The sequence below is a fragment of the Amycolatopsis eburnea genome (assembly GCF_003937945.1).
Classification (GTDB): domain Bacteria; phylum Actinomycetota; class Actinomycetes; order Mycobacteriales; family Pseudonocardiaceae; genus Amycolatopsis; species Amycolatopsis eburnea.
In genome coordinates this window covers 623015-732769 of the sequence record NZ_RSEC01000058.1, presented here as the reverse complement: position 1 = coordinate 732769, position 109755 = coordinate 623015, and the positions used below count along the sequence as shown (strand labels likewise).

Sequence of the window (109755 nt, the reverse complement as noted above, 5' to 3'; positions counted from 1 at the left end):
GCTGCTGCACCTGCGCGACGCGGAACGGCGGATCGACGTGATCCTCACCGAGTCCCAGAAGGAAGTCCTGCTGGGCGACCTGGCGTGGCGGCTTTCCCTGGCGTCGAAGGTGGAACTGCCGAAGGAGCGGGTGCTCGCCCACCTCACCCGCCGGCTGCCTTCGCTGCCGCACGTCGACCATTCGCCGTCGGAAGTCCTGGACCACCTGCTGGAACGCAGTGGCGTGCTGCGCGAGCCGGTGCGGGACCGGGTCGACTTCGTGCACCGGACGTTCCAGGAGTGCTTGGCCGCCAACGAAGCCACCGAACAGGACCACCTGGAGACGTTGATCGCGAAGGCCCACCTGGACACGTGGTGGGAGACGTTCGTGATGGCGTGCGGCCACGCGAAGCACCACCAAGCCGGGACGCTGCTGACCGGGATCCTGGACCGGGCGGACGAGGAACCCCGCCACGCCCGGCACTTGCGCCTGCTGGCGGCGGCGTCCCTGGAGACGGTGAGCAACGCGTCCCCGGACGTCATCGCCCGGGTCGAGGCGGTGATCCGGGAGCAGCTGGTGCCGCCGCGGAGCCTGCGGGAGACGCAGTCACTGGCGTCGATCGGGCACCGCGTGCTGCGGTACCTGCCCCCGACGCTGGACGGCCTCTCGGACGCGGTCGCGGCGGCCACCGTCCGGGCCGCGGCGCTCACCGCGGGAACCGAGGCGCTGACGCTGCTGCACGGCTACGCCCAGGACCCGCGCCGGGCGGTGCAGGAACAGCTGACCGAGGCGTGGCAGTACTTCGACCCGGAACGCTTCGCCGTCGACGTCCTGGCCGATTCCCCGTTGGACGAGGGACAGGCCACCGTCCGGAGCGCGCGGCTCCTCCCGCACCTGCACCGGTTGCGGAACCTGACCCGGGCGAAGGTCAAGCTGTCCCCGGCGGACGAGCTGAGCGACCTCGGCGTGCTCGACGGCCTGCCGCACCTGGGCCACGTCCGGTTGTGCTTCGACGGCGAGACGATCGTCGACCTCGCCCCGCTGCGCGAGCACCCCGCGGTCACGTCCCTCTCGCTGAACTTCGCCCGCGGGTACACCAACGTCCAGCACCTGAAGCACCTCGACCGGCTGGTATTCCTGGCCCTGACCGGCAACACGCCGTGGCGGAACCTCGACGGCTTCGCCGGACTGGCGGACCTCGACTTCCTGGCCGTCGATCAGCTGCAGGAGGTCGAAACGCTGGATCCGTTGTGCGCGCTGGAAAACCTGAACACGCTCTTCCTCCGCGGCATCCAGCCTGCCGCACTGGCCGCCTCGGAACCCCTTGCGGCACCGAACCACGTCGTCGTGTTCGGCCAGCCGGGGATCACCGCGAACCGGGTGGCCGGCGCGCGGTTCGCCGCGTGCTTCCCCGGCGCCACCAGCTTCTTCTTCAGCGAAGTGGAGATCGACGACCTCCGCCCGCTCGCCACCCCGCGGTTGCGCAAGCTCACCCTCGACGGCATCACTTCGCCGGTCGACGTGAGCTCGCTGGCCGACCTCGACGTGACCGTCCAGGTCACCGGGACCGAACTCCTCGGCACGGAGAAGCTCGGCCCCGGCGTCAAGCTGAGCTAGGCCAGTTCCCGCAACGCCGGCAGCAGCGCCCGCAAAGCGCGTCCCCGGTGGGAAAGCGCGTCCTTCTCCGCCGGTTCCATCTCCGCCGACGTCCGCGATTCGCCGTCCGGCTGGAAGATCGGGTCGTACCCGAACCCGTTCGTCCCCCGCCGCGCGCGCACGAGCGATCCACGCCACTCGCCGCGGACCACGGTCTCCTCACCCGACGCCAGCACCAGCGCCGCCGCGCAGACGAACTGGGCGCCGCGGCGCTCGTCCGGGACATCCCCGAGCTGCCCCAGCACCAGATCCAGGTTCGCCTCGTCGTCGCCATGACGACCCGACCACCGAGCCGACAAGACCCCGGGCATCCCGTTCAACGCGTCGACGGCGAGCCCCGAGTCGTCCGCGATCGCGGGCAACCCGGTAGCCGCAACCGCATCCCGGGCCTTCGCGACCGCATTGCCCTCGAAGTCCGGAGCCGTCTCGGGCGCCTCGGGGAACTCGGGGACGTCGGCGAGACCGAGCACCTCGATACCGGAAATCCCCTCGGCGGAAAGGATCCGCCGAAGCTCGCCCAGCTTCTTCGCGTTCCTCGTGGCCAGAAGCAGCTTCGTCACTTCGACCCCTTCTTCTTGTCCGGCCGCGGCTCCGGCAGCTCACCGGGGTACGGCAGCGCCAGCGCCTCGTTCTGCAGCCGGGTCAGCTCCGCGCACCCCGCGAGCGCGATGTCCAGCATCTTGTCCAAAGTGGACCGGGCGAAGGTCGCGCCCTCGCCGGTGCCCTGGACCTCGATCAGCGTGCCCGCGTCCGTCGCGACGACGTTCATGTCGACCTCGGCGCGCGAGTCCTCCTCGTACGGCAGGTCCAGCCGGACCCGGCCGTCCACGACACCCACGCTCACCGCGGCCACCGAAGACGACAGCGGCTGCGGGTCGTTGAGGCGGTTGGCCGCGCCCAGCCACGTGATCGCGTCCGCCAGCGCCACGTAGCCACCGGTCACCGCCGCCGTGCGGGTGCCGCCGTCGGCCTGGATGACGTCGCAGTCGATGACGATCGTGTTCTCGCCCAGCGCCGCCAGGTCGATGCAGGCGCGCAGCGAACGGCCGATCAGCCGCGAAATCTCGTGCGTGCGGCCGCCGATCCGGCCCTTCACCGACTCGCGGTCACCGCGGGTGTTGGTCGCGGACGGCAGCATCGCGTACTCGGCCGTCACCCAGCCGAGGCCGGAGCCGGCCCGCCAGCGCGGGACGCCTTCGGTGACGCTCGCCGCGCACAGCACCCGCGTGTTGCCGAATTCGATCAGGACCGAACCCGCCGGCCACTGCTGGAACCCCCGGGTGATCTTGATGTCACGGAGCTGGTCGTCGTTCCTGCCATCTTTTCGAGCCACGGGAGCACTCTAGGACCGCGCCGCTCACACGTCGTAGACGGCACCCTGCTTGACGACCTCGGCTCCGGCGAACTCGGCCGAGGCCTCCGCGAGAACCGCGCCCGCGTCGGTCCACGGCGCGATGTGCGTCAGCAGCAGGCGGCCGACCCCGGCGTCGCGGGCCAGCTCGCCCGCCTGCTTGCCGGACAGGTGCACACCCGGTGGCCGCTCCGCCGAATCCGTCCAGGACGCCTCCGCGAGCAGCAGATCGACGCCGTCGGCCAGCTCGTTCAGCGCCGTGCACGGGCCGGTGTCGCCGGTGAACGCGAGGATCCGGCCGCCGTAGGAGATCCGCAGGCCGTATGCCGGGGTCGGGTGGTCGACCTCGACCGCGACGACGTCGAACGGCCCGATCCGGAACGGCTCCGGCCGCAGCGGGTGGAAGGCGTAGACGTCCGAAAGGTCGGTGACGGCGCGCTCGGTCTCGTTGGGCGCATACGCGTTCGCCAGCCGCGTGGGCGCGTCCGGCGGCGCGTACAGCGGCAGCAGGCGCGGCCGCGCGGGGTACGGCGGCGCCGGGTGGTAGCGCCGCAGGACGGTGAGCGCGCTGACGTCGGCGCAGTGGTCGGGGTGCAGGTGGGTGAGCACGAGCGCGTCGAGGTCGAACGGGTCGGCCACGGCCTGCAGCTGCGCCAGCGTGCCGTTGCCGAGTTCGAGGCCGAGCAGGAAGCCCTCGGCCTCGACCAGGTAACCGGACGCGGCCGCGTTCGGCCCGGGGATGCTGCCGGAGCACCCGAGGATGGTCAGTCGCACCTCGACACCCTAAGCGCCCGCCGCGCCGATCACGCGGTGGTGGGAGCGAGGACACCCGGAGCGAAGCCCATGAACCGCTGGGCGAGCCGGGCGAACGGCTCGGCCGAACCGGTGGCCACGAACTCGTGCCGCGGCGGGGTGTCCCGGGTGGTCAGCAGGTCGAGTTCGGTGAGCACGCGGACGAGGTCCTTCGCGGTCTCCTCGGCGCTCGAAACCAGCGTCACCTCCTGGCCCATCACGATCTGCAGCACGCCCTGCAGCAGCGGGTAGTGCGTGCAGCCGAGCACGAGCGTGTCGACCTGCGCGTCGAGCAGCGGCTGCAGGTAGCCCTGCGCGAGCCCGAGCACCTGGCGGCCGGAGGTGATGCCGCGTTCGACGAAGTCCACGAACCGCGGGCAGGCGACGCTGGTGAGGGTGATGTCGGGCGCCGCGGCGAACGCGTCCTCGTAGGCCCGCGACCGCACGGTGCCCTCGGTGCCGATGACGCCGACACGCCGGGTGTGCGTCGCGACGACGGCGCGGCGCGCGGCGGGCAGCACGACCTCGATCACCGGGACGTCGTAGCGCTCGCGAGCGTCGCGCAGGCAGGCCGCGGACGCGGTGTTGCAGGCGATCACCAAGGCCTTCACGCCGCTCTCGACGAGTTCGTCGAGCGCCGCGAGCGCGTAGCTGCGCGCGGTGGCGATCGGGAGCGGGCCGTACGGGTTGTGCGCCGTGTCGCCGACGTAGCGGAGCTGCTCGGCGGGGAGCTGCTCGAGGATCGCCCTCGCGACCGTCAGCCCGCCGACGCCGGAATCGAACACGCCGACCGGGGCATCAGCGGGCGGAGACGTCACACCTCGAGGTTACCCGTCGCGGCCGGCGCGGCCTTGCGCGACCGGCGGCTCGTCAGCCACGCCGCCAGGACACCGGCCAGCGCGCCGAACACGTGGCCCTGCCAGGAGACGCCGGGGTTGCCCGGCAGCAGCCCGGCCAGCATGCCGCTCCACACCCCGAGCAGGACGACGGCGACGAGGATCTGCCCGGCCGCGCGGTTGAAGATGCCGCGGACCAGCAGGTAGGCGAGCCAGCCGAAGGCCAGCCCGGACGCGCCGACGGTGACGGCGTTGGCCGGCCCGATCAGCCACACGCCGAGCCCGGACACCACCCAGATGATGGCCGTGACCAGCGCGAACCGGCCGATCCCGGCGGCCATCGCGAGGAAGGAGAACAGCAGCACGGGCACGGTGTTGGCGAACAGGTGCGACCAGCCGGCGTGCAGCACCGGCGCGAACAGCACGCCGTCCAGCCCGGAGAGCTCGCGGGAGTGGATGCCGCCCTGGTCCAGGTCGCCGGGCAGGATCACGTCCACCAGCTCGACCAGGTAGAGCAGCAGGGTGAACGACAGCGCGACGAGCGCGGCCGCCTTCGGTCGCGGCGGCAGCACGCGCTTGGCGGCGTCGGTTTCCTGGGCGGGGATCGGTGTGCTCACGTTGTCGAGGCTACGTCCGGGCCGGGCACCCGCACCTCGGGTGAAATCCCTGATCCCGCGGTTTTGTCGGGGGTCGCCGCTAGCGTGGCCGGCATGGACGTCACCGGTTACCTCGCGCGGCTCGGCCTCGAAGCCGAGCCGCCGAGCCTTGCCGCCCTGCGGCGGCTGCACGCGGCGCACGTCGAACGCGTGCCCTACGAAGCGCTGGAGGTCCAGCTCGGGCGGCCGACCCCGCTCGACCCGCAGGCTTCGCTGGCCCGGATCCTGCGGGGCCGCGGCGGGTACTGCTACCACCTCAACGGCGCATTCTCGGAGTTGCTGCACGCCCTCGGCTACCAGGTCACGCGGCACATCGGCGGGGTGCAGGGCAGCGCGGCGGACGCGCCGAACATCGACCGCAACCACCTGGCGCTGACCGTCACCGGGCTGCCGGACGCCCTGGAGACGGCCTGGCTGGCCGACGCGGGGCTCGGCGACGGCCCGCACGAGCCGCTCCCCCTCCGGGAAGGCACCTACGTGCAGGGCCCGCACACCTACCGGCTGCGGCCGTCGGAGGTGGCGCCGGGCGGCTGGCGGTTCGAGCACGACCCCTCGGGCAGCTTCACCGGCATGGACTTCGCGCCCGGTGTCGCGGAGATGGCCGACTTCGCCGAGAAGCACGCCTGGCTGTCGAGCGCCCCGGAGTCCGGGTTCGTGCGGGTCTGCGTGGTGCAACGGCGGGACGCGGCGGGCGTCGACACCCTGCGCGCGCTGACGCTCGACCGCCACGGCGCGAAGGAGCTGATCGAGTCACCCGGCGACTGGTGGGCGGCCGCCGGGGACGTGTTCGGCATCCGGCAGGCGCTGTTCACCGAAGAAGAACGCGAGCGGCTGTGGCGGCAGTGCGTCGCCCAGCACGAGGCTCACGTCGGCGGCACGGGCAGCGAGGTGGTGCCCAGCGCGTAGTCCACCGCCGCTTCGGCGTGCAGGCGGGTCGTGGGAAAGGTCGGCACCGGCGAGTCCTCGGGGCCGACCAGCAGCTCGATCTCCGTGCAGCCGTAGATGACGCCCTCGGCGCCGGCCTCGGCGAGCCGCGCGATCACCCCGCGGTAGGCCTCGCGGGAGGCGGGCTCGACGACCCCGAGCACCAGCTCGTCGTAGATCACGCGGTGCACGAGCTCGCGGTCTTCGGCGGGCGGCACGAGCACGTCGAGGCCGTGCGCGACGAGGCGCTCGCGGTAGAAGGGCTGTCCCATGGTGAAGCCGGTGCCGAGCAGGCCGATCCGGTGGATCCCCGCGGCCTTCACGGCCGCGGCGGTGGCGTCGCCGAGGTGCAGCAGCGGGATGCCCAGGCCGTCTTCGAGCCGGTCGGCGACCTTGTGCATGGTGTTGGTGCAGAGCACGACGAAGTCCGCGCCGGCCGCTTCGAGGGCCTTGGCGGCGCGGTTCAGCTCCGCGCCGGCGTCGTCCCAGCGGCCGTCGGCCTGCATGCGCTCGATCGCGGCGAAGTCGACGGAGTAGAGCACGGTGTGCGCGGAGTGGAACCCGCCGCGCACGGCTTTCACCCGTTCGTTGACGAGCCGGTAGTACTCGGCGGAAGATTCCCAGCTCATCCCGCCGAGCAGCCCGATGACCTTCATAGTGACAGCATGCCCGAACTGCGCACGGCGTTCGCCGGAGTATCGAACGTGCTGGTCAGCGACGGTGCGTCGGCCGTGCTGGTCGACGGCTTCTTCTCGCGGCCGTCGCCGCTGAAGCTGGCGACGCGGGTGGCCCCGGACCGCGGGCGGATCGGCGAGGCCCTGCGCCGGCTCGGCGTCACGGAACTGGAGGCCGTCCTGGTCGCGCATTCGCACGTCGACCACGCCCTGGACGCCCCGGTGGTCGCGAAGCTGACCGGCGCCACACTGGCTGGCTCGCCGTCGACGCGCAAGATCCAAGAGGGCTACGACCTGGCGGCCGAGCCGTTCGAAGAGCTGGTCCCCGGCAAACCCGTGGCGTTCGGCTCGTTCACCGTGACGCCCGTCGACGCGCGCCACAGCGACGGCGACCGGGTGCCCGGCGAGATCACCGAGCCGGTGCGGCTGCCGGCGAAGGCCAAGGCGTTCAAGACCGGGCGGTGCTACTCGTTCCACATCGCGCACGCGGCGGGCAGCGTCCTGGTCCACGCGTCGGCGAACTTCGTGCCGGGTGCGCTGGCCTGCCATGCCGCGGACGTCGTCTACCTCGGCATCGGCGCGGCGGGGAAGAAGACCGAGCGGTGGCGGGAGGAGTACTGGCGGGAGACCGTCGGCGCGGTCGGCGCGCGGGCCGTCCGGCCGGTGCACTGGGACGCCTTCTGGCGGCCGCTGAGCAAGCCGCTCAAGCTCCTGCCGAAGGTCTTCGACGACCTGGACACGACGATGGCCACCTTCGAGCGGCTGGCCGAGGCCGACGGCGTCGGCCTCGCCCTGCCCGAACTCTGGAAAGCGGAGTAGCTCAGGCCCAGAGCTGCCCGTCGAGCCGCTCCGCCGCTTCGTCGAGCGAACCGGCGTACGCGCCCGTCGACAGGTACTTCCACCCGGCGTCGGCGACGACGAAGGCGACGTCGGCCGCTTCGCCGCGCGCCGCGGCCTTCTCGGCGACGGCCAGCGCGGCGTGCAGCACCGCGCCCGTCGAGATGCCCGCGAAGATGCCTTCGTGCTCCAGCAGCTCACGCGTGCGGCGCAGCGCGTCGTACGCGCCCACCGAGTACCGCCCGTTCAGCACGCTGGGGTCGTACAGCTCCGGCACGAACCCCTCGTCGAGGTTGCGCAGGCCGTACACCAGCTCGCCGTAGCGCGGCTCGGCCGCGATGATCTGGACCTCCGGCTTGGCCTCGTGCAGGTACCGCCCGACGCCGACCAGCGTGCCGGTCGTGCCGAGGCCGCCGACGAAGTGCGTCAGCGTCGGCAGGTCCTTGAGCAGCTCGGGACCGGTGCCGCGGTAGTGCGCGTCGGCGTTGGCCGGGTTGCCGTACTGGTAGAGCATCACCCAGTCCGGGTTGGCCTCGGCCAGTTCCTTCGCCCGCCGGACGGCCTCGTTCGAGCCGCCCGCGGCGGGCGAGAAGACGATCCGCGCGCCGTAGGCCTGCAGCAGCTGCTTGCGCTCGGTCGAGGTGTTCTCCGGCATGACGCAGACCAGCCCGTAGCCCTTGAGCTTCGCGGCCATGGCCAGCGCGATGCCGGTGTTGCCCGACGTCGGCTCCAGGATCGTGGAGCCGCGCCGCAGCTTGCCCTCGCGCTCGGCGGCTTCGATCATGGCCAGCGCGGGGCGGTCCTTGATCGAGCCGGTCGGGTTGCGGTCCTCGAGCTTCGCCCACAGGCGCACGTCGTGCGTCGGGGAGAGCCGGGGCAGCCCGACCAGCGGGGTGCCGCCGAGTGCGTCGAGCAGGGACTCGAAGCGAGCCATCGATCAGCCACCGGCCACGGCGGGGAGGATGGTCAGGGTGTCGCCGTCCTTGACCTCGGCCTCGAGGCCACCGGAGAAGCGCACGTCCTCGTCGTTGACGTAGACGTTGATGAAGCGGTGCAGCTTCTCCTCCTTGACCAGGCGCGCCTTGATGCCGGCGTGCCGGGACTCGACGTCGTCGATGATCTCGAGCACGGTCGCGCCCTTCGCCTCGACGGACTTCTCGCCGCCGGTGTGGGTGCGCAGGATCGTCGGGATGGAGACGGTCACGGCCATGGGTTCTTACCTCCGGTGGTTTCCTAGACGCAGACGCACTCGGCGCGGCGCTTTATTCCGGTCGTCAGTCGATGATCTCGACCGGCTCCTCGGTGATCTCGGCGTCCACGATCCGGTACGACCGGAACTCGTGCACTTCGGGGTCGCGGGTGGAGACGAGCACGTAGTGCGCGTCCGGCTCGGCCGCGATGTTCGCGTCGGTCCGCGACGGGTACGCCTCGGTCGCGGTGTGCGAGTGGTAGATGACGACCGGCGCCTCGCCGTTCGCGTCCAGCTCGCGGTAGAGCTTCAGCAGGTCGGCGGAGTCGAATTCGTAGAACGTCGGCGAGCGGGCCGCGTTCAGCATGGGGATGAACCGCTCGGGCGAATCGGACCCCTCGGGCCCGGCGATCACCCCGCACGCCTCGTCGGGGTGGTCACGACGGGCGTGGGCGACGATCTCGTCGACGAGTTCACGGCGAATCCGGAGCACATCGACATCTTAGGTCGTGGACACAAGCGATCCATATCTTGAGATGCTGTGCTGGAGAGCACACTGGGGTCATGCCGATGCCGTCGATCGCCCGCGAACGCTGCCGGAAGTTCCTCCGGGACGGCGAGCGGATCCAGTACCTCATCCCCGGGATCTCGCTGTACGTCAACGGCGTCCGCACGCGCGCCGCCTTCTTCGTCGTGGTCACCGACCGCAGCATCACCATCCTCTACGGCGGCCGCTTCCGGCGCTACACGCCGAAGGCCGTCTACGACCGGCTCCCCCGGCGCACCGAAATCGGCCCGGTCGAGGTCCACCCGTCGCTCGGCCCGGTGCTGACCGTCGCCGAACTGCACCTCGAGATCGACGAGGAGTACGTCAGCGCCGTCCGCGCGGCCAACCTCGAAGGCGCCCACGACCTGCCGCCGGACCCGCTCCCCGACCTCTGACCCAGCCGATCACCGTGCCCGAGGCTCCGAGCCGAGCGGGTTTCAGCCGAACGCCTCCGGCCACACGTCCCGGTACGCCGGCACCCCGCCCGCGGCCGTCGCCGCCAGCAGGCCGCGCACCATCGCCCGCGCGAACACCCGCGCCGCCGCCGAGCAGAGCGCGTCCAACGCCAGCGGCCGCGCCGCCGCACCGAACGGGCCGCTCGCCTCCGGCAGCTCGCGCTCGCCCGTGGCCAGCGCGAACACCGTGTCGCCGTCGAACATCGTGTGCGCCGGGCGCACCGCGCGGGCCAGGCCGTCCTGTGCCGCGACCGCGATCCGCCGCGCCTCGGCCTTCGACAGCGCCGCGTCGACCGCGACCACCCCGATCGTCGTGTTCAGGTCGGTCCGCCGGGACGGCAGCGAAGCGGCCCGCGAAGGCCACGTCACGCCGAAGTCCCCGTGGTCGGCCGCGTACGCCCGCCCGGTCGAGAGGTCCACGGCCTCGCCTGCCGCGTTGACCGCCGCCAGCGCGCCCACGGTGAACCCGCTGACGACCTCGCTCGCCGAGCCGATGCCACCCTTCAACGAACCCACGGCGGCCCCCGCGCCGGCCCCGACGGTCCCCTCCGCGAACGAAGCGGCAGCCGCGTCGCAGGCCGCGTAGCCGAAGGACGCGTCCGGCCGGTTGCCCCACTCGCTGCGCGGCAGGTCGAACAGCACCGCCGCGGGCACGATCGGCACCACCTCGTGCGGCTGCGCGCCGACCGGGAACCCGAGGTTCCGCTCGGACAGCCACCGCATGACGCCGTCGGCCGCGGCCAGGCCGTACGCCGACCCGCCCGACAGGCAGACCGCGTTGACCCGCTGGACCAGGTTCTCCGGCTCCAGCAGGTTGGTCTCCCGCGTGCCGGGTGCGCCGCCGCGCTGGTCGACGGCCCCGACCGCGCCGCCGGGGACCAGCACCACCGTCGTCCCGGTGGCCCAGCCGTCGCCGACCCGCTCGTGGTGCCCGACCAGCACCCCGGGGACGTCGGTGATCATCCGGTCAGCGCCTGGATCAGCGTCTCCTGCACCCAGGTCAGCCAGTGGTAGACGCCCAGGTGCGGCGCCCGCGGGTCGTCCTCGGGCAGCTCGTCGGGCATGTCCTCGGTGACGTCGAGCGCGGTGCCCAGCGCCAGCCGGACGTCGTTGAGCGCGCCCAGCCAGGCGTCGGCCTGCTCCTCGGTGAGCCGGACGTGGCCGCCGTCGCGGGGCAGCGTGTCGAGCACGATCTTCGCCACGCCGACCTTGATGTCCAGCAGCTCCGGCTCGTGCAGCGAGCGCATCGCCGACGCCGAGTCGAGGTCTTCGCGGGTCGGGTTGTCCGGGTCGAGCTTGTGGAAGTCCGGGAGCAGCCGCGAGAGCACCGGGTCGTCCGGGGATTCGGTGGGCCCGGTCCGGATGCCGGTCAGCTCGGCGAGCTCGTCCTGGGGCGCCTCCTCGGCGCGCGCGGTGAGCATGTCCTCGAGCTGGCTGACCAGCCCGCGCAGGACGGCCGCCTCCTGCTGCTCGAACCCGGCGTGGATGACCGCGCCCTTGCGCCGCCAGCCGTTCACGAGGTCTGCTCCATGGTGGCCCAGAGGCCGGCCGCGTGGAGTTTCGCCACGTCCGTCTCCACCTTCTCCTTGCTGCCGGAAGACACGATCGCCTTGCCCTTGTGGTGCACGTCGAGCATCAGCTTGGTGGCGTGGTCGCGGCTGTAGCCGAACAACTTCTGGAAGACGTACGTCACGTACGACATCAGGTTCACCGGGTCGTTCCAGACCACGGTCCGCCAGGGGGTGTCCGACTCGGCTACTTCCGCACCGGCCGGTTCGACCTGCGTCTGTTCGGATGCGACAGGCGTGGACATGCACCCCATGGTGTCACGGGGGTCACGGGGTACGCCGCGCCAGGTCCGGCCATGTGGGTGAATAGGCTTACCCCATGGGTTCACCGGAGCCGGCGACGGCCAGCACTGCGCTGCTCACCGACCACTACGAGCTGACCATGCTGGGCAGCGCGCTCGCCGACGGAACGGCGGAGCGGCCCTGCGTGTTCGAGGTGTTCGCCCGGCGGCTACCGGACGGCCGGCGCTACGGCGTCGTCGCGGGCACCGCGCGCGTGCTCGACGCCATCGCGGACTTCCGCTTCACCGACGCCGAACTGGCGCAGCTGGAAGCGACCGCGGTCGTCGACGACGCGACGCTGTCCTGGCTCGCCGGCTACGAGTTCTCGGGTGACGTCGACGGGTACGCCGAGGGCGAGCTGTACTTCCCCGGCTCGCCGATCCTGACCGTCACCGGCTCGTTCGCCGAGTGCGTGCTGCTCGAGACGCTGGTGCTATCGATCCTCAACCACGACAGCGCGATCGCGTCGGCGGCGGCCCGGATGTCCGGCGCCGCGCACGGCCGCCCGATCATCGAGATGGGCGGCCGCCGGACGCACGAGTACGCGGCGGTCGCGGCCGCGCGCGCCGCCTACCTGGCCGGCTTCGCGACGACGTCCAACCTCGAAGCGGGCCGCCGCTACGGCATCCCGACGCGCGGCACCGTCGCGCACGCCTTCATGCTGCTGCACGACAGCGAAGAAGCGGCGTTCCGCGCGCAGGTCGAGAAGATGGGCGCGGACACGACGCTGCTGGTCGACACCTACGACATCACCGCAGGCATCGAGACGGCGGTCCGCGTCGCCGGGCCCGAGCTGGGCGCGATCCGGATCGACTCCGGCGACGTCGGCCCGCTCGCCCGTCGCGCCCGCGAGCAGCTGGACTCCCTCGGCGCGAAGGACACCCGGATCGTCGTCTCCGGCGACCTCGACGAGCACGCCATCGCGGCGCTGCGCGCGGAGCCGGTGGACGCGTACGGCGTCGGCACCTCGGTGGTCACCGGGTCCGGCGCGCCGACCGCCGGGATGGTCTACAAGCTGGTCGAGGTGGACGGCAAGCCGGTCGCCAAGCGCAGCGCGCACAAGGAGTCCCGCGGCGGCCGCAAGTCCGCGCTGCGGCGCCACCGCGGCACCGGCACGGCGGTCGAGGAGGTCGTCTGGACCACGGCGGGCAAGGCGCCCGAGCCGGAGGCGAACGACCGGCCGCTGCAGATCCCGCTGATCCGCGGTGGCCGCGCCGAGGCGGACCTGCCTACGCTCGACGACGCCAGGCAACGGCTGCGCCGCGGCCTGGTCAGCCTGCCGTGGGAGGGTCTCAAGCTCTCGCACGGCGAGCCCGCCATCCCGACGCTGTTTGTCTGAACGGAGTTCGACCATGGGGACCGCGCTGATCGTGGTGGACGTGCAGAACGACTTCTGCGAAGGGGGTTCGCTCGGTCTGCCGGGCGGGGCCGCCGCGGCCGCCGGCATCTCGAAGCAGGCCGCCGAAGGGGGCTACAGCCACGTGGTGGCCACCCGGGACAACCACATCGACCCCGGCGACCACTTCAGCGAGACGCCGGACTTCAAGGACAGCTGGCCGGTGCACTGCGTCGCCGGCACGCCGGGCGCGTCGTTCCACCCCGCGCTCGACGTCGTCCCGATCACCGAGGTGTTCTCGAAGGGCGAGTACAGCGCCGCGTACTCCGGCTTCGAGGGCGCGGCCCGCGACGGGAAGTCCCTGGAGGCGTGGCTGCGCGAGCACGACGTCACCGACGTCGACGTCGTCGGCATCGCGACGGACTTCTGCGTCCGCGCGACGGCGCTCGACGCGGCGAAGGCGGGCTTCGGCGTGCGGGTGCTGCTGGACCTGACGGTCGGCGGCTCGCAGCCGGCGGTCGACGCGACGCTGAAGGACTTCGACGAGGCGGGCGTGGCCTACACCGGCACCGCGGCCGTGCCGCCGGCCTCGTGAGGGACCTCCGGGCCGCGCTGGCCGAACACCGGCTCGTGGCGATCCTGCGTGCCTCGGACGCGTCGCGGTTCGCCGACGCGGCGATGGTGCTGCACGCGGCGGGCGTCCGCCTGCTCGAAGCGACGCTGACGACGCCGGGCGCGCCCGCGGCGATCACCGCGCTGCGCCTGGCGCTCGGCGAAGACGCGCTGATCGGCGCGGGCAGCGTCCGCGAACCGTCCGATGTGGACACCGCGGTCGACGCGGGCGCGGCGTACCTGATCACCCCGACGGTCAACCCCGCGGTGCTGGAGCGCGCCGCGGAGCTGGACACCCCGGTGGTCTGCGGCGCGCTCACGCCGACCGAGATCGACCAGGCGTGGCGCCTCGGCGCGGCCGCGGTGAAGGTGTTCCCGATCGCGGCCGCGGGCGGCGTCGCGTACCTGCGCGCGGTGCGGGCCCCGCTGCCGGACGTCCCGCTGGTCCCGACCGGCGGCGTCCACCTGGCCGACGTCGAGGCCTACCTGCGCTCGGGCGCGATCGCGGTCGCGGCGGCGACGCCCCTGCTGGGCGACGCGCTGTCGTCCGGCGGCAGCCTCCCGGACCTGGCCACCCGCGCGAGCGAGTTCGTCGCGGCCGCCGCCCGCTTCACGACGGTCTGAGGCGTCACTTTCGTAGGGAAAGATGCGTCCTGGCGCCCCGGACTCGCATCTTTCCTGGGGAAAGTGGCGCCGTCACTTCTTCCCGAAGGGGTCGCAGGCCGCCGTGCCCAGGTAGATGTCGCCGCTCGCCGGGCCGCCCTGCGGGAACAGCCGGATGTGCACCGCGTGCGTCACCAGGCTGCCGTCCGGCGGCTGCGGCGTCACGGTCTCGTTGAGGACGACCGTCGCCAGCGCCGTCCCCGCGGCCCCGCCGGGGATGACGATCCGGTGGTTCGGCGGGATCTCCGCGGGCACGGTGATCCCCTGGACGGCGCCGATCGACACCTCGCCACCGCTGCCGTTCTCGCTCGTCGCGCACTTCGCCGAGTACGTGCGCACGGTGATCACCGGACCGCCGTAGCGCTTGAGCACCGTGGCCTCGAACCGGTGCCCGGACGCCTGCGCGACCGCGACGTCCCCCGAGCGCCCGCAGCCGGATTCGCCCAGCCCGAACGCGGCCACATCGCCCGTCGCGCCGCCCTGCGTCTGCGCGCGGTACGGCCCGTCGGCAGTGCACTTCGCCAGCTCGCCGGTGACGACGTGCTCGTTGTCGACCGTCACGTCCAGCGATCCCGAAGACGCCCATCCGGTGGACGTCCCGGGTGCCGCGGCGGCCAGGAGCGGCACGCTCAGCGTCGTCACCGCCAGCAACCGGAATGTCCTCTTCCTGGCGTTTCGCATGCACTGGCCTCCCGGTCGTCGTGACAGTTCGTAGCTACCCACTTCGTCATCGGCAGCCCGGCCGCCGTCCCTGATCGGGTCCACCCGGTCGGGTGGCCGGTGAGGAACGCAACTTCGCGGGTTTTGCGGCGGTAACGAGCGTTAACCTCGATCGACTTGCTCACCCAGGGAGGTTTCGTGTCTTCGCTGTCCTTCGCCGGCAAGCGGCCCGTGCTGGCCGACCTCGTCCCCGGCTCGCTCGTCCGGGACATCGCGCTGGTCGCCGGCGGTGCCGTGCTCACCGGCGCCGCCGCGCAGCTGACCATCCCGGTGCCGGGTAGCCCGGTGCCGATGACCGGCCAGACGTTCGCCGCGCTGCTCGTCGGCGCGTCGCTGGGCATGTCGCGCGGTGCCGCGTCGATGCTGGTGTACCTGCTGGTCGGCGCCGTCGGCGTGCCGTGGTTCCAGCACGGCACCGCGGGCCTGTCCGGCGCGAGCGCTGGCTACATCGTCGGGTTCGTCTTCGCCGGCGCGCTGGTCGGCGCCCTGGCCGGCCGCGGCGGCGACCGGACGCCGGTGCGCACCGCGGGCACCATGGTGCTCGGCAACGTCGTGATCTACGCGTTCGGCGTGCCGTGGCTGATGGCGTCGACCGGGTTCGACCTGTCGACGGCGTTCGCCAAGGGCGTCACGCCGTTCCTCGTCGGCGACGCGATCAAGATCGTCGTGGCGGCCGGCCTGCTGCCGCTCACCTGGAAGCTCCTCTCGGGCCGCGAACAGGACTGATGCCCTCGGTGGTCCGGCGCGAACGGCCCGTTCGCGACGGATCACCGATCCTGTCGGTCCCGGCGGCTAATGTGTGTCGCTGTGCCCGCCCGAACTGATTTCCCCGGCGTCCTCGAACTCCTCACCCACGCGGTGGAGTCCGTCGGCGGTGCCGAACGCCCAGGGCAGGTCGAAATGGCCGACGCCGTCGGGCGCGCCATCCGCACCGGCGAGCACCTGGCCGTGCAGGCGGGCACCGGCACCGGCAAGTCGCTGGCCTACCTGGTGCCCGCGATCCGCCACGCCGTCCAGAAGGAAGCCACGGTCGTCGTCTCGACGGCGACCATCGCGCTGCAGCGCCAGCTGGTCGACCGCGACCTCCCGCGCCTGGCGAAGGCGCTGAAGAAGCCGCTGGGCCGCGAACCGACCTTCGCCATCCTCAAGGGCCGCCGCAACTACATGTGCCTGCACCGGCTGGATTCCGGCGCGCCGGACGAGCCGGAGGACGCCCAGCTCTTCGACCCGTTCGCGGTGTCGCGGCTGGGCAAGGAGGTCACGCGGCTGCGGGAGTGGGCGTCGGACACCGAAACCGGCGACCGCGACGAACTGGTCCCCGGCGTCACCGACCAGGCGTGGCGCCAGGTTTCCGTGACGGCGAAGGAATGTCTCGGCGCTTCACGCTGCCCGATCGGCACGGACTGCTTCGCCGAGAAAGCCCGTGCCGAGGCGGGCCGCGCCGATGTCATCGTGACCAACCACGCGCTGCTGGCGATCGACGCGCTGCAGGGCTACCAGGTGCTGCCGGACCACGACGTGGTGATCATCGACGAGGCCCACGACCTGGTCGACCGGGTCACCTCGGTCGCCACCGGCGAGCTGACCAGCGCGATGTGCGCGTCGGCCGCGCGCCGCTGCGGCAAGCTCATCGACGCCGACGTCGCCGACCGCCTGCTGGAGGCGGGTGACGGGCTGGCGCTGATCGTGGACGACCTGCCCCCGGGCCGGATGGACGAGCTGCCGCGGCCGCTCCAGGGCGCGATCCCGGCGATCCGCGACGCCGCGCACGCGTGCATCACCGCGCTCGGCTCCGACCGCAAGGAGGACGTCGAGGAGGCCACCGCGCGCAAGCTGGCGCGGTCACTGCTCGACGAGGTGCACGACACCGCGGTCCGGCTGCTGGAGGCGTTCGAGGACGACCAGGCGCACCAGCGCGACGTCGTCTGGCTGTCCGGCGACAAGTTCTCGTCGAACCCGCGCCCGCCGGCGCTGAAGGTCGCGCCGCTCGGCGTCGCCGGCCTGCTGCGCGAGCGCGTGTTCAACCAGCACACGACGATCCTGACCTCGGCGACGCTCACCCTCGGCGGCACGTTCGACACCATGGCGCGCCAATGGGGTCTCCCGCCGGGCGCGGCCCGCGTCGAGCAGGCGCCGGGCGCCGCGACGGAGAAGGAAGCGCCGTCGGACGTCGACGCCGGCCCCAAGTGGACCGGGCTGGACGTCGGCTCGCCGTTCGACCACAAGCGCAACGGCATCCTCTACCTGGCCAAGCACCTGCCGCCGCCGGGCCGCGACGGCCTCGCGTCGTCCACAATGGACGAGCTGGCCGAGCTGATCGAGGCCGCGGGCGGGCGCACGCTGGGGCTGTTCTCCTCGATGCGGGCGGCCAAGCAGGCCACCGAGGCGATGCGCGAGCGGCTCGACTTCCCGATCCTCTGCCAGGGCGAGGATTCGACGTCGCTGCTGGTCCAGAAGTTCTCCGAAGACGTCCGCACCTGCCTGTTCGGCACGCTGTCCCTGTGGCAGGGCGTGGACGTGCCGGGGCCGTCGCTGCAGCTCGTGGTCGTCGACCGGATCCCGTTCCCGCGCCCGGACGACCCGGTGTCCTCGGCCCGCCAGCGCGCGGTGGAAGCCCGCGGCGGCAACGGGTTTCTCACCGTGGCGGCCACGCACGCCGCGCTGCTGCTCGCGCAGGGCACCGGCCGGCTGCACCGTTCGGTCACCGACCGGGGGGTGGTCGCGGTGCTGGATTCGCGGCTGGCGAACGCCCGCTACGGCGGATTCCTCCGTGCTTCCCTGCCCCCGTTCTGGCCGACGATGGACCCGAAGGTGGTGCGCGAAGCACTCCGCCGGCTGGACGCTGCCGCGCCCGCGTGACGCGGTCCACAGCACCGACCGGTACGGTGAAGCAACCGAAGCAATAAAGGGAGCACCGGTTGACCCAGGATTCGTCCAGCGCACAGTCCCGGACCGTCAGTGTCGACGACACCGGCGTGCGGCGGCGCCTCGCGGACGGCAGCGAAGAGGCTGTCACGTGGGCCGGCCTGTCGTCGGTGATGGTCCGGGTGATCCCCGACGGCCCGTGGAACGAAGACGTGTTCTTCATGCTGGTCGGCACCGACGGCAAGGGCACCGCGGTCCCGAGCGGCGATCCGGCGGCCGACGCGCTCATCGAGCGCCTGCAGGCCCTGCCCGGCTTCGACAACGAGAAGTTCATCGAAGCCATGACGACCGACGCCGACCAGGCGTACGTCGTCTGGGAATCCGCCCAGAACTAGGCCCGCGGGAAGCTCTCCGTCACCGGGATGCCCTTCTTGAGCGTCCGGCTCACCGTGCACAGCCGCTCGATCGCGCGGTCCACGGCGCCGGCCAGCGCCTCCCGTTCCTCCGCGGCCAATGTCGACACGTCGACGTCGAACGCGACGTGCACGGCGTCCAGTTCCGAAGCCCCTTCACGCCGGTCGGCGCTGACAGTCACGCGGAACTTCGCGTCTTCGCCGACCCGCCGGGTGATCAGCTGCTCGGCGGTCACCGCGCTGCAGCCCGCGGCCGCGATCTGCAGTAGCTCGGCGGGCGAGAACGCCCCTTCGGCGCCCGCCCGGCCCAGCCGGACCTCCGCACCCCGGTCGTTGCGCCCCACGAACGCGTGCTGCCCGTCGCGCTGAACTTCGAGTCCCATGCCCGCTCCAACCGGCTCAGGAAGCGCCTTGTTCCGGCTCCCACTGGGCAAGAACCGTGATCGTGCCCGGGTCCACCTCGGTGAACCCGGCGTCGCGCACGGCGATGACGCGGTCGCGCCGCCACGCGCCCTCCGGGTCGTCCCCGGGGTGCAGCTCCTTCCACTGCACGGGGCTCGCGGTGCGCACCGCCGTCCGGTAGCCCCGCGCGGCCCAGCCGGCCAGCGCGGCGTCGTCCAGCAGCGCGGCGAGGATCATCGTCGCGTGGCCGACCTGGGCGGAGGCCTTGCCGACGGTCATCGGTACGTGCGGGTTGAGCAGCAGCAGCGGCACGCCGTCCGGGATCGGGCCCGGCTCGTCGGGCGGCAGCTCGCTGCCCGAGATCTGCAGCCGCGCGACGTCCTTGGGCGTCTCGGTGACCAGGCCCGGGACGAGCGCCCGCGCCTCGGCGCCGTCGACCTCGACGGTGATGCCCGGCAGCTCCTGGACGGCCGCCCAGTGCGCGCCGCGGGCCCGCCGCGCGACCTTCCGGATCCGGTTGTCGAGCCACGCGTGCATCGGCTCGGCCCACTCGCCGCCGGGCTTGGCGCGCTCGTCGAGGCACACGGCCAGCGCGGCCGCCGCCGCGGCCTCCAGCAACGGCGTGCGGCCCGGCGGCTCGGCCCGTTCGATGCGCAGGATGACCGGCATCGCCCGGACTTCCTCCGGGAGCTCGTCGGAGGTGTCCGACGTGTCTTCGGCCGGGAGCCCCAGCCAGAAGGCGTAGCGGGCGCCCAGGGGGTCGAGAACGCTGCTCACGGGCGCATCAGCTCGAGCCCGTCGGCGGCGTCGGCCGCTTCGACCTCGCCGCGGGTCAGCCCGAGGACGAACAGCACGGCGTCGAGGTAGGGGTGCGACAGCGCGGTGTCGGCCACCTCGCGCAGCGCGGGCTTGGCGTTGAACGCGACGCCCATGCCCGCCGCCGAAAGCATGTCGATGTCGTTGGCGCCGTCCCCGACCGCGACGCACTGCTCCAGCGGGATGTCGTACTCGCCCGCGACGCGGCGAAGCACCTTCGCCTTGCCGGCCCGGTCGACGACGTCGCCAACGACCTTCCCGGTGAGCTTGCCGTCCACGATCTCCAGCTCGTTCGCCGCCGCGAAGTCGAGGCCGAGCTCCGCCACCAGACCGCCGATGACCTGCGTGAACCCGCCGGACACCACCCCGGTCTTGAACCCCATCCGCTTGAGCGTGCGGATCGTCGTGCGGGCGCCCGGGGTCAGCTCGATGGACGCGGCGACCTCGTCGATCGCCGTGGCGGGGAGCCCTTCCAGCAGCGCGACCCGCCGTTCGAGGGACTCGCTGAAGTTGAGCTCGCCGCGCATGGCCGCCTCGGTGATCTCGCGGATCTCCGGCTCGACCCCGGCGTGCGCGCCCAGCATCTCGATGACCTCGCCCTGGATGAGGGTCGAGTCGACGTCGAAGACGACCAGCCGCTTCGCCCGGCGCGTGATCCCGGCCCGCTCGACGGCGATGTCGACCCCGGCCTCGACGGCGGCGTCGGCGAGCTCCGAGCGCAGCGCGGTGTCGGCTTCGGGGGTGTCCTGGTCGACCGAGACGTACAGCTCCAGGCCGGTCACGGGGTAGTCGGCGACGCTGCGGATCGCGTCGATGTTGGCCCCGAGCGACGCCAGCCGGCGCGCGACCTCGGAGAAGCCCCGAGCGGTGACCGGACGCCCGAGCACCACCAGCACGTGCGTGGAGTCGCGGCGGCCCAGCGCGAACGGGTCCTCCCCGATCGCCGACCCGATCTTGACGTCGACCTGCATGCCGACGGACGCCATCGCCTGCTCGACGTACTCCTGCAGGCCCTCCGGGTCGCGGTACACGCCGGCGAGCACGCCGAGCACGAGCTGCCCGCGGATCACGACCTGCTCGACGTCGAGGACGTCGACGTCGTGCCGCGTCAGCACGGCGAACAGCACGGACGAGACGCCCGGCTTGTCGGGGCCGGTCGTCGTGATCAGGACGGGGGTCTGGGTCACTGGTCATCCCTCGTTCGGCAACGCTGCACGGCCAGTCTGCCGCTCCGGGGCCGGACATAAGTAGAGCGCGTGCCCGGCTTCACAAAAGCCGGGCACGCGCTCACACGATCAGGTACCTACTTGTCGCCCTGCTCGCTCGCGTTGTCCTTGGAGTGGTCCCCCGGGATCACCGCTTCGGTCAGCAGCTGCGACGGCGCCGCGTGGCTGTTGACCCGCTGCTTCCCGAAGAAGCCGATCTCGCCCTCGGTGTGGATGCGCTCGATCATGTGCGGGTAGTGCAGCTCGAACGCGGGCCGCTCGGAGCGGATCCGGGGCAGCTCGGTGAAGTTGTGCCGCGGCGGCGGGCAGGACGTCGCCCACTCCAGCGAGTTGCCGTAGCCCCACGGGTCGTCCACCGTGACGATCTCGCCGTACCGGTAGCTCTTGAAGACGTTCCAGATGAACGGCAGCGTCGAGGCACCGAGGATGTACGCGCCGATCGTGGAGATCGTGTTCAGCGTCGTGAAGCCGTCGCTGGTCAGGTAGTCCGCGTACCGGCGCGGCATGCCCTCGGCACCCAGCCAGTGCTGGACGAGGAACGTGCCGTGGAAGCCGATGAACGTGGTCCAGAAGTGCCACTTCCCGAGCTTCTCGTCCATCATCCGGCCGGTGATCTTCGGGAACCAGAAGTAGATGCCGGCGAAGGTGGCGAACACGATCGTGCCGTAGAGCACGTAGTGGAAGTGCGCGACGACGAAGTAGCTGTCCGACACGTGGAAGTCGATCGCCGGCGCGGCCAGCAGGATGCCGGTCAGGCCGCCGAAGAGGAACGTGACGATGAAGCCCATCGAGAAGATCATCGGCGTCTCGAAGGACAGCTGGCCCTTCCACATCGTGCCGATCCAGTTGAAGAACTTCACCCCGGTCGGGACCGCGATCAGGAAGGTCATGAAGGAGAAGAACGGCAGCAGCACGGCGCCTGTGGCGTACATGTGGTGCGCCCACACCGCGACCGACAGCGCCGCGATGGCCAGCGTCGCCCAGACCAGGCTCTTGTAGCCGAACATGGGCTTGCGGCTGAACACCGGGAAGATCTCCGACACGATCCCGAAGAACGGGAGCGCGACGATGTAGACCTCGGGATGGCCGAAGAACCAGAACAGGTGCTGCCAGAGGATCACGCCGCCGTTTTCGGGGTCGAACACGTGCGCCCCGAGGTGCCGGTCCGCCAGCAGGCCCATCAGCGCCGCGGTCAGGATCGGGAAGGCGAGCAGGATCAGGATCGACGTCACCAGGATGTTCCAGGTGAAGATCGGCATCCGGTACATCGTCATGCCGGGCGCGCGGAGGCAGACCACGGTGGTGACCATGTTGACCGCGCCGAGGATGGTGCCGAGACCGGAGACCACCAGGCCGGAGATCCACAGGTCCGCGCCGACGCCCGGCGAGTGGATCGCGTCCGACAGCGGGGTGTAGGCGAACCAGCCGAAGTCGGCGGCGCCACCCGGGGTCAGGAAGCCCGACAGCACGATCAGGCCGCCGAAGAGGTACAGCCAGTACGAGAACGCGTTCAACCGCGGGAACGCGACGTCCGGCGAGCCGATCTGCAGCGGCAGGATGAAGTTCGCGAACCCGAAGAGGATCGGGGTCGCGTACAGCAGCAGCATCACCGTGCCGTGCATGGTGAACAGCTGGTTGTACTGCTCCTGCGAGAGGAACTGCTGCCCGGGCCGCGCCAGCTCGGTGCGGATCAGCATGGCCATCGCGCCGCCCGCCATGAAGAAGGCGAACGACGTGACCAGGTACATGATCCCGATCTGCTTGTGGTCCGTCGTGCGGAACAACCGCAGCAGGTACGAACCCTTGACCGACTCGCGCGCGGGGTACGGGCGCGTCGCGATCGGCTTGGGGGCTACGGCCGTCACTCCTGCCTCCAACACTGAAACCTTGTGGTGGTCATCGTCCGGCCGCCGGGGCCAGGGAACACCCGGTCCGGCGGCTTAGGGGGATCGTAGCCCTCGCTACCGACAGTCGCGCGCACCGGCTGGCAAGATCGGGCCGTGGCCGACGAACACACGCGGAACGCGGTCCGCGCGGCACTGGCCGTGACCGCCCGGCTCGGGCTGTCCGAGCACGTCCCGGAAGTGCTCCACGAGCGCTCGAACGTGCTGGTGAGACTGGGTCCGGTGGTGGCGAGGGTGCCGGCGACGACGGCCCTCGCGCGGCCGGAGCCGTCGGCCTGGCTGGCCCGGGACGTCGCGGTCTCGCGGTTCCTCACCGAGTGTGGTGTGCGCGTCGTCTCACCCACCACGGATCCCCCGGCCGGACCGCATTTCGCGGCCGGGCTGCCGGTCACGCTCTGGCACCACACCCCGCACGATCCGGGCCACCGGTACGCACCGGACACGGTCGCGGGTTCCCTCGCCGAGGTGCACTCGGCGTTGCGCGGGTTCCCCGGCGAGCTGCCCCGCCGCGGGCCCCTCGACGACCTGGAGCGCATCCTCGTCCGCCACGGCGACGCGATGGACGGCGCGGCGCCCCGGCTGGCGGCCGAAGCCACGCGAATCGCGGCCGAGCTGCCCGGTTCCGGCGGCCGCCCGCTGCACGGGGACGCGCACCCCGGCAACCTGATCGCGACGCCCGGCGGGCCGTGCTGGCTGGACTTCGAGGACACCTGGCACGGGCCGCTGGCTTGGGACCTCGCCATCCTGGCCCGGCAGGGCGGTCCCGAGTACCTGGCCGCGTACCCCGGCTCGGTTCCCGAATCGGAACTAGAGGTGTGCACGCGGTTGCGGGAGCTGTTCGCCGTCGCGTGGCGCTACGTCATCGCCAAGCGGTTCCCGCACCGGCTCCCCGAAGCCCGCACCGCGCTGGCCGCCTACTTCTCGTGAGTCGCGGGGTACCAGGACAGGATCGCCTCGACGACGCCCGCGGGGTCTTCCAGCGGCGTCAGGTGCCCGGCTTCCGGCAGCACGACGAGCGTCGCGCCGTCGACGGCTTCGGCCATCTCGCTCGCGGCTTCGACCGGGGTGATCGGGTCCTCTTCACCCACGATGACCAGCGTCGGCACCCGCGATTCCCGCAGCAGCGCGAGGGAATCGGGCCGCGTCCGCAGCGCCAGCGCCGTCCACGAGATGCCCGCGGGCGGCTGGGACTCGATGATCTCGCGGACGGTCTCGACCAGCTCGGGCCGCCGCGTCCGGGTCGATTCCGCCAGCAGGTTCGGCAGGTTGGCCTCGGCCAGCCAGGTGCCGGTGCCTTCCCGACCGACGCGCTCGGCGACGTCGAGCCGGCTCTGCGCGGCCTCGGGCGTGTCGGGCGCCGCCTTGGTGTCGACGAGCACGAGCCCGCCGACCCGCTCCGGCGCCAGCCGCAGCACGGCCATCGCGAGGTAGCCGCCCATCGAGCAGCCGCCGAGCACGACGCGGTCCAGCTCCAGCCGGTCGAGCAGGACGACGACGTCCCGCGCGGCGTCTTCGAGGCTCGGCTCGCGATCGGACTCCGGCAGCGGCGAGCGACCGAGCCCGCGCTGGTCCGGGGTGATCACCCGAAGGTGTGAAGCGAGGGGTTCGCGCACCGCGTTCCACATGCGGGCGTCCAGGGGAAAGGCGTGGAGGAGGACCAGCGGCAGTTCGGTCATGCGAGCCATTTTGTCGGACCCCCGCGCTAGCTTCGCCGTTGTGTTCACCGACATCGAAACCGACCGGCTGCTGCTGCGTCCGCTCCACGAGGCGGACCGGCAGGCGATGGTCGACATCCACACGGACCCGCGCACCAACCGCTTCAACCCGGACCCGCCCGACGTCCCGCGCGCGTCGGCGATGTTCTCGGACTGGCTGGCGCACTGGGCCGACCACGGCTTCGGCTACCCCGCGGTCCTCGAACGCGGCGGCACCGAGGTGCTCGGCATGTGCGGCGTCCGCATGCGGGAGTTCCACGGCGAGAAGGTGCTGAACCTCGGCTACCGCTTCCGGCCGTCGGCGTGGGGGAAGGGGTACGCGGTCGAGGCCGGGCAGGCGGTCCTCGAGTGGTGCGCCCGCGAGCTCACGTCCGTGCCGGTGCTGGCGAGCGTGAGCATCGCGAACAAGCCGTCGCTGCGGGTGGCCGAGCGCCTCGGCTTCACGGAGTACACGGAGGAGATGTACGACGGCGCGATGTCACGGCACTACCGGCGCTGAGCTGGGCTTGGTGTTTGACAACTCCAGAGTGAAAGGGTCACCGGCGCCGGGTCGGCCGCCGCCGGGCCCGCGCGTCCCAGCAGGCCCGGTGCCAGTGCCGCCGGTCGGCGACGGACCCGGTCTCGTCGGCGGGCCAGACCACGACGTGCGGCGTCCCGGGCCGGATCTCGTGGTCGCAGCCGGGACAGCGGTAGAACTTGGTGGCCTGCGCCCCGGGCACGCTCCGCACGAGCCACTCCCCGTCGGCCCCGGCCTCCGACCGAGCCCACCCGGTAGCGGCACCGAGCTCCCGTTCAGGCGACGGCCCACCGTCCGAGCGGCGGCCGGGACGGTTGCGTCGAGGCACGAACCCACGGTAACGGCCCGGGGTCCGGCCACCCGCCCCCGGCCCAGACGGCAGCCCGCCCACGCGATCCCGGTCCGCACGGCCGAGCCACTCCCACCCGCGCAAGCCCGCCCGGCAGCCCCGCCCGCGCAGCCGGCCGGCCACCCCGAACCGGCGCGATCCCCACGCCCGGCAGCGAACCGCCCGGCACGGCGCCCAACGTCCCCGATCCGCGAGCACACCCCGCGCCCCTTCAAGCGGCCCGCTCCACCACCCCGTCACCCACCCCCAGCCGCCGCACGATCCCCTCGTGCCCGAGCCCCTCCCACCCGAGCCGCCCCAACGTCCGCCCGGTCCGCCGGAAATCCTCCCCGCCCAGCACGGACATGATCGTGATCGCGGCATCCACCACCGGCGTCGCCACCCCGGCGCACCGCGCGAGCGCCTGCAGCGGCACCAGCGTCGACCGGATGTCCTCGGTCAGGAACCGGTGATCGAGACTCGTCGGCGCGGCGATCGTCCGGTACGGCTCCACCGTCCGCAACGCGTCCAGCAAGGTCGTGGCCGGGCAGCCGTAGTACCGGTCGAGCACCTCGGTCATCGGCATCAGCCGGGCGCCGTAAGCCCGCGCGACCAGCGCGAACTCGGCCTCGGTCCGCTCCAGCAACGCGATCGTGCGCGCCGAGACCCCGTCGACGTAGAAGAGCAGCTCCTCGGCACGGTCGATGGTCCCGAGGTTGGCGAGCGCGATCGGCACGTGCGCGACCGCGCCGAAGTCGTGCAGCCCGCGTTCCACCGGGTTGCGCGCGATCTCGAGCATCGGGAACCACTCGCGCAGCAGCCCCGCCTGCCGGGCGACGGCGTCCGGCGTGCTCCCGGAGATCAGGTTCCAGCCCTTGGCGCCCAGCACGGTCACCCCGTCGGTCCCGGCCGGCCGGGCGGCGAAGAGCGCGTCGGTCTCGACGACGTCGACCTCCGGCGCCCCGGCGGCGGCGAGCGCGTGCGCGAACTCGACGCTCCCGCAGAGCTTGCTGGAGAACAGCACCACGACCTGCCCGGCGCGCAGGTGCGGTGCGAGGCGGGCGGCGACCTCCGGGTAGGCGGTGGTCACGGTGGCGATCAGCACGACGGCGCGTCCGCCCAGCCCGGCGGGATCCGAGGTCACCTCCCGCAGCGGAAACCGGCCTTCGAGCGCGCCGCGCGCGACGATCTCTCGCCGGCGCGCAATCCCCGCCACGGCAGCGAGATCCCGCGTGTACAGGTGCACGGGCAGCCCCCGCGCGGCCAGGTGGGCGGCCACGGCCCGTCCCTCGCCGCCCGCCCCGACGACCCCGATCCCGTCCAGCACGCTCATTCCGCCCACTCCCGTCAGTCCGGTACGCAGTGGACAGGTCGGCACCGGAAGGGGGAAAGTTCCCGCCTGCGCACGTTCCCGGAAACCGGGCGCCGGTCAGCCCTGGGCGAGTGCGAGCGGAACCAGCTGCTCGGCGGTGGTCAGCGACCCGTGCTGCCCGATCAGCGACGTCTCGACGGCCTCCGCGAGCCCGCGCACCATCCCGAACCGGTCCCGGGCCGCGGCGACGACGTCGCCGATGCGGGGCAGCACCCGGTCGCTGACCGTGTGGCCGAACCAGCCCTCGGCGACGGCTTCCTCCCGCGAACGCACCCAGGCCCGCTCGCCGAGCACCGCCCGCCAGGCCGCGAGGACGTCCGCGGCCGCGCCCGGCTCGGTGTAGACGTGCCGGGCCCGCACCTCGCCGCCGAACGTCCGGACACCCGCCAGCAGCTCCGGGGTGTCTTCGAGGTCGAGCGGGTCGTCGACGGCCACCATCCCGTGGTCGGCCACCACGGCGAGCAGGGCACCGGCCGGCAAACCCTCCACAATGGACTCGACGAGCCGGTCGACCTGCCGCAGCTGCATCCGCCAGGCCGCCGAGCCGGGCCCGTAGACGTGGCCGAGCAGGTCGAGTTCGCTGTGGTAGGCGTAGCAGAACGCGCGCCCGCCGAGCACGTCCACCGTCCGCGCGGCGAGGTCGCCCAGCGCGTGCACCCCGGCGTAGCGCGCTCCGCTCTGGGTGGCGCGGGTCAGCGCCGTATCGGCGAACTTCCCGGCCGACACCACCGCGGCGTCGATCCCGGCCGCGGCGGCCCGCTCGAACGTCGTCGGCAGCGGCTGCACGTCGCGGGGCGGGAGGGCGCCGCGCAGGTCGCCGCCGTCCTCGTGGCTGCACCAGCGCAACGCGTTGAGCACACCGGTGCCCGGCATTTCGAAGGTGTAGCCGACCATGCCGTGTTCGCCCGACGCGAGCCCGGTGCCGATCGCGGCGACTCCGGCGGCCGTCGTCGAGGGGAAACCCACGCGCAGGGAGGCGCGGGCGAGCTCGGTCAGGACCGGGGCGTCCGCGGCGTGCTCGGCGAGCAGTTCCGAGCCGAGCCCGTCGACGAGCAGCACGGCGGCGCTGCGTGCCTCCGGCAGTGCCAGGGTGTTCCCGCAGCCGGGCACCCCCAGCGCGGCGAGCAGGGACGGGACGACCTGGCCGAGGTGCGGGACGTCGGCGAGCGAAGGCGGCTGCACGCGCCCAGCTTCCCACCGATCACCGCGGGCGGCGGTCCGGCTTCCCCCGGCCCGGCCCTCCGGCGATAATCGGGGCATGCCGACCTACGCCTACCGCTGCCGCGAGTGCACCGAGACGTTCGAGCTCCTGCGCCCGATGAGCGAATCCGGTGCGCCGGCGCCCTGCCCGGAGGGGCACTCCGACACCGTCAAGCTGCTCACCACGGTCGCCCTCACCGGGGCCGCGAGCGGTCCCGCGGCCCCGGCGGGCGGTGGCGGCTGCTGCGGTGGCGGCTGCTGCGGCTAGAGCGCCTTCAGCGCCTGCTCCAGGTCGGCCCACAGGTCCTCGACGTCCTCGAGGCCGACGGACATCCGGATCAGCTGGTCGGACACCCCGGCGCCGCGGCGGTCGTCCTCGTCGACGATCCGGTGGCTGATCGAGCCGGGGTGCTGGATCAGCGTGTCGACGCTGCCGAGGCTGACGGCAGGCGTGATCAGCCGGACCGCCGCGATCAGGGCGTGCGGGTCGCCGTCGACCTCGAACGCCACCAGCGGCCCGCCGATCCGCGGGTAGTGGACGGCGGTCACGGCCGGGTGCTCGGCGAGCCGTGAAGCCAGCGTCGCCGCGGTCGCGGAGGCGGCGTTGACGCGCAGCGGCAGCGTGGAAAGCCCGCGCAGCAACAGGTATCCGGCGAGCGGGTGCAGCACGCCGCCGGTGGCGAAGCGGATCTGCCGCAGGCGCGCGGCTTCTTCGGCGTCGCACGCGACGACCCCGCCCATCACGTCGCCGTGGCCGCCGAGGAACTTCGTCGCGCTGTGCAGCACCATCCGGGCGCCGTGGCGGCCGGGGCGCTGCAGCACGGGCGTGGCGAAGGTGTTGTCCACGGCCAGCGGCACGTCCCCGCAGGCCGCCGCCAGCCCGGCGAGGTCCACCTCGGCCAGCGTCGGGTTCGCCGGCGTCTCGACGAACACCAGCCCGGTGTCCGGCCGGATCGCGGCTGCGACGGCGTCGGGCGCGGCCCACGTGACCTCGGTGCCGAGCAGCCCGGACTCGAGCAGGTGGTCACTGCAGCCGTACAGCGGGCGCACGGCGACGACGTGCCGCTTCCCCTGCGCCACCGCGGAAAGCAGGCAGGCCGAGACGGCGGCCATCCCGCTGGCGAACGCGACGCCGTGGTCGAAGCCTTCGAGCTCGGCGAGGGCCCGCTCGAACCGTTCGACGGTCGGGTTGCCCACCCGGCCGTAGATCGGCGGGCCGTCGAGCTCGGCGCCCGCGGCGAAGTCGTCGATCCGGGAGGCTTCGGCGGCGCTGTCGCGGGACGGGTAGGTCGTGGACAGGTCGAGCGGAGCGGCGTGCACGCCCAGGTCCGTGAGATCGTCACGGCCGGCGTGGACGGCTCGGGTTCGCAGCGCGGAAGTCATGCGAGCATGCTCGATCTTTCCCCGGATCGAGGGCAACACCCTCGGATATGATTCGCCGATGTCCGTTTCCGTCGAACTGAGTCCGGTGGACCTCGAGATTCTGCGCCTGCTGCAGAACGATGCCCGGATCACGAACAAGGACCTGGCGGCCGCGGTCGGCATCGCCCCCTCGACGTGCCTCGACCGCGTGGCCCGGCTGCGCGACACGGGCGTGATCACCGGCCAGCACGCCTCGGTCGACGCGGCCAAGCTGGGCCGCCCGCTGGAAGCCTTCCTGTTCGTCCAGGTCCGCCCACACCGGCGGCCGCTGGTCGACCCGTTCATCGAGCACCTGCTGTCCCTGCCCGAGGTGCGCGCGGTCTACCACCTGACCGGCCCGGACGACTTCCTCGCGCACGTGGCCACCAGCTCGGCGGGCGAGCTGCAGCGCCTGGTGCTCGACGAGCTGACCGCCCGGGACGAGGTGGCCCGCGTCCACACGAACCTGGTGTTCCAGCACTGGAGCGGCGGCCCGCTCCTGCCGCCGAGGTCCTGACGTCAGAGGTTCTCGAGCCAGCGGCGCGTCTCGCGCGGGGACGTGTGCCGGACGACGACCGGCCCCGGCGACTCGGCGGCCCAGGCCCGGATCCGCGCCCGCTTCGCCGCGAACGACGTGAAGTGCCACCGGATGATCGAATCCGCCGAGAACATCTGCCGGAACGACTCGACGTTGCCGTTGCAGATCCGCTCGCGGGTCACCGAGCGCCACAGCGTCCGGCGCACCAGCCGGCTCAGCGAAAGCCAGCGCGGGTAGTCGAGCCCGACCACGAGCTGGGTGCGCGCCAGCACGACATCGCGCCACTTCCCGTAGGCGGCGTCGAGGACCCACCGCTCCCCCGCGCAGACCTCGGCGATGCGGCGGCGCTGTTCTTCGTCGGGCACCGGCACCCAGCCCGGCTGCCAGCTCAGGTCGTCCGCCGAAACGTAGGGCAGGCCGGTGCGCTCGGCGATGCGGGCGGCGAGTGTCGACTTGCCCGAGCCGGTCACGCCGTAGACGACGACGCGCTCAGGCACCGGGGTCACGGGCGGGCTCCTGCGGGCCGCGGTAGGGCAGGGTCTGGCTGTAGACGACGTTCGTGGTCGTGCTGCCGAACTGGGCGAGCTCGTCCATGGTGTGCTCGAGGTGGGCCATGGAGGCGGCGGCGACCTTGAGCGTGTAGCAGTCGTCGCCGGTGGTGCGCAGGCATTCGAGGATCTCGAGGCGCTCGGCGAGCAGCTTGTGCAGTGCTTCGTGCCGGCTGCCGGGGTACTTGAGCCGGACGACGGCGAGCACCGGGTAGCCGACCTTGCCGAGGTCGACCTGCGCGCGGTAGCCGGTGATCACCCCGGCGGCCTCGAGCCGGCGGAGCCGTTCGGTCGCCGCGGACGCGCTGAGGTTCACCCGGCGGCCCAGCTCGGTGAGCGGCAGCCGGGCGTCGCGCTGGAGCTCGACGAGGATGGCCCAGTCCGTCTGGTCGAGACTCTCGGTCATTCGCCGAATGTACCGCGAGATCCACGGCCCGAGCCGGTCAACGCCGTGATTGTTCCCTTCCGATCACGGCTGGAGCGCCGATAGCCTTTCCCGGTGAAGATCGGCGTGAACGTCCCCAACTTCGGCCCCGGCACGGATCCGGGCGTCCTGCGCGCGTGGGCGCGGACGGTGGAAGGCCTGGGCTACGACCTGCTGATGGTGTCCGACCACGTCGCGATCACACCGGACGTAGCCGTCCAGTACCCGGCGCCGTTCTACGAGCCGTTCACGACGCTGTCGTGGCTGGCCGGGGTCACCGAGCGGGTGCGGCTCGGCACCACCGTGCTGGTCGTGCCGTACCGGCATCCCCTGCTGGTGGCCCGGATGGCGGCGAACCTCGACGCGCTGAGCGGCGGCCGGCTGGTCCTCGGCGCCGGCATCGGCTGGGCGAAACAGGAGTTCGAAGCGCTGGGCGTGCCGTTCGAGCGGCGGGGAAAGCTCACGACCGAGTACCTCCGGACGATCCGCGCGGCGTGGGCCGACCACGACGACTACCGCGCAGGCCCGATCCCGCTCTGGCTGGGCGGCCACAGCGACGCCGGCCTGCGCCGGGCGATCGACCTCGGCGACGCGTGGCACCCGCTGCGGCTGACCATGGACAGCTTCCGGGAAGGCCTGTCCCGCTTGGAAAAACTGGCCGGCGACCGGCCGGTGCCCGCCTTCGCGCCGCGGATCCTGCTGCGGGTGACCGGATCGCCGGCGACCGGGCCGGACCGGCGGGCCGGCGAAGGGACCCTCGACCAGGTTCTCGGCGATCTAGCGCAGCTGCGGGCGCTGGGCGCGGAGACCGTCGTGCTCGACCCGTTCGACGCGGACCCGGCCGAAACCCTCCACCCCGAAGTGGCGTGGCGAGACCTCGCGGCGGTCGCCGCGTCCTGGAAGGAGAACCGGTGAAGGACACCGAAGAAGCCCTGCTGCGGCGGGCCATCGAGCTCGCCCGCGAAGCACGCGAGGAACACGGCAACCCGCCGTTCGGCTCGCTGCTGGCCGATGCCGACGGCAAGATCATCGCCGAAGACCGCAACACGTCGTTGACCGACAACGACATCACGGCCCACCCGGAGCTGAAGCTGGCCCGCTGGGCGGCCCAGAACCTCGACCCGGAAACCGCGGCGGCGACGACGATGTACACCAGCACCCAGCCCTGCGGCATGTGCACGGGCGCGATCGAGCGCTCCGGCCTGGGCCGCGTGGTGTACGCGCTCTCGACCGAGCAGTTCCTCACCCTGCGCCCGCCGGTGAAGTGGGGCTACGAACTCGACGGCCCCGCCCTGTTCGACGAGGCCCGCGTACCGGTCGAGGGGTACTACACGTGACGAGCTACGAGGTCCGCCCGGTGGCCCACGTGGAGTCGCCCCTGACCGACCGCGGCACGGCCCCGAAACAAGGCGACGAGGGCGCCCCACCGGCCCGCGTGGTCTTCGCGCCCGGCTTCCACGCGGCGGCGGCCGACCTGCGACCGGGCGACCGCCTGGTCCTGCTCACGTGGCTGCACGAAGCCGACCGCGAAGTTCAATCGGTCCACCCCCGCGGCGACCCGGCCCGCCCGAGCACCGGGGTGTTCTCGACCCGCTCCCCGGACCGCCCGAACCCGATCGGCCTCCACCCGGTCACCGTGACCGCGGCCGAGCCGGGTGTCCTGACGGTGACCGGCCTGGAAGCGATCGACGGCACGCCGATCCTGGACGTCAAGCCGGCCCTGGGCGAGGTGGCCGAGCGCTGACCGACGCGTTCGAACCGTCCCCGATTCGTGGCCGCAGCCGCAAACGCCGCCGGCGCGGCCACGGACGAACTTCTGGCACCTGCTTCTCGCGGGTGCCGCGGGGCGCGGCTTGGTCGGTGCCTTGTGGGTCGGCCTCGACTTGGCCCGCGCCGTCTACAACGCGGCGGGAACCGTGCTCTCCCAAGGCGCGCTGGGAACCGGGCACTCCGACGACGCGCGATACGGGCGCGTCGCACTCAGCCTGGGGCAATGATCAGTAGGTCTTGAAGCCCTTCCCGGTCTTCCGCCCCAGCCGCCCGGCCGTCACGAGGTGCTCCAGCAGTGGTGCCGGCGCGAAGCCCTCCTCGCGGAACTCGTTGTACAGCGTCCGCTGAATCGCCAGCGACACGTCCAGCCCGACGACGTCCAGCAGCTCGAACGGCCCCATCGGCAGGCCGCAGCCGACCTTCATGGCCGTGTCGATGTCGTCCGCTTCCGCGTAGTGGGCCTCCAGCATCTTGACCGCGTCGTTGAGGTACGGGAACAGCAGCGCGTTCACGATGAAGCCGGCTCGGTCGCCGCAGTGGACGGCGTGCTTGCCGACCGCCGCGCAGACCGCGCTCGCCGTCGAGACCACGTCCGGCGCGGTCGCGATCGTCGACACCACCTCGACGAGCTTCATCACCGGTGCCGGGTTGAAGAAGTGGAGACCGACCACATCGGACGGCCGGGACGTCGCCGCCGCGCACTCGATCACCGGCAGCGAAGACGTCGTCGTGGCGAGCACCGCGCCCGGGCGGACGACCTCGTCCAGTGCCGAGAACACCGCCTGCTTCACCGAAAGCTCCTCGGCGACCGCCTCCACGACCAGGTCGACGTCGGCCAGCGCCTCGAAGTCCGTCACCGGGGTAATCCTGGCCAGCGCCGCCGAAGCGTCCTCTTCGGACAGCTTGCCGCGGACCACGGCCTTGTCGAGCGACTTCTTCACCTTCGCCACGGACGCCTGGGCCTTCTCCAGGCTCCGGGCGCGCAGCACGACGTCGAGGCCGCGCTTCGCGAACACCTCCGCGATGCCCGTGGCCATCGTCCCGGTGCCGACCACGCCGACCCGCGACACCGGCCGCGGCGGCGTGGCGTCCACAGTGGACGCGACGTCGGAAGCGACCACGTTCGGCGAGTCCGGGGCGTCGTAGGTGTAGAAGCCGCGGCCGGTCTTGCGGCCGAGCAGGCCGGCCGTGATCATCTGCTTGAGCAGCGGCGCCGGGGCGTGCAGGCGGTTGCGGGACTGGTGGTACATCGTGTCGAGGATTTCGTTCGCCGTGTCCAGCCCGATCAGGTCGAGCAGCGCGAGCGGGCCCATCGGGTAGCCGCAGCCGAAGCGCATCGCGGCGTCGAGGTCTTCGCGCGTGGCGTAGCGCTGCTCGTACATCCGCACCGCGTGGTTGAGGTAGCCGAACAGCAGCGCGTTCGCGATGAACCCGGCCCGGTCGCCGATCACCACCGGCACCTTGCCGAGCCGCTCGGCGAACTCGACCACCTCGGTGACCACCTCGGGCTCGGTCACCACGGTCTTGACGATTTCGACGAGCTTCTGCACCGGCGCCGGGTTGAAGAAGTGCATGCCGACGACCTTGCCGGGACGCGTGGTGTGCACGCCGATCTCGGTGATCGACAGCGACGACGTGTTGGAGGCGAACACGACCTCGGGCCGGGTGATCTTGTCGAGCTCGGTGAAGACGTCGGCCTTCAGCTCGAGGCTCTCCGGGATCGCCTCGATCACCAGGTCCACATCGGACAGATCGGAAAGCGAGGTGCTGTACCGGATCCGGCCGAGGAGCGCGTCACGACCGGGCGCGTCCAGCTTGCCACCGGAGAGCGCCCGCTCGGTGGAGTGCCGCAGGTGCCCGCGGCCCCGCGCCACCCCCGCCTCGTCGAGCTCGACCGTGACGACGTCGAGCCCGCTGCGCGCGAGCACTTCGGCGATCCCGGCCCCCATCGTGCCCAGGCCGATCACTCCGACCGTCGAGATGTCCCGCGTCATCGAGGCCTCCAGAGATGTTACTCGCTGGTAATTGCCCCGATACTGCCACGCGGGACCGCGCGAAGCCCAGACGGAATCGAGTCAGTACCGCTCAAGTCACCCGGTCGGCGAACCCGCCTCATTCGCCGAAATTGCCGTCCACCAGCTCTTTCGCCTTCGTCAAGGCCGCCGAAGCCTGCGGGCCCGTCGCCCGCAGGAGGATCCGGTCGCCCTGCCGGGCGCCGAGCGACATCAGGGCCAGCACGCTGCGGCCGTCGGCCTCCTGGTCACCGAGCCGGACGGTGACTTCGGCGTCGAACTCGCTGAGCGTGCGCACCAGCACCGCGGCCGGCCGCGCGTGCAGCCCGACGTCGTTGCGCAGCTCCAGCTCGACCTCGGCGCCGCCCGCCGTGGGCTCGGCGGGTTCGAGGTCCTCGGGGATCCCGGCCGCCGCGGCGGCCTCGGCCACCGCCTGCCGCCCTTCGCCCGCCTGGGCCGCGACGGCCGCGGCGATGGCGCCCTCGACCAGCGGGCCGTCCGCGACGACGGCGGACGAGGGATCGGCCAGCGATTCGACGGCGAGCTCGGCGGTCATCTGCGCGCTGCCGAGGTCGTAGAGCAGCACGACGCCGTCGCCGCGGTCGGCGCGCTGGGTGGCCGCGACGACCTCGTCGTAGTCCGTGCCGATCGAGCCGTCGGCGAGGCCGCCGGCGGGCACGATGGTGACGTCCGGTGCCATCTGGGCGGCCAGTTCGGCCAGTCCTTCGGCGAGTTTGGCGCTGTGCGAAACGAGCACGATCCCCACGCTCACCGGGCGGCCTCCGCGAACGCGCGCAGCAGCAGCGCCGACGACCGGGCACCGGGGTCCATGTGCCCGACCGCGCGCTCGCCGAGGTAGGACGCCCGGCCCTTGCGCGGTACCAGCTCCACTGTGGACTCCGCACCGCGGTCGGCCGCGTCGGCCGCCGCGGTCAGCACGGCGGCGATGTCGCCGCCCTCCTCGGCCGCCTTCTCCGCGGCCGCGACCGCCGGGATCAGGGCATCGACCATGGTCGCGTCGCCGCCGACGGCCTTCCCGCGGGCCTGGACGCCTTCGAGACCGGCGCGCAGCGCGTCCAGCAGCGCCGGGACGTCGAGTTCGCCCGCGGCGCCCAGCTTGGCCGACGCGCGCAGGAAAGCCGTGCCGTACAACGGCCCCGCGGCGCCGCCGACCTTGGAGATCAACGTCGTCGCGACGAGCTTCAGCACCCCGCCCGGCGTGTCCGGCGCGCCCGCGTCGAGCGCCGCGACGACGGCCGCGAACCCGCGGTTCAGGTTCTCGCCGTGGTCGCCGTCGCCGATCGCGCGGTCGAGGTCGATCAGTTCCACCCGGTGCTCGGCGACCACCGCGGCGGCGGCGCGCACGGCCGCCTCGACCCCTTCGGCCTTGCAGGTCATCAGCGCCCCCACCGCAGCGCCGGGGTGTTCACCGGGGCGTCCCAGAGCTCGGTCAGCTCGTCGTCCAGTTTGAGCAACGTCAGACTCATCCCCTGCATCTCGAGGCTGGTGATGTACGGGCCGACCAGCCGGCGTTCGACCACGATCCCACGCTCGGCCAGCAGCCGCTCGGCGATGCCGTGGGCCAGGTACAGCTCGACGAGCGGGGTGCCGCCCATCGAGTTGGTGAACAGCAGGACGCGGTCGCCCGAGGCGAACGGCAGGTCCGTGACGACGGCCTCGACCATCCGCGCCACCAGGGCGTCGGCCGGTTCGAGCGGGATGCGCTCGCGGCCGGGCTCGCCGTGGATGCCGATGCCGAACTCGATCTCGCCGTCGCCGAGGTCGAAGCTCGGGGTGCCGGCGTGCGGCACGGTCGGCGCCGTCAGCGCGACGCCGATCGAGCGCACCTGGCCGATCACCTTCTGCGCCAGCGCGGTCACGGCGTCGAGCGAGTCCCCGCGCTCGGCGGCGGCGCCGGTGAGCTTCTCCAGCAGCACCGTCCCGCCGACCCCGCGGCGGCCGGCGGTGTAGGTCGAGTCCTTGACCGCGACGTCGTCGTCGATCACGACGCTGCGCACGTCGAGGCCCTCGGCCGCGGCCAGCTCGGCGGCGGTCTCGAAGTTCAGCACGTCACCGGTGTAGTTCTTCACGATGAGCAGCGCGCCCGCGTCACCGGTGGTCGCGGTGACGGCGGCCTGCACGGCGTCCGGCGTCGGGGAGGTGAACACCGCGCCCGGGACGGCGGCGGCGAGCATGCCGGGGCCGACGAACCCGCCGTGCAGCGGCTCGTGCCCGGACCCGCCCCCGGAGATGACGGCGACCTTGCCCGCGACCGGCGCGTCGGCCCGGACCACGACATCGGGGTCGTACTGGACGCGCAGGACGTCGGAGTGCGCGGCGGCGAGCCCCCGCAGTGACTCCGCGACCACGTTCGCCGGATCGTTGATGATCTTCTTCACGGCAACCTCCGGCACATCGGCGGGTGGGGTGCCCCCTTCCTACCTCCCCGCGCGGCCCACCGCCAGGTCAGGGTTTGGGGAGCTTCGTGACGACGTTTTTCGCGACGGTCACCGCTTTGCCGCACGGGTCGTCGCTGCTCGCTTCGGCGGCGTAGTTCTCGTACTCCACCTGGGCCAGTTCGACGTCGTCGCCCTCCCACGGCCGGTGCTGCCACTGCACCGCGCACCGCGACGCGCTCGCGCTCGTCTGCTTCTGGAACGCCGTGACCCCGCCGCCGATGTCCACCTTGGAGTAACCGTCGCCGACGATCGGGGGCAGCCCCGGCAGGAACTTGACGGTGACCTTCGGGTCCTTGCCCTTCCACTCACAGGAGTGCAGGCCCGCGGGCGTGGACTTCGCCGACGGCGCGACGGCGGACACGGCCGAGGTGTCGGCCATCGCGCACGGGTCGGCCGTCAGCACGGTGCCCGGCGGCGTCGAGTACTTCTCCGGCGAGTTGTGCACCTTCTGGACGGCCGCCTCCAGCAGCGCCCGCCCGGGCCGGCACGGGTCGTCGCCGGCATAGGTGGCCGACACGGTGATCCCCAGGTCCGGGTTCAGCGCCGTCATCGCCGCGAGCGTGCAGTCGGTGTCGCCGGACTTGTTCACGCGCAGCGGGAGCCCGCCGACCTGGCCGGTCGTCTTGTCGATGCCGGGCAGCAGGGCGTTCCCGAGTTCGACCTCGAGCCGGATCGTCTTGCCGCCGGGGTCCTTCAGCTCGTTCCGGCAGGTGTCGAAGGCGATCGACGACTGCCTCGGGTCGTCTTCGATCGTGCCGAGGCCGAGCGCGCCGAGGGCGTCCTTGGTCAGGAACTGGCACGGCTTGATCGTGCGCAGCACGTTCGCCGCCACGGCGGCGTCGGTGATCGGGCCGTCGGTCTGCTGCCCGGTGCCGCCGGCCGCCGCGGGGACCGTGGTGCGGCCGAAGTTGGACCGGCCGAGGTCCGGCCCGCACGCGGTCAGCGGCAGGGCGAGCGCGGTGACCAGCAGGAACAGCTTCGGGAGACGGCGGCGCCGAGCGTCAAGGAACACGCGATGCACGGTAGCCGCACCCTCGCGCCGTTGTCCGGACAACCCGGCTATTCGCCCGCGGCGGGCGCCGTGTCTTCCGTCTCGGTCGACGCCGGGACGACGAGCGGCCGCACCTTCGCCCAGACGACGAAGAGCACGGCGACGACCAGCATTCCGATGCCGGCCCACAGGTTGATGTTGACGCCCGCCGCCTTCTGGATCTCCGCGTCGGAGGTGAAGCCGATGCCCATCACCGTGAGGATCACGCCGTAGACGCCGATCAGCAGGGCGATGATCAGCCGGATGTCGAAGGCGCCCGCCTTGTGGGGCCGCGCGCCGGACTCGGTAGCCATTCCGACCTCCTAGAAGATGGCGTTGAGGGCGATGGTCAGGATGAGCACGATGCCCGCGAGCAGGCCCGGCTTGCGGTACCAGCCCGCGTTCTCGCCGGTGTCGTCGTGCTTGAGCGAGTCGCGCGGGGTGAGCGAGTAGACCAGCCCGACGAGCTCCTCGTCCGGCTTCGGCCTGGTGGCCAGCGACACCACGACGCTCGCGACGATGTCGACGACGAACGCGGTCCCGGCGGCGACGAAGCTGATGCCCTGCCCGGTGAGGCCGAGCACCCCGGCCTGCGAGAGGCTCCAGACGGTGATCGCCGACGCCGTCCCGAGCACGAGGCCCACCCAGCCGGCGTGCGGGGTCATCCGCTTCCAGAACATGCCGAGGATGAACGTCGCGAACAGCGGCGCGTTGAAGAACGAGAACAGGTCCTGCAGGTAGTTCAGGATGTTGCCGGAGTTCGACGCGATGAACGCGGTGCCGATGGCGAGGATCGTGCCGGCCGACGTCACGACGCGGCCCAGGTTCAGGTAGTAGTGGTCCGGCTTGTCCTTCTTCACGTACGTCTGCCAGATGTCGTACGTGAACACGGTGTTGAACGAGCTGAGGTTGGCCGCCATGCCGGCCATGAAGGACGCGAGCAGACCGGCGATGGCGATGCCGAGCATGCCGTTCGGGAGCAGGTCGCGCATCAGCAGGAGCAGGGCGTTGTTGAACGTGACGCCGCTTTCGGCCTTGCCACCGTCGAGCAGCACCTGCTTGTCCTTGACGTACTCGGACACGCTGACCGCGGCGATCATGCCGGGGATGATGACGATGAACGGCACCAGCATCTTCGGGAACGCGCCGATGATCGGCGTCCGGCGGGCGGCGGACATGCTCTTCGACGCCATCGCGCGCTGGACCTCGACGAAGTTCGTCGTCCAGTAGCCGAACGAGAGGACGAAGCCGAGCCCGAACACGATGCCCAGCACCGACAGGATGCTGTTGCCGAAGCCGGTCAGGTTGTCGCCGGGCCAGGAGTGCAGCTGCGCCGAGCCGCCGGGGCTGTTGGTGACCTTGTCGACCAGGCCCTCCCAGCCGCCGACCTTGACCAGGCCGACGATCGTCAGCGGCACCAGCGCGATGACGATCACGAAGAACTGCAGGACCTCGTTGTAGATGGCCGCGGAAAGGCCGCCGAGCGCGGTGTAGGAGAGCACGATCGCGGCGGCGACGATGATCGACACCCACAGCGGCCAGCCGAGCAGCAGGTTCACGACGCTGGCCAGCAGGAACAGGTTCGCGCCCGCGATCAGGATCTGAGCGGCGGCGAAGCTGATGCCGTTGACCAGGTGGGCCGGCTTGCCGAAGCGCCGCCGCATGAACTCGGGGACGCTGCGCACCTTCGAGCCGTAGTAGAACGGCATCATCACGATGCCGAGGAACAGCATCGCCGGGATGGCGCCGATCCAGAAGTAGTGCACGGTCGGCAGGCCGTACTGGGCGCCGTTGGCCGACATGCCCATCACTTCGACCGCGCCGAGGTTCGCGGAGATGAACGCCAGGCCGGTGACCCACGCGGGCAGGGAGCGGCCGGACAGGAAGAAGTCGAGGCTGCTGGACACCTGCCGCCGTGCCAGGTACCCGATGCCGAGCACCAGCACGAAGTAGAACGCCAGCTCGATGTAGTCGATCGCGCTGGCATCGAGTCGCAGGTTCGCATCGGCTAGGACGAGCACCCGACCCACCTCATTTCAAACTGGACAACAACCCACAGGAATCACCACTGTCCTGTCGGTTCCGGACAGTACTGCATGGATTCAGGGTCGGCACGTTGACCTGTCCACAGTGGCCAGAGGGCGCGTCCCCCTGGCTGCTACCAGGGGAAACGCGCCCTCGTTCACACGCCGCGGGAGCGGCGGCCGGTCACCGGTCGGTCGGGACGGCGATCTCGCCTTCCTCGTCGATCAGCCGCGCGAGCACGGCGTCGGGCAGGTAGGTCCGGTGCGGGTAGCCCGGGCCCCAGGAGTTGAGGATCGGCACGGCGCCCAGCTCGTCGGCCCGCGGGTTGCCGAGCACGGCGTGCACGTCGTCGACCGACTTGGCCCAGCGGAACGCCTTGATGCCCTGCTTGGCTTCCGGCGCGTACTGCTCGCGCTGCTGCCAGTCGTCGCCGGCGTAGGAGTCGTCCCACAGGACGTGCCCGGTTTCGGCGAGCACCTCGGCCGCGGCGCGGACGGACGTGCCGTTGTCGTCGCCGGGGTTGGTCTCGGGCCACTCGTCGCGCTTCTTGGCCGAGTCCCACAGCCAGCGGGCGGCGTACTCGCTGCCGTTGAAGATCGACATGCACCGCGACCACCCGAACCCGACACAGGCACCCTCGCGGCCCTGGTCGTAGAACGCGTACCAGGCGTCGGTGTCCGGCGTCCCGCCCGGCTCGAGGCACACGCAGTGCCCGCCGCGCACCCGGCCGAGCTTCTTGACGCCGGCCTTGGCGATGAAGAACTCCCCGGAGGTCTCGTCCTGCTCCGGCTCGTCGAACGCGGAGTACCAGTTGACCCCGATCACGACGGGCGCCCGCGTGGGCCGGTCGTCGTCGGCCAGCGCGGACAGCGGATACCTTTCGACGTGCCGCCAGTCGTCCGGAATGAACCGCCCCAGCCGCGGGTCGACCGGATCGGAACCGAGTGGGCGATAACGCATGACTTCCTCCTCCGTGCAGCCGAAAAACGCGCGCGCACCGGCCGGCTGGCACGCGCACACCGAGCTCGAAGGCGGACTGAAACGTTGGCACGACGAAGAAAGACGGCCGAGCGCACCACCCTCCGGCCACGCCGGACGCACCGGCGGAACCCCTCGAATCGAGTGTCCCACGAGCCCGGGGAATAAGATCCCGAACTCACCCGAACAGCGCAGGAATCAGGCGCAAAAAAGACCTGGTCACAGCGCCGCGGCCGATCACGTCAATGATTTCCTTGCGGAGTAATCGACCCGGAATCAGATACCGGAATTCGGCATCGATCCGGTATCGGCGCGGAGAACGATTACCGCACCTGCCGGCAAGGGCCCGTCCTGACCGCCGCCGCAGTCTTGCTGGCCGGCTGCTCAGCCGGATCGGCCACAAGGGGCACGACCACCACGACGACCGTCACCGTCACCCGGTCGATCGTCGAGCCTTCGACGGCCGAAGCGGCCGCACCGGCCTCGACAGGTCGGATCACCAAGCAGATCGGCGAGGAGATGGGCATCTACCCCGGCGCCCAGGGCTCGGCGAAGGGACCGGCGACGGCGACCGGCACGATCACCGAGATCAAGAAGTCGCGAAGCACGTTCACCGGAGGCTTCGGGCTCGCCGACCACGGGCTTCTCATCCTGGGAGGACTGACCGAACCCAGCACCTACGCCATCTCGTTCGACGTCCGGTGAAGCTCAGTCCACCCGGCGGAACCGCGGCACCGGCCCACCGTCCGTCTCCACCGTCTCGGTGAACATCACCTTCGGCCGCACCCACAGCCCGCGCTCGCCGTACAGAGCCCGGTACACCACGAGCTCCTCCTCGGTCTCGCTGTGCCGCGCCACGCCCAGCACCTCGTACTCCCCGCCCTTGTAGTGGACGTACCGCCCCGGGAGCACCTCAGAACAGCCTGAACTCGTCGGATTCGATGCCGCGCAGCTCGTCGTAGTCCAGGGTCAGGCAGCGGATCCCGCGGTCCTCCGCCAGCGTCCTGGCCTGCGGCTTGATGATCTGGGCCGCGAACACGCCCTGCACCGGGGCCAGCAGCGGGTCGCGGTTGAGCAGTTCCAGGTACCGCGTCAGCTGCTCGACGCCGTCGATTTCGCCGCGGCGCTTGATCTCCACCGCCACCGAACGGCCGTCGGCGTCGCGGGCCATGATGTCGACCGGGCCGATCGCCGTCGGGAACTCGCGGCGGACCAGGGTGTAGCCGTCGCCGAGGGTCTTGATGTGCTCGGCCAGCAGTTCCTGCAGGTGCGCCTCGACGCCGTCCTTCTGCAGGCCCGGTTCCGCGCCGAGGGCCTGGGTGTAGTCGTGGAAGACCTCGTCGATCGAGATCACCAGCTTTTCGCCCTGCTTGTTCTCGACGATCCAGAGCTTGCCGTCCTCGATCAGCCAGCAGGGCGGGCTCATCCAGTTCAACGGCTTGTACGCGCGGTCGTCGGAGTGGACCGACACCGAGCCGTCGGACTTCACGAGCAGCAGGCGGGTGGCCATCGGCAGGTGGGCGGTGAGCCGGCCGGCGTAGTCGACCTGGCACCGCGCGATCACGAGACGCACCCGAGGAGGGTAGGACAGGTCCGGGATACTGGGCGGGTGGACCCCATTCAGCGTGTCGCGTCCCGCGAGGTGTACCGGAACAACTGGATGACCGTGCGGGAGGACGAAATCCGCCGCCCGGACGGCTCGCCGGGCATCTTCGGCGTGATCGACAAACCCGCGTACGCGCTCGTCATCCCCCAGGACGGCGACCGGTTCCGGCTGGTCGAGCAGTTCCGCTACCCGGTCGGCGAGCGCCGCTGGGAGTTCCCGCAGGGCACCGCGCCCGGCCGCGCCGACGTGCCGCCCGCCGAGCTCGCCGCGCGCGAGCTGCGCGAGGAAACCGGGCTGCGGGCCGGGTCGATGGTCGCGCTCGGCAAGCTGGACGTCGCGCCCGGCATGAGCAGCCAGCGCGGCTGGGTGTTCCTCGCCACGGACATCACCGAGGGCGAACCCGAGCGCGAGCTCGAAGAGCAGGACATGCGCAGCGCGTGGTTCCCGCGCGCGGACGTCGAGAAGATGATCCTCGCCGGCGAGATCACCGACGCGCAGTCGGTCGCCGCGTGGGCCCAGCTCATGCTGTACGAGCGGCTCCGGCCCTGAGCATCCCGCGGATGACGAGGTGGTGGAACGGCTTGATCACCGCGAAGTAGGCCGGCCCGACGCGGTTGTGGAAGTGCACGATCGTGCCGAGCCGGTACCCGCGGGGCACCGCTTCGACCGTCAGGTACCCGGTCAGGTGACTGTCGTCCACGCCCGCGACCAGGTAGCGCTCCGGATCGCCGGCGCGGACGGTGAAGAACGCGACCCGGTCGCCGGGCGCGAACCCGACGTCCTCGGGGCGAAGCCGGCCGGTCCGCGGCACCGACGCGGTGTCCAGTCGCAGGGCCTTGGCGAGCAGGTAGCGGACGCCGAAGAGCCCCTTCACCCACCACGGCGACCAGCCGAACACGCCCGCGACGAACTCGCGCAGGCTGTTCTCGCTCGCGATCTCCTTGAACTCGACGTAGTCCGCGCCCTTGGCGAACGGTTCGGTCATGTCCGTCTCCCCAGTACGAGTTCCAACGCGCTTTTGAGCTGACGGCCGGACAGCGGCGGCACGACCTGCCCGGCGCCGACGACGACCAGGTACAGCGCCTGCGCGAGGCCGGCGTCGCCGCTGATCTCGGTCAGGTAGCCGACGCGGGTCCGGTCGACGCGCTCCTGGACCGCCCGCGCTTCGGCGTCCTGCAAGGCCCACGCCCGGACGGCGATCTCGAGGCCCAGACCCGGTCCCGGCGCCAGGACGAGCTTCAGCAGCGCGCCCAGCCGGTCGGCACCCGCGGCGTCGGCCTGCTCCATGAACCGGGTCGTGCGCTCGGTTTCGAAGTGCGCCAGCAGAGCGGTCCGGTAGCCGGTGATGCCCTTGAAGTGGTGGTAGAACGAGCCCTTCGACAGGCCGAGCCGCTCGGTCAGCCGCTCGATGGTCACCGACGGCGCCCCCTGCTCCGCCAGCAGCACCAGCCCCGCGTCCAGCCAGTCCCGTTTGCCCGCCATGGCCATACCATACCGTATGGTACGGCTCGCGGGCAGCGAGAAACGGAACTTTCCCTACGAAAGCTCCGCTCAGTCGGGCCAGGAAGGCTTGCGCTTTTCCAGGAACGCCGCCATGCCTTCGCGGGCGCCGGGCAGCTGCGACGCCGCGGCCATCACCTCGAGCGCGACGGCGTACGCGTCGGCCTCGGGCCGGTCGAGCTGGGCGTAGAGCGTCACCTTGCCCATCGCCTTGCTCGCGCGGCTGCCGCGGGTCGCCCGCGCCAGCAGTTCCGCGACGGCGTCGTCGAGCTGGTCGTCCGGCACGACGCGGTTGACCAGGCCCCACTCCAGCGCGGTGGGCGCGTCGATGACGTCGCCGGTCAGCGCCAGCTCCATCAGCCGCTTGCGGCCGATGGAGCGCGCCACCGGCACCGCCGGCGTGTGGCAGAACCAGCCGCCCTTGCCGCCCGGCAGCGCGAAGCCCGCGGACTCGGCGGCGATCGCGAGGTCGCACGACGCCACGAGCTGGCAGCCCGCCGCGGTGGCCAGGCCGTGCACCCGCGCGATGACCACCTGCGGCACGGACTCCATCGTCTTCATCAGGTCCGTGCACAGCGTCAGCAGCTCGCGCACACCCATCAGGTCACGCGCGGCGACGTCGCCGAAGTCGTGGCCGGCGGAGAACACCGGGCCCGCGCCGGCCAGGACGATGCCGGTCGCGTCGGACGTCCCCGCCTCGTGGAACGCGGCGAGCAGCTCGGCCAGGTGGTCCGCGGACAGCGAATTGCGCCGCGCCGCCCGGTTCATGGTGATCGTGACGGTGTCGCCGTCCCGCTTGACCAGGATGTGTTCGTACTCGGTCATGCCCCGACGGTAACTCCTCGGAACGTACGCCGATAGCTGTCCGGTCCGACGCCGACCTCGGCGCGCATCCGGCGCCGCAGGTTCGCCGCCGTCCCCAGGCCGGACCGCTCGGCGACGCGCTCGACCGGCAGCGACGTCGTCTCCAGCAACCGCTGAGCGAGCCGGACGCGCTGGACGCGCAGCCAGCGCCCCGGGGTGACGCCGGTGGCCGCGGCGAACTCGCGGTGGAACGTCCGCTCGCTCATCCGCGCGTGCTCGAAGAGGTCCTCCACGCCGATCCCGGAGCCGAGCCGGGCCAGCGCCCAGTCCATTGTGGACGTCAGGCCGGGGCGCGACGCCGCGGGCACCGGGGTGTCGACGTACTGCCGCTGCCCGCCTTCCCGCGCCGGCGGCATCACCAGGCGGCGCGCCAGCGCGGCGGCGACGTCGGCGCCGTGGTCGCGGCGGACCAGGTACAGGCAGAGGTCGAGGCCGCCGACGACACCCGCGGACGTCAGGACGCCACCGTCGTCGGTGTAGAGCACGTCCCGCTGGAGGTCGGCCCGCGGCGCGAAGCGCGCCAAGGCGTCGAGGTCGCGCCAGTGGGTGGTGGCCGGGCGGCCGTCGAGCAGGCCCGCGGCGGCCAGGGTGAACGCGCCGGAACACAGCCCCGCGACCGTGCGCCCGTCCCGGTGCGCCCGGCGCAGCGCCGTGACGGCGGCGGACGGCACCGGCGCGAGGGGGTCGTCACGGCCCGGCGCCAGCACGAGGTCGCAGCCGTCGAGCCCGGCCAGGCCGTGCGTCGCCGCGACGTCACCGAACGGCGAAAGAGCCGTGCGCACGCGGCCCGCGCTGCACAGCCGCACGGTGAACGGGCCGATCCCGCTGTCGGTCCGGTCCTGGCCCCAGACCTCGCCGATCACCGCGAGGTCGAACGCCCGGGTGCCGGGCAGCAGCAGAACGCCGATCGTGCGCATGGCAGGAAAGTACCGCATCGCGCGTCTTCTGCCACTCCCCTGCGTGGGTACCGCCCGCGAAACTCGACGGCATGACCGAAACGGCACTCATCCTGATCGACGTCCAGCGCGGGTTCGACGACGCGGCTTTCTGGGGCCCCCGCAACAATCCCGGCGCCGAAGCCAACATGAAGGCGCTGCTCGACGCGTGGCAGGAGCGGCGGCTGCCCGTCGTGCTCGTGCACCACGACTCGACGAAACCGGATTCGCCCCTGCGGCCCGGCCAGCCCGGCAACGACTTCAAGCCCGAACTCGACGGCGCGCGGCCGGACCTGGTGTTCGGCAAGAAGGTCAACTCGGCCTTCATCGGCGACGTCGACCTCGACGCGTGGCTGCGCAAGCGCGGCATCACGAGCTTCGTCCTGGCGGGGATCCAGACGAACTTCTGCTGCGAAACCACCGCGCGGATGGGCGGGAACCTGGGCTACGACGTGACTTTCGCCCTCGACGCGACGTTCACGTTCGACCTCCCCGAGGTGACCGCCGACGAGCTGTACCGCGTGACGGCGGCGAACCTGGCGAACCAGTTCGCCACCGTCAAGTCCACAAAGGACATCCTGGCGGCGCTCAGCTGAGCCCGTTGCGCTCCCGGACCAGCGAGACGATGCCGTCCATGATGTCGGTCAGCTCGTAGTCCTTGGGCGTGAACACCCGGGCGATGCCGCGTTCGGTGAGCAGCGCGGCGTCGTCCGGCGGGATGATCCCGCCGACGATCACCGGCACGTCGCCCGCGCCCGCGGCGCGCAGGCCGTCGACGACGTTCGGGACGACTTCCAGGTGCGAGCCGGACAGCACGGACAGCCCGACCACGTGCACGCCCTCCTGCACGGCGGCCGCGACGATCTGCTCCGGCGTCAGCCGGATGCCCTGGTAGACGACCTCGAAGCCGACGTCGCGCGCCCGGACCGCGACCTGCTCGGCGCCGTTGGAGTGCCCGTCGAGGCCCGGCTTGCCGACCAGGATCCGCAGTCGCTCACCCAGTTCCGCTTCGGTGGCGCGGACGCGTTCGCGCACCCGCTCGATCCCCGGGTCGCCGCTGCCGCCGGGCGCCGCGGAAACCCCGGTGGGCGCCCGGTATTCGCCGAACACCTCGCGCAGCGCGCCGGCCCACTCGCCGGTGGTCACGCCGGCCCGCGCACAGTCCACAGTGGCCTCGAAGAGGTTTTCCGTGGTGCGCGCGCGTTCCTTGAGCGCGGCCAGCGAGCGCTCGACGGCGTCGTTGTCACGCCCGGTGCGCCACTCCTCGATCGCGGTGACGGCGGCCTTTTCGACGGCGGGGTCGATGGTCTCGATCGCCTTGGCGCCTTCGGCCTGCAGCGGCGACGGCTCGGTCGTCTCGAACTTGTTGACCCCGACCAGGACCCGCTCGCCGTTCTCCACCCCGCGGCGGAATTCGGCCAGCGAGGTGACCAGCTGCGACTTCATGTAGCCGCTTTCGACCGCGGCGACCGCGCCGCCGAGGTCCTGCACGCGCGCGATCTCCTCGCGCGCGCCGGTCATGATCTCGTCGACCTTGGCCTGGATGACGTGCGAGCCGTCGAAGATGTCCTCGTACTCCAGCAGGTCGGTCTCGAACGCGAGCACCTGCTGCATCCGCAGCGCCCACTGCTGGTCCCACGGCCGGGGCAGCCCGAGGGCCTCGTTCCAGGCGGGCAGCTGGATCGCGCGGGCGCGGGCGCCGCGGGACAGCGACACCGCGAGCATCTCCAGCACGATCCGCTGGACGTTGTTCTCCGGCTGGGCTTCGGTGAGACCGAGCGAGTTGACCTGGACGCCGTAGCGCAGCCGGCGCGCCTTGGGATCCGTTACGCCGTACCGGTCCCGCGTGATCTCGTCCCAGAGCGCGGTGAACGCGCGCATCTTGGACATCTCCTCGACGAACCGCACGCCGGCGTTGACGAAGAACGAGATCCGCGCGACGACCTTGGCCATGTCGGCCTGGTCGACCTGCCCGGAGTCGCGGACGGCGTCGAGCACGGCGATCGCGGTGCACAGCGCGTAGGCGACCTCCTGCGTCGGCGTCGCGCCGGCTTCCTGCAGGTGGTAGCTGCAGATGTTGATCGGGTTCCACTTCGGCACGTGGTGCACGGTCCACGCGATCATGTCGGTGATCAGCCGCAGGCTCGGCCCCGGCGGGAAGATGTACGTCCCGCGGGACAGGTACTCCTTGATGATGTCGTTCTGCGTGGTACCGGTGAGCTTCGCGAGGACCTCGTCGACGTCGCGCCCCTCGGCTTCGGCCTGCTCGCGCGCCACGGAGACGTACAGCGCGAGCAGCCACATGGCCGGCGCGTTGATCGTCATCGACGTGTTCGCCTCGGCGAGCGGGATGCCGTCGAAGAGGCGCCGCATGTCGCCGATGTGCGACACCGGCACGCCGACCTTGCCGACCTCACCGCGCGAGAGCTGGTGGTCCGGGTCGTAGCCGGTCTGGGTGGGCAGGTCGAAGGCGACCGAGAGCCCGGTCTGCCCCTTGGCGAGGTTGCGCCGGTACAGCTCGTTCGACGCGGCGGCGGACGAATGCCCCGCGTACGTGCGCATCACCCACGGTCGGTCTCGCTCGCGGTCCGTTGGGTACGGCACTGGGCACCTCCGGCGGTGGACGTTTCGTCGAGTGTACCGACCGGTAACTTGCGGTGGCAGTGGAATCGAACACGTCCGGGTGACTTCGCACGCGCTGCCGTCAACCGGCCGGAGCACCCGGTTCCGGCGGCGCTTGGCGGGCCTTCGCCTCGTCGATGGCCTTGGTCAGCAGGTCGCGCACGCGCTTCGGCTCCCCGACGCCGATCAGCGTCACGGCGCCGGGCGTGCCGAACGTGAGCGTGCCGGTGCGCGACGGTCCGGGCTTGAGGACCGGCGCCGCCAGGCCGGCCAGTTCGCTGGCGCGCTCCTTCTGCCGGAACAGGCCCGAGCGCGCGATGATCCGGCTGTCGGTCACCGCGTACGTCGTCCGGCCGAGCGCGAGGTAGCGGACGAGGGAGCGGCCGACCGCGCCGTAGAGCCCGAGGGCCAGCACGACCACGGCCACGACCGCGGTGGCACCGGACGGCCGCTGGGTGAGCAGGAACCAGACCGCGGCGGCGGTGACGACGAGCCCGGCAGGGGCGACCACCCCGTCCGCGGCGACGTAGAGCGGGCGCTGGACCGGTTCTCCCGCCCAGAGCACGCGCTCACCGGGCAGAAGCTCGATTTCCCCTGCTGACATGGCCGAACACTACTCCGCCGGGACCCCTCCCGCCGAGCCTCGAGCGCGCCGCGCACCCTGCGTGGACGGTCGATCGCGCGGAGCACCGGCGCTGTGACGGAAATCCGCGAGACCAGGGCGTTCCCGTCGATTAGCGTGGCGCCCGTGACGTGGAGTGTGTACGGGTCTTACCTGGTCATCGTGGTCCTGATCGTGCTCGCGCCGGGGCCCGACACGATGGTGATGCTGAAGAACGCGCTGTCCGGCGGGTTCCGCGGCGGGCTGCTCGCTTCGCTCGGCATCTTCACCGGCAACGCCGTGCAGGGCAGCGCCGCGGCGCTCGGGCTCGGCGTCCTCATCGCGCGGTCGCAGCCGGTGTTCCTCGCGCTGAAGTGGGCCGGCGCGGCCTACCTCGTCTTCCTCGGCTTCCAGGCGCTGCGCGGGGCGTGGCGCGGCAACTACGACGTCGTGGAGCAGGCGCAGCGCCGCAAGGGCGGCGGCTTCCGGCGGTTCCGCGAAGGCTTCCTCTCCAACATCACCAACCCGAAGGTGCTGGTGCTGTACCTGTCCGTGCTGCCGCAGTTCCTCGACCCGGTGCGCACGACGACGTGGGACGCGCTGGCGCTGGCCTACACCGTCGCGGTGCTCGGCGTGGTCTGGCTCCTGGTGCTGCTGGCGTTCGTGCACCGCGTGCGGGCGTGGCTCGCGCGCCGCCGGGTCCGCCGTACGCTGGACGGCGTCACCGGCACCGCGCTGCTCGGCTTCGGAGCCGCACTCGCACTGGAGTCCTGATGTCCCTGAGCACGTACGCGGGGTTCGCCGCGATGATGGCGTTCCTGGCGATGATGCCGGGGCCGGACACGATGGTCGTGCTGAAGAACGCGTTGACCGGCGGCGCGCGCGGCGGCGCGTGGGCGTGCGGCGGCATCACGGCCGCGAACTTCCTCCAGGGCACCGCGGCGGCCCTCGGCCTGGGCGCGGTGCTCACCCGCTCCCAGCCGGTGTTCGAAACGGTGAAGTGGCTCGGCGCGGCCTACCTGGTCTTCCTGGGCGTCCAGGCCCTGCGCGGCGCCTGGCGCGGTGACTACGCGGCGCTGGACGACGTCCGCCGCGCCCGCGCCTCCCGCGGCCGCCGGTTCCGCGAGGGGTTCCTCTCCAACATCACCAACCCCAAGGTGATCGTGCTGTACCTGTCGGTGCTGCCGCAGTTCCTGACCCCGTCGTCGACCTTCGCCGATTCGCTGCTGCTGGCGTACACGGTCGCGGCGCTGGGACTGGTGTGGCAGGTGCTGCTGCTGTTCTTCGTCCACCGCGTCCGCGGCTGGCTGCAGCGGCGCCGGGTCCGCCGCGCCCTCGACGGCGTCACCGGCACCGCGCTCGTCGGCTTCGGGGCCGCGCTCGCGCTCGAAGGCTAGAGCGTCCGGTCCAGCCAGTCGTAGATCCGGCCGGTCGCCAGGCGCTGGGCGCCGACGTGGCAGTGCGCGTCCGCGCCCTCCTCGGCGGTGAACGTCAGCAGCGTCTTCGGCGCGTTCAGGTGCGCGTACAGCCGGCGCGGCTCGGTCTCCCGCTCGCCGCCGAAGAACAGGTCGTCCGCCGCTTCGCAGACCAGCACCGGGCAGGTGATCTTCTCCGCGACGCCGCCCTCCAGCGTGTACTCCAGGAACTTCGCGACGAACTCGCGGTCGGTCGCCGCGCCCAGGACGTAGCGGCCGTGGTCGCAGGCCCAGCGCAGGGTCGGGTTCGCCTCGCGGCCGGCGGCGAGCAAGGCGTCGAACTCCGGGTCTTCCGCGGCGTTCGCCCGGCGGACGATCTCCGCGCGGTCCCAGGGCAGGGCGCCGACCACGGCCGCACCCGCGTCGTACACGCCGTCCACCGCGACGACCGCCGCCAGGCGGTGTTCGAACGCCGCCGCGCGCGGGGCCAGTACGCCGCCGAGGCTGACGCCCAGCAGTGCGACGCGGTCCGGATCGACGCCGTCGAGGCCGAGGGCGAAGTCCAGCACCGGCGTGACGACGTGTTCCCAGTCCGGCCGGAACACCAGGCCGCCGTCCCGGATCGCGCTCGGCTGGCCCGGGCCGTCGAAGGTCAGCACGTGGTAGCCGCGCTCGGCGCCGCCCGCCGCGCCCATGAAGTGGCACTCCTCGGCGCTGCCGTCGAAACCGCTGTGCATCAGCAGCAGCGGCTTCGGGCCGTCGCCCGGCGCGCGGTAGAAATAACCGCGCAGAACCGTTCCCTCGTAGGGGATTTCGACCGGTTCGGCGACGGCGGCCCGCCGGAAGCACTCGACGCTGCGGTCGTAGGCCGCCGCGATGCGCGGGTCCGCCGGGTCGCCGTGCAGGAAGAACTCCGACGAGAAGTAGTACGTCGACGCGCGCAGCAGCAGGTCGCGCGCGGTCACCGGGCTCGCGTCGGCCGCTTCGGCGTACAGGCGGTCGGCCAGGCCGCGGTAGGCGTCGTGCCAGCTGTCGTAGTCACCGGGCTTGACCGTCGACGCCGCCGCCAGGACCTCGCCGAAGTCCGAGCCGCCGTAGGACGCGTGGCCGAACAGGCGCAGGGTCTCGAACCAGAACTGCGCGTCTTCTTCGAACATGAGCTGCTTCATCGGATCTCTTCCTCCACGAAGGTTTCGAACGACCGGGCGGGCCGCCCGGTGACCCGCTCGACGACGGGCGTTACGCGGTCTTCGGTGCCACGGCGGATGTCCTCGTCGAGCGCGGCGAGCACGCGCGCGAAGCCGGCGGGGATGCCGGACGCGGTCAGGTGCGCCGCGAACTCGGCCGTGCCGACCGCGCGGTGGCGCACCGGGCGGCCGGTGCGGGCGGCGATGATCGATGTGGCTTCGGAATAGCTCAAAGCACCAGGGCCGGTCAGCACGTGTTCGGTGTTGTGCGGTTCGGCGTCGGTCAGCGCGCGGACGGCGACCGCCGCGATGTCGGCGGCGTCGACGAACGCGACCCGGCCGTCCCCGGTGGCGGTGACGACCTCGCCGTTCCGCACGCCCTGTGCCACCAGGTGCTCGCCGGTGAAGTTCTGCATGAACCACGACGGCCGCAGCACGGCCCACTCCGGCGCCGTCCGCACCAGCCGCGGCAGCTCGCCGAGGCCGGGGGTGTCGTCGGTGACGGCGGACGAGCTGAGCAGCACGATCCGGCGGACCCCGGCCTCGAGCGCGTCCGCCACGAACGGCGCCACCAGCCCCGCCGGCGCGGCCTCGCCGATCGGCGCGACCAGGTAGACGGCGGACGCGCCGCGCAGCGCGCCGGCGTGGGTGGTGCGGTCGGCCCAGTCGAACCGGACCTGACCGGCCTCGCCGGGCTTGCGAGTGGCCGCGCGCGCCGCGACGCCGTTCGCGCGCAGCCCCGCGACGACCCGGCGGCCGGTGGTGCCGGTGCCGCCGACGACCAGGACGTCAGCCACGGTCGCCGCCGGTGAAGGCCGCGGTCAGCTCGTCCGCGCCGCCGAGCAGGTCCGCCGCGGCCTGCGGGCTCCAGTAGTCGCGGTAGCGGCGGATCTCGCCGTCCTCGACGGTGATCACGGCGATGTACGACAGCTCGTACGGCTTCTGTGTCGCGACGACGACGCCGGCGACGGTGAACTCGGCGACGACCACGGCCGGGTCGGTGGTCTCGTGCACGGTCTTCGCCGTGACCTCCCGGATGTCCAGGAGGTTCGGGTAGTCGCGCAGGTACTCGCGGATGGCGTCCCGGCCTTCGACGCGCGCCGGGTAGCCCGGAGCGGCGAACGGGAACTCGAGGACGCCGTCCTCGGCCCAGAGCCCGGCGAACCCGGCCATGTCGTGCTTGAGCAGCAGATCGAGCGCGTGCTCGACGAAGTCGCGCATCGCAGCCTCCTTGAACGTTTGGACGATACGGTACCGTCCCGACGTCAGGATAGACGGGACGGTACCGTTCCGTCCACCCGCTACACTGCCGCCATGGCACGCACCCCGACCGGCGCCGCGGTCCTCCAGCCCGAGGTCACGCAGGCCATCAGCGAAGCCGTCATGTGGGAACTCGCCGAGCAGGGCTACGGGCGGCTGTCGATGGAAGCCGTGGCGAAACGCGCCGGCGTCGGCAAGAGCGCGCTGTACCGGCGGTGGGCGTCGAAGGAGCACATGATCGCCTCCGTGGTGACGGAGTTCAGCGTGACCCGCGCGGCGGAGGCCGACACGGGCTCGCTGCGCGGCGACCTGCGCGAGACGATGCAGGCGCTGATCGACTGGCTCACGCACCCGCTGTTCTCGCGGATCCTGCCGGACCTGGTCGCGGAGGACGCCCGCAACCCGGGCCACGGCGCCGGCCTGCGCGGAGCCATCGGCGGCCCGCGCCGCGAGGTCGGCGAGACGATGCTGCGCCGCGCGATCACCCGCGGCGAGCTACCCGCGGACCTGGACATGGAAATGGCGCTCGACGCCCTTGCCGCGCCCATCTACTGGCGGCTGGTGGTCCGGCAGGCCGAGGCGGAGCCGGACTACGTGGACCGCCTGGTGGCGTACGCCCTGCGCGCACTCGGCGCGCAGGACGCTTGACTCAGAGCAGGTCGGCCAGATCCATCGCGAAGTCGAACGGATCCGACACCGCCAGCTTGCCCTTGTGCGCGCCGGTCGAGGTGTACACGCGGGTCGTCGGATCCAGCCGGTAGCAGAAGATCGTGAGCCCGCGGACGTCGTCGGTCTCGTTCTCGACGCGCCAGAAGTGCGGGATCCCGGCGGCCGCGTACTCCGCGGGCTTGTCCGTCTGGTCGGCGGTGATCGAGCCCGGGGACATCACTTCGATCACCAGCGAGCAGTGCTCGGGCCGCAGTACGGTGTCGGCGTCCAGCGACGCGTCGTAGACCACCAGATCGGGGCGGCGGTTGAGCAACGGCACGTCCCGCAAGCGGAGATCGACGGCGAACTCCACCGCCAGCTCGGCCCCGCACGCCTCTTCGAGTGCGTAGGACATCCGCCGGATGATCTTCTGGTGCGGGCGGCGCGGGGCCGGGTTCACGACAATCGCTCCATCGACGATCTCGATGACACGGCAGACTTCTTCGGGCAGCGCTTCGTATCCTTCGGCCGAAAGGCCCTCGGGCGGGAGCACCATCCAGTCGGGCAGCGCCGTCATCGCAACCCCCTGTCCGCGGTTTACAGAAGTTTACGATACGCGTTCCGGACTCAGTTCCGCTCGGGCTCGCCGCTGACCCGCTCGATGCGCGCGCCCAGCCGGTTCAGGTTCTCCACGAAGTGGGGGTAGCCGCGGTCGATGTGGAAGACGTCCCAGACCTCCGTGACGCCGTCCGCGCACAGGCCCGCCAGCACCAGGCCGGCGCCCGCGCGGATGTCGGAGGCCCACACCGGGGCGCTCGACAGCTGGGAGACGCCGCGGACCACCGCGTGGTGGCCGTCCGTGCGGGCGTCGCCGGACAGGCGGACCATCTCCTCGATGAAGCGGAAGCGCGCCTCGTAGACGTTCTCCGTGATCATCGACGTGCCCTCGGACACCGCCGACAGCGCCACCGCGAAGGGCTGCAGGTCGGTCGCGAAGCCGGGGTACGGCAGCGTCACCCAGTCGACCGCCTTCGGGCGCTCGGGCTGGATCACGCGGAAGCCCTTGTCGTCGAACGTCTCGACCTCGGCGCCGGCCAGTTCCAGCTTGTTCAGCACCAGGTCGAGGTGGTGCGGGTTGACGCCGCGGACGGTGATGTCGCCGCGGGTCATCGAGGCGGCGAACGCCCAGGTCGCGCCGACGATCCGGTCGCCGATCACGCTGTGGGTGGTCGGGTGCAGCTTCTCGACGCCGTGCACCGTGAGCGTCGACGTCCCGGCACCTTCGATCTTCGCGCCCATCTCGGTGAGCATCGTGCAGATGTCGGCGATCTCGGGCTCGCGCGCGCAGTTGTCGATGACCGTGGTGCCCTCGGCCAGCACGGCCGCCATCAGGATGTTCTCGGTCGCGCCGACGCTCGGGAAGTCCAGCCAGATCTGCGCGCCGACCAGCGTCTCGGCCTTCGCGACGACGCAGCCGTGCTCGATCGTGCTCGTCGCGCCCAGCTTGCGCAGGCCGTTCTGGTGCATGTCCAGCGGGCGCGAGCCGATCGCGTCGCCGCCCGGCAGCGCCACGACGGCCTGCTTCAGCCGCCCGACCAGCGGCCCCAGCACGCAGACGGACGCGCGCAGCTTGCCCATCGCCGCGGAGTCCGCGCGGTGCGACAGCTCGGCAGGCGTCGTGATCGTGGCGGTGTCGCCCTCGATGACGACCTCGCAGCCGACGCTCCGCAGCACGTCGCCCATCAGCGGGACGTCGAGGATCTGCGGGCAGTTCGTGATGGTCGTGGTGCCCTCCGCGAGGAGGGCCGCGGCCATCAGCTTCAGCACGCTGTTCTTGGCGCCGACCACGTCGACCTCGCCGACCAGCCGGGCTCCGCCATGCACGTCGAAGTGCTCGCTCATGGCCGCCAATCATGCCCTCTCGCCCGGATTCGGCCCGGGCGGGGGCCGCTATGGTGGGTTCATGGTCGTTCGCATCAACCGCGTCTACACGAAGGTCGGCGACAACGGCACGACCGCGCTCGGCGACGGGTCCCGCGTGCCCAAGACGTCCCCGCGGCTGGGCGCGTACGCGGACACCGACGAGACGAACTCCGTGCTGGGGCTCGCGATCGCCGTCGGGCAGCTGACCACCGAAGTCGCGGACGTCCTGCGTGTGGTGCAGAACGATCTCTTCGACGTCGGCGCGGACCTGTGCCTGCCGATTTCCGACGACCCGCCGTACCCGCCGCTGCGGATCACGGAGAAGTACGTCGAGCGGCTCGAAGGCTGGTGCGACGAGTTCAACGAGCGCCTGCCGAAGCTGACGTCGTTCATCCTGCCGGGCGGCACCCCGGGCGCGGCCTTCCTGCACCAGGCGCGCACGGTGTCCCGGCGCGCGGAGCGCAGCGCGTGGGCGCTGTACGAGGCCGAGCCGGAGACGACGAACCCGATCGCGGTGAAGTACCTGAACCGGCTCTCGGACCTGCTGTTCATCCTGGCCCGGCTGGCCAACCCCGAGGGTGACGTGCTGTGGCAGCCGGGCGGGCAGCCCTAGCCCAGCCTGCCCTGTTCCTGAGCGGCCCAGTAGCGCTCGAGGTCGACCTCCGGTGTCCCGTCGAACGCCGGGTCCACGGCCTGCGTCGTGACCATGTCCTCCGGCTTCACGCGCTCCGGGAGCTTCGCGAAGCGGTTCTCTTCGGCCATCAGATACCCCAGCTCTCTCGCAGGGTCCCCAGCGCCTGGTGGAAGCCGGGGAACGTCTTCTTCACGCAGTCCGGGTCGTCCAGCGTGATGCCCGGCGTGCGCAGGCCGGTGATGCTGAACGCCATCGCGATCCGGTGGTCGCGGCGGCACTTGACCAGCGCGCCCGTCGGCGTGCCGGGCTGGATTTCGATCCAGTCGCGGCCCGTCTCCACCTCGATGCCCAACGCGCGCAGGTTCTCTTCGCACGCGTCGAGCCGGTCGCTCTCCTTGATGCGCGTGTTGTAGACGTCCTCGATGCGCACCGGGCCCGAGGCGAACGGCGCGATCGCCGCCAGCGTCGGGACGGTGTCCGAGATGTCGCGCATGGTGACCGTGACGCCACGCAGGCCTTCCGACGGGCCCGCGACGGTCACCGAGTCCTCAGCAAGTTCCACGTGCGCACCCATCTCGCGCAGCACGTCGACGAACTTCACGTCGCCCTGCAGTGCCGAAGACCCGAGCCCGGGGATGGTCACCGTGCGGCCCGTGACGGCCGCCGCGGCGAGGAAGTAGCTGGCCGTCGACGCGTCCGGCTCCACCGGGTACTCGCAGGCCTGGTACGGCGCCGGCGGGACGACGAACGTCTTCCCCTCGCGCCGGACGTCGACGCCGAAGCGCCGCATCATCTCGAGCGTGATCTCGACGTAGGGCACCGACACCAGGTCGGTCACCGTGATCCGCAGCCCCTCCGCGGTCAGCGGCCCGAGCAGCAGCAACGCGGTCAGGAACTGCGACGACAGCCCCGCGTCCAGGGTCAGCTCGCCGCCCTTGACGCCGTCCGCGCGGACGGTCAGCGGGTGGTGGCCCGGCTCGCCGCCGAACTCGAGGTCGACGCCCAGCTCCTGCAGCGCGTCGGTCAGCGGCCCGAGCGGGCGCCGGCGCATCTGGTCGGAGGCGTCGAAGTGGAACGTCCCGTTACCGGCCGCGGCCAACGCGGGCAGGAACCGGGCCGTCGTGGCGCCGTCGCGGCAGAAGACCTCGGCGGAAGCGACGCCGGGGCCGGACGGGCGGCCCTCGATCGTCCACGCGCCCGGCTGCCGGTCGACGCGGTAGCCGAGCTTGACGAGCCCCTCGGCGAAGCCCTCGGTGTCGTCCGAGTGCAGCGGACGGCCGAGGGTCGTGGTGCCGTGCGCGGCGGCGGCCAGGAACAGGCCGCGGGCGGTGACGGACTTGGAGCCGGGGATCTCGACGAGGGTCACGGACCCCAGTTTAGTGCGGCTGGATCTCGGCCATCGGGCCCCAGTCGGAGGCGTCCTGGACGTTGATGATCCGCGGGTTGTCGCTGATGTAGGCACCCAGGTTCTCGACGGCCCACTTGAAGTGGTCGGACCCGACGTGCGCGACGGCCGCGTCCTGGCCGTCGAAGCCCTCGACCAGCACGTAGGTGTTCTTGTCCTCGAGGCTGCGGGACCATTCGAAGAACCGGTTGCCCGCTTCGGCGCGGGTGTCCCGGGTGTAGTCGGCGACGATTTCCGGCCAGGCTTCGGCGTGCTCGGGCTTGACCGGGAACTTGACCACGATGAAGATCATGCGCTCAACCGTAGGCCAAATCCGGAGCCGTGGCTGTCCCAGTTTGAGACAAACACAGCGAGACAGTCAGGAGGCGCGCGGGAGGCGTCGCCCGGGCGGGGCGGATTCGAGCCAGGAGAGGAAGCCGGTCAGCGCGCCCGGGCCCATGGCGATCTCGATCGCCTCCTGGGTCTCGGACTCGCAGCGCAGCACGGTCGAGCCCTCGGGAACGGCGTAGGCCTCGCTCCCGGACGGGTCCCGTCGGTCGGCGATCTGCATGCTTTCCCGCTGGAAGACGCGGTCCGGGCCGGTCCGCAGGCTCCACACGCGATACCAGACGAACTCGTCGCCCTCGTAGCGGCCCAGCCCCAGGTGCCAGCTGGACCGCGCGGCGTCCGGACGCCACCGCAGCGCGACGCTCACGCCGCCACCGCGGCGCATCCGGATCCACCGCTGGCCGTACCAGGCGGCCAGCACGGCGAGCACGATCAGGAGCCCGACTACGACCACGGTGATCTTCACGGCCCGGCTCCTGCCCGTCTCCCGCTCAGGCCGACTGACCTGCCGCGCGGAGCTGGGCCGTGGCCCTCGTCCGCTCGGTCTCGTCGTCGGCGCTCAGTGCCGCCTTCGCCGCGTCGACGTCGATCTCGTCGGACAGCTCGGCGCTCTCGGCGAGGATGCTGACCCCGGTGCCGGTGACCGACAGGAACCCGCCGTGCACGGCCGCGCAGACCGTCTCGCCGTCGGTGGTCGTCACCTTGACCACGCCACCCTCGACGAGCTGCCCGAGCACGGGCTCGTGGCCGGCCATGATGCCGATCTCGCCCTCGGTGGTCTGCGCCACCACGAAAGTGGCGGTACCCGACCAGAGACGGCGCTCGACGGCCACCAGCTCCACGGACATCTCAGCCACGTAGCACTCCTTCGCTCGGGGTGTTACCACCGAGTGTAATAGGTCTGTCTGAAGCTATGAGAACGGCGGGGGCCCGAGTCCACATAGGACACTGCCCCCGCCGTGCTCAGGAAGTCAGGTGAGCCATATTCAGACGTCGGCCGGCGCAAAGTGCGGCGGGTGGTGAACCTGCGGTCCGTCGCGCCGGCCTGATCCGAATATGACTCACTTCTTGGTGATTTCCTTGTACTTCTTCTCGAGGTCTTCGAGGCCACCGATACCCAGGAACGCCTGCTCCGGGTAGTGGTCGAAGTCACCCTTGGTGATGCGGTCGAACGACTCGATGGTCTCCGACAGCGGCACCGTCGAGCCCGGGATCTGCGTGAACGCCTCGGCGACCAGCATGTTCTGCGACAGGAACCGCTCGATGCGGCGCGCGCGCTGAACGGTCAGCTTGTCCTCTTCCGAGAGCTCGTCCATACCGAGGATCGCGATGATGTCCTGCAGCTCCTTGTACTTCTGCAGGATCCGGATGACCTCGGAGGCCACGCGGTAGTGGTCCTCACCGACGATGGCCGGGTCGAGGATCGTCGACGTCGACGCCAGCGGGTCCACCGCCGGGAAGATGCCCTTCTGGAACACCGACCGGGAGAGCTCGGTGGTGGCGTCCAGGTGGGCGAACGTCGCGGCCGGAGCCGGGTCGGTGTAGTCGTCCGCGGGGACGTAGATCGCCTGCATCGAGGTGATCGAACGACCCCGGGTCGAGGTGATCCGCTCCTGCAGCTGCCCCATCTCGTCGGCCAGCGTCGGCTGGTAACCCACCGCGGAAGGCATGCGGCCCAGCAGGGTCGACACCTCGGAACCCGCCTGGGTGAACCGGAAGATGTTGTCGATGAACAGCAGCACGTCCTGGTTCTGGACGTCGCGGAAGTACTCCGCCATGGTCAGCGCCGACAGCGCGACGCGCATGCGGGTGCCCGGCGGCTCGTCCATCTGGCCGAAGATGAGGGCGGTGTCGTTGATGACGCCGTCCTCGGACATCTCCAGGAAGAGGTCGTTGCCCTCACGGGTGCGCTCGCCGACGCCCGCGAACACCGAGGTACCACCGAAGTTCCGGGCGACGCGGGTGATCATCTCCTTGATGAGCACCGTCTTGCCCACGCCGGCACCGCCGAACAGGCCGATCTTGCCACCCTGGACGTACGGGGTGAGCAGGTCGACGACCTTGAGGCCGGTCTCCAGCATCTCGGTCTTGCCTTCGAGCTGGTCGAAGGACGGGGCGCTGCGGTGGATGCCCCAGCGCTCGAGGTCCTCGCCGTAGCCGGGCTCGTCGAGGCACTCGCCGAGGGCGTTGTAGACGTGGCCCTTGACCTTGTCGCCGACCGGGACCGTGATCGGGCCGCCGGTGTCGGTGACCTCGGCGCCCCGGACCAGGCCGTCCTGCGGCTGGAGCGAGATCGTGCGGACGAGGTTGTCGCCCAGGTGGCTGGCGACCTCGAGGGTCACCGTCTTGCGCAGCTGCTCGAACTCGATGTCGACCTTGAGCGCGTTGAACTGGTCGGGAACGGAACCGCGCGGGAACTCGACGTCGACGACCGGCCCGGTCACCGAGACGATGCGCCCCTTGGCGCGCGGGGCTTCAGTACTGGTCATCAATCATCACTTCCTGCTGCGGTGAGCGCGTTCGCGCCACCGACGATTTCGGAGATCTCCTGAGTGATCTGCGCCTGGCGGGCCTGGTTCATCTCCCGCGTCAGGTTGCCCACCAGCTCGTTCGCGTTGTCCGACGCGGCCTTCATCGCCGTCCGGCGGGCGGCCAGCTCGGACGCCGCCGACTCGAGCAACGCCGCGTAGAGCCGCGTGTTGATGTACTTCGGCAGCAGGGCGTCCAGCAGCTTGTCGGCGCTCGGCTCGAACTCGTAGCTGGGGAGCAGCCCGGCGGGCTTCTCCTCTTCGCCTTCGGAGTACTCGACCTCGAGCGGCGCGACGCGCTTGGCCGTCGGCCGCTGGGTCAGCATCGACACGAACTCGGTGTAGACGATGTGGATCTCGTCGACACCCGCGATGCCGTCGGCGTTGCCGTGCTCGTCGTCGACGCCCCGCATGAACGACTCGACCAGGGCGTCACCGGCCGCGACCGCGTTCGCGTAGCCCGGCTGGTCGGAGAAGCCCGTCCAGCCGTCCACGACCTCGCGGCCCCGGAACCGGTAGTAGTTCAGCCCCTTGTTGCCGGTGACGTAGACCTGCGGCTCCTTGCCCTCCGAACGCAGGAGGGCGAGCAGCTCTTCGGTCGCGCGCAGCACGTTGGAGTTGTACCCACCGCACTGGCCCTTGTCACTGGTCACGACCAGGACCGCGGCCCGCTTCGGGTTCGGGCGCTCGACCAGCATGGGGTGGTCGAGCGTGGTGGCCGCGCCGGCCAGCGCCGAGAGCACCTTCGTGATCTCGTCCGCGTACGGCCGGGAGGCGGCGACCCGCGCCCGCGCCTTGGTGATGCGCGCGGTGGCGATGAGCTCCATCGCCTTCGTGATCTTGCCGATGGACTTGGTCGCCTTGATGCGCGACCGGAGTTCCCGGAGTTGTGCGGCCATGAGCTACCAGCTCACTTCTTCGGGGCGGGCTTGTTGACCTTGACGGTCTCCTGCCCGACCTTGTCGGCTTCCATGGCGTCCGCGTTCTCCTCGAGCGGCTTGCCCTCGGAGGTCGTGAACTCCTTCTTGAACTCGTTCACGGCGGCGACCAGCTTGTCCGCGGTCTCGTCCTCGAACTTGCCGGTGTCGCGGATCGCGGCGAGGACGTCGGCGTGCTTGCGGCGGGCCGAGTCCAGGAACTCGTGGTTGAAGCGGCGCACGTCCTCGGTCGGGACCGAGTCGTAGTGGCCGTTCGTGCCCAGGTACACCGTGGCGACCTGCTCCTCGACCGGGATCGGCGAGTACTGCGGCTGCTTGAGCACCTCGTACAGCCGGGCACCGCGCTCGAGCTGCGCCTTGGAGGCGTCGTCGAGGTCCGAGGCGAAGGCCGCGAAGGCCTCCAGCTCGCGGTACTGCGACAGGTCGATCCGGAGCGAGCCGGAGACCGACTTCATCGCCTTGACCTGCGCGGCACCACCCACGCGGGACACCGAGATACCCACGTCGATGGCCGGGCGCTGACCGGCGTTGAACAGGTCCGACTGGAAGAAGCACTGGCCGTCGGTGATCGAGATGACGTTGGTCGGGATGTAGGCCGACACGTCGTTCGCCTTGGTCTCGATGATCGGGAGACCGGTCAGCGAGCCGGCGCCCAGCTCGTCCGACAGCTTCGCGCAGCGCTCGAGGAGACGGGAGTGCAAGTAGAAGACGTCGCCGGGGAACGCCTCGCGGCCCGGCGGGCGGCGCAGCAGCAGCGAGATCGCGCGGTAGGCGTCGGCCTGCTTGGTCAGGTCGTCGAACACGATGAGGACGTGCTTGCCCTCGTACATCCAGTGCTGGCCGATGGCCGAGCCGGTGTACGGCGCGATCCACTTGAAGCCGGCCGAGTCGGACGCCGGGGCGGCGACGATGGTGGTGTACTCCATCGCGCCCGCGTCCTCGAGGGACTTCTTGACCGCGGCGATCGTCGAGCCCTTCTGGCCGACGGCGACGTAGATGCAGCGGACCTGCTTCTTCGGGTCGCCGGTCTCCCAGTTGGCCTTCTGGTTGATGATCGTGTCCACGGCGACGGCGGTCTTGCCCGTCTTGCGGTCACCGATGATCAGCTGGCGCTGGCCGCGGCCGATCGGGGTCATCGCGTCGATGGCGGTGATGCCGGTCTGCAGCGGCTCCGACACCGGCTGGCGCTCGACGACCGAAGCGGCCTTCAGCTCCAGCGCGCGGCGCTCGGTGGTCTCGATCTCGCCGAGGCCGTCGATGGCCGCACCCAGCGGGTTGACGACGCGGCCGAGGTAGCCGTCGCCGACCGGCACCGAAAGGACCTGGCCGGTGCGCTTGACCTGCTGGCCCTCTTCGATGCTCTCGAAGTCGCCGAGGATCGCGGCACCGATTTCGCGGGCGTCGAGGTTCAGGGCGACACCCAGCACACCGCCGGGGAACTCGAGCAGCTCGTTCGCCATGGCCGAGGGGAGCCCCTCGACGTGGGCGATGCCGTCACCGGCGTCGACCACGACGCCAACTTCTTCCCGGCTCACGTCCGGGGCGTAACTCGAGACGTAGTTCTCGATCGCGCTACGGATCTCATCCGAGGAGATCGTCAGCTCGGCCATGTCTTTCCCGCTCTCGCTTCGTTCTTGCCAGTATGCAAAGTCTTGTGTGACCTGGGCTATGCCCGGGCCAGCCGCCTGCGCAGCGCCGCCAGCTGGCCCGCCGCGCTCCCGTCGATGACCTCGTCGCCGACGCGGACGACGAGACCGCCGCCGAGCCGGGGGTCGACCTCGACGTGCAGCGCGATCGGCCGCCCGTAGATGGCGTCGAGCTTCGCGCCCAGCTGGGCGGTCTGCTCGTCGGTCAGGGCGTTCGCGCTGGTCACGTAGGCGACCGAACGCTGGCGCCGTTCCGCGGCCAGCTTGACCAGCTTGTCGAGCCCGACGCCGACGCCGCGGCCCTTGGCCCGGCGCACGACCTGCTCGACGAGTGTCTCGGTGACCACGTCCACCTTGTCGGCGAACAGCCCGCGCACCAGCGTGCGCTTGGCGTCGGCGGGGCCGGCCAGGTCGGAGAGCGCGGCCTCCAGCTCCGGAGCGCCGGCCACGACCCGCGCGACCTGGAACAGCTGGGACTCGACGGTGTCGACGTTCCCGGTCTTCTCGGCGGCGGTGAGCAGCGCCGAGCGGCCGAGCTCTTCGAGCCCGTCGACCAGCTCGCGAGGGCTGGACCAGCGGCTGCCCGCCACGGCGTCGAGCACCTTGAGGGCCGGTTCGGAAAGCTTCCCGTCGAACAGCCGGCGCACCAGCGCGGTGCGCGCCTCCGGCGACGTCGAAGCGTCGCTCACCGCCCGGCGCAGGCCGATTTCCCGGTCCAGCAGGTCGACGACCGAGAGCAGCTCGTCGCCGACCGTGGCCGCGTCGGCTCCCGCGTCGGCCAGGACCTCGCCGAGGCGTTCCTCGGCGAGGCCGAGCGCTTCACGGCTCGCAGCATGCAGCGTCATTTCTGGCTACTTCCCCGCTCCGTTGGAGGCACCGGCGGTCTCCAGCTCCGCGAGGAACCGGTCGACGGTGCCGCGACGGCGCGCCTCGTCCTCGAGCGACTCGCCGACGATGCGGCTCGCCAGCTCGACGGCGTTGCGGCCCATGTCGGCCCGCAGCTCGGCGATGATCTGCGCCTTCTGGGCCTGCAGCTGGGCCTGCCCCTGGGCGACGATGCGCTGGGACTCGGCCTCGGCCTCGGCCCGCAGCTCCGCCTTGATCTGCTCGGCTTCGAGCCGCGCGTCGTCGCGGATCTTGGCGGCCTCGGTCCGGGCCTCCTGCAGCTGGGCCTTGTACGTGGCCAGGGCCTCTTCGGCCTCGGCCTGGGCCTTCTCGGCCTTCTCGATGCCACCCTCGATCTTCTGCGCACGCTCTTCGTACGCGGCCTCGAAGCGAGGGACGACGTACTTCTTGAGGATGAACAGCAGGATGAGGAAGGCGACGATGCCGAGGATCAGCTCCGAGATGTCGGGGATGATCGGGTTGTGCGTTTCGCCCTCTGCGGCGAGGACCAAGGCACTGTTCAGCACGGCGTCTCCTTAAAGCGATGAGCCGAAACTCAGGCGGCGGAGGCGATGAAGTAGATGACGATGCCGATCAGGGCGAGCACCTCGGTAAGCACGAAGGTCGAGAAGCCGATGCCCTGCAGCTTGCCCTGCGCCTCCGGCTGGCGCGCGGTGCCGTTGATGACGGCGGCGAAGATCAGACCCACACCGATGCCCGGGCCGATCGCGCCCAGGCCGTAGCCGATCGCGGCGAGGCCGGGGTTGATGTTGACAGCCTGCTCGGCGGCCTGGGCCAGAACGATGTTGCTCACGTGCATTTCCCTTCACTTCGGTCCACGCGCTCGCGTGGATCGGGGGCTTGTGTTCTCAGTGCTCCGACGCCAGCGCGGCGCCGATGTACCCAGCCGACAGCAGGGCGAAGATGTAGGCCTGCAGCACCTGGATGAAGGCCTCGAGGAAGGTCATCCCGATGGCGAAGATCCACGCCACCAGGGAGACCGGCTTCAGCGCCCAGCTCGACGTCTCGGTCAGCAGGAAGGTGCCGCCGAGGGTGAAGACCGCCAGGATCAGGTGACCCGCGAACATGGCGGCGAAAACACGGATGGCGAGCGTCAGCGGGTTGAGGAAGAACTTCTCCGCGAACTCGATCAGCGAGAAGAGCGGCAGCACCGCCTTCGGCACGCCCGGCGGGGCCAGTTCCTTCTTGAAGTAGCCCGCGAAACCGTGCCGCTTGAACCCGACGAAGTGGTAGACCGGGTAGACGACGAGGACCGACAGGGCGACCGGGAAACCGAAGCGCGCCATGGTCGGGAACTGCAGGACGGGGATGATCCCGTAGAGGTTGTTCACCAGCACGAAGGTGAACAGTGCGAAAACGAGGGGTACGAACGGCTTGAAGTCCTTCGAGCCGATCTGCTCGCGCGCGATGTTGTTGCGGCTGAAGTCGTAGATCGACTCCGCTACGAACTGCCCCTTGCTCGGTACGACCTGGAGTTTGCGGGTCGCCAGCAGGAAGTACGTCGCGATGATGACCACCGAAGCCACGACGAGCAGCATCGGCTTGGTGACCCCGCCGAACAACGCCGGCAACTCGAAGCTTTCGGCGCCGGGCGGCGCGAATACCGCACCCTCGGCCAAAACCAGCGCGCCCACTGGGCTCCTTCCGGTTCTCCCGGCCGGCGTTCACTCCGCCGGGGGAATCGTCACGATCTGGACTTAACGTACCCGATACGTATCGGGACGTCGGAGGCGGCTACCCCACTGTCCGCAGAACACGGCTTCACGTTCTGCACACGGGGTTCTCTCGCGTGAACACTGCCCTGCGGTCTACTTCGGACCAGAGGTGGACGAGGCGGAACTACACGGTCGCCACACTGCTGATCGCGGTTCGTCTTAGGGAGTGCGCGGACGAGGCCGCCACCCTTGACGCGGACCATACCAGCAGGTCAATCAGTGCCGTACACGCGTACTCCATACCCACCGATCAGCCCAGGACTTAGGTCCCGGGTCCACCAGGGACCGAGGTCCGGAGCGGTACGGGACCCGCTCCGGAACGGCCCTGCTGAAGGGTCCCGGGCCGGTGTTCGGCCGACACGCTATGTGGCACCGGTCACACTCTGGCGGCCGCACGGGGGTTCACCGAGCGTAACGGAACTGTCCGGCAAAACGGACGGCGTCAGGAGGGGATGATCGTCGGGATCTTGGTCTTGCGGAAGGCCGCGAACTCGGCCGCGGCGGCCACCAGGATGGCGACGATCATCGTGATGCCGAGCGACATCGGGTGCAGCGCGGTGACGCCCTTCAGCAGCGTCAGCGCGCCGAACAGCAGGACGACCTTCACGACGTACCCGCCGAGCGCGATGACCATGACGAACATCGGGTCCTGGCCCGCGCTGAAGCGCATCAGGCCCAGCGTCGACAGCGACGCGACCATCGCGAGGACCGCGCCGACGAGCGAGCCGAGGAAGCCGGGCAGGCCGTTGAGGATGCTGAAGAGCACGATGCAGACGAGCACCGCGGGCGGGGTGACGAGCAGCGAAGCCTTCGTCATCGCGCGGGCGGCCTGCAGCACCACCTTGGCGTGCGGGTTCTCCTGCGCTTCGGTTTCGGTCTCGCTCACGGCTGGCTCCCTGCTCGGTTCAGCCACCGAGTGTAGAGAACCCCGCCGGTCAGGTGCCCGGCTGGTTGCGCGAGCGCAGCCGCGGCACGATCGAAACCACCACCGCGAACACCAGGCCCGCCCCGATGATCCACAGCGCCGCGGCGTCGTCGAACAGCGTCACCGACACCGCGCCGAACGCCAGGATCCCGGCCCACAAGTAGATCAGCAGGACCGCGCGGCGCTGGGAGTGGCCGATCTCCAGCAGGCGGTGGTGCAGGTGCATCTTGTCGGCCGCGAACGGGCTTTCGCCGCGGCGCGTGCGGCGGACGACCGCCATGATCAGGTCCAGCATCGGCACGAACAGCACCGCCGCCACGACCACCAGCGGCGACAGCAGCGCGATCGCGTCCTTGCCGCTGAACTGCGGGTACGGCACGCGGCCGGACGCCGACGTCGTCGCTCCCGCGAGCATCAGGCCGATCATCATCGAGCCCGAGTCGCCCATGAAGATCTTCGCCGGTTGGAAGTTGTACGGCAGGAAGCCCAGACAGGCGCCGGCGAGCGTGGCCGCGATCAGCGCCGGCGGGTAGGTGCCGACGTCGCCGCCGGAGCTGTCCAGCAGACCCAGCGAGAACGCGCACGTCGCCGCCGCCGCGATGAAGCCGAGCCCGCCGGCCAGGCCGTCGAGGCCGTCGACGAAGTTCATCGCGTTGACCATCACCACGACCATCACGACCGTCAGCAGCGCGCCCTGGTTCTTGTCGAGCACCAGCACCGAGCCGAACGAGTCGCCGCTGCCGCCCCACGGCACCCAGAACGACACCCACTGCACGCCGAAGATGACCAGGATCCCGGCGCACATGACCTGGCCGGCCAGCTTCGTCCAGGCGTCCAGCTCGAACCGGTCGTCGAGCGCGCCGATCAGCGAGATCACGCCCGCCGCGAGCAGCACGCCGACCGAGTCGAACGAGGCGTCGAACCCGTGCGACAGCGCGGGCAGCTGGTGGGCGAGGCCCATCGCGCCGGCGACGCCGAGGTAGATGCCGACGCCGCCCATCCGCGGGATCGGGGCGACGTGGACGTCGCGCGCCCGCGGGTTGGCGATCGCGCCGACGCGGATGGCGAGCCGGCGGACGAGGCCGGTCAGCAGGTAGGTCACGGCCGTCGCGGTCAGCGCGACGAGGATGTATTCCCGGATGGGGAGGAGACCGGATGTGGGCGGCACGGGTGCGTCACGCTCGCGGGGTCGGGGTCACCCGCGACACGCTATCGTGCCGCGGTTCCCGCCGTGATCCGGCTTCAGGCCAACGTTTCCGCGGGCACACCGAGCACCTCCGCGACCGCCGTCTTCGAGACCGAACCCTCGCGCAGCACGACCGGTTCGGTACCGGTGAGGTCCACAATGGTCGATGCGACGGGCTCGCCGCTCGACCCGCCGTCGAGGTACACCGCGACCGAGTCGCCGAGCTGCTCCTGCGCCTCCTGCGCGGTGCTCGCAGGCGGCCGCCCGGAGACGTTGGCGCTCGACACGGCCATCGGGCCGACGTCGCGCAGCAGCTCCAGCGCCACCGGGTGCAGCGGCATCCGGAGCATCACGGTGCCGCGGGCGTCGCCGAGGTTCCACTGCAGGCTCGGCGCGTGCGGCAGCACGATGGACAGGTCGCCGGGCCAGAAGGCTTCGATGAGCGCGCGCGCCTGCGGCGGGACGCCGAGGACCAGGCCGTCCACAGTGGACCAGGACCCGACGAGCACGCCGACCGGCATGTCCGGGCCCCGGTTCTTGGCGCGCAGCAGCGCCTGGACGGCGCCGGCGTCGAACGCGTCGGCGCCGATGCCGTAGACCGTGTCGGTCGGCAGGACGACCAGCCTGCTCGACCGCACCGCACCCGCCGCGGCGGCCAGCCCGTCGGCCCGGGTGTCGCGCTTGCTGCAGTCGTAGACCACGCTCATGGCGCCCAAGAGTAGTCCGGCCGCAGATAGGGACGTTCGCCGCGTCACACCCCCGCCGCCGGGGGGCGCCCCCCGTCTTCCACGCTACCGGCGAGCACCGACAGGTCCCGGCGCTCGCGGCGCGGTCGGCCGGAGTTGTCCACAGGCCGCTGCCGTCGCGGGCCGCGATGTCATGAACGGGTTCACCTCGCCGGACGTCAGGGCCCCGGCGAAGTCGCGGCGGTCTGCCCCGCGGCGGCTTGGTCGGGCAGCCCGGCGCACTCGCCACGGCCGGCGCCGGTGGGTTCGGACCGAGGGCGGTCGGCGTCCGGCGTCATGAACGACTCGTTCATGACGTCTGGTGAGGTGAACGACTCTTTCATGACATCCGGCCGGCGCGGGCCTGCGGTGTCGGCGAAGCCGCCGTTCGCGACATCCGGCCGCGCGCCATGACAACCGGCCAGACTTTCGTCGTGGGGCAAGCGGGTAAACCTCGCCGCGAGGCAGAACCGGGACAGCGCGGCTCAATACGGTCGATCACCGGGAACCACCAACCCCCGTGGGTTCCCAGTGAAGGAGCCGCAGATGCGTTCCAGAACCCCGAAGGCGCTCGCCGTGCTCGCCGCGGCCGCCCTGCTGGCCGGGCTCGGCGCGGGCACCGCCGCGGCCGAGCCGCTCACCCGTGGCTGGCCCGCCCCCATCGACGCCGCGCAGTGGGAGAACCAGGACCACATGACCTGGTCCGACTACAAGAAGGTCCCGGGCACGAACTGGGCCGACCCCTCGCTGAAGCCCACCCAGCGCACCTTCAAGGGCGCCGTCGTCCTCGCCGACTACCCGGACCAGGACTTCGTCGTCACCCGCCCCGCCCGCTCGACCGTGTTCGGCAACCCCGCCCCCACCGCGGCCGGCATCCCCCGGGCGAACGTGGCGCAGTACTACCAGGACTTCCTCAACAAGCCCGAAGCCCTCAACAACGGGCACACGATCAACGAGTACTGGATGGAGGACTCCGGCGGCCGGTTCGGCGTGCAGCTGACCGCGTTCGGGCCGTACCGGATGCCCGGGAAGTCCTACGAGTACGGCATGGAGTTCCAGCCGAGCGCGTGCCCGCCCGGCGCGAACTGCACGCGGGACATCCGCAAGGACGCCGGCGACGCCTGGCGCGCCGACGTCGGCGACACCGCGAAGCAGTTCGACTTCGTCTTCTACCTCTCCGCCGGCCAGGACGAGAGCTCGACCTGGCAGGAGTTCGGCGAGATGAAGTTCGGCACCAAGGAGAACGTGCCCGACGCGTTCGGCCCGCCCAACCACGACCTGCCCAACTACGCGGCGACGCGGTACGTGCCGTGGACGTCGTGGGCGTCGGCCGCCAGCATCTGGCCCAACGCCCAGGACGGCAGCTCGGTGCAGGCCGAAAGCTCCGGCCAGTCGACCTACGCCCACGAGTTCAGCCACATCCTGGGCATCGGCGACAACTACAACAACCCGTTCGGCGTCCCGCCGTCCCGCAGCTACAGCGGACCGTGGGACATGCTGTCGCGCGGCACGTTCAACGGTCCCGGCGGCCCGCACACGCGCTGGCAGATCCCGGCGACGCAGGGCAGCTCGATGGGTGCCCAGCACCAGCTGCGCAACAAGCTGAAGCTCGGCATCGTCGACCCGGCGGACGTCCTGCAGCTCGACCGCAACGACCTCGCCAAGACCGGTCCGGTGTCGGCGCGCATCACCGCGCGGGAGGCCGAAGCGCAGCCGGGCGCGTTCACCGGGCTGAACATCAAGCTCACCGGCGGGGACAAGGCGCCGAAGTGCGACCGGGCGACGGACCCGTTCTGCGACGGCGGCGGCTACGACAACTACACCGTCGAGGTCGTCGACCGGATGGGCGCGGACTCGTTCGCCCCGGACTCCGGCGTCATGATCACCAAGACGAAGAACAAGGACAACGCGCCCTTCGACTGGGTGATCGACGCGAACCCGCAGGACATCGGCATCACCGACTACACCAAGCCGGACGGCACGCCGGTGAAGATCACCATCGGCGACTACCGCCAGCTCAACGACGCCCTGTTCAAGGCGGGCACGGAGGCGGCGAGCCCGTACGAGTACACCGACCAGGCCAACCGGCTGCGGTTCCTGATCACCGACCTGGCCCGGGACCGCCGCGGCATCCTGTCGTACACGGTCACGGTCGCTTCGCTGGACGGCTCCGGCAGCCAGGCGCGCGGCGCCGCGCTGACCCCGGCCCCGCCGGCGTTCGCCCGCGGCGGCCTCGCGACCTGCGACTTCGGCCTGCTCAACACGGGTTCGGCCCGCGGCGCGCAGGCGCCGTACGACACGGACACCTACCGGCTGAGCGTCTCGACGGACGCGCGCGGCTGGGCGGTCCGCCTGCCGAACGAGCTGACGACGGCGAAGTTCGGCGGCCACGTGAAGGTCCCGGCGTACGCGAAGCGAAGCCAGGGCGGCGACCTCACGGCCCGGGTGAAGCTGACGGCGACCTCGATCGGCGACCCGTCGAAGACGGCGACGGCGAGCTGCACGGCGTTCGGCTTCTGAGGACGCGCCGGTGACGTCTTGAATGAGTCATTCAGGTCCTCGGCGGTCCTGAATGACTCATTCAAGACCTTTGCCGCGGCGGTCAGCCCAGCCGGCGCGCGGTGACGAACCGCGCCCGGCCCGTCAGGTCGGCGTGGTCCTCCACCCCCGTCAGCACCCGCCGCGCCCGCACCAGCGCCGGCACCGCCGACCCGTGCGTGTCGTCGTGCTCGATCGCCAGCCCGCCGCCCGGGCGCAGCAACCGGGCCCCCGCCGCGATCGCGTGGCGGATCACCGCCAGGCCGCTCTCCTCCGCGAACACCGCGCGCGGGGGATCGTGCTCGGCCACCTCCGGGGGCACCGGGGTGCCCTCCGGGACGTACGGCGGGTTGCAGAGCACCAGGTCGACCAGGCCGTCGAGCTCGGCGAACATCGTCGGATCGCTGATGTCGCCCGAGTACAGCCGGATCGGGGTGTTGCCCGCGTCGGCGTGGACGTCCGCGTTGTGGCGGGCCCAGGCCAGCGCCTGCGGGTCGACGTCCACCGCGTAGACCACCGCGTCCGGGCGGGCGTGCGCGACCGCCAGCGCCAGTGCCGCGGAGCCGGTGCACAGGTCCACCACCACCGGGAACTCGCGGCCCTGCAGGAACTTGACGCCCCATTCGAGGAGCAGCTCGGTCTCCGGCCGCGGGACGAACACGCCGGCGCCGACCGCGACGGTGATGTCGCCGAGCGCGGCCCAGCCGGTCAGGTACTGCAGCGGGATCCGCTTCGCGCGCTGCTGGACGAGCTGGCCGATGGCCTCGATGACCGGGGGGTCGACCAGCGGCACCATCGGCAGGCGGCCGCGGTCGACGCCGAGCACGTGCGCGGCGATCACCTCGGCGTCGAAGCGCGGCGAGGCGACGCCCGCGCGCTCGAGGATGCGGGTGGCCTCGATGATGGCCAGGCGCAGCGGCTGCCGGTTCACTCGTCGTCCTTCACCTCGTCAAGCCTGGCACACCAGGCGGAACTCCCCCGTGAGGACACGCGCCGGTCCTACGCCGTCCAGCGTATCGAGGCGCCCTCAGCGCTCGGCGGACAAGTACCCGGCCAGCGCGCCGCGCCGCCGCTGGAGCGCGCTGATCCGGTCGTCCATCGCGCTCAGCTCGCGGTGCAGCAGGCCGGCCAGCTCCGGGCAGAGGTCGAGGTGCGCCTCCTCGCCGCTCGCGCACTGCAGCGCCGACGAGATCACCTCGGTGTTCAGCCCCGCCGCGAGCAGGCGCCGGATCTGCCGGACCCGGACGACGGCGCCCTCGTCGTAGGCGCGGTAGCCGTTGCCGTCGCGCGACGCCGCGAGCAGGCCCTGCTCCTCGTAGTAGCGCAGCAGCCGCGTGCTGACGCCGGTGCGTTCCGCGAGTTCGCCGATCCGCACTCCCACCCCCTGAAAGGTTGACCTTCACACCGATGTGAATGCCTAACGTCGCCGGCATGACCGAACATTTCCCGGACCTCGAAGTCGTCCTGCCGAACGAACAGCCGCACGTCGAGCCGGCGCGGATCGCCGAGCTGGCCCGGCGCGCCGAAGAGCTCGGCTACCGCGCCGCCTGGCTGCCCGACCACCTGATCCCGCCCGGCCCGTTCGGCGAGGTGTTCGGCGGGGTCCACGAGCCGCTGGTCACCCTCGCCCACCTCGCCGCCGTGACCAGCCGGATCCGGCTCGGGACGGCGGTGGTCATCCTGCCGCTGCGGGAGCCGTTCGCGCTAGCCAAGCAGGCCGCGACACTGGCGAGGCTGTCCGGGAACCGGTTCGACCTCGGGGTCGGCGCCGGCTGGAACGAGCCGGAGTTCGCCGAGGTCGGCGTCGACTTCGCCACGCGCGGCAAGCGGACCGACGAGGCACTGGACCTGCTCGCCGGGCTGTTCCGCACCGGCCGCGGTCCCGGCGGCGGCTACTTCGAGCCGCGGCCGGACCGGCCGGTGCCCCTGACCGTCGGCGGCAACTCCGCGGCGGCGCTGCGCCGGGCCGTCCGGGTCGGGGCGGGCTGGTTCAGCGCGGGGCTCTCCCCCGCCGAGGTCGGCGAGCGCGCCGGAAAGCTCACGGCGATGACAAACGGCCGCGAAACACGGGTCACCGCCAGAATGGATTGGGACGGGACCGATCTCGACTCCGCGACCGCGCGATTCCGCGCGTATATCCTGGCGGGGGCGGACGCGGTGGCCGTCCACTTCGGCCCGGCGGAGACCTTCGAGCAGCGGATGACCACGTTCGCCGAGGCCGTCGCCGGACCCTAGGATGCCCGAGACGCCGACCCACGGGAGCGCCAGTGCCGACCGAGCCGACCACTCGCCGCCGGGTCGCGTTCGTCTTCCCGATCTACAACGAGGAAGCGAACATCGACCTGCTGCACCGCACGGTCGACGAGGTCACGGCGCCGCTGGCCGGGCGGTACGACTTCAGCTTCCTCTACGTCGACGACGGCAGCCGGGACGCCTCGCTGGAGCGGCTGACCGAGCTGTCCGCCCGTGACGCGCGGGTCACCGTCGTCGAGCTGTCCCGCAACTTCGGGCACCAGATGGCCGTGACCGCCGGGCTCGACCTGGTCGACGCGGACGCCGTGGTGATCATGGACAGCGACCTGCAGGACCCGCCGCGCGTGGCCCTCGAACTGCTCGAGAAGTGGGAAGAGGGCTACGACGTCGTCTACGCGCAGCGCCGGTCGCGGCGGGACCCGCCGTTCAAGCGCTACACCGCGAGCGCGTTCTACTGGTTCCTGCGGAAGATGGCCGCGGTCGACATCCCGAAGAACACCGGGGACTTCCGGCTGATCGACCGCAAGGTCGTCGACGAGCTGCGCAAGTACCGCGAACGCGACCGGTTCCTGCGCGGCCTCGTCAGCTACGTCGGGTTCCGGCAGACCGCGGTGCTGTTCGACCGCGACAAGCGCCACGCCGGTGTCACCGGCTACCCGCTGACGAAGATGCTGCGCTTCGCCGCCGACGGCATCCTCGGGTTCTCCACGACGCCGCTGCGGATGATCACGCGGATGGGGTACCTGATCTCGCTGCTGAGCTTCCTCGGCGTGCTCTACGTCGTCGGCGTGAAGGTGTTCGCGCCGGAGACCGCGGTGCCCGGCTGGGCGTTCATCACCATCGCGATGTTCTTCCTCGGCGGCATCCAGATCATCATGCTCGGCGTGCTCGGCAGCTACATCGGCCGCACGTACTCGCAGGTGCAGAACCGGCCGCTGTACACCGTCGCGTCGGTGCGCACCGGCGCCGCCGACCGGAGCGCCGTCCGATGAGGTTCGTCACGGCCACGCAGGTCCGCTTCGGGATCGTCGGCATCGGCAACACCCTGGTCGACGCCCTCGGCTACGCGCTGCTGGCGACGCTCGGCGTCCCGGCGTTCGTCGCCAACTTCCTTTCGACGACGGCGGGCATGCTGCTGTCGTTCACGCTGAACCGGAACTTCACGTTCCGTGCGAAGGACGGCGACGTCCGGAAACAGGCGTTGCTGTTCTTCGGCGTGACGGCGTTCGGGCTCTGGGTGGTGCAGTTCGGCGTCATCACGCTGGTCAGCCACCTGTTCCCGGGCATCAACCTGCTGGTGCCGAAGGGCGCGGCGATCGTCGTCGGGCTGTTCTGGAACTACCTGCTCTACCACTACGTCGTGTTCCGGCACCGCCCGGTTTCGCCCGTTCCCGGTGCAGCGCCCGCCGACTCTGCGTGATCTCGTACGCTGTTCCGGGTGCGAACCCGTGAACTGCGCTTCGGCCTGGGCGTCTTCGTCCTTTCCCTGGGCGTCCTGCTGATCAGGTTCCTCGTGCCGAGGCCGGTCGGGATGGCCGACAACGGCGACGGCTGGCGCCTGCTGTGCGACCTCGGCGGCCGGCACACCGAGATCAAGCCCGAGTTCTACGTGCACTTCAGCTACGGGCCGGGCCAGGGCTGCAAGAGCGACTACATCTCGAGCCAGGCGTGGCTCGACTGGTTCGCGAGCAAGCTCGGGAAGGTGCTCGGCTCGTCGGCGGAGCTCAACCTGCTGGTGCTCGGCTCGATCACGGCCGTGCTGGTCGCGGTGGGCATCGCGGCGACCGTCCTGGCGCTCGACCTCAGCGTGCGCAACCGCCTCATCGCCACGCTCCTGCTGCTGCTCGTGATGGCCGATTCGGCGTTCTTCGGCTACTTCGCCTCGGTGCTCAGCGAGGGCGCCGGGTTCCTGGGGATGCTCCTGATGGCCGGCGGGCTGCTGCTGATGCACCGGACGGGCGCGTGGCGGTACTGGGGCGCGGCGCTGACCGTCGTGGGCGCGCTGATCGGCATCAACGCCAAGTCGCAGACGCTGCTGCTGATCCCGCTGTTCGTGCTGGCGCTGGTGCTGGTCAAGCCGCTCGGCGCGCGCGGGTGGGCGCGGTGGCTGCTGCCGCTGGGCGTGCTGGTGGTCGTGGGCGCGGGGACGGCGGCGGTGCAGTCCCACGGCGACCCGGCCAACGCCGAGTACCGCGAAGCGAACATGTACCACGTGGTGTTCGACAGCATCGTCGACGGCAAGCACGACACGGACGCCGACCTGGCGGCGCTGGGCCTGCCGCCGAGCGCGAAGAAGTTCATCGGCACGGGCTGGTGGGAAGCGAGCCCGTGGAAGGACGCGGACTACAACGGCTTCCGTGACAAGATCAGCCGCCGCAACGTCGTGAGCTACTACGCCTCGCACCCGCAGCGCACGCTGCAGATCCTCCAGCAGGGCGCGGTCGACACGCTGACCGCCCGCCCGTCCCGGCTGGGCAGCTTCGCCGACACGTCCGGGCTGCCGCCGATGGCGCAGGAGTTCCGCGTCCCGGTGTTCTCGGGCCTGTCCGCGCTGGCGGCGCCGCTGGGGCTGTACCTGCTGGTCCCGTTCTGGCTGCTGATCGGCTGGGCCGGCGGGCGCGCGTTCCGCCGGTCGAAGCGCGAGTACGGGATCGTGGTGTTCTTCCTGCTGCTGTTCGCGGTGGGCCAGTTCGGGCTGTCGGCGCTCGGCGAGGGCGTGGAGGGCGTGAAGCACCAGCTGCTGACGCTGTTCCCGACGGTGCTGGCGTTCGTGTTCGGGGTGCTGAGCCTCTTCCCGCGCCCCGCCCGTCCGGAGCCGGAGCCGGAGCCGGACGAGGAGCCGGTGACCGAGGTGTTCGAGGCGTTCCGCGAGCCGGAGGAGCCGGCCGTCCGATGATGCGGATCATGCACCAGGTCGTCACGTTCGACGCCGCCGACCTCGCGGCCGAGAGCCGCTTCTGGGCGGGCGTGCTCGGCGGCGAGGTCGACGAAGACGGCGACTGGCACATGGTCGTGGTCGACGGCGCCCCGCGGGTCGGCGTGCAGCTCGCGCCCGACCACGTGGCGCCGGAGTGGCCCGACGGCGGCACGAAGCAGCAGGTGCACCTGGACCTGTGGGTCGAGGACTTCCCCGAGGCGCACGAACACGTCATGGCGCTGGGCGCGCGGGTGCTGAAGCCGGCGAGCGGCGCCACGGCCGGCGACGACTTCCAGGTCTACGCCGACCCGGCCGGGCACCCGTTCTGCCTGTGCTGGCTGGTGCCGAAGGCTTAGCCGGCCGAAGCGGCCAGCCGCTCTTCGCGGTCCGCCGTCGCAAGCGCGTCGAGGACGCCGTCCAGGTCGCCGTCGAGGACCTGGTCCAGGTTGTACGCCTTGTAGTTCACCCGGTGGTCCGAAATGCGGTTCTCCGGGAAGTTGTACGTCCGGATCCGCTCGGAGCGGTCGACCGTGCGGACCTGGGACTTGCGGGCGTCCGACGCCTTCGCCGCCGCCTCTTCCTCCGCGATCGCCTGCAGCCGGGCCTGCAGGACCTGCAGGGCGCGGGCGCGGTTCTGGATCTGGGACTTCTCGTTCTGGCAGGACACGACGATGCCGGTCGGCAGGTGCGTGATCCGGACCGCGGAGTCGGTCGTGTTGACGCTCTGGCCGCCGGGGCCGGACGAGCGGAAGACGTCGATGCGCAGGTCGTTCGGGTCGATCTCGACCTCGACCTCCTCCGGTTCCGGGTAGATCAGCACGCCGGACGCGGACGTGTGGATGCGGCCCTGGGACTCCGTCGCCGGCACGCGCTGGACGCGGTGGACGCCGCCCTCGAACTTCAGCCGCGACCACACGCCGTCGACCTCCGCCGACTTCGTCTTGATCGACAGCGTGACGTCTTTGAAGCCGCCCAGGTCGGAGTCCACCGAGTCGAGGACCTCCGCCTTCCAGCCGTGGCGCTCGGCGTAGCGCAGGTACATGCGCAGGAGATCGCCGGCGAACAGGGCCGACTCCTCGCCGCCCTCGCCGGACTTGATCTCCATCACGACGTCGGAGCCGTCGTACGGGTCGCGCGGGAGCAGCAGTTCGGTGAGCTTCGACTCCAGCTCGGGGATCTTCGCGGCCAGCTCGTCGGCCTCCGCGGCGAACTCCGCGTCCTCCGCGGACATCTCCCGGGCGGCCGCGAGGTCGTCGCGTGCGGTGTCGAGCTCGTGGACCGCGCGCACCACCGGCGTCAGCTCGGCGTAGCGGCGGCCGAGCTTGCGGGCGCGCGCCTGGTCGGCGTGCACCGCGGGGTCCGCCAGCTGCTGCTCCAGCTCCGCGTGCTCGGCGAGCAGCCCCTTGAGCGAGCTCGAATCCACCTCTGCCACCTCTCAGCCCGGGTAAGAAAGACAAAAAACGACGCCCACCCGCGCAGGCGAGTGGGCGTCGTCGGAAAAGCTACTTGGCGTCGGCCTTCTTCTGGCGCTTGCCGTAGCGAGCCTCGAAGCGCGCGACCCGGCCACCGGTGTCCATGATCTTCTGCTTGCCCGTGTAGAACGGGTGGCAGTTCGAGCAGATCTCGACGTGGATGTTGCCGCTGGTCTTGGTGCTGCGCGTGGTGAAGCTGTTGCCGCAGTCGCAGTTCACGTTCGTGACCACGTACTCGGGGTGAATACCGCTCTTCATGGTGTCCTCTCTCGTTGGCTCCGGGTCCCCAGTCGTTCTCGCGGGGTGAACCGGCGCCGGACTTCAGCGGGTAATTCTGCCAGACGGGCAGACGCTCACTGGAACGCACCCCGCTGACCAGGTATTCCGAACGCCGTGAAGGCCTCCTTACCGGCTTCCGGCGCCGGTAAGGAGGCCTTCACGGACAGCTCAGTCGTCTTCGCTGCCGCCGAGGGCCGTCTTCGAGACCTGCATGAGGAACTCGACGTTCGTCTTCGTCTTCCGCAGCCGCGAGATCAGCAGGTCGATGGCCTGCTGCGAGTCGAGCGCGTGCAGCACCCGGCTCAGCTTCACGGTCACGGCCAGCTCGTCCGGCGAGAGCAGCAGCTCGTCCTTGCGGGTGCCCGACGGGTTGACGTCGACGGCCGGGAACACGCGGCGCTCGGCGATCTTGCGGTCGAGCTTGAGCTCCGCGTTACCGGTGCCCTTGAACTCCTCGAAGATGACCGTGTCCATCGTCGAACCGGTCTCGACCATCGCCGTGGCGAAGATGGTCAGCGAGCCGCCGTTCTCGATGTTGCGCGCCGCGCCCAGGAACCGCTTCGGCGGGTACAGCGCGGTCGAGTCGACACCACCGGACAGGATCCGGCCGGACGCCGGGGCCGCCAGGTTGTACGCGCGGCCGAGGCGGGTGATCGAGTCGAGCAGCACGACGACGTCGTGGCCCATCTCGACCAGGCGCTTGGCCCGCTCGATCGACAGCTCCGCGACCGACGTGTGGTCGGACGGCGGCCGGTCGAAGGTCGAGGCGATGACCTCGCCCTTCACCGAGCGCTGCATGTCGGTGACCTCTTCCGGACGCTCGTCGACCAGGACGACCATCAGGTGGCACTCGGGGTTGTTCGTGGAGATCGCGTTCGCGATGTCCTGCATGATCGTGGTCTTACCGGCCTTCGGCGGCGACACGATCAGGGCGCGCTGCCCCTTGCCGACCGGCATGATCAGGTCGATCACGCGGGTGGTGAGCTTGTGCGACTCGGTCTCGAGGCGCAGCCGCTCGTTCGGGTACAGCGGGGTCAGCTTGGTGAAGTCCGGGCGGCGCTTGGCCTCGTCCGGCTCCAGGCCGTTGATCGAGTCGACGCGCACCAGCGGGTTGAACTTCTGCCGCTGCTGCTCGCCCTCGCGCGGCTGGCGCACGACACCGGTGATGGCGTCACCGCGGCGCAGGCCGTACTTGCGGACCAGCGACAGCGACACGTAGACGTCGTTCGGGCCGGCGAGGTAGCCGGAAGTGCGCACGAAAGCGTAGTTGTCGAGCACGTCCAGGATGCCCGCGACGGGCAGCAGGACGTCGTCCTCGCGGATCTCGGTGTCCGGCGAACCGCCGTCGCGCTGGCCGCCACCGCTGCCGCGGCGACGACGGTCGCGGAAGCGACGGCCGCGACGGCCGCCTTCCTCGTCGTCGTCCGGCTGCTGGTTGCGGTTGTCCTGGCCGCCGCGGTTGCCGCCGTCCTGCTGGTTGCGCTGGCGGTTGCCGTCCTGGCGGTTGTCGCCGCGGTTGCCACCGCCCTGGCGCTGCTGGTCGCGGTTGCCGCCCTGCTGGCGGTCGCCGCCCTGCTGGCGGTCACCCTGGCCCTGCTGCTGGCCGTCCGGGGCTCCGGCGGCGCGGTTGGAGCCGCGGCGACGCCGGCTGCGGCCGCCCTCCTCGGGCTGGCCGTCCTGGCCCTGCGGGGCGTCCTGCTTGTCCTGCTGCGGGCGCTCGGCCTGCGGCTGCGCGTCCGAAGACGGCGCGGACGGCGCTTCGGCCTTCGGCTCCGGCTTGGTCTCGACCGGGGCGGCGGGCGCCTCGGCCTTCGGGGCCGCGGCCTTGGGGGCGTCGCCGACGCCCTCCAGGGGCAGCGTCTCGGCCGCCGCACGCGGCTTGCGCGACTTGCCCTGGCGCTCGCGGATCGCGGCGATCAGATCGCCCTTGCGCATGCCCGTCGTCTCGCCGACGCCGAGTTCCCCAGCCAGCGAACGTAGCTCGGCGACGGTCTTACCGGTCAGCCCGCCGACCGTCCGCTTGGGAGCGGGGGCGGTGCCGTTCGTCTCGGCCGTGCCGCTCACGTCGCTCAAAAGATCGGTGTTGCTCACACATGTCCTTCCTGACCGATCCACGCCTCCAGGTGGATCAGCGGACTGCCGCTCGCTTCTGATCGCGAACCGGCGTATCTGCTCCCCGATACGCGAGACGAGCTCTTCGGCCGTGCGAAACACAGCTGGAGCGCCTCCACCACAGGGGTTTGCGTCCTCCAAACGGAGGACACGGAATTCGGCACCGCCGAAACCGAAAACCCGCCTGCGTTCATCCGCGTTACCCCGCTCGCCAGGCGGTGCGGATTCGGCGGATCAACGAAGGATGCGATCCCGGAGGACCGGCATCGGGTGCGGAAACGCACGGTGATCGAACGCCCCCGCGGGTAGACCGCGCGGGTGCCGGGTGCAACAACCACCCCCCGCGTGGCGGTCCCGGTGGCAGGCACGTGACCCGGCCTTCACTGAGCCGCAACCTGCACACCCGCGAGATCCACGGGCAGCTCGAAGACGTCGAACCCCTCAACGCCGGCGCCCGCCGGGAGTATTCCCGCGGTGGTCAGCGCGAGCACCGTCGGCCCCGCGCCGGACACGGCGGCGGCCACTCCCCGTGCACGCAGCGTCGCCACCAGCTCGGTGCTGGCCGGGTACGCGGGCGCCCGGTAGCTCTGGTGCAGCCGGTCGTCGGTGGCCGCGAGCAGCAGCTCCGGCTTGGCCGTCAGCGCGTGCACGGCGAGCGCGGCGCGGCCGGCGTTGTGCGCCGCGTCCGCGTGCGGCACGACGGCGGGCAGCAGGCCGCGGGTGGTCGCGGTGGCCGAGCGCACCGACGGGACCGCCACGACCGGCCGGATCGCCGGGTGCGGCGTGAGCCGCTCGGCGTGGAACACGCCGCCTTCGCACCAGGCCAGGACGAGCCCGCCGAACAGGCTCGCGGCGGCGTTGTCGGCGTGGCCTTCGAAGCCCGCGGCCAGCTGCAGCGCCTCGGCCGCGTCGAGCTCGCGGCCCGCCAGCGCGTACCCGGCGGCCACCCCGGACACCACCGCGGCCGCGGACGAGCCGAGGCCGCGCGCGTGCGGAATCGCGTTGAAGCAGCGCAGGTGCAGGCCCGGGACCTCGAGGCCGAGGTGCGCGCAGGTCCGCTCGATCGCGCGGTACACGAGGTGGGTTTCGTCGGTGGGGACGTCCGCGACCCCACCGGCTCCGGCGTCGACGACCTCCACCTTCAGCCCGCTGCCGGTGACCGACACCTCGACGACGTCGTGCAGGCCCAGCGCCATGCCGAAGGCGTCGAACCCCGGCCCGAGGTTCGCCGTGGACGCCGGGACGGTGACCTTGAAGCCGCCGGTCACCGGAGCGCCCCAATGTGGCGTTGGTTGCGTCCAGCGCACCCAATGTGGCGTTCGGTGCGTTGGACGCACCGAACGCCACATTGGGGCGCTTGTGGGCCGGTCACCGCAGGTCCAGTGCCGCCGCGACGGCCGAGGGGTCCACCGCCAGCGGCTCGACCTCGACGTTGCCCGCCAGCGCCGTCTGCGGGTCCTTCAGGCCGTGGCCGGTCACCGTGCACACCACGCGGGACCCCTTCGGGAGCCGTCCGTCGGCGGCGGTGGCCAGCAGGCCGGCCACGCTGGTGGCGGACGCCGGCTCGACGAACACGCCCTCGCGCCCGGCCAGCAGCCGGTAGGCCTCGAGGATCTTCTCGTCGGTGACGGCTTCGAAGAGCCCGTCGGACGCTTCCTTCGCCTTCACCGCGGCGGTCCACGACGCCGGGCTGCCGATCCGGATCGCGGTCGCGACCGTCTCCGGGTCCGACACCGGTTCGCCGTGCACGAGCGGCGCCGCGCCGGCCGCCTGGAAGCCGAACATCCGCGGCGTGTTCTTCACCACACCGTCGGCCGCGTACTCCGAATACCCCGCCCAGTAGGCGGTGATGTTCCCCGCGTTGCCGACCGGCAGGCAGTGGATGTCCGGCGCGGTGCCGAGCACGTCACAGATCTCGAACGCGGCGGTCTTCTGGCCGGCGATGCGCACCGGGTTGACCGAGTTGACCAGCGTGACCGGGTAGTCGGCCGCGGTCTTGCGGGCCAGCTCGAGGCAGTCGTCGAAGTTGCCGTCGACCTGCAGGATCCGGGCGCCGTGCAGCACGGCCTGGGCGAGCTTGCCCATCGCGATCTTGCCCTGCGGCACCAGCACGGCGCAGGTGAGGCCGGCGCGCGCGGCGTAGGCGGCGGCCGACGCGGACGTGTTCCCGGTCGACGCGCAGATCACCGCCTTGAGCCCGCTGGCGAGCGCGTGCGTGATGGCCACGGTCATCCCGCGGTCCTTGAACGAGCCGGTCGGGTTGGCGCCCTCGACCTTGAGGTGCACCTCGCAGCCGGTCAGCTCGGACAGGTGGTGGGCGGGCAGCAGCGGCGTGTTGCCCTCGCCGAGCGTGACGACCCGCGCGCCGTCCGGCACCGGGACGCGGTCCCGATAAGCCTCGATGAGTCCGGGCCAGGGGTGCCTGATCACTGGTCTTCGCCTTCCACGCGCATGACGCTGACAACTTCGTGGACGACGTCGAGCTTCGCGATCTCGTCCACAGTGGACTGCAGCGCCGCGTCGGGCGCCTGGTGCGTCACCACGACGAGGCTCGCGCGGTCGCCGACGTCGCTCTGCCGCACGGCCGCGATGCTCACCCCGTGCCCGGCGAACGCCTGCGCCACCTGCGCGAGCACGCCGGCGCGGTCGGCGACGGAAAGGCTTACGTGGTACCGGGTCGGCGTCTGGCCCATCGGCCGCACCGGCAGCGCCGCGTGCGCGGATTCGCGCGGGCCGCGGCCGCCTGCCACCCGGTTGCGGGCCACCGCGACGAGGTCGCCGAGCACCGCGCTCGCGGTCGGCGCGCCGCCCGCGCCCTGGCCGTAGAACATCAGCTCGCCTGCCGCGTCCGCCTCGACGTAGACGGCGTTGAACGCGCCGCCGACGCCCGCCAGCTGGTGGCTGCGCGGGATCATCACCGGGTGCACGCGGGCCGAGACGGACTCGACGCCGTCGTCGTCGGTGACGCGCTCGCAGATCGCCAGGAGCTTGACCGTGCGGCCGAGCCCCCGCGCCGCGGCGAGGTCGGACGCGGTGACGTCGGCGATGCCTTCGCGGTGCACGTCCGACGCCGTCACGCGGGTGTGGAACGCCAGCGACGCGAGGATCGCGGCCTTCGACGCGGCGTCGTAGCCGTCGACGTCGGCGGTCGGGTCGGCCTCGGCGTACCCGAGGCGGCTGGCCTCGTCGAGCGTCTCGGCGTAGCCGGCGCCGGTGGAGTCCATCGCGGACAGGATGTAGTTCGTGGTGCCGTTGACGATGCCCATCACCCGCGTGATGCGGTCGCCGGCCAGCGATTCGCGCAGCGGGCGCAGCAGCGGGATGGCGCCGGCCACCGCGGCCTCGAAGTAGAGGTCGGCGCCCGCCGCGTCGGCGGCCTCGAACAGGTCGGCCGAGTGCTCGGCGAGCAGCGCCTTGTTCGCGGTGACCACGGACTTCCCGGCCTTCAGCGCGGCCAGCAGCCAGCCGCGCACCGGCTCGATCCCGCCGACCAGCTCGACCACGACGTCGACGTCGTCGGACGTCACGAGCTTCTCGGCGTCCGCGGTCAGCAGCTCCGGCGGCAGCTCGGGGTGCTTGTCCGGGCGGCGCACGGCGATGCCGGCCAGTTCGACCGGCGCGCCCGCCCGCGCCGCCAGCTCCTCGGCCTGCTCGGTGAGCAGCCGGGCGACCTCGCCGCCGACCGTCCCGCAGCCGAGCAGGGCGACGCGGATGGCGGGGCGTTCCTCAGGGGCAGCCACTGTGTTCAGACCTCCAGGCGGAGCATGTCGTCGGTCGTCTCCCGCCGCAGCAGCAGCCGGGAGCTGCCGTTGCGCACCGCGACCACGGCCGGGCGCGGCTGCCGGTTGTAGCTGCTCGCCATCGAGTAGCAGTAGGCGCCGGTCGCCGCGACCGCCAGCAGGTCGCCGGGAGCCAGGGTGTCGGGCAGCCAGCAGTCTCGTACGACGATGTCGCCGGACTCACAGTGTTTTCCCACGACCCGGGACAGCACGGCCTGCACCGGCTGCTCGTTGTCGCCCGCGGACCGGGAAACGACGCGGACGTCGTACACCGCGTCGTAGAGGGCGGTCCGGATGTTGTCGCTCATCCCGCCGTCGACGCTGACGTACCGCCGCGCCGACTCGTCGCCGAGCGAGACGTCCTTGATGGTGCCGACCTCGTACAGCGTGATCGTGCCCGGACCGGCGATCGCGCGGCCCGGCTCGCCCGCGATGCGGGGCACCGGCAGGCCCGCGTACGCGCACTCCTTGCGGACGATCTCGCGGATCTGCGTGATCATCTGCGCCGGCGGCGGCGGGTTGTCCTTCTCGGTGTAGGCGATGCCGAACCCGCCGCCGAGGTCGACCAGGCTCAGCTGGTCGAGCAGCTCGGTGCCGTGCTCCTTGGCCAGGTCGGCGAGCAGCCCGACGACGCGGCGGGCGGCCACCTCGAAGCCGTCGGCGTCGAAGATCTGCGAACCGATGTGGCTGTGCAGGCCGACGAGCTTGAGCGAGGACGCGTTGAGCACCCGGCGGACCGCTTCGGCGGCGTCACCCGACGCCAGGGAGAAGCCGAACTTCTGGTCCTCGTGGGCGGTCGCGATGAACTCGTGGGTGTGCGCCTCGACGCCGACGGTCACCCGGATCAGCACCGGCTGCACGACGTCGTGGCGCGCGGCGATGTCGCTCAGCCGCGCGATCTCGTAGTAGGAGTCGAGCACGACCGTGCCGACGCCCGCGACGACCGCGGCTTCCAGTTCCGCGGGCGACTTGTTGTTGCCGTGGAAGGTGATCCGCTCGGCCGGGAAGTTCGCGCGCTGCGCCACGGCGAGCTCGCCGCCGCTGCAGACGTCCAGGCTCAGCCCCTGCTCGGCCACCCAGCGGGCGATCTCGATGGAGAGGAACGCCTTGGACGCGTAGTGCACGAGCGAGGGGTCGTCGAACGCCTCGGCGTAGTCCGCGCAGCGGGACTTGAAGTCGGCCTCGTCGACGACGAACAGCGGCGTGCCGTGCTGCTCGGCCAGCTCGCGGACGTCGACGCCGGCGATCCGGACGACGCCGTCGGCGGCGCGGAAGGTGTTGCGCGGCCACACTTTCGCGGGCAGCTTGTCGAGCTCCTCGGCCCCGGACGGCTGGAGCCCGGAGGTGTCGGCGTGGGGGTAGACGTCGGCGTGCCTGGGGCCCGCGGGGTGCGCCATTTCTTACATCCGTTCCGGAGCGGAGACACCGAGGAGGGCCAGGCCGTTCGCCAGCACCTGGCGGGCGGCCTCGCACAGCGCGAGCCGGGCGTACGTCAGAGGGGTCGCCTCTTCGTCGCCCATGGGCAGCACGCGGCCCACGGTGTAGAACTTGTGGTAGGCGCCCGCGAGTTCTTCGAGGTAGCGCGCGATCCGGTGCGGCTCCCGCATTTCGGCGGCGCGGCGCACGGTTTCCGGGAACTCGCCGATGGTGCGGATCAGGTCGCCCTCGGCGGGCAGGGTCAAGAGTCCGAAGTCGACGTCCGAAGTGGACTTGATGCCGAGATCGGCGGCGTTGCGCTGCAGGGACGCCAGCCGCGCGTGCGCGTACTGGACGTAGTAGACCGGGTTGTCGTTGGAGTGCTTGCGCAGCAGGTCCAGGTCGACGTCCAAAGTGGAGTCGACCGAGTAGCGGATCAGCTCGTAGCGGGCCGGGTCGACGCCGACGGCCTCGACGAGGTCCTCCATGGTGATCACGGTGCCCGCGCGCTTGGACATCCGGACCGGCTTGCCGTCGCTGACCAGGTTGACCATCTGGCCGATCAGCACCTCGACGGTGGCCGGGTCGTCGCCGAACGCCGCGGCGGCGGCCTTCAGGCGGGCGATGTAGCCGTGGTGGTCCGCGCCGAGCATGTAGATGCACAGGTCGAAGCCGCGGTTGCGCTTGTCCTTGAAGTAGGCCAGGTCACCGGCGATGTAGGCCGGGTTGCCGTCCTGCTTGATGACGACGCGGTCCTTGTCGTCGCCGTACTCCTTCGACTTCAGCCACCAGGCGCCGTCTTCGAAGTAGAGGTTCCCGGAGTCCTTCAGCTCCTGCACCGCCGCGTCGACCGCGCCGGACTTGTGCAGCGAGTCCTCGTGGAAGTAGACGTCGAAGTCGGTGCCGAACTCGTGCAGGCTGGACTTGATCTCGCCGAACATCAGCTCGATGCCGATCCGGCGGAACGTCTCGTGCCGCTGCTCCTCCGGCAGCGAGAGCGCGCTCGGCTCGGCCTTGATGACCTCGGCGGCGATGTCGTTGATGTAGCCGCCCGCGTACCCGTCCTCCGGCGCGGGCTCGCCCTTCGCGGCGGCGATCAGCGACCGGACGAACCGGTCGATCTGGGCACCGGCGTCGTTGAAGTAGTACTCGCGCGTGACGTCGCCGCCCTGCGCGGCCAGCACGCGGCCGAGCGCGTCGCCGACCGCGGCCCAGCGGGTGCCGCCGAGGTGGATCGGGCCGGTCGGGTTCGCCGAGACGAACTCGAGGTTGATCTTGGTGCCGGCCAGCGCGTCCCCGCGGCCGTACGCGGCACCGGCGTCGAGGACCTGGCGCACGATGTCGCCCTGGGCGGCGGCGGCGAGCCGGAAGTTGAGGAAGCCCGGACCGGCCACCTCGGCCGAGGCGACGCCGTCGTCCGCCGAGACCGCCTCGGCCAGCGCCTCGGCGAAGTCGCGCGGCTTCAGCCCGGCCTTCTTGGCCACTTGGAGGGCGATGTTCGTCGCGTAATCGCCGTGTTCGGGGTTGCGCGGGCGTTCGATGGTCACCTGCTCCGGCAGCACGGCGTCGTCGATGCCGCGTGCGGCGAGCACCTGCACGGCGGAGCTGCGGACCAGGTCGGCGAGAGCGGCGGGAGTCACTCGTCGAATTCTAGGTGTGCCCTGGTGGGGCGCTTGCATCGGTCTCGGCCACATCACGGTCGGCGTCCGCGTGAGGCGTTAACGGTGATCAGACGCGTGGTCTCTACACTGGCCCGGGCGGGAATCCGTCCGCAGCCACCAGAGGGAGAACGCGGGAGCCATGGCGAACGGGACAACTCGGAAAAAGGGTTCGGCGGTGAAGGCGGCCCGCGGTTCCGTGGTGAGCAAGAAGGGCACGCCCTGGGGCACGATCATCGCCGTCGTGGCCATCGTCGCACTGGCCGGCGCCGTGATCACCTACTACATGGTGGCGTCCGCGCCGAAGCGCGAGCAGTCCGACCGCGAGGCGGCGGCCGCGTCCTTCGCGCCGACGGCGTCCGACCCGGACCCCTCCAAGCGCATCCCCGGCGTGGTGACCGCGACCTACACCGGCAGCGTGCACGTGCTCCCGACCGAGCGCGTCGCCTACGACAAGACCCCGCCGTTCGGCGGCCCGCACGACGGGTACTGGGCCACCTGCACCGGCACGGTGTACCCGAACGCCGTCCGCACCGAGAACATGGTCCACGGCCTCGAGCACGGCGCCGTCTGGATCGCCTACAACCCGGACCAGGTCACCGGCGACGCGCTGAACCTGCTCAAGGTCCGCGTCGAGGGCAAGCCGTACACGATGATGTCGCCGTACCCGGGCCTGGACAAGCCGATCTCGCTGCAGTCCTGGGGCCACCAGCTGAAGCTGGACAAGGCCGACGACCCGCGCATCGACGAGTTCATCGCGGCGCTGCGGAGCAACCCGAACGGCGTCTACCCCGAGGTCGGCGCCTCCTGCGACGCGCTCGGCCCGGGCCAGTTCGACCCGGACAACCCGCCGCCGTTCGACCCGTCGAAGCCGGGCCCGGACGCCAAGCCGATGGACTACAAGGGCACGCCGAACGCCCAGGCCGACCAGAACGGCGGCATGAGCCAGCAGCCGTCGGCACCCGCGTCGGGCACGCCCACCAAGTGAGTTCCGAAGAACAACCCACGTGGTCGCGCTGGGTGATCATCGGCGGGACGCTCCTCGCGGTCCTGCTGATCGGCGCGACCGCGGGCATGTTCCTGACCCGCGCGATCGACGACGCCCCGGCTGCCACCCCGGCAGCCGGGTCCGTCGAGGTCGGCTTCGCCCAGGACATGTCGACGCACCACCTGCAAGCCGTGACGATGGCCGGCTGGGCCCGCGACCACTCGACCGACCCGGAGATCCGCCAGCTCGCGTTCGACATCGAGCGCACCCAGCTGGAGCAGGTCGGCCGCATGAAGGGCTGGCTCATGCTGTGGGACCAGCCCGAGCAGCCGATCGGCGCCCCGATGAAGTGGATGACGGAGCCGATGCCGGGCCACGACGGCATGGCGATGGGCACCGGGTCGGTCAACCCCGGCGCCGGCCCGCTGATGCCGGGCATGGCGACCGAGGCCGAGCTGGCCAAGCTGCGCTCGCTGTCGGGCAAGCAGCTGGACGTGTTCTTCCTCCAGCTGATGCTCCGCCACCACCAGGGCGGCACGGCGATGGCCCAGTACGCGACGGCCCATTCGAACCTCACGGCGTTGCAGGCGCTGGTGCGGAGCATCTTGACTTCGCAGGGGGCCGAGATGGACCAGATGAAGCTGATGCTTTCGGCCCGGGGCGCGCAGCCCCTCCCCTGACTCAGCTCCGCCGGGCCACCAGCGCGAGCGGCGTGAGCGCGAGCACCGCCGCGACGCCGGCCACGAGCGCGTACCCGCCCAGCCCGAACAGGCCGCCGGCGATGATGCCGCCGAGCCCGGAGGCGCTCCACACCAGCGCGTCGATGACCCCCTGCAACTGGGTGCGCTCGTCGTCGGCGAGGCTGCGGCTCAGCAGCGCGCTCGACCCGACGAACACCAGGTTCCAGCCGTAGCCCAGCAGGAACAGCGCCAGCGGCAGCCCGGCGGTGTGCGACGTCGGCGCGGCGATCACCGTCACGGCGGCGAGCACCAGCACGCCGACCCCCGCCGTGATCGTGGCCCGCCCGCCGATCCGGTCGGCGATCTTCCCGGACAGCGGCGCCAGCGCGAACATGCCGATCATGTGCGCGCTGAGCACGTAGCCGACGACCTCGAGGCCGTGTCCTTGGCGGTGCAGCTGCAGCGGCGTCATCGTCATGACGGTCACCATGGTCACGTGCGCCGCGGTCATCGACACCAGCGGAACCAGCACGACCCGCCGCTTCAAGGCGGCGGCCACGCGGGCGAGCGTCAGTGGCGGGCGCTTCGGGCCTTGGGCGGGGAAGGCCGTCTTCGGCATGGTCGCGCTGGCCAGGAGCGCGATGGTGCACAGCAGCGCCGCGAAGCCGATCGCGCCGGAGGTGCTCGGCAGCCCGAAGAACCCCGCGGTGGCGGCGGCCGGCTCGAGCAGCGCGGGCCCGGCGATGGCGCCGATGGTGCCCGCCCAGACGATGATGGAGAGCGCGAACCCCTTGCGGTTGTCGGGGTACAGCTCGGCCGCGGTGTACCGCACCAGCCCCGCGGCGCCGTTCCCGATCCCGAGCATGGCGAGGCCGGGCAGCAGGAGCAGGAGATTGGCGAACACCCCGCCGAGGAATGCGACGAGCCCCCCGAACGCGGCGACGCCGTAAACCAGTTTCAACGAGGTCCGCGCACCCTTTTTCCCGATGAGCACCCCGAGGTAGAGCGCCCCGAAAGCGGTACCGGCGACGACCGCCGCGTTGGGAATTCCGCTCCACCCGTCCCCGTGCGCGTCGGAAGCGATGAGCGTGCTGACCGTGGTCGCCCCGGTGACGGCGGTGTTCAGCGCCGCGGCGCCGGTGAACAGCACCCCCATCGCCCGCGTTCTTACCGTCGTGGTCTTCGTCACGATTTCCGTCATGGACCGACGGTAGTACCGCCATTAGGCCGAGCTATTCCTCATTCTTGCGCGATTGCTCCTGGGTCTTGCATTCCGGGGAATCGGTGATCAAGCAGACTGCGGATTCCGTCACCAGGACAGTTCTTGACAACGACGTGCGCACTGCGGCGCCTCGACCTGCAACGTCGCGTGCTCGATCGCGTACCGCGACGCCAGCAGGTTCTGCGCCTCCGTCAGCACGTCCGACTGCTGCGCGGGCGGCGCCAGCGTCAAGTGCGCCGAAGCCACCTCCATGCCCGAGGTCAACGTCCAGATGTGCAGGTCGTGCACGTCCGCCACGCCGGGCAGCGCGGCCAGTTCGGCGTTGATCGCCCCGACGTCGACGCCCTGAGGTGCGTGCTGGAAGAGGATGCGCAGCGCCCGGCGGGCCAGCACCCACGTGCGGGGCAGCACGAACAGGCCGATCGCGACACCGATGATCGGGTCGGCGTAGCGCCAGCCCGTCAGGAGCGTCAGCGCGCCGCTGATCAGGACGCCGACCGAGCCGATCAGGTCCGCGACCACTTCGAGGTACGCGCCGCGGACGTTGAGGCTCTCCTTCGCCCCTGAGCGCAGCACCGTGAACGACACCACGTTGGCCACCAGGCCGGCCGCCGCGGCGAGCAACACGGGTAGGCCGGGGACCGCGGGCGGGTCGCCGATGCGGCCGACGGCCTCGACGAGGACGTAGCCCGCGACGCCGAACAGCAGGATCGCGTTGCCGAGCGCGGCCAGCACCTCCGCGCGGTAGAGGCCGAAGGTGCGGCTGACCGTGGGACCGCTGCGGCGCGCCAGGATGATCGCGGCAAGTGCCATGCCGACGCCGAGGACGTCGGTGAACATGTGCGCCGCGTCCGAGATCAGGGCCAGCGAGCCGGTCGCGAAGCCGACGACGAACTCGAGCACCATGAAGCCGGCGCCGACGGCCAGGGCGATGGTCAGGCCGCGCACGTACCGGCCCGACGCGCTCGCCGGCGCGATCGCGTGCCCGTGGCCGTGTCCCTGCCCCATACCGCCTCCGTTCCCGGTTCACCTTCGCCGCAAACATATAGTGGGATGCGCATATGTGCAACAGAGGGCAGCCTAAGTTCACCCACCCGGAAAGCTACCCCGGCGGACGGTCACGACCAATCCACCAGGCGGGGTGTCCCGCCTGGTGGACCCGTCACGCTTCGCGAACCAGCCGGAAGAACCCGCGAACCTGCTCGACGAACAGCCGCGGCTGCTCGAGCGCGGCGAAGTGCCCGCCGACGGGCAATTCCTCGAACCAGCGCAGATCGGTGTAGCGCTGCTCGGCCTGCCGCCGCGACGGCCGCACGATCTCCTTGGGGAACACCGAAACCCCGGCCGGAACGTCCACCGTGGACAGATCACGGTCGTTGTTCTCCCAGTACATCCGCGCCGAGGAGGCCGCGGTCGCGGTGAACCAGTAGACGGAGATGTCGTCGAGGATCTTCTGCCGGTCGACGGCGTCCTCGGGGTTCCCCTTGTGGTCGGTCCAGGCCCAGAACTTCTCGGCGATCCAGGCGGCCTGCCCGACGGGCGAGTCGGTGAGCCCGTAACCGAGCGTCTGCGGCCGCGTGCCCTGCTCGGCGGAGTAGCCGCTCCCGGTCCGCCGGAACTCCTGCAGGTCGTCCAGCGCCCGCTGTTCGGACGCCGTCAGCTCGCCCTGGTCCAGCCGCACGGGCGCGAAGTTGACGTGCACCCCGGCGACCCGCTCCGGCGCGACCTTCGCGAGCGCGTTGGTGATGGCGGCACCCCAATCGCCACCTTGGGCGCCGTAGCGGTCGTAGCCGAGCGACACCATCAGCTCGTCCCACAGCGCGGCGACGCGCGGGATCTTCAACGCGGGCTTGTCGCTCCACCCGAACCCGGGCAGCGACGGCACGACCACGTGGAACGCGTCGGCCGGATCACCCCCGTGCGCCCCGGGATCGGTGAGCGGCCCGACGACGTCGAGGAACTCCAGCACGGACCCGGGCCACCCGTGGGTGAGCACGAGCGGCAGCGCGTCCGGCTGCTCGGAGCGGACGTGCAGGAAGTGCACCCCGACCCCGTCGATCGTGGCCCGGAACTGCGGAAAGGCGTTCAGCCGCCGCGCGAACCCGAAGTCGTACTCCTCACCCCAGTCCCGGCAGAGCTCCTTGACGTAGGCCAGCGGCACACCCTGCGACCAGTCCCCCACGGTTTCGGCCTCGGGCCACCGGGTCCGCCGCAACCGCTCCCGCAGGTCGGCGATATCGCCCTCGTCGAGAGCTACCTGAAACGGCTCGGCCATCACGGCTCCTTCGGGTGGGGTTCCCCACGCTAGCGACGGTCCGCGCAGCCGATCAACTTCATACTGCTGACCTGGGGAAATGCGGGTGGGGGAACCTGCGCGCGAGGGGGCTGGGGGATGCGCTAAGCTTTCGAGGTCGCCCAGCGATGGGCCCTCGTAGCTCAGGGGATAGAGCACTGCCCTCCGGAGGCAGGTGTCGCAGGTTCGAATCCTGCCGAGGGCACCCCGTCTGAACACACAAAACCGGCCCCTACCAGCGAGAACGCGGTAGGGGCCGATTCGCGTCTTACCCGGCCAACCCCGGCGGACTACGGCCGAATCCGGGTGCCAGCGGCCAATGTACGGCCACGCTCACCGGCGCGTGCCGAGCGCCGTCTCAACCTGCCGCCGGGCGGCCTGCTCCCCGCCGTCGAGGAAGCTGGCGTAGACCTCAAGCAGGACGGCGATCGACTGGCCTGCCCATTGGGCGACCGTCGCGGCCGGAACTCCGGCGGCAAGCCACGTGCTCACGGCAGCGTGCCGGAGGTCGTACGGTCGGCCGGCGAGCGGACCCCGCGCCACTTGGGGCGTGAACGTCGCCTCACGGGCCGCGCGGAACACCTTGGTGTAGGTGACCTTCGAGACCGGTCCCCCGCGCTCCCCGACGAACAGGCGCCCGTCCGGGCCGTACCCGAACCGCTCGACATGGCGCCACAGGATGGCAGTCAGCTCCGGCGGGCACGGCACCTCTCGCACGTCGCCCGCGGCCCGCGACTTGAGCGGCCGGTTCTCCCCCACCGTGCCCGTGTCCGTCCACAGAGCATCGATGTACGGCCGGGCGCCTTCGAGTGCGTCCATCGGCGGCCGGCCGGCGGACTCGTCGGCCCGGACGCGGTGGCTGAGCTGGCTGGACAGCTCGTCGCGCAGGTGCTGCCGCAGCCGTTCCACCGCCGCGGTCTCACCGGCGGGCCGGTGCGGAAGGTCTGTCGGTCCAGGCAAGTGCGGGCGGCCGTTGACCGGCGCGGCCAGGTCGGGGCGCGTCATGGCGTCGCCCCGTTCCGGATGTGCGGGCCGACCCGCTGTGGGGGTACGCCTGGGACCGAATCGCCAACAACCGCCAGCCGCAGGTGCAGTGGCCGGCTTCCGTCGGTGGTGGTCGGCTGGCGCCCGTGCGCGTGGAGGTTCACGGCGATCGCTGCCGCGGCCCGACCGAGCGCGGACTTATCCGCCCCGCGCCAGCCTGTGCCCTGGCCGCTGAACATCGCCGCGCCCTTGGTGTCGGCAGGCACCCGGCCCATCACCGGGATCTGCAGCGTCTGCGAGACCTCCGCAGTCGGGTAGCCGTCGCCCACCAGGACGAGGCACGGTCGGCGTGACCACTGCTGGGCGGCCTGCAGCTTGAGCGCGACGTGGGCGAGCTCGTCGTCGCGCGGGCGGGAGAGCAGCAGCATCGCGTCCGCACCACGGACGATCGGCAGCGCGGGAGAACCGGGATCGACCCGGCCGCAGTCAGCGATGACCACGGTGTCCGGCTGGTCGGCCGCTCGACGCAGCGGCGACGAGACTCCGGAGGCCAGCACGGCGAGCGCTGCACGAGCTTGTTCAGCGCCGACCGGGCCAGACACGACCCGCAAGCCGCCCAGCAGAGACTGTGCGTGCTGAACGAGCAGGCTCGGGTCGGCACCTCCACGGCCTCGGGCCGCTGCGGCCCAGCTGACCAGGCCCGGTGTGTCGGGCAGCCGGAAGCGGGCCATCAGGTCACCGCCGGCCGGGTCGGCTTCGACGACTATCAGACTCTGCTGGGGCGGCCAGCAGGCGCCGAGCGCGGTCGCCAGGGTGGTCGCGCCGGGTGAGCCCTTGAGGGAGCAGACGGCGATCAGCATCAGCGTCCTCCCCCGGCAATAGCGACGAGACTGAGCTGACCCGCCGGGGCCGAAGCCAACGCGCGAGCGTCCGATTCGGGCAGCTGCAAGGAGACCACGGTGATCTGCTCGGTCTCCCGGGCGGCAACTGCGGTCACTACCGCAGTCCATGACGACGTCTGGCCGAGCGGCGTTCCGACGGCTGGGCTTTGCCCTGGCGTCGCGAGGACCGCCACCGTGGTGCCGGGCGCCAGGTCGGGCGGAAACTGTCCCGGTTTGAGCCCAACCGCCGCTACACCCTTGCCGGACGCAGGAATCTGAGGAACGCCGAGGACCGAGCGGGTCACCAGCGAGCCGACGGGCAGGCTGAATGCCACCGGACGGCCGACCACTGTGGATGCTGCCGACGCGGGCAGCACGTCCATTCCGGAGTCCACCGCCATGCTGACCTGCTTGAGATCCTGAACCTCGAGAAGTTGGCCCACGGCAACGGCACGGGCCAGAGCGATGACGCTCTCGCGGTCGCCAAGCTGCATCCCGGCGAACACGCCTCCGGCCGAGCACACGGCGACCAGCAGGACGCCGAGCAGCAGGTGGGGCACGCTGCGGCGCCGGCCCCCGCCACTCAGGCGTGTGGGCGTCTTGCCATCACGGCTCGCCCACGAGTTCAGCGACGCGGGTTTCGCGTCCAGGCTGGTTGAACTTGCGGTAGTTGTCACCACCGACCTCCTCAAGGCATGACGCCATCGCGACGCGTCAACTCGGGTGTTCGACGTGCCTTTTCTCAACGGGGGGTTGTGTTGTGCGTGCCGGGCCTCAGCCGGTCGCGATTCCCTGGCTCTCCGCCACTCGGAACGCCGCCGAGGCCGACGTCGTCATGTTCGGGAACGTGCCGCCCGTGCCTGCGCCCGACCACGTCACGGTCCAGTTCACCGTGGCGGTCACCGGGAACGCGTCCGAGCGCTGGCCAGCCGAGGACGTCTTGTACGTGTAGCCGCAGTCCGGCGACGCGCTCTTCGGGTCACCGCCTCCGGGAAACGGCGAGCCGGGGCCGGTGCAGGTCACCGAACCGCCTTCGCCCATCGACCAGGTCACCGAGGTCGGCTTGGCGACCGCGGTCACCGAGACCCCCGGCACCGACGCGGTGGCCGAGACGTCGCCCCAGCTGCTCGGGTCCAGCCACAACCAGGTCGGCAAGGTGACCAGCTGGTCGCCGGCCGGATTCGCTTTGATCTTCGGCGCGGGCAGACGCAGCTGGTTCCGCGCCTGCGCGGCGAGCTCAGCTGGCGATGGTAGCGGCGCCGGACCTGGTTCACCGTCCGCGATCCAGACGGGTGGCCGGTACAGCGCGTCCCGGAAGCCGGCCCCGGTGCACTTGTAGACGTACCAGGCGCCGGACGGCGGCTGCGCGCCCGCCAGTTGCCGATAGGCAGCGGGCACCGCCGTGGCCGGTACAGTCCTCGGTGGGACATGGAACGCTGCCGGCTGAGCGCTTCCAGGTGGCGGTCCCTGGTATCCGCTGCGCTCGTAGCCGCACTGGGCGAGGTTGCCGCCGCCGATGATCGTGTCGCCGCCGGGATCCGAAGGTCCGCCGCCGGAGTTGTGGTGCCCTGGGCCTCCGGGCTTGTTCGGCTGGTTGCCGTGGTCGCCGCCCTGCTGCCCGCCCTTGCCCGCGCCGAGTTCGCAGCCGGGGTTCGGGTACTGGCTGCAGTCGGTGTAGCCGTAGCCGTCGGCGAGCGCGGGCGCGGCGCCGATCACCACGATGGCCGCCGCCAGCACGGCCGCGGGCGCCGCACGGTTCAGCATGTCCCCAGCCCCTCGACCGCGAACCTGGTGACCTTCCACGAGCCGTCCGCCTGCTTCTTGACCTCCGCGGTGATCGCGCGGTGCCCGCCCGGCGAGTCGGTGAAGGGTGAACCATCCTTCTTGTACTTCAGCCAGTTCGCGCTGTCCCCGCAGTCGGAGATCATGATCGTCGTGGGCTTGCTCGGCGGCTTCTCCTCGGTGACCTTCGGGCTCGTCACCGGCGCTCCCTTCGACACCACGCCGTTGAGGTGGTCGGTGTAAAGGCTGCGGTTGATCACGCCGAGCGCGTCACCGGTCGCGTACTTCGCCACTTCGGGTGATTGCCAGTCCGCCGTCTCACCGGCCTTTGCCATCGCCCGCCACATGCCGACGTAGGCATCGGTCGCCAGCTGGGGCGCAGGAGTCGGCTGCGGAACCGAGGTCGAGCTGGTCGCTGGCGGGTTCGACGCAGAGGCCGACGGTGCGGAAGAACCGCCGCCGGAGCACGCGCTGAGCGTGAGCGCGGCGAAGCTAAGCAAGATCGCGTGGGTTGACACCTTCGTCCATGATGGACGAACCGCACCTGACGGAGTCGACATCATTCCGCTACCCCTGTTCATCCTGACCGGCATCACGGCCGCCGTCGCGGTCGTGATGGGCGGTGCGCTCGTGGTCCGTTCTCCCCGCCGGCAGGTAGCGGCGCAGCTGGTGATCGCGGCCGCACTCGTCGGCGCGCTCGCCTGGCGCGTTCACGACGTGGCGCCGTTCGCGATTTCCGAGAGCGTGGCGGCGTTCGGCGTGCCACTCGCCTTCGCCGACGCGCGACACCGTCGCCTGCCGAACCTGCTTGTTCTCGGACTCGCCGGTTCGGTCGGCGCCGCCGTCATCGCTACCGCTGTCGTCGACCACGACGGCGGTTCGCTGGCTCGCGCACTCGCCGGTGCGGCCGTGACCGCCGCGTTCTTCCTCGCCGTGTACTTCATGGCGCCCGGCCACCTCGGTGGCGGGGACGTGAAGCTGGCCGTACCTCTCGGCGCGGCGCTTGTGTGGTTCGGATGGCCAACGCTCGTTCTCGGCAGTCTGCTGCCCTGGCTGGCCGCCGCGATCGCGGTGACGATCATGCGTCTCGGTCGGCGTCGGACCGCGATCCCGATGGGGCCGTTCCTGATCGCCGGCACGCTGGCCGCCATGCTCCTCGCGAACGGGTAGCCGACTGATCGGCTCAAGCGAGCAAGTCGTCATCGCAGCTTCCCTCCCCCTGTAGGTCGCGGTGACCGGCCAGCCTTCTCGCCAGACACGGCCGGCCACCGTCCCCTTCGATTCCTCTTCCGTTCCCAGGCGCCGGAGCCCGGGTGACTTCCGGTTTAGCGGCCTGACCTCGGCTGAGTGCAAGGTAAGTCGACGGGTGAGTCTGGACTCAGTCGACGGATCTTCACTCGTTCGGACGAAGGTGTCCTGCCGTCGGGACGTCAAGGGCTCGACTGGGGCAAGCCGGGCGGCACTTCGTGATAGGTCTGCAGGTGTGGATGACTGGGACGTGCCGTACCGGCAGAGCGTGTACGAGGTACTTGCCCTGCTGCGAGGTGACTGGACCGTCGCCGTCCTCGCGACCCTCGCGCTCGGCGAGCTGGAGTTCACCAAGCTGCGGAACGAGGTGAACGAGGCCGAGGAGCGCTCCGGCTGGACGGCGCACTCGAAGCCGCTGACGGCTCGCACGCTGACCGACACGCTCCGACGGCTGGAGCAGGACGGGCTCGTCGAACGACGCGCGGAAGGCAGCGCCTTCTCCAATGTCTGGTACAAGCTGTCACCCGACGGCCGTGCGCTTCTGCGCGCGTTGCGTCCCTTGGCCACGTGGTCGCAGCAGCGTCGCGACCAGACACGAGCCGACAGCCGCGGTCATCGCTAGGCGGTCGACTTGACGACTCGGACCTGATTGCGCCCGGCGTCCTTGGCCGCGAACAGCGCGTTGTCGGCGGAGATCAGGACCTCTTCCAGCGAACTGCCCGCCGCGGGGAACGCAGCTGCGCCGATCGACACGCTGACGTGGAAGCCGGGTCCGGAATCCGGCTCGATGACGGTGCGTTCGACGTGCTCGCGGATGCGGTCCGCGATGGCGTGAATCGCGTCCGGAGAGCTGCCCGGCAGCAGGACGACGAACTCCTCGCCACCGAACCGCCCGCAGAGGTCGTCGCTCCGGACTTCGCTCCGGATGGCGTTGCCGACGAGGACGAGCGCTCTGTCGCCGGTCAGGTGTCCGTGAACGTTGTTCACGTCGCGGAAGTGGTCGATGTCGATCATCAGGACACCGACGCTGAAGCCGTGCTGACGAGCACGGTCGATCTCCTTCGCCGCGATCGCGTGCCAGGTCGCGGCGTTGAGAAGTCCGGTCTTCGAATCGGTGGTCGAAGCGTGCTCGAACTGACGGATCAGGACGCTCCGGTGGAGCGCGTAGAGCGGCAGGAACAACACGATTACGAGCCACGGACGCAGGGTCAGGAGGACCGCGGTCAGCGCGCCCATGCACAACGTCGCCAGCTCGAGGATGTTCTCGTTGAGCGCGCCGAGCAGCCGCCTGAACGAAAGGCTCCGCCTGGCGAGGGCGATCGCCACCCCGACGATCGTCGAGTTCGCGGCGAAGTAGATCGCGATGACCGAGGCCAAGCCGACCGCGGTCCAGATGCCGGCTTCCTGGCCGGGCGGCACGACGTGCAGCTGCTTGGCAGCCCACCCGGCGATCTGGCAGGACAGGATCACGTTCGCCGTGCTGAAGATGACGCGATGCGCGTGGATTCCGGCGACGCCCCGCCAGCTGCGCAGCCACAGGTGTAGGTACAGCAGCACGGCGACGAGGGCGGCCAAGGCAGTTGGGAGGGTCAGCGCGGCGGCCAGGGTCCACACGGACGAGAAGTTGACGTGCGGGGTGTCCGAAAACCGCCGTCGACGCCGTTCGACCCGGCGGGTCATCTCCGCAGCCAGGATGCCGAGCCCGACGATCAACCCGCAGGACACGACATCTCGCCAGGCCATCGGGGCCCTCACGTCGAAGACGATGGCCGCTACCGCGATGGCGTCGATGACCAGCAGAAACACCGCCGCGGGCCGCGGTAGCAACCAGATAGCCCATCGTGACCAACCGGAGCGCTCAGCGACCCCATCGTTCGGCATACTGATCTCGCTTCCGTTCCCAGGGGAGGACCCGAGGTCCTCGAGCTCCGGCTGCCGCGCCTCGGCACCTCCCGCCGCCGGACGCTCCGGGAGGGGGTCACTATGCGTAACAAGGACTTCTGAGCGCGCTGAATCCACCGGTGCGGGCTCGTCCTCGACAGTTCTCGCCTGCCGAGGTCGAGCCGCCCACCAGACGAACCCGGCTGCAACTGCGGAGAGTGACGCCACCGCGCCCGAACCGGCGACGACGAAGACAGAATCGACCCGCTCGGCGACCACGCCGGCGCCGAGGATCGCGACGCCCTGCGAGCTGTAGAGGCAGGTGCTCAGCCGTCCCATCGTGGTGCCGCGGCGCGCGTCCGGCACCAGCTCGACGACGACCGCCTGCAGCCGGATCAGGTAGATGGTGGACAGCGCACCCGAGACCGCCCAGAGGCCTGCGGCCCACCACGCGCCTGGTAGCGCGAGGCAAGCGATCAGGGGCAGGCCGGACGCCGCTGCCGGCACGACGACCAGCTTCGCCGTGAGCGCGGTATCGGGCCGGAGCCGGCTGGCCAGCCAGCCGCCGAGCACGCTGCCGACGGGATCGGCCGCCATCAGGACGCCGACCCCGATCGACGTCAGACCCACCGCGTTCGCGTACGGCGCCGCCAAGCCTTCAGGTACGACAAGAAATCCGATCATCGCGGCCAGCATGTAGATGGCGACCATGCGCGGGTCGCTGGCCGCCGCAGCTGACCGCGGCGTCGTCTTGGTCTCGGCTCGGCTGACGGGACGAGTTCGGACCACCGCGGCGACCACAACGGCGCTGACCAGGAACGTCGCGGCGTTCACCAGCAGCGCGCCGCTGGTGCTCAAGCTCGTCACGAGCAGGCCGCCGAGCCCGAAGCCGGCCACCTGGGCCGTTTGTGTGCTGATCTGCCGGAGGCCGAGACCGGCCTGGTACAGCCCGTTCGGAAGCACGTCCGGCAGGAGCGCGAGCTGAGCGGCCTTGAACGGCGCCGCGGCCATAGTCAGGCAGCCGATCAACGCCCAAAGGATCCAGAGCGGCATCCCCGGCACGGCCATCGCCGCCGCCAGCACGGCGCGCACGACGTCGGTCACGACGATCACCGTACGGCGCGGATAGCGGTCCGCCAGACCGGAGAGCAAGAAGCCGCCCAGGATCGCAGGCACAAAGGTCAGGGCGTAGGTGAGCGCCGTCAGCGCCGCGGAGTCCGTGCGCGCGTAGACCAGCAGCGCGAGCGCCACCCGCGCAACCTGATCGCCGAAGACCGACAAGGCTTCGGCGAGCCACAGCGCTCGGAACTCACGACCTCGCAGCGCCGCCGCAAAACCGCGGGATCCGGTTTCGGTCATCGGCCCTCCCCACCGCCGTCGAAACTCGCCCGGCAGGCCCCCCTACCTGGAAGAACCACGGTATGCCCGCTCCGTGTCCATGTGGACACAAGTAGCGACAGATCACCCAATCGCAGCACGGCCGTGACGGTCCGCTACCGACTTGATCGACTTCCGCCGTTCAGAGCAGGCGGCTGTTGAATCCCGCCGCGACCAAGCGATCGAACGCGGCGGCCACGGCGGGCGGCACCGGCTGCTCGATGGCGAAGCCGCGTTCGGGGTAGACCATCACCCGCTGGAGATCGCCGATCATCATGTCGACGACCTCGGCGGCGTCGCCGATCGTCTTGACGTACTCCTCCAGCGTCAGCGGCGCCGACGTGCACGTCACCGCGACTTCAGGCCACAGGCGCCGGCAAGTTGCGAACGCCCGGCGCTCCATGTACGGCATCGAGATGAGGAGAACGGAGTCCGGCGTCAGCCCGGCCCCGATGAGCACGCCGCGGGAGAGCGTGATGTTGGCGCCGGTGTTCGCGGCCTCAGGCTCGACCAGGATGGCGGCGTCCGGCACGCCCAGCTCCAGGGCGCGCTCGCGGAAGTGGACGGCTTCGCCGCGCGGGAAGATGGCGGCGGTGTCCCGGCTGGTCGCACCGGTGAAGACGACAGTCTGGAACATGCCGCGGTGGTACAGCTCGGCCGCGTACTCGGCGACGCCGATGTCGTTGCATCCCAGTGCGATGGCGACGTCGCACGCAGAAATCTCGTGGTGGACCTGGTGGAAGTCCCACACGAGCTCGGCGTCGTGCCACTCCACATCGGTAAGTTGCCGCGTCACGGCGCGTTCGTACTCCTCGAGATGGCGTTCGTGCGTCAGAGGTCCCTTCCGCGACAAGCCCCGTCTTGGCAGCTGATCAATTGACAGTTTACCGGCGCTGGTCACGTCGTCCCGCGCCCATACCCGTGCGCCTTGAACATCAACAGCTGCCTTCCGGCCCTGTGGATGACCTCGCGTTGGAGCGAACGCCGGGACGCCGGCCTGCTACTTGTCGCTGCTGCTGATCACCCAGAGCTCCGCGTTGGAGTTGACGACCGATGACCGGGTTGAGTTCAGCAACGTCTCCAGCCGCTGCAGTCGCAGGAGATCCTGAGGTGGCTTGGTTCCCGGTTCGAGGGCTCTCAGCGCCTTGTGCTTCTTCTCGAGCACATGTGGCTGCACGATGACGACTTCGCGAGCGTCCTCTTCGGACCTGGCCAGGAGCATCTCGATGAACTCCCGCCGGTCGCCCACCTTGACCCGATCCACCCAGCTGGCCTTGTAGGGCGCGTCTGTCGACCGAAGATGCTCGGCCAACCTCTCCTTCTCCATGAAAACCAAGTTCTTCGCGGCTTGGCCAGCCACGACCTCGTAGGACTTCGCCGAAATACCGCGCCCCGACGAAGAGCTTTCGGCGCCCTTGACATGGATGAACCGCAGCGTGCCTTTCGCGTTGATCTGGAGGAAGTCCGCGGACTCGCCGGCTCCGTCGTCGCAGATCAGCCAGCCGTCGGAGAAGTTCTCGAGCACCCAGCCGAAGAGCGAGGTGTCGGTTGGGTCCCCAATGGATTTGTGGATCTTCTCCGTCGACCGGTGGTCGAAAGGCTTCTCGGTCTCGACGTCGAATCCGGCAAAACTCCGGAACTGCCAGTTCTTGAAGGGGAAGATCGCGGTGTTCTTCTTGGTGATGCGCCCGCGGGAGTAGACGTGACCGGACTCGTAGAAGACCGTGAGCAGGTCCGTCGAGCGCAGTGCGTCGAGGACCGGCTGTGCGATGGCATCCCGCGAAAAGCTGCCGGACTGACCGATGTCCAGGAGGAATCCGTGCGGCTTCGGCTTGGGGGTCACGGAGACGACGCCGCCCTCGACGCCGTCGAGGCCGATCTTGAGCTTGAACCGGGCCGACCGGGAGTCCGGCATCACGATGAGCGCCGCCGACTCCAGGATCGAGGCGGCGTCGTAGGTCTCCTCGCCGGCGACGTCGGCCGCTGGGAGGTGATCGACGTCGATGGCCGCGACGTCATAGGCGCCGTGGACCTCCGAAAGGTCCGTGACGTCGCGGGCGAGTTCGGGGAAAGCCTCGATGAGGCTGTCTTCTTCGGCGGCGACTTTCTTGATGAGGTCGAAGATCTCGCCCACTGTCGCGAGGAAGTCCCCGATCGTCGACATCGGCTTCAGCCAGAGCTGCGACGACCTGATGGTCGCGCCGATCGTCCCCCTGAGCTGGTCGAGTTCGAGGTCGGCGGGTAGTTCGCACCGCGCCGACCCGAGCGAGTAGCCACTGTCGGCGAAGACGTTCAGGGTTTCTTTGAGATCGATCCCCACGCTCGTCTTGGCGTCGGGGTGCCGGGCGTTCCTCCCGGTGGCGCTCTGCAGCCAGAGGCCTCGCGCGCGACCCATCAGGAAGGTGCACTCGAGGATCAGCGGTGAGATCCGCTGGGCCAGGCGAGGCGATGCGTCGATCCACCGCTGGAGCCGCTCCGCCGACGGGCCGTCCGGCTTGACCGCGATCAGATTGCCGCGCCGCACCACCAGGCCGAGCTCGTAGGTTGTGTTGAGCAGCTCGGTGCGCTCGCTGAGCCAGCTCGGCACGGCGCCCACTTCGTTGATATACCCCGCCAGCTGGTCAACACCCGCGGCGATCAGGGTGCCGAGCCCTTCGAGTTGCCGGTGTTCGGACGCTGCGGCTTCGTCTGCGGCCACCAGTTTCGTGCGTCTCTTGCTGTTCGCCGGGGGAAGTTTCCGAAGCTCGCGGACGACGGCCCCGAACGTGAGGGCCGGGTCGTCGGCGGTCGCCTCGATGACGACGACGGACAGGTACGGCGCGAGGTCTCGCCACGGGATCAGCGGGAGCTCTGCCCGGGTGGGCGCATCGATCATCCGCGTGTCCTCTCTGGTCTCCGGCCGCCAGGGTGGTGAATGCCGTACAGGTCGCGGCACGTTTGCGACGTGTTACGGACCAATTCGACGCGTGATCCGACCGTCACGAACATTGACTCGTCCGAGTGAAACTTCGGACGCGTTCGACGTGGCCCGCTACACGATGTCTAATTCGGCGAGGGTCGTGTCGAGCGGCTTCAGCACGAGACGGACCAATTCCGGCGCGGAGGTGCGCTGGCAGCGACGAGCAACGCTGGCGCGCTGGGTAGATGCCGGGCTTACGCCTGGCGTTCGTACGCGCGGCGAATGCCCGAGATGGCCTGTAGCTGATGCATCATCCCGTACTGCGTCGAGGTCGCGGCGGCGCCCTCCAGCAGCTTCAGCCCGTTGTCGGCAGTGGCGGGGTCGGACAGCAGGAGGTGGCCGTGCGCGGTGTCGAGGCGGACGCGCTGCATGGGTGCGTCGCCGGGCCGGTGGTCGAGCGCCACCTGGAAGGCGACGCCGGCTTGGCTTAGGTCGCCATCACCACGGTGCGCCAGGGCCAGCTTCTGGAACGCCACCGACCAGTCCTGCGGCTCTTCGAGAGCCTCGAACTGCCGGATGGCGGGCTTGATGAAGGTGATGGCGTCCGCGTTCCGGCCCGCCTTGCTGAGCGCGGTCCCGACCCAGAGCTGGGCGCGGGTGCGGTCGCGGGCGTCGAGGCGGGTGTCCGTGGCCAGCTGCCGGTACTGCTCGGCGGCAGGCTCGTGGTTGCCGCCCATCTCGTCGAGGACAGCCAGCTGGAGTTCGAGCTGCGCGACCCGCCGGTCGGCACCGAGCTCGCGGAAGACCGCCATGGCGCGGCCGTAACTCTGCCGGGCGGACATCGGTCCGGTGAGGACGCCTTGGTCCTGGCGCAAATCACCGAGGAGCCGTAGCGACCGGCCGTAGAGGTACAGCCCGCGGTCATCGTCGCCGGGGACCAGCCGGCCGGTCCAGCGATCCAGCAGGAGCTTCGCCAGGTCGAACTCCTGGCGGCCAAGGCAGACGGCGACTCGGTCCAGGTCGTCGGCCCAGGTTTCGTAGTCAGCGCTCGGACCCGACACCACGGCGGCGCCTTCGGCCAGCAGCTCTTCGAGGCCGCGCGACGTGACGCCGAGCGCCCTTGCGAGTTTCGGCCGTTTGTAAGGCAGCGGCTCCGATTTGCCGCGTTCCCACTGCCCGACGGTAGTTGTGTCGAGGCCCAGTTCGATGGCCAGCGTCTCCTGGGTGTAGCCAGCTGCCTTACGAGCGCGGATGAGCCCGTGGCGCCGCGTTCCCATGATTCACTCCCTAGATCACCGCCTGAGGTCATCAGATTACCGCAGGTCAGAAGGCTGCACGCAAGATCTCCTACAGATTCGCCCCGGATGTACGCCCTGGTGATTCAGCTGGACGACCCGCGAAGGTCGATTTCGGCACCCCGGTGGCTGGTCGACCACCTCGCTTCCCCCTCCGATGTGAGCCCCGGTCACCAGGGGTGCCACCCAAGACCGGCGGCAACTGAAAACCATGACCTCGAAACCGAAATCAGAAGACGAGCCAGCGTGCGGTCCCGAATGGCCGAACGAGGAAGACCTGGCTCTGTACGTGTTGCTCAGCCGCGTACTTCACGGGCTTCGTCACCTTCCTGAAGTTTCTTCAGCTGACCAACGTAAAAGCAAGGACCGAACGATGAACGCAACTCGCAAACCTGCTGTACTCGCCGTGAGCGTCGGACTGCGCGATGCGCGTGAGCGCCAGAAGATGGGGCTCCGCGAGTTGGCTCGCCTGCTGGGAATCAGCGCGCAGAAGCTGTCGAACGTGGAACTGGGGACCAACGTCCCCGAGGACACGCTGGTCGCCCAGATCCTCGGGTGCCTCCGAGTCAGCCGCGCCGAATTCGAGCAGGTCATGAAGATCGCCAAGCAGCTCGACGTCCCGAACTTCGTCGACCACACCGCGTCGCCACTGATCGATCTTTTGTGGACTTACGAGCAGCTTTCGAGCCGGATCGTGGAGTGGGCGCCATTCTGCATCCCGGACCTCCTGCTGCCACCACCGCCGCCCACTGCAGCTCGGGACGAGACCGCGGAGCAGTCCGAACGCCACGACCAGGAGCTGTTTCAGCGCCAGTGTCGTCGGCAGACGATGGAGCAAGGCGGACGCCGGTACGTCTTCCTGATCGGCGACGAGGCCTTACGCATGGCCCGCGACGAACCCGACGGCGCCGAGCAGATCAGGCAGCTCCGCGAAGCCGGGCGCCGCCTCGACGTCACGATTCAGATTGTCCCGTCCGGCCCCAATTCCGCGGCAGCCTTCACGCTCTTCGAGGACGGCCCCAGGCCGATCGCCGTCGCGCTCAAGCACAGCCATTGCACGACGTACGGCACGGACAAGGACGTGCTGAACAAGTACCACGACACCGCGAGGGCACTGCTGGGGCACGCCTTCGCCAAGCCGGTCACGATCGAGGCCTGGCTCGATTCCCTCCAAGCTCGGGCGTCGTGATGGTCGCCGCCGTCATCTACGTCGACCCGCAGACGATCCAGCCGGTCCTCAACGGCAAGTGGCATCGAATGGACCTCACCGCGGTGCCCCAGCCGGGAGAAGCCGTCACCATGCTCTGCGGCGAATCCGGCGAGGCGGAGTTCAAGCTCTCCGGTGAGGGTCGAAACAACCGCGTCCACCAACAGTGCGAGCCCTGTGACGATGCCCTCCGGCAAAGGAAGGGAATTCCGTCACGGCACGATCGGATCGGCCGTCGCTGAGGGACTTTCAGAGTCGGGCAGCATGCTCTGGCCAGACGACCGTGACGCCCAGCCCCCTCTCCCTCGCGGCATCAACGACATCCGCGGTTCCGCCGTGGCCGCCGGACGGACCACCGTCCCACACCGCCACCACCTTGTCCACGATGGACAGAACGTGCTCGCTGGCGGCCATGTAGGCGTCGCGGTTCGATTCGGCGAACGGCATCGTGTGGACGCTCGCGTTCGCGATAAGGCTGTCGAACTCGGCCGCGTTGTCCGGCTTGACCTTGCGCTCGCGGTAGTCCGCCGCCGGCAGCACGACTTCGAGCGTCCCACCCAACTCCAGAACGACTCGGGCGAAGACCTGGTCGGCGCCCCGGGCCAAGCAGGTGACCCCTACGAGATCGTCGCGCTGTTCCTTCAGGATCTCGCGGAGCTCGACGGCGACGAGCTCGGCGGTGTCGTCGGTCAGGTTGGAGTGGCCGGTCATTCCGATGCGCACCACGGAGTGTCCTCTTCCTAGACGGCAAGCTTTGCTGCGACGACCTCGCGAACGTCGCGCACGGCAGGAACCGTAGCGAACGCCCCTGCTTCTCGATGGAAGTCCCGAAGTTTGGCCCCAACCCGGCCGGACGTCCACGGCGCAGCGTCGGGCAGGGCCATGCTGATCAGCTCGGCGGCGCGTTCCGGCTGGCGGGTGATCAGGTGGACGCGAGCGAGCCCGATGAGGTCGAAGACGCGGTTGCGGACCCGGTCGAGGTCGCGTAGGGCGATCGCGCGGCCGATGTAGTGCTGAGCTTGGCCAGCGTGCCGGGCATCGTGCCGTGACAGGTCGCGGTAACGGGCGCCGATGACGCCCATCAGCTCGGCTTCGTCCAAGCTCCGGACCGAAGGGGTTGCTGCGTCGCCGTCCCGGAGCCCTTCGCTGAAGTAGTCCTCGGCGAGGTGGACGGATCGTCTGAACGCGGGCGCGTCACCGAGCTGGGCGTGCGCCCATGCCTCGCGGGTGGCCAGGACAGCTCGCAGCCGCGGGCTGGCCGTCCGGCGCGTGGCGTACTGCGCCAGCTGCACAACCTCCAGGCCGTCGGCCGGCTGATTGAGGTCGAAGCACTGGCGGGCCAGCGAGGCGAGAGCGACCGCGGCAAGGGCGTCATCGCCGGCGACGTGGGCCAACTGAGCTGCGAGCCGGAAGTAACGCTGCGCCGCGCCGTGCGCAGCTTCGTCCCAAGCCATCGTCGCGACGATGTCGGCGAGCTCAGCACCGATACGGAATGCGCGACGCGTCTCCGCGGTACCGGACGGAGCCTCCTTCAGACGGCGAAGGTGGAAGTCGAGCTGCGCCACGGCGGTCGAGCGTGCGACAGAGCCGCTGGCCGAACGCCAACGACGAACGAACTGAACGAATTCTTCTGCCGAGGTCAGCTCGGCCAAGGTAAACGCGATCGACGTCCGCCGCGGCGAAGCGGCAGCGGCCGGCCAGAGAAACGGAGTCAGCTCGGCGGCCAGCGCCGAACCGGCCAGGACCGCAGCCGTCGCGAGCAGGCTCCGGCGGGAGGTCGGCACGAGGTCCTGTTCGGTCGCGGTGACCGCCCTGTCGACGACGGCGTCGGCCTGCCACGCGCTGAACGACGACGGTACGGCCGGGCCGGAAGAACTCGCAGGCGTGGCAAAGCCAAGCGCGGCATCGTCCGACGCGCCCAGGACGTGCCGAAGAGCGGCTCGATACGCCGAGCTCGGCCACCGGACCACGCCACGCTCGAGCTTCGCCACGTAGTGCGCGTCGAAGGGATACCGGGTACGGGTCGTCTCCCACAACCAGCGCGTCACCCCGTCGGCGACGTCGGCTCGGGATGCGTATTCACCGGGCACGCTCGGCGAGGGCAGCTGTTCCCGTGCTGCCCGCAAAAGGCGATTCGGCTCTGGCACGTTCCCTCCCCGGTCACGCCGAGTGTAGCCACGCCTGCGCGTTGAGTCACCGCGTGAAGGTCATCTGCCCCGATCTGCCCTGTGCCTCCCCACGACGCCCTCCAGGTTGGCCTCCCGCCTGGCAGCAGAGCCGCCGAAGCTGAATTAGTACAGCGATCCGAATCCGAGGAGAACTCGATGTCGATCACCATCAGCACGTACCGAACCGGGCGGTCCCTGGTCTCCGCCGACCTCTTCCACCGCCTGACCAGCCGCATCGTCACGACGGAACGGTTCGAGCGCGACCTCGCCGAACGCATCCTGGACCAGGCGTTGGCGTTCCTCGCCGCCTGCGGCTCCAACGCCGGTGCCCCGCTCGCCCCGAGCGAACTCGTCGACATCGGCTGGCACACCTTCATCCTCGCCACCCACGAGTACGCCGCCTTCTGCGACCGCGTCGCCGGCCGATTCCTCCACCACGTGCCCACCGACGGCAAGAACGATGGGGAGTCACCCGCGGCCGTCTTCGCCCGGACGACCACGGCAATGCGGCGGCTCGGCTTCTGCCTCGACGAGGCGCTGTGGCCACGTACCGCGCTCGGCGGTTGCACGGGCTGTCACAATGGCTGCCACGAGGACCCGCCGCCGGTCGCGGCCTAAGAGGACGGACGCGATGCTGCGCAGCACCTGGGAAGCCTTGCCCGTCGCGGTGCGAACCGCGATCGAGCGCGAAACCGGCCACGTACACAGCGCCGTACTTCCCGACGCAGGCCGCAACTCCGACTTCTCCGCCACCCTGCACACCGAGACGGGCACCATCTTCTCCAAGGGCATCGCCGACGCGGACGGCAAGCGCGGCCGCATGCACCGCCACGAAGCCGCCGTCAACCGGTTCCTCCCGCCCGAGGTCGCTCCTCGGCTGCTGTGGCGCACCGAGGTCGACGGCTGGCTTTTGCTGGGCTTCGAGCACTCTCCTGGCCACCACGTCGACCTCTCCCCGGGGTCCACCGACCTGGACCCGGTGCGGGACGTCGTCACAGCGATGGCAGCGGGCCTGAGCACGGTGTCCGTCGACGCGCCGTCCCTGGCGGAGCAGTGGGCGAGACTGGCCGCCTGGCGACGTCTCGCCAAGGACGCTCCTGACGATCTCGATCCGTGGGCCCGCGACCACATCAACGAGCTGACGAGCTGGGAGACCACTGCGTTCGAGCACGTCACGGGCAACACGCTCACTCACACCGACCTGCACGCCTTGAACTTGCTCAGCAACGACGGCAAGGTTCACATCGTCGACTGGGCCTGGTCACGAAACGCCAACCCGGCAGTCGATCCGGCCTTCCTAATCACCCGCCTCATCGAGGCCGGCCACGATCCCGCGGCTGCAGAGACCTGGGCCGGACAACTCCCGCTCTGGCAGCAAACCCCCGCCGAAACCAAGACAGCGTTCGCGGTCGCGATCTGGGGCATCTGGGGATACCTCGAGCGCCACCAGCCGCTGGCCCACCGCCCAGCTCTCACTGCGGCCGCCCGATCCTGGGCTCGCTTCCGGCTAGACCTCTGAAGTTCATCCGCCGCGATGACTACAGGGCGAGCCGTTCCGACGCGTGGCGACCCAAGCACGAAACGACTGCCCTCGCTCCAGGTGAAGGCCGTTGGCGATCAGGTGCAGGCCGTGGGAGGTGCTATTGCCGAGCACGATCTGCTCCGGCTCGGCACCGACCAGCCCGGCCAGCAGGCCGCGCAGCCGCTCGGGCAGCTGTGTGAAGGCGTCGTCGAGCCGGTGCGGGGCCACCTTCAGCTCGGCGGCTCGTGCGCGGCCGCCACCCCCGCATGCTGGAGCGGGCCTTGGTGGGCGGTTCTGAGCCAGAGGCACTTCGCCGGTGTACGGTCGCGCACGGCCGGTCGACCGACGTTTGAATACTCCGACGAAGGGTATGCGGCGATGTCAAGG

Annotated in this window: 124 protein-coding genes and 1 tRNA gene (1 of these 125 running past the window's edge); 39 read left to right on the top strand and 86 right to left on the bottom strand. The window is 70.9% G+C overall.

The features are described from left to right. Positions 1 to 1597 carry the 3' portion of an NACHT domain-containing protein gene (locus EIY87_RS29005; protein WP_125313013.1) on the top strand. 1523 nt of this gene lie to the left of the window's left edge, so the window shows 1597 of its 3120 coding nt (coding positions 1524–3120); its start codon lies off the left edge, out of view; the stop codon is at positions 1595 to 1597. Here the strand turns inward: EIY87_RS29005 and rdgB are convergent. From rdgB to EIY87_RS28980, 5 genes are read right to left on the bottom strand one after another with little or no spacing between them, the layout of a single operon-like run. Beyond that, positions 1594 to 2196, bottom strand: a complete 603-nt coding sequence (gene rdgB, locus EIY87_RS29000) for an RdgB/HAM1 family non-canonical purine NTP pyrophosphatase (RefSeq protein WP_125313012.1) — start codon at positions 2194 to 2196, stop codon at positions 1594 to 1596. The two genes, EIY87_RS29005 and rdgB, sit on opposite strands and share 4 nt — an antisense overlap. Beyond that, positions 2193 to 2969 (bottom strand): ribonuclease PH, encoded by a 777-nt coding sequence (rph, locus tag EIY87_RS28995; RefSeq protein ID WP_125313011.1) that lies wholly within the window; start codon positions 2967 to 2969, stop codon positions 2193 to 2195. Before rph ends, rdgB begins: the two co-directional genes overlap by 4 nt. Positions 2970 to 2993: 24 nt before the next feature. Further along, the gene (locus tag EIY87_RS28990) at positions 2994 to 3761 is read right to left on the bottom strand and encodes an MBL fold metallo-hydrolase (RefSeq protein WP_125313010.1); all 768 of its coding nucleotides are present in this window, start codon (positions 3759 to 3761) and stop codon (positions 2994 to 2996) included. Positions 3762 to 3790: 29 nt separating this feature from the next. Then, entirely contained in the window at positions 3791 to 4597 is an 807-nt protein-coding gene (gene murI / locus EIY87_RS28985) for a glutamate racemase (protein WP_125313009.1), read from the bottom strand. Then, complete coding sequence (locus tag EIY87_RS28980; protein ID WP_125313008.1) at positions 4594 to 5232, bottom strand: rhomboid family intramembrane serine protease; 639 nt, start codon at positions 5230 to 5232, stop codon at positions 4594 to 4596. The genes murI and EIY87_RS28980 overlap by 4 nt, the downstream gene beginning before the upstream one ends. Positions 5233 to 5316: 84 nt before the next feature. On the opposite strand from EIY87_RS28980, the gene EIY87_RS28975 reads away from it, so the two are divergent. Beyond that, positions 5317 to 6177 (top strand): arylamine N-acetyltransferase family protein, encoded by an 861-nt coding sequence (locus tag EIY87_RS28975; RefSeq protein WP_125313007.1) that lies wholly within the window; start codon positions 5317 to 5319, stop codon positions 6175 to 6177. Here the strand turns inward: EIY87_RS28975 and EIY87_RS28970 are convergent. Beyond that, the gene (locus EIY87_RS28970; RefSeq protein WP_125313006.1) at positions 6135 to 6851 is read right to left on the bottom strand and encodes an aspartate/glutamate racemase family protein; all 717 of its coding nucleotides are present in this window, start codon (positions 6849 to 6851) and stop codon (positions 6135 to 6137) included. The genes EIY87_RS28975 and EIY87_RS28970 overlap by 43 nt on opposite strands. 9 nt (positions 6852 to 6860) lie before the next feature. On the opposite strand from EIY87_RS28970, the gene EIY87_RS28965 reads away from it, so the two are divergent. After that, the gene (locus EIY87_RS28965; RefSeq protein ID WP_125313005.1) at positions 6861 to 7688 is read left to right on the top strand and encodes an MBL fold metallo-hydrolase; all 828 of its coding nucleotides are present in this window, start codon (positions 6861 to 6863) and stop codon (positions 7686 to 7688) included. 1 nt (position 7689) lies between these two features. Here EIY87_RS28965 and EIY87_RS28960 read toward each other — a convergent pair whose 3' ends face one another. The 3 genes from EIY87_RS28960 to EIY87_RS28950 all read right to left on the bottom strand — a co-directional run bounded on the left by EIY87_RS28960 (position 7690) and on the right by EIY87_RS28950 (position 9388). Further along, positions 7690 to 8640, bottom strand: a complete 951-nt coding sequence (locus EIY87_RS28960; protein WP_125313004.1) for a PLP-dependent cysteine synthase family protein — start codon at positions 8638 to 8640, stop codon at positions 7690 to 7692. 3 nt (positions 8641 to 8643) lie between these two features. After that, positions 8644 to 8916 (bottom strand): MoaD/ThiS family protein, encoded by a 273-nt coding sequence (locus EIY87_RS28955; RefSeq protein ID WP_020640924.1) that lies wholly within the window; start codon positions 8914 to 8916, stop codon positions 8644 to 8646. Between the two features lie 64 nt (positions 8917 to 8980). Continuing rightward, a complete protein-coding gene (locus tag EIY87_RS28950) occupies positions 8981 to 9388 on the bottom strand; it encodes a Mov34/MPN/PAD-1 family protein (RefSeq protein WP_125313003.1) in 408 nt (135 codons plus the stop codon). A 71-nt stretch (positions 9389 to 9459) separates the two neighbouring features. Here EIY87_RS28950 and EIY87_RS28945 point away from each other — a divergent pair, with 71 nt between their 5' ends. Then, complete coding sequence (locus tag EIY87_RS28945; RefSeq protein ID WP_125313002.1) at positions 9460 to 9837, top strand: hypothetical protein; 378 nt, start codon at positions 9460 to 9462, stop codon at positions 9835 to 9837. Positions 9838 to 9879: 42 nt separating this feature from the next. On the opposite strand, the gene EIY87_RS28940 is transcribed toward EIY87_RS28945, so the two are convergent. The 3 genes from EIY87_RS28940 to clpS are packed head-to-tail and all read right to left on the bottom strand — an operon-like array spanning position 9880 to position 11710. Continuing rightward, positions 9880 to 10860 (bottom strand): P1 family peptidase, encoded by a 981-nt coding sequence (locus EIY87_RS28940; protein ID WP_125313001.1) that lies wholly within the window; start codon positions 10858 to 10860, stop codon positions 9880 to 9882. After that, entirely contained in the window at positions 10857 to 11414 is a 558-nt protein-coding gene (locus EIY87_RS28935) for a DUF2017 domain-containing protein (protein WP_125313000.1), read from the bottom strand. Before EIY87_RS28935 ends, EIY87_RS28940 begins: the two co-directional genes overlap by 4 nt. Beyond that, positions 11411 to 11710, bottom strand: coding sequence for an ATP-dependent Clp protease adapter ClpS (gene clpS, locus EIY87_RS28930; protein WP_086679752.1), 300 nt, complete (start codon positions 11708 to 11710; stop codon positions 11411 to 11413). Before clpS ends, EIY87_RS28935 begins: the two co-directional genes overlap by 4 nt. A gap of 74 nt (positions 11711 to 11784) precedes the next feature. Here clpS and EIY87_RS28925 point away from each other — a divergent pair, with 74 nt between their 5' ends. The 3 genes from EIY87_RS28925 to EIY87_RS28915 are packed head-to-tail and all read left to right on the top strand — an operon-like array spanning position 11785 to position 14319. Further along, complete coding sequence (locus EIY87_RS28925) at positions 11785 to 13086, top strand: nicotinate phosphoribosyltransferase (RefSeq protein ID WP_125312999.1); 1302 nt, start codon at positions 11785 to 11787, stop codon at positions 13084 to 13086. 13 nt (positions 13087 to 13099) lie between these two features. Next, positions 13100 to 13678: an isochorismatase family protein gene (locus tag EIY87_RS28920; RefSeq protein WP_125312998.1), complete on the top strand. Its 579-nt coding sequence runs from the start codon at positions 13100 to 13102 to the stop codon at positions 13676 to 13678. Next, positions 13675 to 14319 (top strand): bifunctional 4-hydroxy-2-oxoglutarate aldolase/2-dehydro-3-deoxy-phosphogluconate aldolase, encoded by a 645-nt coding sequence (locus tag EIY87_RS28915; protein ID WP_125312997.1) that lies wholly within the window; start codon positions 13675 to 13677, stop codon positions 14317 to 14319. The genes EIY87_RS28920 and EIY87_RS28915 overlap by 4 nt, the downstream gene beginning before the upstream one ends. 72 nt (positions 14320 to 14391) lie before the next feature. On the opposite strand, the gene EIY87_RS28910 is transcribed toward EIY87_RS28915, so the two are convergent. Continuing rightward, complete coding sequence (locus EIY87_RS28910) at positions 14392 to 15009, bottom strand: choice-of-anchor P family protein (RefSeq protein ID WP_125313579.1); 618 nt, start codon at positions 15007 to 15009, stop codon at positions 14392 to 14394. Positions 15010 to 15216: 207 nt separating this feature from the next. Here EIY87_RS28910 and EIY87_RS28905 point away from each other — a divergent pair, with 207 nt between their 5' ends. The 3 genes from EIY87_RS28905 (at position 15217) to EIY87_RS28895 (ending at position 18338) form a co-directional block, all read left to right on the top strand. After that, positions 15217 to 15804, top strand: a complete 588-nt coding sequence (locus EIY87_RS28905) for a biotin transporter BioY (protein WP_125312996.1) — start codon at positions 15217 to 15219, stop codon at positions 15802 to 15804. Positions 15805 to 15885: 81 nt separating this feature from the next. Further along, on the top strand, positions 15886 to 17937 hold the full coding sequence (locus EIY87_RS28900; RefSeq protein ID WP_125312995.1) for an ATP-dependent DNA helicase: 2052 nt from the start codon (positions 15886 to 15888) through the stop codon (positions 17935 to 17937). Between the two features lie 59 nt (positions 17938 to 17996). After that, entirely contained in the window at positions 17997 to 18338 is a 342-nt protein-coding gene (locus EIY87_RS28895; protein WP_103348344.1) for a hypothetical protein, read from the top strand. On the opposite strand, the gene EIY87_RS28890 is transcribed toward EIY87_RS28895, so the two are convergent. From EIY87_RS28890 to ctaD, 4 genes are all read right to left on the bottom strand, one after another. After that, on the bottom strand, positions 18335 to 18739 hold the full coding sequence (locus EIY87_RS28890) for an OsmC family protein (RefSeq protein WP_125312994.1): 405 nt from the start codon (positions 18737 to 18739) through the stop codon (positions 18335 to 18337). The two genes, EIY87_RS28895 and EIY87_RS28890, sit on opposite strands and share 4 nt — an antisense overlap. A gap of 16 nt (positions 18740 to 18755) precedes the next feature. Beyond that, positions 18756 to 19535 carry a peptidyl-tRNA hydrolase gene (locus EIY87_RS28885; RefSeq protein WP_125312993.1) on the bottom strand — a complete coding sequence of 260 codons (780 nt, stop codon included), beginning with the start codon at positions 19533 to 19535 and terminating at the stop codon, positions 18756 to 18758. Beyond that, the gene (serB, locus tag EIY87_RS28880) at positions 19532 to 20761 is read right to left on the bottom strand and encodes a phosphoserine phosphatase SerB (protein ID WP_125312992.1); all 1230 of its coding nucleotides are present in this window, start codon (positions 20759 to 20761) and stop codon (positions 19532 to 19534) included. The genes EIY87_RS28885 and serB overlap by 4 nt, the downstream gene beginning before the upstream one ends. A gap of 116 nt (positions 20762 to 20877) precedes the next feature. Further along, on the bottom strand, positions 20878 to 22665 hold the full coding sequence (ctaD, locus tag EIY87_RS28875; RefSeq protein WP_125312991.1) for an aa3-type cytochrome oxidase subunit I: 1788 nt from the start codon (positions 22663 to 22665) through the stop codon (positions 20878 to 20880). 135 nt (positions 22666 to 22800) lie between these two features. On the opposite strand from ctaD, the gene EIY87_RS28870 reads away from it, so the two are divergent. Further along, the gene (locus EIY87_RS28870; RefSeq protein ID WP_125312990.1) at positions 22801 to 23631 is read left to right on the top strand and encodes a phosphotransferase family protein; all 831 of its coding nucleotides are present in this window, start codon (positions 22801 to 22803) and stop codon (positions 23629 to 23631) included. Here the strand turns inward: EIY87_RS28870 and EIY87_RS28865 are convergent. Then, complete coding sequence (locus tag EIY87_RS28865; protein WP_125312989.1) at positions 23619 to 24380, bottom strand: alpha/beta fold hydrolase; 762 nt, start codon at positions 24378 to 24380, stop codon at positions 23619 to 23621. The genes EIY87_RS28870 and EIY87_RS28865 overlap by 13 nt on opposite strands. Here EIY87_RS28865 and EIY87_RS28860 point away from each other — a divergent pair. Then, entirely contained in the window at positions 24379 to 24918 is a 540-nt protein-coding gene (locus tag EIY87_RS28860) for a GNAT family N-acetyltransferase (RefSeq protein ID WP_125312988.1), read from the top strand. The genes EIY87_RS28865 and EIY87_RS28860 overlap by 2 nt on opposite strands. Positions 24919 to 24955: 37 nt before the next feature. Here the strand turns inward: EIY87_RS28860 and EIY87_RS28855 are convergent, their stop codons facing one another. The 3 genes from EIY87_RS28855 to EIY87_RS28845 all read right to left on the bottom strand — a co-directional run bounded on the left by EIY87_RS28855 (position 24956) and on the right by EIY87_RS28845 (position 27818). Beyond that, a complete protein-coding gene (locus EIY87_RS28855; RefSeq protein WP_125312987.1) occupies positions 24956 to 25264 on the bottom strand; it encodes a hypothetical protein in 309 nt (102 codons plus the stop codon). 232 nt (positions 25265 to 25496) lie between these two features. After that, positions 25497 to 26597: an NAD/NADP-dependent octopine/nopaline dehydrogenase family protein gene (locus EIY87_RS28850; protein ID WP_191984296.1), complete on the bottom strand. Its 1101-nt coding sequence runs from the start codon at positions 26595 to 26597 to the stop codon at positions 25497 to 25499. 96 nt (positions 26598 to 26693) lie between these two features. Then, entirely contained in the window at positions 26694 to 27818 is a 1125-nt protein-coding gene (locus EIY87_RS28845; protein ID WP_125312986.1) for an alkaline phosphatase family protein, read from the bottom strand. Between the two features lie 76 nt (positions 27819 to 27894). Between EIY87_RS28845 and EIY87_RS28840 the strand changes: the two genes are divergently transcribed. Further along, entirely contained in the window at positions 27895 to 28104 is a 210-nt protein-coding gene (locus EIY87_RS28840) for an FmdB family zinc ribbon protein (protein ID WP_125312985.1), read from the top strand. On the opposite strand, the gene EIY87_RS28835 is transcribed toward EIY87_RS28840, so the two are convergent. Next, a complete protein-coding gene (locus EIY87_RS28835; protein ID WP_125312984.1) occupies positions 28101 to 29219 on the bottom strand; it encodes a trans-sulfuration enzyme family protein in 1119 nt (372 codons plus the stop codon). The two genes, EIY87_RS28840 and EIY87_RS28835, sit on opposite strands and share 4 nt — an antisense overlap. Before the next feature lie 58 nt (positions 29220 to 29277). Between EIY87_RS28835 and EIY87_RS28830 the strand changes: the two genes are divergently transcribed. Continuing rightward, complete coding sequence (locus EIY87_RS28830) at positions 29278 to 29754, top strand: Lrp/AsnC family transcriptional regulator (protein ID WP_125312983.1); 477 nt, start codon at positions 29278 to 29280, stop codon at positions 29752 to 29754. Positions 29755 to 29756: 2 nt separating this feature from the next. Here EIY87_RS28830 and EIY87_RS28825 read toward each other — a convergent pair whose 3' ends face one another. Together EIY87_RS28825 and EIY87_RS28820 are read right to left on the bottom strand one after the other, a co-directional pair. Continuing rightward, entirely contained in the window at positions 29757 to 30281 is a 525-nt protein-coding gene (locus EIY87_RS28825; protein WP_125312982.1) for a P-loop NTPase family protein, read from the bottom strand. Then, positions 30265 to 30729: an Lrp/AsnC family transcriptional regulator gene (locus EIY87_RS28820; protein WP_125312981.1), complete on the bottom strand. Its 465-nt coding sequence runs from the start codon at positions 30727 to 30729 to the stop codon at positions 30265 to 30267. Before EIY87_RS28820 ends, EIY87_RS28825 begins: the two co-directional genes overlap by 17 nt. A gap of 93 nt (positions 30730 to 30822) precedes the next feature. Here EIY87_RS28820 and EIY87_RS28815 point away from each other — a divergent pair, with 93 nt between their 5' ends. From EIY87_RS28815 to tsaA, 3 genes are read left to right on the top strand one after another with little or no spacing between them, the layout of a single operon-like run. Continuing rightward, positions 30823 to 31662, top strand: a complete 840-nt coding sequence (locus EIY87_RS28815) for an LLM class flavin-dependent oxidoreductase (RefSeq protein WP_125312980.1) — start codon at positions 30823 to 30825, stop codon at positions 31660 to 31662. Beyond that, on the top strand, positions 31659 to 32084 hold the full coding sequence (locus tag EIY87_RS28810; protein WP_125312979.1) for a nucleoside deaminase: 426 nt from the start codon (positions 31659 to 31661) through the stop codon (positions 32082 to 32084). Before EIY87_RS28815 ends, EIY87_RS28810 begins: the two co-directional genes overlap by 4 nt. Beyond that, positions 32081 to 32491 carry a tRNA (N6-threonylcarbamoyladenosine(37)-N6)-methyltransferase TrmO gene (gene tsaA, locus EIY87_RS28805; RefSeq protein WP_125312978.1) on the top strand — a complete coding sequence of 137 codons (411 nt, stop codon included), beginning with the start codon at positions 32081 to 32083 and terminating at the stop codon, positions 32489 to 32491. Before EIY87_RS28810 ends, tsaA begins: the two co-directional genes overlap by 4 nt. Positions 32492 to 32744: 253 nt before the next feature. On the opposite strand, the gene EIY87_RS28800 is transcribed toward tsaA, so the two are convergent. The 8 genes from EIY87_RS28800 to EIY87_RS28765 all read right to left on the bottom strand — a co-directional run bounded on the left by EIY87_RS28800 (position 32745) and on the right by EIY87_RS28765 (position 41003). Further along, on the bottom strand, positions 32745 to 34511 hold the full coding sequence (locus EIY87_RS28800; RefSeq protein WP_125312977.1) for a 3-hydroxyacyl-CoA dehydrogenase family protein: 1767 nt from the start codon (positions 34509 to 34511) through the stop codon (positions 32745 to 32747). 118 nt (positions 34512 to 34629) lie between these two features. Continuing rightward, entirely contained in the window at positions 34630 to 35301 is a 672-nt protein-coding gene (gene dhaM / locus EIY87_RS28795) for a dihydroxyacetone kinase phosphoryl donor subunit DhaM (RefSeq protein WP_125312976.1), read from the bottom strand. Next, entirely contained in the window at positions 35298 to 35927 is a 630-nt protein-coding gene (dhaL, locus tag EIY87_RS28790) for a dihydroxyacetone kinase subunit DhaL (protein ID WP_125312975.1), read from the bottom strand. Before dhaL ends, dhaM begins: the two co-directional genes overlap by 4 nt. Next, on the bottom strand, positions 35927 to 36928 hold the full coding sequence (gene dhaK / locus EIY87_RS28785; RefSeq protein ID WP_125312974.1) for a dihydroxyacetone kinase subunit DhaK: 1002 nt from the start codon (positions 36926 to 36928) through the stop codon (positions 35927 to 35929). Before dhaK ends, dhaL begins: the two co-directional genes overlap by 1 nt. A gap of 67 nt (positions 36929 to 36995) precedes the next feature. Then, entirely contained in the window at positions 36996 to 38000 is a 1005-nt protein-coding gene (locus EIY87_RS28780; protein ID WP_225440085.1) for a DUF3558 domain-containing protein, read from the bottom strand. Positions 38001 to 38047: 47 nt separating this feature from the next. Beyond that, positions 38048 to 38332 (bottom strand): hypothetical protein, encoded by a 285-nt coding sequence (locus EIY87_RS28775; protein WP_125312972.1) that lies wholly within the window; start codon positions 38330 to 38332, stop codon positions 38048 to 38050. A gap of 9 nt (positions 38333 to 38341) precedes the next feature. After that, positions 38342 to 40039, bottom strand: a complete 1698-nt coding sequence (locus tag EIY87_RS28770; protein WP_125312971.1) for a sodium:solute symporter family protein — start codon at positions 40037 to 40039, stop codon at positions 38342 to 38344. A 187-nt stretch (positions 40040 to 40226) separates the two neighbouring features. Beyond that, positions 40227 to 41003 carry a hypothetical protein gene (locus tag EIY87_RS28765; protein WP_125312970.1) on the bottom strand — a complete coding sequence of 259 codons (777 nt, stop codon included), beginning with the start codon at positions 41001 to 41003 and terminating at the stop codon, positions 40227 to 40229. Between the two features lie 537 nt (positions 41004 to 41540). Here EIY87_RS28765 and EIY87_RS28755 point away from each other — a divergent pair. Further along, the gene (locus EIY87_RS28755) at positions 41541 to 41726 is read left to right on the top strand and encodes a hypothetical protein (RefSeq protein WP_125312968.1); all 186 of its coding nucleotides are present in this window, start codon (positions 41541 to 41543) and stop codon (positions 41724 to 41726) included. Between the two features lie 3 nt (positions 41727 to 41729). Here EIY87_RS28755 and EIY87_RS28750 read toward each other — a convergent pair whose 3' ends face one another. After that, positions 41730 to 41933 (bottom strand): DUF1653 domain-containing protein, encoded by a 204-nt coding sequence (locus EIY87_RS28750; protein ID WP_125312967.1) that lies wholly within the window; start codon positions 41931 to 41933, stop codon positions 41730 to 41732. A gap of 1 nt (position 41934) precedes the next feature. Further along, complete coding sequence (gene nucS / locus EIY87_RS28745; protein WP_163046839.1) at positions 41935 to 42594, bottom strand: endonuclease NucS; 660 nt, start codon at positions 42592 to 42594, stop codon at positions 41935 to 41937. Positions 42595 to 42630: 36 nt separating this feature from the next. Here nucS and EIY87_RS28740 point away from each other — a divergent pair, with 36 nt between their 5' ends. Beyond that, positions 42631 to 43176: an NUDIX domain-containing protein gene (locus EIY87_RS28740; RefSeq protein WP_125312966.1), complete on the top strand. Its 546-nt coding sequence runs from the start codon at positions 42631 to 42633 to the stop codon at positions 43174 to 43176. On the opposite strand, the gene EIY87_RS28735 is transcribed toward EIY87_RS28740, so the two are convergent. From EIY87_RS28735 to EIY87_RS28720, 4 genes are all read right to left on the bottom strand, one after another. After that, positions 43148 to 43612, bottom strand: a complete 465-nt coding sequence (locus tag EIY87_RS28735; RefSeq protein ID WP_125312965.1) for a DUF2867 domain-containing protein — start codon at positions 43610 to 43612, stop codon at positions 43148 to 43150. The genes EIY87_RS28740 and EIY87_RS28735 overlap by 29 nt on opposite strands. Next, complete coding sequence (locus tag EIY87_RS28730) at positions 43609 to 44109, bottom strand: TetR/AcrR family transcriptional regulator (RefSeq protein WP_225440084.1); 501 nt, start codon at positions 44107 to 44109, stop codon at positions 43609 to 43611. The genes EIY87_RS28735 and EIY87_RS28730 overlap by 4 nt, the downstream gene beginning before the upstream one ends. Before the next feature lie 69 nt (positions 44110 to 44178). Next, entirely contained in the window at positions 44179 to 44952 is a 774-nt protein-coding gene (locus EIY87_RS28725; RefSeq protein WP_125312963.1) for an enoyl-CoA hydratase-related protein, read from the bottom strand. Next, positions 44949 to 45908 (bottom strand): GlxA family transcriptional regulator, encoded by a 960-nt coding sequence (locus EIY87_RS28720; RefSeq protein ID WP_125312962.1) that lies wholly within the window; start codon positions 45906 to 45908, stop codon positions 44949 to 44951. The genes EIY87_RS28725 and EIY87_RS28720 overlap by 4 nt, the downstream gene beginning before the upstream one ends. Before the next feature lie 71 nt (positions 45909 to 45979). On the opposite strand from EIY87_RS28720, the gene EIY87_RS28715 reads away from it, so the two are divergent. Then, positions 45980 to 46522, top strand: a complete 543-nt coding sequence (locus EIY87_RS28715) for a cysteine hydrolase family protein (RefSeq protein WP_125312961.1) — start codon at positions 45980 to 45982, stop codon at positions 46520 to 46522. Here EIY87_RS28715 and EIY87_RS28710 read toward each other — a convergent pair. Beyond that, complete coding sequence (locus EIY87_RS28710; protein WP_125312960.1) at positions 46515 to 48530, bottom strand: protein meaA; 2016 nt, start codon at positions 48528 to 48530, stop codon at positions 46515 to 46517. The two genes, EIY87_RS28715 and EIY87_RS28710, sit on opposite strands and share 8 nt — an antisense overlap. A 100-nt stretch (positions 48531 to 48630) precedes the next feature. Beyond that, positions 48631 to 49152: a YdbT family protein gene (locus tag EIY87_RS28705; protein WP_125312959.1), complete on the bottom strand. Its 522-nt coding sequence runs from the start codon at positions 49150 to 49152 to the stop codon at positions 48631 to 48633. Between the two features lie 144 nt (positions 49153 to 49296). Here EIY87_RS28705 and EIY87_RS28700 point away from each other — a divergent pair, with 144 nt between their 5' ends. Next, complete coding sequence (locus tag EIY87_RS28700) at positions 49297 to 49923, top strand: LysE family translocator (RefSeq protein ID WP_125312958.1); 627 nt, start codon at positions 49297 to 49299, stop codon at positions 49921 to 49923. Then, positions 49923 to 50546, top strand: a complete 624-nt coding sequence (locus EIY87_RS28695; protein ID WP_125312957.1) for a LysE family translocator — start codon at positions 49923 to 49925, stop codon at positions 50544 to 50546. Before EIY87_RS28700 ends, EIY87_RS28695 begins: the two co-directional genes overlap by 1 nt. Here the strand turns inward: EIY87_RS28695 and EIY87_RS28690 are convergent. The 3 genes from EIY87_RS28690 to EIY87_RS28680 are packed head-to-tail and all read right to left on the bottom strand — an operon-like array spanning position 50543 to position 52972. Next, complete coding sequence (locus EIY87_RS28690) at positions 50543 to 51733, bottom strand: alpha/beta hydrolase family protein (protein WP_125312956.1); 1191 nt, start codon at positions 51731 to 51733, stop codon at positions 50543 to 50545. The two genes, EIY87_RS28695 and EIY87_RS28690, sit on opposite strands and share 4 nt — an antisense overlap. Next, the gene (locus EIY87_RS28685; RefSeq protein ID WP_125312955.1) at positions 51730 to 52548 is read right to left on the bottom strand and encodes an NmrA family NAD(P)-binding protein; all 819 of its coding nucleotides are present in this window, start codon (positions 52546 to 52548) and stop codon (positions 51730 to 51732) included. The genes EIY87_RS28690 and EIY87_RS28685 overlap by 4 nt, the downstream gene beginning before the upstream one ends. Beyond that, a complete protein-coding gene (locus tag EIY87_RS28680; RefSeq protein ID WP_125312954.1) occupies positions 52541 to 52972 on the bottom strand; it encodes a nuclear transport factor 2 family protein in 432 nt (143 codons plus the stop codon). The genes EIY87_RS28685 and EIY87_RS28680 overlap by 8 nt, the downstream gene beginning before the upstream one ends. Before the next feature lie 93 nt (positions 52973 to 53065). On the opposite strand from EIY87_RS28680, the gene EIY87_RS28675 reads away from it, so the two are divergent. Further along, on the top strand, positions 53066 to 53659 hold the full coding sequence (locus EIY87_RS28675) for a TetR/AcrR family transcriptional regulator (protein ID WP_125312953.1): 594 nt from the start codon (positions 53066 to 53068) through the stop codon (positions 53657 to 53659). A gap of 1 nt (position 53660) precedes the next feature. Here the strand turns inward: EIY87_RS28675 and EIY87_RS28670 are convergent, their stop codons facing one another. Then, positions 53661 to 54236: a Uma2 family endonuclease gene (locus tag EIY87_RS28670; protein WP_125312952.1), complete on the bottom strand. Its 576-nt coding sequence runs from the start codon at positions 54234 to 54236 to the stop codon at positions 53661 to 53663. A 50-nt stretch (positions 54237 to 54286) separates the two neighbouring features. After that, entirely contained in the window at positions 54287 to 55561 is a 1275-nt protein-coding gene (murA, locus tag EIY87_RS28665) for a UDP-N-acetylglucosamine 1-carboxyvinyltransferase (RefSeq protein WP_125312951.1), read from the bottom strand. A gap of 61 nt (positions 55562 to 55622) precedes the next feature. Between murA and EIY87_RS28660 the strand changes: the two genes are divergently transcribed. Further along, positions 55623 to 56195, top strand: a complete 573-nt coding sequence (locus EIY87_RS28660; protein WP_125312950.1) for a cob(I)yrinic acid a,c-diamide adenosyltransferase — start codon at positions 55623 to 55625, stop codon at positions 56193 to 56195. Here the strand turns inward: EIY87_RS28660 and EIY87_RS47775 are convergent. The 16 genes from EIY87_RS47775 to EIY87_RS28585 form a co-directional block, all read right to left on the bottom strand. Then, positions 56192 to 56344, bottom strand: a complete 153-nt coding sequence (locus EIY87_RS47775) for a hypothetical protein (protein ID WP_158641375.1) — start codon at positions 56342 to 56344, stop codon at positions 56192 to 56194. The genes EIY87_RS28660 and EIY87_RS47775 overlap by 4 nt on opposite strands. After that, positions 56344 to 57582 (bottom strand): 3-phosphoshikimate 1-carboxyvinyltransferase, encoded by a 1239-nt coding sequence (gene aroA, locus EIY87_RS28655; RefSeq protein ID WP_125312949.1) that lies wholly within the window; start codon positions 57580 to 57582, stop codon positions 56344 to 56346. Before aroA ends, EIY87_RS47775 begins: the two co-directional genes overlap by 1 nt. 10 nt (positions 57583 to 57592) lie before the next feature. Then, on the bottom strand, positions 57593 to 57913 hold the full coding sequence (locus EIY87_RS28650) for a putative quinol monooxygenase (RefSeq protein ID WP_125312948.1): 321 nt from the start codon (positions 57911 to 57913) through the stop codon (positions 57593 to 57595). Between the two features lie 66 nt (positions 57914 to 57979). Then, the gene (locus EIY87_RS28645) at positions 57980 to 58414 is read right to left on the bottom strand and encodes a DUF2550 domain-containing protein (protein WP_125312947.1); all 435 of its coding nucleotides are present in this window, start codon (positions 58412 to 58414) and stop codon (positions 57980 to 57982) included. Between the two features lie 25 nt (positions 58415 to 58439). Further along, on the bottom strand, positions 58440 to 58805 hold the full coding sequence (locus EIY87_RS28640) for a F0F1 ATP synthase subunit epsilon (protein ID WP_125312946.1): 366 nt from the start codon (positions 58803 to 58805) through the stop codon (positions 58440 to 58442). Positions 58806 to 59009: 204 nt separating this feature from the next. Continuing rightward, the gene (atpD, locus tag EIY87_RS28635; protein WP_125312945.1) at positions 59010 to 60437 is read right to left on the bottom strand and encodes a F0F1 ATP synthase subunit beta; all 1428 of its coding nucleotides are present in this window, start codon (positions 60435 to 60437) and stop codon (positions 59010 to 59012) included. Next, a complete protein-coding gene (locus EIY87_RS28630; protein ID WP_125312944.1) occupies positions 60437 to 61375 on the bottom strand; it encodes a F0F1 ATP synthase subunit gamma in 939 nt (312 codons plus the stop codon). Before EIY87_RS28630 ends, atpD begins: the two co-directional genes overlap by 1 nt. Positions 61376 to 61386: 11 nt before the next feature. Beyond that, positions 61387 to 63024 (bottom strand): F0F1 ATP synthase subunit alpha, encoded by a 1638-nt coding sequence (gene atpA / locus EIY87_RS28625; RefSeq protein ID WP_125312943.1) that lies wholly within the window; start codon positions 63022 to 63024, stop codon positions 61387 to 61389. A gap of 56 nt (positions 63025 to 63080) precedes the next feature. After that, a complete protein-coding gene (locus EIY87_RS28620) occupies positions 63081 to 63905 on the bottom strand; it encodes a F0F1 ATP synthase subunit delta (protein ID WP_125312942.1) in 825 nt (274 codons plus the stop codon). A 6-nt stretch (positions 63906 to 63911) separates the two neighbouring features. Then, entirely contained in the window at positions 63912 to 64472 is a 561-nt protein-coding gene (locus tag EIY87_RS28615) for a F0F1 ATP synthase subunit B (protein ID WP_125312941.1), read from the bottom strand. Positions 64473 to 64501: 29 nt separating this feature from the next. After that, on the bottom strand, positions 64502 to 64759 hold the full coding sequence (locus EIY87_RS28610; RefSeq protein ID WP_026468506.1) for an ATP synthase subunit c family protein: 258 nt from the start codon (positions 64757 to 64759) through the stop codon (positions 64502 to 64504). Between the two features lie 55 nt (positions 64760 to 64814). Beyond that, positions 64815 to 65600, bottom strand: coding sequence for a F0F1 ATP synthase subunit A (gene atpB, locus EIY87_RS28605; protein WP_086861260.1), 786 nt, complete (start codon positions 65598 to 65600; stop codon positions 64815 to 64817). 523 nt (positions 65601 to 66123) lie between these two features. Continuing rightward, the gene (locus tag EIY87_RS28600) at positions 66124 to 66567 is read right to left on the bottom strand and encodes a hypothetical protein (RefSeq protein ID WP_125312940.1); all 444 of its coding nucleotides are present in this window, start codon (positions 66565 to 66567) and stop codon (positions 66124 to 66126) included. A gap of 49 nt (positions 66568 to 66616) precedes the next feature. Then, a complete protein-coding gene (locus EIY87_RS28595) occupies positions 66617 to 67774 on the bottom strand; it encodes a glycosyltransferase family 4 protein (protein ID WP_125312939.1) in 1158 nt (385 codons plus the stop codon). A 74-nt stretch (positions 67775 to 67848) separates the two neighbouring features. Further along, positions 67849 to 68499 carry an L-threonylcarbamoyladenylate synthase gene (locus EIY87_RS28590; RefSeq protein WP_125312938.1) on the bottom strand — a complete coding sequence of 217 codons (651 nt, stop codon included), beginning with the start codon at positions 68497 to 68499 and terminating at the stop codon, positions 67849 to 67851. Between the two features lie 197 nt (positions 68500 to 68696). Continuing rightward, a complete protein-coding gene (locus tag EIY87_RS28585) occupies positions 68697 to 68960 on the bottom strand; it encodes a hypothetical protein (RefSeq protein ID WP_125312937.1) in 264 nt (87 codons plus the stop codon). Between the two features lie 103 nt (positions 68961 to 69063). Here EIY87_RS28585 and EIY87_RS28580 point away from each other — a divergent pair, with 103 nt between their 5' ends. Then, positions 69064 to 71037: a M6 family metalloprotease domain-containing protein gene (locus tag EIY87_RS28580; RefSeq protein WP_125312936.1), complete on the top strand. Its 1974-nt coding sequence runs from the start codon at positions 69064 to 69066 to the stop codon at positions 71035 to 71037. A gap of 82 nt (positions 71038 to 71119) precedes the next feature. Here EIY87_RS28580 and prmC read toward each other — a convergent pair whose 3' ends face one another. Together prmC and EIY87_RS28570 are read right to left on the bottom strand one after the other, a co-directional pair. After that, positions 71120 to 71986 (bottom strand): peptide chain release factor N(5)-glutamine methyltransferase, encoded by an 867-nt coding sequence (gene prmC / locus EIY87_RS28575; RefSeq protein WP_125312935.1) that lies wholly within the window; start codon positions 71984 to 71986, stop codon positions 71120 to 71122. 96 nt (positions 71987 to 72082) lie between these two features. Continuing rightward, a complete protein-coding gene (locus EIY87_RS28570) occupies positions 72083 to 72430 on the bottom strand; it encodes a MerR family transcriptional regulator (protein WP_125313577.1) in 348 nt (115 codons plus the stop codon). 56 nt (positions 72431 to 72486) lie between these two features. Here EIY87_RS28570 and EIY87_RS28565 point away from each other — a divergent pair, with 56 nt between their 5' ends. From EIY87_RS28565 to EIY87_RS28545, 5 genes are read left to right on the top strand one after another with little or no spacing between them, the layout of a single operon-like run. Continuing rightward, complete coding sequence (locus tag EIY87_RS28565) at positions 72487 to 73290, top strand: TIGR03619 family F420-dependent LLM class oxidoreductase (RefSeq protein ID WP_125312934.1); 804 nt, start codon at positions 72487 to 72489, stop codon at positions 73288 to 73290. A 32-nt stretch (positions 73291 to 73322) separates the two neighbouring features. Then, the gene (locus EIY87_RS28560; protein WP_125312933.1) at positions 73323 to 74300 is read left to right on the top strand and encodes a glycosyltransferase family 2 protein; all 978 of its coding nucleotides are present in this window, start codon (positions 73323 to 73325) and stop codon (positions 74298 to 74300) included. Further along, on the top strand, positions 74297 to 74728 hold the full coding sequence (locus tag EIY87_RS28555) for a GtrA family protein (RefSeq protein ID WP_125312932.1): 432 nt from the start codon (positions 74297 to 74299) through the stop codon (positions 74726 to 74728). Before EIY87_RS28560 ends, EIY87_RS28555 begins: the two co-directional genes overlap by 4 nt. 18 nt (positions 74729 to 74746) lie before the next feature. Beyond that, positions 74747 to 76204 (top strand): glycan biosynthesis hexose transferase WsfD, encoded by a 1458-nt coding sequence (wsfD, locus tag EIY87_RS28550; protein ID WP_125312931.1) that lies wholly within the window; start codon positions 74747 to 74749, stop codon positions 76202 to 76204. Then, positions 76204 to 76581 (top strand): VOC family protein, encoded by a 378-nt coding sequence (locus tag EIY87_RS28545; protein ID WP_125313576.1) that lies wholly within the window; start codon positions 76204 to 76206, stop codon positions 76579 to 76581. Before wsfD ends, EIY87_RS28545 begins: the two co-directional genes overlap by 1 nt. On the opposite strand, the gene prfA is transcribed toward EIY87_RS28545, so the two are convergent. The 8 genes from prfA to argS form a co-directional block, all read right to left on the bottom strand. Beyond that, a complete protein-coding gene (gene prfA, locus EIY87_RS28540; protein ID WP_125312930.1) occupies positions 76578 to 77648 on the bottom strand; it encodes a peptide chain release factor 1 in 1071 nt (356 codons plus the stop codon). The genes EIY87_RS28545 and prfA overlap by 4 nt on opposite strands. 79 nt (positions 77649 to 77727) lie before the next feature. Continuing rightward, entirely contained in the window at positions 77728 to 77955 is a 228-nt protein-coding gene (gene rpmE / locus EIY87_RS28535) for a 50S ribosomal protein L31 (RefSeq protein WP_003102730.1), read from the bottom strand. 189 nt (positions 77956 to 78144) lie between these two features. After that, positions 78145 to 80067 (bottom strand): transcription termination factor Rho, encoded by a 1923-nt coding sequence (gene rho / locus EIY87_RS28530; protein WP_125312929.1) that lies wholly within the window; start codon positions 80065 to 80067, stop codon positions 78145 to 78147. Positions 80068 to 80468: 401 nt separating this feature from the next. Next, the gene (gene thrB / locus EIY87_RS28525) at positions 80469 to 81356 is read right to left on the bottom strand and encodes a homoserine kinase (protein WP_225440083.1); all 888 of its coding nucleotides are present in this window, start codon (positions 81354 to 81356) and stop codon (positions 80469 to 80471) included. 100 nt (positions 81357 to 81456) lie between these two features. After that, entirely contained in the window at positions 81457 to 82518 is a 1062-nt protein-coding gene (thrC, locus tag EIY87_RS28520) for a threonine synthase (RefSeq protein ID WP_125312927.1), read from the bottom strand. Beyond that, positions 82515 to 83828: a homoserine dehydrogenase gene (locus EIY87_RS28515; RefSeq protein ID WP_191984295.1), complete on the bottom strand. Its 1314-nt coding sequence runs from the start codon at positions 83826 to 83828 to the stop codon at positions 82515 to 82517. Before EIY87_RS28515 ends, thrC begins: the two co-directional genes overlap by 4 nt. A gap of 5 nt (positions 83829 to 83833) precedes the next feature. Further along, positions 83834 to 85264, bottom strand: a complete 1431-nt coding sequence (lysA, locus tag EIY87_RS28510) for a diaminopimelate decarboxylase (protein ID WP_125312925.1) — start codon at positions 85262 to 85264, stop codon at positions 83834 to 83836. A gap of 3 nt (positions 85265 to 85267) precedes the next feature. Next, entirely contained in the window at positions 85268 to 86923 is a 1656-nt protein-coding gene (argS, locus tag EIY87_RS28505; protein ID WP_125312924.1) for an arginine--tRNA ligase, read from the bottom strand. A 196-nt stretch (positions 86924 to 87119) separates the two neighbouring features. Between argS and EIY87_RS28500 the strand changes: the two genes are divergently transcribed. Together EIY87_RS28500 and EIY87_RS28495 are read left to right on the top strand one after the other, a co-directional pair. Next, complete coding sequence (locus EIY87_RS28500; RefSeq protein ID WP_125312923.1) at positions 87120 to 87929, top strand: DUF3105 domain-containing protein; 810 nt, start codon at positions 87120 to 87122, stop codon at positions 87927 to 87929. Next, positions 87926 to 88609, top strand: coding sequence for a DUF305 domain-containing protein (locus EIY87_RS28495; protein WP_125312922.1), 684 nt, complete (start codon positions 87926 to 87928; stop codon positions 88607 to 88609). Before EIY87_RS28500 ends, EIY87_RS28495 begins: the two co-directional genes overlap by 4 nt. A gap of 1 nt (position 88610) precedes the next feature. Here EIY87_RS28495 and EIY87_RS28490 read toward each other — a convergent pair whose 3' ends face one another. The 3 genes from EIY87_RS28490 to EIY87_RS28480 form a co-directional block, all read right to left on the bottom strand. Then, positions 88611 to 89810 carry an MFS transporter gene (locus EIY87_RS28490; RefSeq protein WP_125312921.1) on the bottom strand — a complete coding sequence of 400 codons (1200 nt, stop codon included), beginning with the start codon at positions 89808 to 89810 and terminating at the stop codon, positions 88611 to 88613. A gap of 108 nt (positions 89811 to 89918) precedes the next feature. Next, the gene (locus EIY87_RS28485; protein WP_125312920.1) at positions 89919 to 90839 is read right to left on the bottom strand and encodes a cation diffusion facilitator family transporter; all 921 of its coding nucleotides are present in this window, start codon (positions 90837 to 90839) and stop codon (positions 89919 to 89921) included. 154 nt (positions 90840 to 90993) lie between these two features. Further along, a complete protein-coding gene (locus tag EIY87_RS28480; RefSeq protein ID WP_125312919.1) occupies positions 90994 to 92106 on the bottom strand; it encodes an epoxide hydrolase family protein in 1113 nt (370 codons plus the stop codon). Positions 92107 to 92256: 150 nt separating this feature from the next. Between EIY87_RS28480 and EIY87_RS28475 the strand changes: the two genes are divergently transcribed. After that, positions 92257 to 92329: transfer RNA gene (locus tag EIY87_RS28475), tRNA-Arg, on the top strand. Between the two features lie 128 nt (positions 92330 to 92457). Here the strand turns inward: EIY87_RS28475 and EIY87_RS28470 are convergent. The 5 genes from EIY87_RS28470 to EIY87_RS28450 all read right to left on the bottom strand — a co-directional run bounded on the left by EIY87_RS28470 (position 92458) and on the right by EIY87_RS28450 (position 96106). Further along, positions 92458 to 93129, bottom strand: coding sequence for a site-specific integrase (locus tag EIY87_RS28470; RefSeq protein ID WP_191984294.1), 672 nt, complete (start codon positions 93127 to 93129; stop codon positions 92458 to 92460). Continuing rightward, a complete protein-coding gene (locus EIY87_RS28465) occupies positions 93126 to 93968 on the bottom strand; it encodes a chromosome partitioning protein (protein ID WP_125312918.1) in 843 nt (280 codons plus the stop codon). The genes EIY87_RS28470 and EIY87_RS28465 overlap by 4 nt, the downstream gene beginning before the upstream one ends. After that, positions 93968 to 94666: a hypothetical protein gene (locus EIY87_RS28460; protein WP_225440082.1), complete on the bottom strand. Its 699-nt coding sequence runs from the start codon at positions 94664 to 94666 to the stop codon at positions 93968 to 93970. The genes EIY87_RS28465 and EIY87_RS28460 overlap by 1 nt, the downstream gene beginning before the upstream one ends. A 97-nt stretch (positions 94667 to 94763) precedes the next feature. Further along, the gene (locus EIY87_RS28455) at positions 94764 to 95753 is read right to left on the bottom strand and encodes a hypothetical protein (protein WP_125312916.1); all 990 of its coding nucleotides are present in this window, start codon (positions 95751 to 95753) and stop codon (positions 94764 to 94766) included. Further along, complete coding sequence (locus tag EIY87_RS28450; RefSeq protein ID WP_225440081.1) at positions 95747 to 96106, bottom strand: hypothetical protein; 360 nt, start codon at positions 96104 to 96106, stop codon at positions 95747 to 95749. Before EIY87_RS28450 ends, EIY87_RS28455 begins: the two co-directional genes overlap by 7 nt. Positions 96107 to 96248: 142 nt before the next feature. Here EIY87_RS28450 and EIY87_RS28445 point away from each other — a divergent pair, with 142 nt between their 5' ends. Together EIY87_RS28445 and EIY87_RS47770 are read left to right on the top strand one after the other, a co-directional pair. After that, positions 96249 to 96941: a prepilin peptidase gene (locus EIY87_RS28445; RefSeq protein ID WP_125312915.1), complete on the top strand. Its 693-nt coding sequence runs from the start codon at positions 96249 to 96251 to the stop codon at positions 96939 to 96941. Between the two features lie 313 nt (positions 96942 to 97254). Continuing rightward, the gene (locus EIY87_RS47770; protein ID WP_158641374.1) at positions 97255 to 97641 is read left to right on the top strand and encodes a winged helix-turn-helix transcriptional regulator; all 387 of its coding nucleotides are present in this window, start codon (positions 97255 to 97257) and stop codon (positions 97639 to 97641) included. Here the strand turns inward: EIY87_RS47770 and EIY87_RS28435 are convergent. The 4 genes from EIY87_RS28435 to EIY87_RS28420 all read right to left on the bottom strand — a co-directional run bounded on the left by EIY87_RS28435 (position 97638) and on the right by EIY87_RS28420 (position 104453). After that, the gene (locus tag EIY87_RS28435; protein WP_125312913.1) at positions 97638 to 100259 is read right to left on the bottom strand and encodes an MFS transporter; all 2622 of its coding nucleotides are present in this window, start codon (positions 100257 to 100259) and stop codon (positions 97638 to 97640) included. The genes EIY87_RS47770 and EIY87_RS28435 overlap by 4 nt on opposite strands. A gap of 160 nt (positions 100260 to 100419) precedes the next feature. Then, positions 100420 to 101073 carry a YdcF family protein gene (locus EIY87_RS28430; RefSeq protein WP_125312912.1) on the bottom strand — a complete coding sequence of 218 codons (654 nt, stop codon included), beginning with the start codon at positions 101071 to 101073 and terminating at the stop codon, positions 100420 to 100422. 204 nt (positions 101074 to 101277) lie between these two features. Next, entirely contained in the window at positions 101278 to 103152 is a 1875-nt protein-coding gene (locus EIY87_RS28425; RefSeq protein ID WP_125312911.1) for a hypothetical protein, read from the bottom strand. 278 nt (positions 103153 to 103430) lie between these two features. After that, positions 103431 to 104453, bottom strand: coding sequence for a helix-turn-helix transcriptional regulator (locus EIY87_RS28420; protein ID WP_225440080.1), 1023 nt, complete (start codon positions 104451 to 104453; stop codon positions 103431 to 103433). 391 nt (positions 104454 to 104844) lie between these two features. Here EIY87_RS28420 and EIY87_RS28410 point away from each other — a divergent pair, with 391 nt between their 5' ends. Together EIY87_RS28410 and EIY87_RS28405 are read left to right on the top strand one after the other, a co-directional pair. Further along, positions 104845 to 105660, top strand: coding sequence for a Scr1 family TA system antitoxin-like transcriptional regulator (locus EIY87_RS28410; RefSeq protein WP_158641373.1), 816 nt, complete (start codon positions 104845 to 104847; stop codon positions 105658 to 105660). After that, complete coding sequence (locus EIY87_RS28405) at positions 105660 to 105920, top strand: hypothetical protein (RefSeq protein WP_125313574.1); 261 nt, start codon at positions 105660 to 105662, stop codon at positions 105918 to 105920. The genes EIY87_RS28410 and EIY87_RS28405 overlap by 1 nt, the downstream gene beginning before the upstream one ends. A 7-nt stretch (positions 105921 to 105927) precedes the next feature. Here EIY87_RS28405 and EIY87_RS28400 read toward each other — a convergent pair whose 3' ends face one another. Together EIY87_RS28400 and EIY87_RS28395 are read right to left on the bottom strand one after the other, a co-directional pair. Beyond that, a complete protein-coding gene (locus EIY87_RS28400; protein ID WP_125312908.1) occupies positions 105928 to 106404 on the bottom strand; it encodes a hypothetical protein in 477 nt (158 codons plus the stop codon). 14 nt (positions 106405 to 106418) lie between these two features. Then, on the bottom strand, positions 106419 to 107825 hold the full coding sequence (locus EIY87_RS28395) for a hypothetical protein (RefSeq protein WP_225440079.1): 1407 nt from the start codon (positions 107823 to 107825) through the stop codon (positions 106419 to 106421). A 177-nt stretch (positions 107826 to 108002) separates the two neighbouring features. Between EIY87_RS28395 and EIY87_RS28390 the strand changes: the two genes are divergently transcribed. Next, positions 108003 to 108464: a glycine-rich domain-containing protein gene (locus EIY87_RS28390; RefSeq protein ID WP_125312907.1), complete on the top strand. Its 462-nt coding sequence runs from the start codon at positions 108003 to 108005 to the stop codon at positions 108462 to 108464. Positions 108465 to 108477: 13 nt separating this feature from the next. Then, positions 108478 to 109365, top strand: coding sequence for a phosphotransferase family protein (locus EIY87_RS28385; protein ID WP_125312906.1), 888 nt, complete (start codon positions 108478 to 108480; stop codon positions 109363 to 109365). Between the two features lie 3 nt (positions 109366 to 109368). Here EIY87_RS28385 and EIY87_RS28380 read toward each other — a convergent pair whose 3' ends face one another. Beyond that, on the bottom strand, positions 109369 to 109596 hold the full coding sequence (locus tag EIY87_RS28380) for a hypothetical protein (protein WP_125312905.1): 228 nt from the start codon (positions 109594 to 109596) through the stop codon (positions 109369 to 109371). Between the last annotated feature and the right edge of the window lie 159 nt (positions 109597 to 109755).

What these genes read in the sequence shown, in the direction of transcription:
- EIY87_RS28970 (WP_125313006.1), bottom strand. Translation starts at nt 6,851, where the DNA reads ATGAAGGTCATCGGGCTGCTCGGCGGGATGAGCTGGGAATCTTCCGCC.
- EIY87_RS28965 (WP_125313005.1), top strand. Translation starts at nt 6,861, where the DNA reads ATGCCCGAACTGCGCACGGCGTTCGCCGGAGTATCGAACGTGCTGGTC.
- EIY87_RS28960 (WP_125313004.1), bottom strand. Translation starts at nt 8,640, where the DNA reads ATGGCTCGCTTCGAGTCCCTGCTCGACGCACTCGGCGGCACCCCGCTG.
- EIY87_RS28955 (WP_020640924.1), bottom strand. Translation starts at nt 8,916, where the DNA reads ATGGCCGTGACCGTCTCCATCCCGACGATCCTGCGCACCCACACCGGC.
- EIY87_RS28945 (WP_125313002.1), top strand. Translation starts at nt 9,460, where the DNA reads ATGCCGATGCCGTCGATCGCCCGCGAACGCTGCCGGAAGTTCCTCCGG.
- EIY87_RS28940 (WP_125313001.1), bottom strand. Translation starts at nt 10,860, where the DNA reads ATGATCACCGACGTCCCCGGGGTGCTGGTCGGGCACCACGAGCGGGTC.
- clpS (WP_086679752.1), bottom strand. Translation starts at nt 11,710, where the DNA reads ATGTCCACGCCTGTCGCATCCGAACAGACGCAGGTCGAACCGGCCGGT.
- EIY87_RS28925 (WP_125312999.1), top strand. Translation starts at nt 11,785, where the DNA reads ATGGGTTCACCGGAGCCGGCGACGGCCAGCACTGCGCTGCTCACCGAC.
- EIY87_RS28920 (WP_125312998.1), top strand. Translation starts at nt 13,100, where the DNA reads ATGGGGACCGCGCTGATCGTGGTGGACGTGCAGAACGACTTCTGCGAA.
- EIY87_RS28890 (WP_125312994.1), bottom strand. Translation starts at nt 18,739, where the DNA reads ATGGGACTCGAAGTTCAGCGCGACGGGCAGCACGCGTTCGTGGGGCGC.
- EIY87_RS28860 (WP_125312988.1), top strand. Translation starts at nt 24,379, where the DNA reads ATGCGAGCCATTTTGTCGGACCCCCGCGCTAGCTTCGCCGTTGTGTTC.
- EIY87_RS28865 (WP_125312989.1), bottom strand. Translation starts at nt 24,380, where the DNA reads ATGACCGAACTGCCGCTGGTCCTCCTCCACGCCTTTCCCCTGGACGCC.
- EIY87_RS28850 (WP_191984296.1), bottom strand. Translation starts at nt 26,597, where the DNA reads ATGAGCGTGCTGGACGGGATCGGGGTCGTCGGGGCGGGCGGCGAGGGA.
- EIY87_RS28840 (WP_125312985.1), top strand. Translation starts at nt 27,895, where the DNA reads ATGCCGACCTACGCCTACCGCTGCCGCGAGTGCACCGAGACGTTCGAG.
- EIY87_RS28835 (WP_125312984.1), bottom strand. Translation starts at nt 29,219, where the DNA reads ATGACTTCCGCGCTGCGAACCCGAGCCGTCCACGCCGGCCGTGACGAT.
- EIY87_RS28830 (WP_125312983.1), top strand. Translation starts at nt 29,278, where the DNA reads ATGTCCGTTTCCGTCGAACTGAGTCCGGTGGACCTCGAGATTCTGCGC.
- EIY87_RS28820 (WP_125312981.1), bottom strand. Translation starts at nt 30,729, where the DNA reads ATGACCGAGAGTCTCGACCAGACGGACTGGGCCATCCTCGTCGAGCTC.
- EIY87_RS28800 (WP_125312977.1), bottom strand. Translation starts at nt 34,511, where the DNA reads ATGACGCGGGACATCTCGACGGTCGGAGTGATCGGCCTGGGCACGATG.
- dhaL (WP_125312975.1), bottom strand. Translation starts at nt 35,927, where the DNA reads ATGACCTGCAAGGCCGAAGGGGTCGAGGCGGCCGTGCGCGCCGCCGCC.
- EIY87_RS28775 (WP_125312972.1), bottom strand. Translation starts at nt 38,332, where the DNA reads ATGGCTACCGAGTCCGGCGCGCGGCCCCACAAGGCGGGCGCCTTCGAC.
- EIY87_RS28765 (WP_125312970.1), bottom strand. Translation starts at nt 41,003, where the DNA reads ATGCGTTATCGCCCACTCGGTTCCGATCCGGTCGACCCGCGGCTGGGG.
- EIY87_RS28755 (WP_125312968.1), top strand. Translation starts at nt 41,541, where the DNA reads ATGGGCATCTACCCCGGCGCCCAGGGCTCGGCGAAGGGACCGGCGACG.
- EIY87_RS28735 (WP_125312965.1), bottom strand. Translation starts at nt 43,612, where the DNA reads ATGACCGAACCGTTCGCCAAGGGCGCGGACTACGTCGAGTTCAAGGAG.
- EIY87_RS28730 (WP_225440084.1), bottom strand. Translation starts at nt 44,109, where the DNA reads ATGGCGGGCAAACGGGACTGGCTGGACGCGGGGCTGGTGCTGCTGGCG.
- EIY87_RS28725 (WP_125312963.1), bottom strand. Translation starts at nt 44,952, where the DNA reads ATGACCGAGTACGAACACATCCTGGTCAAGCGGGACGGCGACACCGTC.
- EIY87_RS28720 (WP_125312962.1), bottom strand. Translation starts at nt 45,908, where the DNA reads ATGCGCACGATCGGCGTTCTGCTGCTGCCCGGCACCCGGGCGTTCGAC.
- EIY87_RS28715 (WP_125312961.1), top strand. Translation starts at nt 45,980, where the DNA reads ATGACCGAAACGGCACTCATCCTGATCGACGTCCAGCGCGGGTTCGAC.
- EIY87_RS28705 (WP_125312959.1), bottom strand. Translation starts at nt 49,152, where the DNA reads ATGTCAGCAGGGGAAATCGAGCTTCTGCCCGGTGAGCGCGTGCTCTGG.
- EIY87_RS28695 (WP_125312957.1), top strand. Translation starts at nt 49,923, where the DNA reads ATGTCCCTGAGCACGTACGCGGGGTTCGCCGCGATGATGGCGTTCCTG.
- EIY87_RS28690 (WP_125312956.1), bottom strand. Translation starts at nt 51,733, where the DNA reads ATGAAGCAGCTCATGTTCGAAGAAGACGCGCAGTTCTGGTTCGAGACC.
- EIY87_RS28680 (WP_125312954.1), bottom strand. Translation starts at nt 52,972, where the DNA reads ATGCGCGACTTCGTCGAGCACGCGCTCGATCTGCTGCTCAAGCACGAC.
- EIY87_RS28675 (WP_125312953.1), top strand. Translation starts at nt 53,066, where the DNA reads ATGGCACGCACCCCGACCGGCGCCGCGGTCCTCCAGCCCGAGGTCACG.
- EIY87_RS28670 (WP_125312952.1), bottom strand. Translation starts at nt 54,236, where the DNA reads ATGACGGCGCTGCCCGACTGGATGGTGCTCCCGCCCGAGGGCCTTTCG.
- murA (WP_125312951.1), bottom strand. Translation starts at nt 55,561, where the DNA reads ATGAGCGAGCACTTCGACGTGCATGGCGGAGCCCGGCTGGTCGGCGAG.
- EIY87_RS28660 (WP_125312950.1), top strand. Translation starts at nt 55,623, where the DNA reads ATGGTCGTTCGCATCAACCGCGTCTACACGAAGGTCGGCGACAACGGC.
- EIY87_RS47775 (WP_158641375.1), bottom strand. Translation starts at nt 56,344, where the DNA reads ATGGCCGAAGAGAACCGCTTCGCGAAGCTCCCGGAGCGCGTGAAGCCG.
- EIY87_RS28650 (WP_125312948.1), bottom strand. Translation starts at nt 57,913, where the DNA reads ATGATCTTCATCGTGGTCAAGTTCCCGGTCAAGCCCGAGCACGCCGAA.
- atpD (WP_125312945.1), bottom strand. Translation starts at nt 60,437, where the DNA reads ATGACCAGTACTGAAGCCCCGCGCGCCAAGGGGCGCATCGTCTCGGTG.
- EIY87_RS28630 (WP_125312944.1), bottom strand. Translation starts at nt 61,375, where the DNA reads ATGGCCGCACAACTCCGGGAACTCCGGTCGCGCATCAAGGCGACCAAG.
- atpA (WP_125312943.1), bottom strand. Translation starts at nt 63,024, where the DNA reads ATGGCCGAGCTGACGATCTCCTCGGATGAGATCCGTAGCGCGATCGAG.
- EIY87_RS28620 (WP_125312942.1), bottom strand. Translation starts at nt 63,905, where the DNA reads ATGACGCTGCATGCTGCGAGCCGTGAAGCGCTCGGCCTCGCCGAGGAA.
- EIY87_RS28590 (WP_125312938.1), bottom strand. Translation starts at nt 68,499, where the DNA reads ATGAGCGTGGTCTACGACTGCAGCAAGCGCGACACCCGGGCCGACGGG.
- EIY87_RS28580 (WP_125312936.1), top strand. Translation starts at nt 69,064, where the DNA reads ATGCGTTCCAGAACCCCGAAGGCGCTCGCCGTGCTCGCCGCGGCCGCC.
- EIY87_RS28565 (WP_125312934.1), top strand. Translation starts at nt 72,487, where the DNA reads ATGACCGAACATTTCCCGGACCTCGAAGTCGTCCTGCCGAACGAACAG.
- EIY87_RS28555 (WP_125312932.1), top strand. Translation starts at nt 74,297, where the DNA reads ATGAGGTTCGTCACGGCCACGCAGGTCCGCTTCGGGATCGTCGGCATC.
- EIY87_RS28545 (WP_125313576.1), top strand. Translation starts at nt 76,204, where the DNA reads ATGCGGATCATGCACCAGGTCGTCACGTTCGACGCCGCCGACCTCGCG.
- rpmE (WP_003102730.1), bottom strand. Translation starts at nt 77,955, where the DNA reads ATGAAGAGCGGTATTCACCCCGAGTACGTGGTCACGAACGTGAACTGC.
- lysA (WP_125312925.1), bottom strand. Translation starts at nt 85,264, where the DNA reads ATGGCGCACCCCGCGGGCCCCAGGCACGCCGACGTCTACCCCCACGCC.
- EIY87_RS28490 (WP_125312921.1), bottom strand. Translation starts at nt 89,810, where the DNA reads ATGACGGAAATCGTGACGAAGACCACGACGGTAAGAACGCGGGCGATG.
- EIY87_RS28485 (WP_125312920.1), bottom strand. Translation starts at nt 90,839, where the DNA reads ATGGGGCAGGGACACGGCCACGGGCACGCGATCGCGCCGGCGAGCGCG.
- EIY87_RS28480 (WP_125312919.1), bottom strand. Translation starts at nt 92,106, where the DNA reads ATGGCCGAGCCGTTTCAGGTAGCTCTCGACGAGGGCGATATCGCCGAC.
- EIY87_RS28470 (WP_191984294.1), bottom strand. Translation starts at nt 93,129, where the DNA reads ATGACGCGCCCCGACCTGGCCGCGCCGGTCAACGGCCGCCCGCACTTG.
- EIY87_RS28465 (WP_125312918.1), bottom strand. Translation starts at nt 93,968, where the DNA reads ATGCTGATCGCCGTCTGCTCCCTCAAGGGCTCACCCGGCGCGACCACC.
- EIY87_RS28455 (WP_125312916.1), bottom strand. Translation starts at nt 95,753, where the DNA reads ATGCTGAACCGTGCGGCGCCCGCGGCCGTGCTGGCGGCGGCCATCGTG.
- EIY87_RS28450 (WP_225440081.1), bottom strand. Translation starts at nt 96,106, where the DNA reads ATGGCAAAGGCCGGTGAGACGGCGGACTGGCAATCACCCGAAGTGGCG.
- EIY87_RS28435 (WP_125312913.1), bottom strand. Translation starts at nt 100,259, where the DNA reads ATGACCGAAACCGGATCCCGCGGTTTTGCGGCGGCGCTGCGAGGTCGT.
- EIY87_RS28425 (WP_125312911.1), bottom strand. Translation starts at nt 103,152, where the DNA reads ATGATCGATGCGCCCACCCGGGCAGAGCTCCCGCTGATCCCGTGGCGA.
- EIY87_RS28420 (WP_225440080.1), bottom strand. Translation starts at nt 104,453, where the DNA reads ATGGGAACGCGGCGCCACGGGCTCATCCGCGCTCGTAAGGCAGCTGGC.
- EIY87_RS28410 (WP_158641373.1), top strand. Translation starts at nt 104,845, where the DNA reads ATGAACGCAACTCGCAAACCTGCTGTACTCGCCGTGAGCGTCGGACTG.
- EIY87_RS28405 (WP_125313574.1), top strand. Translation starts at nt 105,660, where the DNA reads ATGGTCGCCGCCGTCATCTACGTCGACCCGCAGACGATCCAGCCGGTC.
- EIY87_RS28390 (WP_125312907.1), top strand. Translation starts at nt 108,003, where the DNA reads ATGTCGATCACCATCAGCACGTACCGAACCGGGCGGTCCCTGGTCTCC.
- EIY87_RS28385 (WP_125312906.1), top strand. Translation starts at nt 108,478, where the DNA reads ATGCTGCGCAGCACCTGGGAAGCCTTGCCCGTCGCGGTGCGAACCGCG.